This is a genomic window from Paenibacillus sp. FSL R7-0163 (assembly GCF_037969975.1).
Classification (GTDB): Bacteria; Bacillota; Bacilli; order Paenibacillales; family Paenibacillaceae; genus Paenibacillus_AQ; species Paenibacillus_AQ odorifer.
On record NZ_CP150224.1, the window covers coordinates 3056588 to 3171930 of the forward strand.

Sequence of the window (115343 nt, forward strand, 5' to 3'; positions counted from 1 at the left end):
TATGACCAGGCGGCCACCAAGCCTCTGCATACTCATGAGCAGGATCGGTCGCCAGCACACGGCGAAAACCTTGTACATCCTCGGCATCCGAGGTCAAATAAACTTCTAATTCATTCATACGTTCGAAGTCGAATTTCACACTACCAAGACTCCCATTGATCTCAAAAGAATTGGTAGAGCGATGACCCGCTGCGAATCTTGTAGCTTCAAAGCTGCCCAGAGCACCATTATCAAAACGGGCTAAAAACAAGGTGGCATCGTCAACGGTAACCTTACCCTTGGGTGCATCTTTATCTCCTTTAGCGCTTAAACCAGTCATTTCAGCGGCAAGCGGACGCTCTTTTATGAAGGTCTCGCTCATGCCGATTACTTCCTTCATATCGCCTACTAAGAAATGAGCCAAATCTATAAGATGCGCCCCCAAATCTCCATGCGAACCTGAACCGGCGATATCCTTCTGCAGTCTCCATACTAAAGGGAAATCCGGATCTATTATCCAATCTTGTAGAAACCAAGCCCGAAAATGATAAATCTTTCCCAGACGCCCACTCTCTATGAGCTTCTTAGCCAGTCGAACTGCCGGAGAAAAGCGATAATTAAAACCAACCATATGTGTAACTCCCGCGTCTTCAGCAGCTTGCAGCATTTCACGGGAATCTGCCAAGGTCAGCGCAAGTGGTTTTTCACAAAAAATATGTTTACCTGCTTTGGCTGCTGCCAAAGCTATCTCCTTGTGCGCGTTGCTGGGAGCATTAATATCTATAAGATCAATATCCTCTCGAGCGATCAGATCCTTCCAATCCGTAACACAATCCGCCCAGCCTAACTGCGATGCAGCTTCTTCAAGCGCTTCACTATTACGTCCACAGATTACAGACATTTCCGGTTTAAGCGCTTTCGGGAAAAACATAGGCAAACTGCGATAAGCATTACTGTGGGCTTTACCCATAAATTTATAACCGATCATTCCAATGCGAAGCTGTTTCATCTTATTCCTCCTAAGTGTTGATAGATTTAGATGAAGCTCGTATAACTAGTTCTGTCGGTAATTTGATCTGTACGGCTGGTGCGGGTATATCTGCCAGATTGTTTCCCAGCAATTCAATGATTTGGGCTGCGGCAAGTTCACCTAGTTCGTAAAAGGGAACCCGCACACTGCTTAATGCAGGTGTGGTAAGCTCCGCAGCTTCCGAATCATCATAACCCACAATAGCTGGCAGGCGATCCCTTGGTATTCCTAGCTCCTGCAGCCCTTGCTGCAAACCAATGGCCATCCGATCATTGGCGACCATAATCGCATCAATCTCATCCAGCAGAGGCAACATTTCTTTGGCAGCTATAATCCCGCTTTTCCGGCTGAAGTTACCTTCGAACAAAAGTGAAGAATCTACAGAAAGATTCACCTCTGCCAAAGCGCGGGCATACCCCGTTAGACGATCTCGGCTGTTGGAATAAGATTCAGGCCCATTTAGAAAAGCAATCCTCGTAAAACCTTGTTCCAGTAAGTGTTTAGCCGCTTGCCAGCTTCCTTCGACATGATCGGCATCCACCTCGTGAAAAGCTTCCCCTGCAAAATGCTGATTAATCAGACAAAAAGGATGGTTTTCTTCCTTCAAACGGCGGAGTGAGGCTAGCTCACCTGGCTCTTCTTTAGCGCCAAGCACAATGCAAGCATCGATCTTCCGCATCTTAAACAACCCGCTATAATCCATTGGCTCTTCGGCATTCCGAAACAGCATTAACAGATCATAACCCTCTTCTCGCGCCTTGCTCCCTATTCCACTTAATATTTCCGAAAAATAATAAGTGGAGAACAAGCGGGCTTTCGGCAAATAAGGCATCACTACACCCAAGTTCCCGCTCCGTCTACGTGCAAAGCTCTGAGCGAGTGAACTAGGGGTATAGCCTAGCTTCAGAGCAGCTGCCAACACACGTTCCTTCGTTTCTTCCTTAATCGGGCCAACGTTATTTAACACGCGAGATACTGTGGCTTCTGACACACCTGCAAGCTCGGCAACCTCTTTACGGCTGGCGATATAAATTCCTCCTTCTCATAGGTTATGAACAGTGACATTTAGCCTCGTTCAATATACTATTCGAAAACGCATTCATTTAATGTACGCGCGTACATTTTCTCATGAACAAGGCTCTTCGTCAACCCTAAGATTGGATAAATTTAAAAGACGTTCGTATACACTAAGGAGAAGAACGTCTTTCTATTTCTTTTCAACTATCCGCGAGGTACTAGCAATAGGACACCAAGTAAAATGATAATCAGAAATAAGTAACTCTCAAATTTCTTAGCAGGAATACGTTTATTCACATATACACCGAGCACTGTAGCTAAGATAATTGCTGGAATAGAATATCCATAAAGAACAAGAGCATCCGTAGTCCACAATCCCCCGATAGCATGACCAGTTACAACAAGTACACCAGAAATAAGAAAATGAGCTTGCAACGTACCCCGAAAGCGATCAGGATTCCACTGTCGTAAAGTACCATAGATCACGACCGGGACACCATTAAAGTTATAAGCACCGCCAAGTACACCCGAAGCGAATCCGAAGGGATACACCCAGCCTTTTGCCTTAAGCAAGGGATGATCGATCGTCTTAACTATTCTCTTCTTAATCACTGAATAAACTCCATAAACAATCAAAAATATACCAAGTCCAGTCATAATTACACTTGCAGGTGCTAAATAAAGCATAACTAGTCCTACAGGAATTCCTATCACTGTTGAGAGTGCTAATCGAATCAGAATAGGTCGTTCTATATGCCGCCACCCACTCACAACTGTAAGTGAGGCAACCGTGAGGCCTGCCAATCCAATCAAAGAAACTGAGGTATGTATAGGAATCGGGAGCAGTGCAAGCAGTGGCATGCTCACAATCGCTTCACCAAAACCAAACATGGTTCTCATCAAGGCACCTATAAATACTGCTACTACGACTAGTGTAATTATTGTAACGGACAATCGTTTATCCCCCTCCTAATCTCATCCATCCGTAATTGTGTATAAAATCATCACATAGACAGATCATCTGGAATACATTTCTTTTTCCCACTCTTCTAATTATAACATATCATTCGCTAAAAAACAGATATCGATAGAGAACAAACGCGCATTTTAACATCCCTAAAATCCATCACATTGCCGTTATAACTACACAATAATGGAGATATACATATAATTAACGAAAACCCCTTAAAATCGATTACAGAGGCCCGTATGTATTACCCTTTTTCTAAAAAACAACTAAGTATCTAAAAAAAACTGATTCCCCTAACGTTGAAGAGGTATCAGTTTCTTATTTTTTGACGTATTTATTTAGGCGTTATCTTTCAGCCACACTTGCACATGCTTTAGAAATTTTTTGGTGACGGGAGAAGCGTATTTCATAGAGTGGACAGCAATTCCTAACGATCTGAAACTTCGTTCCTCTAATTCTAACATGGCTACATTATAATTTTGCCGGGTTAAGACAAGCTCTGGCAAAATACTAATCCCAAGCCCCTTCTCCACCATAGACATAATGGCATAGTCATCACCCGCAGAGAATTTAACATTTGGTTTAATCCCCGCCTTATCCAGCACACGTCTAACATCATAATCCGAACCTGCTTTCGGGATAATGAAATCCTCCTTAGCAATTTGCGATAAGGAAAGAAAGGGCTCCGTGCTTAGCGGATTCTCTTTAGATACAATCCCTAACATCCGGTCTTTTTTTAAAGGAATTACATCAAACTTCTCACGTGTAGGCAGTGAAATAAAACCGCAGTCGATCACTCCAGCCTCTATCCATTGCTCAACCTCCAAATAACCGCCTTCCATCAGCTTGATTTCTATATAAGGGTATTCACTGCGAAATTGCTTAATCATCCCTGGCAGCCAATGCACAGACACACTGGTGAACGTACCGATGGTAATCGTGCCAATCTCTAGCCCGTGGATGTCCGCTACCTCCTGCTTCAATTTCTCGTTCCACTTCAAGATTTCACGGATAGGCTGCAGAACTTGTTCTCCGTTTACCGTCAATTTCACACCGGATCTATTTCTAATTAATAACGCGAACCCAAACTCCATCTCCAAGCTGCTAATGGTGTGACTAATTCCGGATTGCGTAAAACCCAGTACATCTGCTGCTTTTGTTAAGCTGCCTAGCTCCACAACTTTCAGAAAAATCTCATATTTATTAATGCTCAACCTCTGTTCCCACCCTTATAAATTGCATAAGTTTTACTCATGTATTCTATGATAAACATTCAGTTACCTTATGTATAGAGCCGTATTATACTATATTGAGTTGAAAATGAAGAAGGATGGATGAAGAGATGAAACCGCTCAAAGCTGAGCTGCTGCTGTTAGTTGTAACATTATTTTGGGGCTCCTCCTACATATTTATGAAAATGGGGTTAGGTACGTTAGGCGAATTCAATCTGATTGCACTGCGCTTCGGACTTGCTTTTATATTAGCCGCTATGATATTCCACAAACGATTAAGACGAGTAGACATCAAAACATTAAAATATGGCGCCCTACTCGGATTCCTCCTGCTCGGCGTATTCACATGTATAACCTTCGGACTTCAAACAACCACCACCTCAAACGCAGGATTTCTAGTTGCGTTGACGGTTATTTTTGTACCGATCTTGGATCGAGTTATTTTCAAAAAAAGAGTTGCACCTCCACAAGTGTTCGGCTCCATCCTCGCCATAGCCGGGATTGGACTCCTTACCTTAAATGCAACCTTAACTATTCAGCCGGGTGATTTCCTGTGTATCCTTTCGGCAGTGTTCTATGCGGTACAGATCTTATTTACAGGCAAGGCGGTAAAAGAATGTGATTCCCTGAATATCGGAATCTTGCAGTTAGGATTTGCCGGAGGGTTGGCCTTAGTGTTGTCCGCACTCTTCGAGACACCTGCGCTACCGTCTACTTTGCCAGGTTGGACTGCAATTCTTGCGCTTGGTATCTTATGCAGTGCCTGTGGCTTCATCCTGCAACCTATTGCTCAAAAATATACTTCACCGACCCGCACCGGACTAATCTTCTCCCTTGAGCCGGTCTTCGCTGCGATGTTTGGTTATTGGTTCGCTGCTGAGAAGTTATCGATGCAGGGTTATGCTGGCGCAGCGCTTGTTCTGCTCGGAATCGTGGCTTCTGAATTGCTTGGTAAAGCAACACTCCCCGCATCGTGGGCTCAGAAGAAACCAGAGCATTTATAACAATAAAGGCGTCGTTCAACTATACAAGCTGAACGACGCCTTTTCTATGTTTATTGGTTCAATTAATGCCCCATCATCATCGCCGCATCTGCCTTCTGTCCCTCTCCAGAGGAAGGATCGCCAGCGGAAAGCTTAGGCTTGCGCAAAATAATACTCATTAATACACCTACCACACCTATGCAGCCAGACAGGAAGAACACATCATCAAAACCACTAACTGCGGCTGTCAAAGGATTACTTCCCGCTTTCAGTGCTCCCATATGAACAGCGATCTGACTAGTCAGGTAACCTGTCATTCCAGCTATAGCAAATGAAACAACGACTTGTTGAGCAGCAGCAGTAAGTGAAGTTACACTTCCCACCCATTCACGTGGAGCAGCATTCAAGACATGAGTATTCAAAGGCATCATCGTTAGACCCATACCAAAACCTAAGAAACCCAGGTATGTCATAATTAACGATAAATTTGTTGTAACACTAATTCCGGATAACAGGAACAAGGTGACCGTAATGATACTAAGTCCAACAAACGCCAGCGGACGAGCCCCGATCTTATCAAACAACCTACCGCCAATCGGCATTCCGATTGCTGAAGCTAAAGCCTGCGGAAGTAGAATCAGACCGGTTTCCAGCGGGGTATAGCTTCGAATCTGCTGCAGGTAAAGGGGCACAAATAACATGGACCCAAACAAAGCAGCTTGCATAACCCAAGTTAAAATAATACCCCTAGTGAAATCCGACGAACGGAAAACTCGCAGTTGTAAAAGCGGATTTTTGTGAAGCAGCTCCACAATGACAAGAAGGATCAATGCAACCCCTCCAACAGATAAGCCAACGATAGCGGGAGTAGACGACCAGCTTGTTCCACCGCCTTCATTCACCCCATAAGCCAACATAGAGAAGGCAATTGGGGCAAGGATAATGCCTAGGATATCGAGTTTGCCTTTGCTCTTTTTTTCAGACTTCGGCAAATATTTAACACCAAGAATAATGCCAACGATTCCAATAGGTACATTAATCAGAAAGATCCAGTGCCAGCTTACGTACTCCACCAGCCAACCGGATAAGACTGGACCGAGTGCCGGAGCTAAGAGCATTGGAATACCAAGCATCCCCATAATAGAACCTCGACGTTCTACTGGAGCTAATTTAAAAACCATCGCCATCCCAATGGGAGCAACCATCCCCCCGCCAAGACCTTGAATGACTCGAAAAATAATGAGCTGAGATGAGCTTTGTGCAACCGAACATAACATAGAGCCAAGAATAAACATCGTAAGAGTTGCCAGAAAAACTTGTTTCGATCCAAAACGATCGGTCATCCAGCCCGCGAGTGGGATTACAGCCGCTAAAGCTAAAGTATAACCCGTAATCGCCCACTGAATCGTTTTGAGATCGGAAGCAAAATAATTAACCAGCTTGGGAACGGCCACATTCACAACAGTACCATCCAGAATAACCATAATCATACCGACAATAATAGCAAGAAGCGGGGGGATGATTGCTTTTAACGAAAAGGGTTGATCTTCTGCAGTACTCATTCCAGTCATAGTTTTTGTCATCCAGTACTCCACTCATTTCTCTAATTTAATTAAATGCTTTATTGATTATTTCAAATTTTAATTTACATTCGATGAATCTCGAAGTCAACAAATAAAACCATTTTTCCCATTAAAAACACATCGAGTTTACGATACCCTTCAGAAATTATCTTGAAATGTATATTAGAACAGCAAAAAGACTATGCATAATCCCCTTAAATCTTCTCGCTTGGGAAATGTGCATAGTCATCATGGAATCATTTTCCGATTAGAGCGTCTCTCTTAATTCTATAATTTTGCCCGATGTGTTCAATATAATTTCAAGTGGAATCTCTGTCTCTGCAAAATCCAATACACAGCGAATAGAAAATTGATCCTCGTTATAGCTACTTTTTGTAGATTTAATCCCATGATAATTCCCGGCTTTTACCGTAATTTGCTTCCAGTCTTCCAGTAATCCATTTAAGCTCTGCTTATTTACGACCACATCATAATGATATCGCTCCGATAATTCATTATATTTACCGCCGACCAGTAACCCCGCTATAACGCTCGCTGTCACTTCAGGGGTATACACTTCAACTTGATTGGAATCACCATCATATATGGTTACTAAACCAATAGTCTTAAAAAAAGAGATTGGAACGTAGATATGATCCTCTCTGAATTCGATATCATCTTTAAAAAACAACTCTTGTGTATCATTGATGCTAACCAAATGTTCGTTAAGCTTCCATTTAATTATTTCATTTATCCTTGTTAGTGTTATAGTTTCTGAACTTTTTTGATATGTTGTTTTATATTTCAATGCATTAGAAGCCTCTCTGAGCGGAATCATGACTGTGGAACCCTTGTTGAAGGCTGAATGGGGATCAGTATCCAGTACTTTACCATTCAAAATTACGCTAACCTGGCCGGAGTCTGCCCATACTGTTGGAGCGGCAAATCCACCAAATCCATTAGTTAAAAATAGAACACCTAACACAACAACCGCTGCCATTTTGATCATCCGTTCGAAACCTCCCTTTTATCTATTACAAGTATTATGTGCGTTTCCAGCATGTGCTAATCCTAATGATAATCAAGACAAGCAAAAAAAAGAAGCCGTTCAACATTATGTTGGGCCGCTTCTTTTAAATAACTATTCCACTTTGAAGTCAAAATACTGCTTAGGAAAAGGTTCTTTTATCAGCGTAAAATGCCACCATTCCTTACTATAAGGTTTAAAGCCTTGCTTCACCATAACCTCTTTGAGAATTGCGCGATTTGCTTTCTGAGTCTTGGTGATTAACGATGTATCATAAAAAGAGATATCTCCGAAAAAATCAAACGGGCTGCCCATATCTACATCTACACCGGTCTCTTTATTGACGATCGTTAAATCGATGGTACTGCCACGGGAATGTCCTGATTTTTTCGCTATAAATCCGAGTTTGAATAAATTACGTTTATCCAGTAGCGGGTAATATTGCTGCTTCATCTTAGTATCCGCGGAATTCTGTGACCATCTTACAAAATGATTCACCGCGGTCTGCGGACGATAAGCATCATAGATTTTTAGGATATATCCTTTTTTGGCTAAATCCTCACTTACTGCCTTCAAGGCTGTAGCTGCAGTCTGTGAAAAGATCGCTAAAGGCGCTTTATATCCATCAATCCGCTTCCCTACAAAATTATTGTCTCCGTAATAACGAATCTCAAATTGAGCAGTAGGAATTACTTCATCCAAATAGACAAATCCTTGCGGCAGACTGTTTTTCTTCTCCAGCTGCATTTGCTGCAGTACATTGTCTGTAGATGATCCAACGTAAGCTGCATCTGCGCTGCCCATAACAATAGTGTTTGTCCATAACAACAGCACAAATGCGAAAACTATGATTTTTGTTCCTCTAAATCCGGTTCTCAATACATCCCGCCTCTTCATTTCGAATTAACCGTTTGATTCAGAAATTTCTCCACTTCAGGTGTGAGTTTATTATTCGTGGAATCAAGTAACTGTAGTAGTTTTTCTAAAATCATTAGGATTCTGGTGTCGCCTTTGTTTCCTTTTAATGCATTCTCATACGCCTTTTTCACTTCAGGTTTGATTACTTGCTCATCATAGTCATAAGCTGGTGTGTTGCTTGATCCATATAATAAGCGTGAAGTTGCATTGAGCAGCTCTTTTTGAAGAACGGTTGACCGATTGGAAGCTGGATATTTCGTCACAAAATCCTCCAGTGCAAGCGCCCTGTTCGTTAACTCTGTCCAACTAATCACAATAGCTGCATCAAAAACACTTGGTTGATTCGATTCAGTGGCCATGATGTCAATGTAAGCTGCGATGTCCTTCGTGACATATGGCTTAAAGCTTTTGAAGCCCTCATAATGCATCACTGGATAGTACATGCCCTCACTAGTCTCCAGCTTATATCCCTTATCCCGTCCTTCAATTAACATATTGCGCACATTAGCATCTTTGATCGCATTAAGGAGTGTGCTGTAGGTTAGATTTTTGCTTTTGGAAAAAGCATTATTTATCTCTTTCTGAACATTCTCCGGAAAAACCTTCTCAGAGTACACAGGTAAATATGCCTTCTGTGCATTTTCGAGCTGGAGTGTCATTTGAGTTGCTGTCCAGGTATCCACTTCTTTGATATGGTTAATCAAATAATTCCGGGCGTTAGCCAGAGATGCCGGCTTCTGTACATATTGTTGGAATTGATTATAGACTTTTGCAGATTCTTTCACAGTTGCGGCAGCTACAGTATCTGTTGTATGTATACTCCCAAACCCTCCCATAGAGCCTAGGGCAAAGGCAACACTTAACAAGCCTGTTTTTTTCCATCCCATTAAAAGACCTCCCTTAAGTATTCATACTTAATAATTAGACATACGAGAGGATCCTGAATCTAACTTAGTACAGTATTATCCTGGACGCCTCCAATGTCCTTCCTACGATAAATACCCATCAGAAGTCCAATAGCCGCATATTCAAACCACACATGACTCCCATAGCTCAGGAAAGGGAACGGGATAGAAGTCAGCATCATTCCACCGCTCAAAATAGCAAGACCATAGGTTAGTCTTATCGCTAGCAAAAATGCCAAACCCAACACTAGAGCTTGTCCATAGGGCTCACGAATCGCTCGTATCGTAGATAGAAGCTTGATGAAGAACCAGGAGATAACTGCCAGCAAAAGCAGTGCCCCCGCCCAACCAAAACAATGAATAAGATAGACAGGCAACATATCTGAGTAGACATACGGCAGCTTTTGTTCTACTGCTCCGAATCCGTGCCCCCACCAACCCGCTGAACTAATAACTTCACGCATTACTTGGTATATATAGCCATAACCGTCTGGATCTAAAGAGGGATTTATAGCACTAATGATTCTGACCATCAGGTAGTCGCTATTGAAGATGAACATTAGTCCAACTATTACAAAGAATCCTAATAATACTACACTCTTAATCCAATCGCGAGTAATCCATACATATAATACTAATGAAGAAATTAGATACACCACAAGCTCTGGAAGAGAGTTTAAAGAGATAAGAAGCAAGGCAGGTGCTAACAGAATGCTTATGTTGAACAAACCACTCCGCCAAGTTTTCTTTTTAGCCGATTCCTTACGATTCACTAAAATCCCTGCTAACGCGACTATCAATACATAAGGACGATAGGATGTCATATCAGGTAAGATCAAAAAAATCCTAGGACCATAATTCACTCCATTTATTGTTATCCCCCAGAATATACTCGACAGAATTCCGGCTATTGATGTTCCGTATAATACCCACGAGAAACTTTTCAGCTTTCTGAAATCGATAAAATACAATCCAAACATCAATACAATTCCAATGAGTATATTTATCGCTTGGCGTCTAAACGCATTATCCAAAAAAGAACCCTTAACGATATCACTGTAGCCTACATCCACAGAACTCATTCCGATCAGACTGATCGCGGATAACAAAGCTACAACTCCAAACAATCCCCAAGGTACATGTGGTTTATGTATTAGATGAAGTTCCTTCCCTAACGTTTGCGGGCTCCCCATTTGTTCGATCGCCCAAGCTATGGCTTCTTCCCGTGATACACCGTCGGCTTCTTTTTCACAAATTAAATCTTCTAGATGACTAGCTAATTCTTGACGTATCTCTGGGTGAGTTTTTTTCGCTTTAATCTCTGCACACACTACATCCAAAAATTGCTGCTGCCTCTCTTTCATCATACACCACCCTCTCCCAGAACGGAGTCAACTGCACCTTTGAACATAACCCATTCTGCTTTTTTCTCCTTGAGTTTCTCTTTACCTTCATCCAGGATTCTATAGTACTTACGCTTCCTTCCTTCTACCTCCATCCAGTAAGCCTCCACCCAGCGCTCACTTTCCATCGCATGCAGAATCGGATACAAGGTTCCTTCTTTTAATGAAAAAACACCCTGAGATCTCAGCTCCAGTGCTTTGATTAACTCATAACCATATAATGGCTTCTCCAGTAAAAGAGTCAGAATCAACGTACCCGTACTGCCCTTCAGCATCTCTTTACTTACTTTCAACGGCTAACACCTCCTAAATTCTAAACTTTACAATTGGCGTGGATGTATCTGATCCACTAAACAAATTTCACTCATCATAGTAGTTGATCTGCATCCTTGGACCGGATTCGGCTCATTCTACGGGATTTATACCGTTGATTTGCACCCCCGGGCCGGCGTGGGCTTAATCTACGGGATTTATACCGTTGATTTGCACCCCTGGGCCGGCGTGGGCTTAATCTACGGGATTTATACCGTTGATTTGCACCCCCGGGCCGGCGTGGGCTTAATCTACGGGATTTATACCGTTGATTTGCTTCCTCGGTCCGGATTCGGCTCATTCTACGGGATTTATACCGTTGATTTGCTTCTTCGTCCAATGACTAATATCTGTATACATGAATATTATTTATCCTTTTATACCTAGGACAACTATACATCGTAAATCTATGTATGTAAAGTTCCTCTTATTCCCCCCCCCTTATTCCATCCCTATTCCCCACTCTCCCATGTATAATAATGGTAATACAAGCGACATTTTGAGGAGATCTACCATGCAAAAAACAACAATAGCCATCTGGAGTTTTTCGTTCTTTTCAAAGTTATTTTCGTTGGATATATGCTCCATAACAATTCTTTGACCTATTATGAGGCGTGGAAGATAAATTGGGGAATAGCGATCTCTAAACCTACAGAGTCAAAAGTGATATTTGAAAGTCCACCCAGTTTCCATGGGGATGGCGAAAGCTATTACGTATTAAATTACAACGAAAAGCAATTCATAGAAATCAAAGACGCAGCATTTTGGCATCCCCTCAATGTTGAATCCATTGACCCCTTAAAAGAGAGAATATCAAGCTTCAAAGATTCCGTGATGGCCATTTATCCAAATGAAAAAGCCAAATACGAAAAATTATTTTGGGCGAACCTTATAGAACTCGAAGAAAGTGGATTATATTACTATAAGAAAAAGATGATGATAGCTACTGTATCGTGATCCTTAACGTGGAATTAAAACGAGTATATATGATGGAATGGACACAATGATTGACGACAAAAAAGGAGTGCTAGAACTGTTGCCAGTTAGCACTCCTTTTAATCGAATTCCTCTAATTATTAATGCATTGGAGTATTCATTTTATGATTAACAACTACTCTTTTTATGAAGAAAGCAAGAATTAGTCCTACAATCGCCATACTCATTCCGAAAATAAAAGCATTTTGTACACCGTTCGTAAACGCAGGTAACATATTAGCTGGATCTGCTGGGTTCTCTACAGTTTTCATATAGCTTTTTGAACCCGCGGACATAATGCTGACTGCTAATGCAGTACCAATTGCACCAGCAACCTGCTGCAGTGTATTCATGATAGCTGTACCATCTGGATATAGCTCTAGTGGTAACTGGTTAATACCATTTGTTTGTGCCGGCATAAATACCATCGAAATACCAATCATAAGCGTACTGTGAAGTACGATTACGAACACAACCGTAGAAGCTACACTAATACTGGAGAAGAACCACAAGGCTACCGCTGCAATAATCAGACCTGGAATAACGAGCCATTTCGGACCGTATTTATCAAACATACGACCCATAATTGGGGACATCAATCCGTTTATAATTCCGCCTGGAAGCAGCAATAGACCCGCTTTGAAAGCTGTATAACCTTGTCCTTGTTGAAGGTACATCGGAAGAATCAGCATGGAGGACAGAATAACCATCATACAGATAAATACCATAGCTACACCAATAGCGAACATTGGATATTTAAAAGCACGCAGATTAATCATTGGCTCCTTCATCTTCATTTGACGAAGTCCAAACAATAACAATGCTACTACACCTACGATGATCGCAATGATCACTTTCGGACTTCCCCAGCCCGCTTCTTCACCCGCGCTGCTGAAACCAAACACGATACCGCCAAACCCGAGTGAAGATAACACAATGGAGAGGATATCAATTTTCGGTTTCGTCACCTTTGTTACATTCTGCATGAACAGAATCCCAAATATCAATGCAATCACTAAGAATGGCAATGACAACCAGAAAATCCAGTGCCAGCTGAGGCTTTCAATTAGAAGTCCAGCAATGGTAGGTCCAATCGCCGGAGCAACCATGATAACCAGTCCGATCATCCCCATTGCAGCCCCCCGTTTTTCAGGAGCAATGATGATAAGGATTGTATTAAACATCAGTGGCAACAGAAGAGCTGTTCCCATAGCTTGAACCACTCTTGCTGTAAGTAAGAACTCAAAGTTAGGTGAGACTGCTGCTAGGAATGTTCCTAGGATTGAAAAACATAAAGCCGCTATAAACAGCTGTCTCGTCGAGAACCATTGAAGCAGCATCCCCGAAATTGGTACTAATATACCCAGTGTAAGCAGATAAGCTGTTGTCAACCATTGTGCTGTTGCTGGGGTAATTTGTAGGACATTCATTAGATCGCTTAAAGCAACATTTAATGCCGTTTCACTGAACATTCCGATAAAACCTGCTAGTAATAAAGAGACAAGAATCGGAATAGTCTTAAACTTCTTGACCTCTTTTTGTTGATTCCCTTGCATAGTTGCTTCCACCCTTAATCCTCCTGATAATCTTGTCTATTTGTCTGTATCTAACCAAGTATTGCTGGGATAATCTTTGCCGCCGCGAGAAGCGGTTGTTCATCCCGAAAAGTCAGCGTCTGGAGAAGCGCCCCTTCAAATAAAGAGATTACCACTGAAGCCATATCGGCCGCGGGCTTGTTCTCTACGCCTTCATCCAAAAGACGTTTCTTGATCACATCCTGCAAGTCCATAAACACAGATTTACATGCTGTCCGCAGCTCTTCACTAATACAGGATGTTTCCGCCGCCAACCAAAAACTAAACGGAACTATCCCCTCGTATGAGGATTCCACTGCATCTTTAGCCATTCCTAGAATGAAATCCTCCATTGCCTCAGACGCACTCTTGCTGTTCTCCATATGATGTCTAAGCTTCTGAGCGACAACTTCACTAGTCCGGTTAATACATGTTAAAGCCAGTTCTTCTTTGCCGTGGGGAAAGTAGTAATAAAGAGATCCCTTCGGCGAGTCGCTGTCTTTAATAATCTGATTCAGTCCTGTTGCATGATATCCCTGAGAAAAAAACAATTTCGAAGCGGTGTCCAAAATCGCCTCACGCGTATTCGGCTTGTTCGACAAGCTGACACTTCCTTTGCATTATAACAATTGGTCTACATAATAAAACCATATTTTAAAGAGATATGTCAACACATAAATCACTTAAATTCAAAGTAATTTTGGTGGAAGATCGTGGAGGTTGGGTTGGGTTGGGTTGGGTTGGGTTGGTTTAGCTCCATCCTCCCTATTGGACTCAGATGCAGCTATTTGTGCTAAAACGGGCTTTTGGACACATTTCCGGACCTGAGCGACGCTATTCCGCACATACGGAGCTGATTTCCTCCCTTTTTGTGCTCATAGTTGCATTGGGGTCCGTTAATCTTTCAAAAGGTTACATTTCGAGCAAATTAGGGCTCTGGGGTCCGATAGCTCCTAACTTCAAACATCCTTCTTCATCACATTTACTTCTCATCGAGCTATTAGCTTCGTTAGTTATTACACTTGTCCCATACTATTTCCGCGCATGCATTTGTCCGTGTACTTCCTTGCTTCGCACTTACTCCCACACTTTTGTTTTTCATGTACTACACTTGCTCTCAAGCTAACATTTCTATCGGACTCAGATGCAGCTATTTGCGCTAAATCAGGCTTTTGGACACATTTTCGGACCTCACCGTCGCTATTCCACTCAAACCGGGCTGTTTTCATTCCTTTTTGTGCTCATAGCTGCATTGGGGTCCGTTAATCATTCAGAAGGTTACTTTTCGAGCAAATAAGGACTCTGGAGTCCGATGGAGTGAAGGAGATGGAGTGGATCAGATGGAGTGAAGGAGATAGAGTGGATCAGTTGGACTGAAGGAAATGGAGTGAACCAGATGCGGTAAAGGAGAGAAGGCCCAATGTGCTGTCGAGAGGAGATGAGGACGTAACATGCTAGGTGGGTGGGATGCTATTAATGTCCATCTGTATTTTCTCAATAAATTACCACCTGCCTCCATCCAGCCCATCTGCTCCATCTGCTCCATCCAGCCCATTTACTCCATCAGCTCCATCTGCTCCATCTGCTCCATCTGCTCCATCCAGCCCATTTACTCCATCTGCTCCATCTGCTCCATCTGCTCCATCAGCTCCATCTGCTCCATCTGCTCCATCTGCTCCATCCAGCCCATCTGCTCCATCAGCTCCATCAGCTCCATCTGCCCCCATTCGCTCCATCTGCTCCACCTACCTCCATCCGCCCCATCTTCCCCATCCGCTTCCAGCCATCTCCATACCTTCTCCATCCCTCACTAATCCACTCTCGCACGAAATTATCTACTTCCCATTCCCCCAATCCCAGCGTATACTATAATTATTCCAATGAGAAAGGTGTGAATAAAATGCAAAATGTGCCCAAAGGAATCGCCCGACCATTAGTAAAAACTAATCAGGCGTTTATCGTCATTTCTGTAATATTAACATGGCTAACAGGACAACACTGGATACTAGCGCTGCCCTTGTTTGCCGGATTGCTCGGTCTTTTGTTCGGTTATAATCCCATCATTAAGCTGGCTGCCAGGTTTCTGACAAAAGAGCGTTCCCACTATGTACTCGAAGACTGGTCACAACAACAGTTTAATCAAAGCATAGCTGTCTTCTGCCTCGCAGGGGGTCTGATCAGCTTCATCGTTGGCTGGACGATCGCAGCTTACATTTTCACAGCGCTCGTTGCAGTGGCTGCCACTGTGGCAATCCTAGGTTTTTGTATCGGATGTTTTATCCATTATCAATGGAGAATGTACAATTACAGACGTAAACAAAGCAGCCCAAATTAAATTTGTTAATCTTAATCTCTCTCTTCTCCAATAACATCCCAGCGATGGCGAAATTTTAGTAACCGTGGATGCAGTGATGAAGGTGCAGCTGGCAACAATAACCGAATCTTTACAATCCACTCTTCAAAAGAAGAATAAGACGCAAACTGATTGGCCACCTCAGGCGTTAAATACAGAAAAATCGGCGAAGGATAGATCTCCAAAAGATGCCGCAGCGCAGAATCAAGCGGAGTATACTTTTTTCGCTTCCCTTCCAAACTCTCTACCGTGATAAAGCTACGTCCTTGCTCTCTTTTCCATTCATGCAGCCGGTCCTCTCGCTTATAATAAGCGCTCACCGGCTCTTTGGTCATCCGTCGCACCGTTTCCTCATGAAGTGGATATAACACCAGTTTAGTGAAACGCCGGTCTGCTGCAGTTTTTGCCGCCACTTCAAGCTCTTGATCTGTTATATGTTCAAAAGAATCGTAAAACACTAAAGTCCCTTTACGTTGCTCAACTGGTGGCTCATAGCCATAGGGTACATGCTGAATGTCTCTTTTCAATGAAATCCCTCCTGCTTGTTCTATTTATTAATCATATCATGTGACAACAGCAGGGCTATCATTCTTATCCTACAGCTGAAGATGAATGGTTAATGAAATCCTGAACTTTTGATATCAAAGCTGGGTAAATCAAGGGATACGTCAGCTCTTTTGGTATCTCAGTAAATCCTCTGATTTCTGCCATCTCATAAGGAGGAAGTTCTGCGAACTGTTCCACATTTGCAAAATATAACTTACCATAATTTTCTGGAGCGTCGATACTAGTGACCCTATAAATAGCTATTGGAAAAAGTGAGAATTGTTCCGCACCCGTTTCTTCATATAATTCTCTGGCAGCAGCCTGCTCCGGGATTTCGCCAACCTCTATATGCCCTCCGGCAAACTCCCACGTCGAACGGTCCTGATGTCTCGCTAAGATCCATTCTTCACCATGTTTAACCATAATAACAACGTACTTCAGCACAACTTCTTTTTCCTTATCCAACTCAAAAAAGTTTACCTGCAATTATATCCCTCGCCTTCCCACCAGCCTCAAACATTTTTTGCCGCATCCCAAGCCAATTTAAATTCTGCTACATTCCGATACCGCTGCTCCCTCACCGCACTGACGGCCCGTAAAGCTACCTCGTAGAGGGCTTGACTGGATTCCCATTTTACAAACGATCGATCGGATGCTCCTCCTAATAAAACAAATGCTGTGGCGCCCATATTAAATACATTCGTAACTTCATCAATCGGCGCATCCAAGCTAAACTCTTCCGGTGACTTGAATCTGGATGAACCCCAGAAGTTCTCTCCCAGATCATTTACAGTAGGCTTTAGTCTATAATAATCAATATCACAAATTTTAGTTCCATCGTTTACAAAATCATATAAAATACTTCCGTCATAAAAATCCACAGCTACATACCCTCGATACTCAACATGTTCATGAAACAAAAAGATTACATCTAATGAAGACAGACGTTTTTCAACGGATAATTGCTTATAACGAAAAAAAGGCGACTCCGGATGACTCAGCTTCGCTTCTCCCGCAAATAGCCAATGCGAATGTAAACATTCACCTGCAAACCAATCAAAGACTGCTACATACCCTGACTCAACCTCATAATGCGTCAGTAGCGTGATCAGCGCATCAGATCTAAGTTCTTTATATAACGGAATAGCTTCAATTAATCGGTTAACAGCATCCTGAGGATTGCCGGCATAAGTCAAAGGTCTCGCTCCAGCAAATTTCACAAAAAACTTCTTTCCATCCTGCTCCACACCAAAAGAAAGATTTCCGGAGTCTTGCTGATCGAACACTTTAAACACTTTTCCCAGCTTAGTTAACCAAGCAAAATCACAGGCTTCCTGCAATTGAAAAGTTACCGCATCGATTTCATATGTATAATTTTTTTCGCGCAAATTAACCTCCTGCATTCACTATCTAGATTAAATTTATAAGCTTCATTCATTGTCTTGTTCGATATTTAATCACTAGAATAATAACCAGCAATACAACACATAAAGACATCGTATTCGTAATCAAAAAAGCTAATCCAACCCCCGTAACCGCCAAACTGATCGCATAAGCTTCCATTAGACTAATCCCGAGCAGCATAAGTAAATACGATTTTAGATTTAAATCGGCTACGGATTTTGATTTGAGGATTTGAACAATCTGCGGGATCCATCCCAAAGAAAGAATCACTCCACCTATTAATTGCATGATTGCAAACATAAGAGCACCTCCACGGATTTTATACAGTTGTATTCCGGGCGGCTCAATCTGGTTCCATTTCATGTAAAAAAAACAAATAACACTAAGCAAAGTTTAATTTTCCTGCATCTTGCAGCTTATTATTCGCATAAGAGGCCGCACCTATTGTTCCTGCCCGACTCCCAAGCTCTGCTTGAACAATTTCACACTTCCTGCTTGATAGCTTCAACGCATGCTGATGCACAGTCTCTCTTACGGGTTGGAGCAATTTATCTCCCGCCGCTGCCATTCCCCCACCTACAATAATAAGATCCGGGTTGAGGATATTCACAACATTCGCTAATCCAAATCCAAGTATAGCTCCAGTCTCCTGCATTACTTCCATAGAGAGAGCGTCTCCAAGTTCGTAAGCCTCAGATATCATTAACGCGGTAATTTGCTCATCTTGATCATTAGTCCAAGTCTGAATAATACTTGTTCGTCCTTCTTTCAGCTTCTCTTTAAAAGTATTCACCATGCCAATCGCGGACACATATCGCCCTAAACAACCGGAGCTTCCACATTTGCAGGGACGTCCGTTCCTGTACATATTCATATGCCCAATTTCACCAGCGCTATAAGACGTACCGTAGATCACTTTTCCGTCATTCACGATACCTGACCCTAATCCCGTTCCCAATGTAATCAGAACCAGATTGTTATACCCTCTTCCTGCACCTTGTTGCCATTCACCATAAAGATTAACCCTAACATCATTATCAATAAAAGTAGGAAAGTCATAGAATTTTTTCATCTCATCTACAACATGCACATGCTCCCAATCCGGAAAATTCGGTGAAAAAAAAGAAATTCCCGCTACCGGATCAAGTAATCCTGGCACTCCGATTCCCATTCCTTCTACCAAATCTAATGGAATATTCGCTTCATCCGTGATTAAACGTACGGCTTCTCTAATCCGTCCCAACACATGGGCTGGGCCCTTAGCAGCCTCTGTTGGTATAGATCTTTCTTTAACAGCTATAAAATCAGTATCGTAAATCCCTGCTTTAATATTGGTTCCGCCAAGATCAATCCCTATCATATACCGTTTCATAAAAACCTCCAGAATTAGATATTCTATCGCTTTCGATTAAGTTCTAGTACTAACTGCCGCTTCCGTTTCAGCTAACATCAAGCGGTTCACACCCATCTTAATCTGATTCTCGGTGAGATTAGAATAACCAAGTAGAAAGACAGGACCTTGAGGTTTACTGCCCACAAAATAAGAAGACGCAGGATAGACCCGAACTCCATATCGTAACGCCAATTCAGCTATACGATGCTCATCGGCACCAGATTCCAGCTCAATTAATAAATGAAGACCCGCCTCTTCCCCATAATAGCGGACACGACTGCCAAATTCAGCATTCAAACTTTTTACTAGACAAGCCCTGCGGGCAGCATAAAGTTTCCCCATCTGCGTAACATGCCTCGCATAATGTCCATTCTGAATAAATTCCGCCAACGCTTCCTGATCCAAAGCAGAAGACATACGATCTGTTATCCATTTGACCGCCAAAAAAGGTTGAATCAAAGTCGGAGGCAATACAACATAACCTATGCGCAGAGAAGGAAATAACACTTTACTAAAACTGCCTACATAAATTACTCTACCGTCAACATCTAGTCCAGCAAGCGATGATAGCTTCGGACCCTCGTACCTGTATTCACTGTCATAATCATCTTCAATAATAAAAGCTTGATTGGCTTTGGCCCATTCCAGTAACTGCACTCTTCGTTTCATCGACAGGGTCACCCCGAAAGGAAACTGATGCGAAGGAGTGACATAAGCTAGTTTTGGTTTTTTATGAGGACCTTCTTTGATGTGATCACAGCTTGCTTGGAGCTCATCTACACAGATTCCCTCTAGGTCAACCCTGATGGGTGTAACCACCGCTCCAGCGAACGAAAAAATCTCCCGCACAACGTTATGTGATGGATCTTCAACAATAACATCATCACCTTTTGAAACAAAAATTCTCGATAATATATCCAATGCCTGCGTTGCCCCGGATGTAATCACAATTTGCTCCGGAACCACGGGCATCGAACGTGTGGACCGTAATAAACGTGCAATCTCTTGGCGTAGTCCCAAAGAGCCCTCGACCGGGCCGTAACCCAAAGTATCAGGAGATGCACGACGACAGGCATTCATTAATGCTTTTTGCCACTGATCCATTGGAAAAGCGTCCCATGCAGGTACACCGTGCCGAAAATTACATAATACTGTGTTCAAGTCGTTTTCTATAATAGAAGAAGGATTGAGTGTAAGGAAATCAGGACCCTTCGTTATAAAATTGTAAGGATTCTCAGAATCCTGGGGGTCTTTCTCCTCCACTGGCAGCCCCGCTATATAGGTTCCTGCCCCTTTTCTCATCTCCAGATAACCCTCTGCTTGAAGTAGCTCGTAGGATTGAAGAATTACACTTCTGGATACTTCCAGTTGATTGGCCAAAGTTCTTGATGGAGGTAGCGAATCTCCCCCACTTAAAGCTCCTGAATGGATAGCATTACGAACCTGCTCATAAATTTGACGGCTTAATGGAATGGGTCTTTGTTTATCGAGAGTAATCAGCAATTCATGCTTCATAAGATTTCCTACCCTTCTAATCCGGGTTTTCTTAATGGTTCATAGTAAGGATTTTTACAATTATTGCTGCAGAAACAGCACCTAAGATCACGAGTAACAGCGGGATTTTCCTAATTAATACCAGTATAACAGCGACTATACCCGAAGCGATACCTACAAGATTGTCATCTGCGTCCACCTGAAATATCCCAGGAACCGTTAAAGCACTAAGAACCGCGATAGGCAAATATTCCAACAAAACTTGGACTTTGGAAGAGCCATTCGTATGCTTTGTCAGCAGCAAAGGTACAAAACGAAATGAAAATGTAAGGATTGCCATCCCGATAATGATCAAAATAGTCATACGGATACCTCCTTTTCTACTTCAGCTTGCTCTGGAAATAAGGAGCCTACTGCCATACCAATTAACATAGCTGCAAGTATCGAGGAGTTTCCAAGTACGGGATGTAGAAGCCATGAAGAACCCGCCGCTGCTAAACATATGGCCAAATTCCGAATGCTTCCCTTTAGTTGTGGCACTATTAGTGCTATCAGTAAGGCATATAATGAGGTGTTCAAAGCAGGTAAGTATATAGCCGGAATGTAGGATGCCAGCGATATTCCCGCAGCTGTTGCCAGCAAATTTGCTATATACGGAGGAATTTGTAGACCCAGCAAATATGGAAGAGTTATATTTTCTTTTGAATGATTGCGGGGGATCATACTAACAGCGTACACTTCTTCTGTTAAACTGAACCCAATCCAGACTTTGGCCAGAGGATTGATTGTACGGTCAAGCTGACCCCCAAAAGATAGGCTGATAAACAAATATCTTAAATTAATGATCAACGTAAGCAGCAGGATCATTGGAGCGGCGGCCCCAGCAGCAAGCATTTTCACGCCAATAAATTGGCTGGCTCCCGCAAATACGAGCACTGACAATAAGAACACTTCCAGACTCCCTAGGCCTAATCCCTTACCGACCAATCCAAACGTAAAACAAGCAGGAATAAATCCTGCAACAATAGCTACAGAATCCTTAAGACCCTTTCTAAACATCACTTTCTGATCACTCATAAGTTTCTCTCTCCCTTATCGTTGTCCCTAGAGAGAGCATACTTGGATACAATTCTTGTGGAAATAACCGCATGGGTGCGTATGTACCATACCAATTTCTTGACATAGAAAAAAGACCGCCCGCTAAGAGAGCGATCTTTAATGAAGGTTAAACCTCCTGAGGACTTTCCACAATCCCGCTGATTTCTTGTTGAATTTGGGATTTAATCTGATCTACATGGTCAAAATCTGTAGCGGCGGCATAGATTGTCTTTAACTCATCCAAAAATACTTTGGCATCTGTCAGATGTTGAATGGATCGTTTCATGGTGCTGGAATATCGCTCTTTAATACCTGCGATGGCTTCGGCAAAAGCTTCATCCGTACCTGACTGTATGCACCGTGAATACATATCAACAATCTCGTCGGTGGCACGGTCAGGGAAATACTCATGCGGAGCTGTGCTGTCAAAAATAGCAAACCCAAGCTCGCGTACGATAATCATATCAAGACTGTTCGGATCGAAACCACAGTGGTAAATCTCAACATTGACACCACGTTTTATTCCTTCAGCTGCCAATTTTTTTAAAAGTGTAGATTTACCGGATCCCGCGCGACCTTTTACAAGATATCTTTTTAGTCCTGCGGTTAAATTAGGTACAAAATCCACTGCACCCTTAGGCGTAGCTGCACCTAAAAAACGGTGATCCACCCGGCTTACTTTTTCGAAGTTCTGATCACCATACAGAAGTTGAATATACTCCTGAGTCAGCTCATCAGCGGCTTGGAAATTCATTGTCGCAATATAAATCGCTTCCCACTCGTCATGAATGCGGAGTGCTTCAGCAAAGCCTGAATAAGCGAGTTCTTGCTCCTCCGTGTACTGATCAACTAAGCTGTCGATCTCAACACAACGCTGGCTTAACTGGAGCGTATCGACGGCCTGCTCCAAATTCACATGTACGATGGCCTCTTCAGGCAATTCTGGCTTAATGACCCGTGGAGCCGTTCCATCTATAATTCCTACTTTTAATTCAGGAATAACCACTCCGTCGAGTGAATCATTATCTGACGCTGCGTGAATTAACCAGATCTCATAACCTTGTTGAGCCAGAAGATCTCCGATTTCTCGAATGATTCTAGTTTTCCCCGTACCGGGGCCTCCTTTTAAAACAAACAAACGCGTTAAATCTTGCAATGACGACTCATAGAGGTTAGAGAAGCCGTGAGCTGTGTTGCCGCCAGCAAAGAAATTCAGGATTGTTCCGTCCATAATCGCACACCTTTCCGGGCTGATGTCATGTTTCATTGTTCATCTTATTAATGTACCCAGGGAAAGGTGACGCTTTGAGTGAGATGTGGTTTCGTTAGCCGGTTCAGTTACAAACAAAACGATCCATAAACCTCTTAATGACGGGAACATCTGGAGGAGACAGCTCGCTTGGCAATTCTTCATAACTAAAAAAACGCAATTCTTGCACCTCAATTCCATCTACTTTTAGCGCCCCATCAAAGTCCGTGCATAGATATGCAGCCACAACATTATATACTTCATCACCGTGCGGGTATTTATAATAAAGATCTTTTCCAGAGAACATGTCGAACAAATCAAGAACTTTGGCTGTTAAGCCTGTTTCCTCAAAAAGCTCCCTCTTAGCGACCTCTTCTAAAGTCTCCCCAAGCTCCATTGAACCACCTGGCAAACCCCAGCACCCGTTGTCCGTTCTACGTTGCAATAATAATTGATGATTGCTGCACAATAAAACACAGGCTCCTGCCATTATAAGCGGTCTGGTACCTACCAGCTTTCTTAACTCCATAATATAATCGCTCAATAAACTATCCCCTGTCTTCTAATAGGCTCAAATACCCTACGTTAATAGAAGTTCATTTCTTTTTCTGCACATGAAAACCTTTGTCTTGCGCGTAATTTTCAATGCTCCAAATACCTATTCCCCGCTCTCGCGCCTTATCCTGAATCGCTCTAAATTGATCAACATATTTTGTGTTAGGTGCAAATACATAGGCTACACGTGCATAACCCTGCTCTAGCAGAATCTCATTGAACATTTTCCCATCTATATAGAGGTAACAAAGTAGGCGGCCATATTTGTCCCGCTCCGATACATCTAGTTCAATTTGTACATCTTTATCCGTAAGCATCTTTTTGGCGAAATCAGAAGCTTCTAGCGAAAATGGCTGTGGTTCGGGGATATTCGGATTCACTGACTCTGGAGTATCGACCAGCAATAAACGAATGGTTTCCTTTTTGCCGCCTATAGTCAGCTTCATGGTGTCACCATCGACTACTCGTGTTACCTTTGCATCTATTAAACGTTTGTTGTCCTCTGTTGTATTGTCTGGCGTAGAATCTAATCCAGAACTGGAATCGGACGTAATCGTTGGAACTGGTTCTAAAGTAATCTGCTCGGCTAAGTTGCAGGCAGTTGTTGTTCCAAGTAAGAGTGTGATAGCTAGAAAGCTTTTTAATAGATAAATCTTATTCATTGATAACCTTTTTCTTATACACGTATGTAATTTCATGGGGTCTAATAAAAATAAATTAAAAAACTTAAAAACACAAGACTGTAATACTAATCATAGAAAACAGCGACAGCCATGTACCAGAAAAAAGATACTTGGCTATCGCTGTTTCGCCTTTACTCTACTTCCACCACGTTTAATTTGGAAATCTTTATTTTGATTATGATCGATAAGAAAGCAAGCAGGGAAAACATAATTCCGATCCAGATGAGTTGATGTATTCCTGCATGAGAAATAAACCAACCACCGATAGCAGTCCCTATAGTAATTCCAAGGTTAGAAAATGAGATAAACAAGCTGTTACCGAATTCGGGAGCTTCTTTCGCTTCGGTCGTTAACCATGCTTGACTGACAATCAGTCCGCCGGAATGCACTGCCCCCCAAATGATTATGATAACAACCATCGGAAGGAAATAAGAACCTAGATAATATACGAATAAATAAGTTACCGCATATAACAATGGAAACATGATAACGGTCTTTGTAATGCCTTTATGCAAAAGGCTTCCAAATAAAAAATTCCCAAAAATCATGATTATCCCAAAGGCCATCAACATGATACTAATCCATGACCCGTTCATATGTGTTACCTGCCCAAGATATTCAGCAAAGTAACTGTACACAGAAAACATAGCTGCAAAGATAAAAATAACTGCCACAATATTTAACCACAATAGGGGTTTGCGTAAAATACCAAGTTGTTTACCATAAGACATTTTTTCTTTAACTGGCATGGAAGGAAGCCAAGCTAGTATTCCTAAAAAGGCAATTATACTTACGACAGCTCCAAAGAGAAAAGCGACTTCTAAAGAAATTTTGTCCGCGAGATAAGAAGTCAAAGGCACACCAAAAGCAAACCCGACCGTTATTCCGGCGAAAACCTTTGTAACTGCTTTGGTGCTCTTTTCCGGAGGGACAAGTTGGGCAGCGGTAACAAGTGCAACTGAAAAAAATACGGGATGAAAAATAGCAGGGATAATACGAAAAATCAGCATTACTTCAAACATGGTCGTATACGCATAAACAATATTTGAAATTGCAAAAATAAGTACGGCAGTTAATAGAATTACTTTACGATTAATTCCAGAAGCCAATAAGGTCAGAAATGGACCTGAAATAGCAACAACTAAAGCAAATATACTTACAAGCCATCCAGACTGAGAAGTTGATATATTAAATTTTTGAGTTACCTGTGGCAGAACACCTATAATCCCCATTTCCGTTGTAATAATGCCAAATACGCCTAAAGCCAAAATAATAATAAGTAAAGGGTTAACCTTTTTCATTTTAAAATAATCCTCCATTTATATTTACATATTTAGATTTGTAGATATGTACTATCAAAAAAAAGCCCTTCCTCCTCTCTCCTATAGTTTCTCTTTAATATAATCGGAAAATTCTTGAATTATCTTTTCGTTTCGACGATAATACGTCCACTTCCCAATTCGCTCAGATTCCAGCAAACCAGCTTTTTGCATGGTCAATAGATAGCTCGAAATAACCGACTGTGCAAGCCCCGCTTTAGCTTGAATATCGCCCACGCAAATCCCGATTTGAAAATTTAGGCCTTGTTGTAAATAAGGCTTTTCATCAAAAAACTCCTCGGGAGTTTTTAGCCACATCATAATTTGACTACGAGTCTCGTTAGACAACGCTTTGAATATCATTAAAGGTTCCATGTGTTCCATTATATCTATTTTTATAGATTTGTAAATACAAAAGATGCCGATGTCTCGTTGTTGCAATAACACTATGTAGATTCATGTTTCGTATCGAATTGTTCGTTTAGTGAATTAAATATTTCCAAATCAACCAGCAAAGCAGTACGGATACCCACGAAATGAAACCGAAAATCATCACGATTTTGTTCTCACTCCATCCGTATTTTAAGCTGAAATGGTAATGGATCGGAGCCATCCGGAATAGCCGCAGCTTCGTCCGTTTGTAGTACCAAACTTGTAAAATGACCGACAACTGCTCCGCAAAATAAACGAAAAACAAAATTGGAAGCAAAAGCTCAACCTTTTCAATGACAGCCAGAACGGAAAGGGAGCCCCCGATCGCCAGTGATCCAGTATCGCCCATAAACGCTCTTGCAGGATAAATATTGTAAAGCAAAAGCCCTAGCAGACAACCGATCATAACAAGTGAAAATGTCTGCACTTCAGGTTTGTCCGAAATCATAAAAAAGAAAAAATACGACGGTATGGCAACATTGATCAGTAGCCCATCGAGACCATCTGTAAAATTGATGGCATTCGCGGAGCCGACCACAAACAGCAAAATGATGGCCACATAAAGGTACACAGGCAACTGCAGATTTTGCCCTTTAAATAACTCGATATCACTCGTCAGGCCGAACGAATGGAACAACACATATAATATAATTCCAGTAAAAAGAAATTGAAGCACTAGTTTTGAGCGGCCGCTGATGCCGGATGGATTTTGCCAAAAAGCCTTTTTGAAATCATCCAAAAATCCGACTGAACTAAACAACAAAAACGTAACGCATAAGAGTAACATTAGAGGCCCAGGTTGAAACTGCAGCGAAATCGCTATCCCGATAAGCAGGATCAACCCTGCCATTAGTGGTGTACCCCGTTTGGCCTGATGATCTGCTGGAAGCTCGGCACGAATCGGCTGCGTTAACCTCAGTCTATGCAGCGTCCAGATTAATAGAGGTGTAAATACCGCCACCAGAAGAAAAGACAGGCCGGAAACAGCCAGAATTCCATACATACAACGAACTCCCCTCTTTGGAAAAGATCATTTATAATACTCACAAAATATTTCTAGAGTTAATGAGGTCGTCTGTAATTATGTACTCTTTTCATCTGTTGATAAAGAGAAATTATTCTATTTTTATTTCCTGTTTTCTGCTGTGTAACAGCTGAGAGTTTTCTATAAGCAGATCCCAAAGCATAAACTTGCCCAATGAGAAAGTTTGCACTTTGGGCAAGTTTACATTAGTATATAGTCAGTAATCCTAATCTTCACCACAAAAACAGCCGTATGGGAGGTGTATACATAAAGTTATGATTAAACAAACTTTGAGAGATTTCAAAAAAGAAGCCACTGAAAAAGCGCTAGCTGAAGCGGCATTCGAACTTGCACTTGAACATGGGTTGGACGGTTTTGTTGTTGAAGATATCGTGCAAAAAGCCGGCTACTCCAGAAGAACTTTCGCAAACTATTTCACATGCAAGGAAGAGGCAGTTGCGATGGGAGCAGTTACCGTACGGAACACGAATGAGTATGAAGAATTGCTCACCAAAATCCCTGAAAATGCCTCCCTGCTGGATACCTTATATCAACTAATTAAGATGCAACTTACAGCTGAGCTTATAGGGAGGTTGCGTGAGCTTTCATTACTTTCCCGAAAATTCCCAGCCCTCGAGCCCCATTATTTAAGAGCAATACACCTTACGCAAACTGGAGCACAAAAAACATTGTTGCACTTGTCAAATGGTAAGTATGACGAGGTTTATACTTATCTGCTTATAAATTCGGTTTACGGAACTGTACTTCCCTTAATTGACGGAAAACTTAATGTGCTGCTTCCGGGACAAACGACGAGCGACGATCCAAGTCCTGAAACTCTTACGTTCGATCAATTTTTGGAAACTATTTACGGATATTTACGTAACGGATTCTAATAGGCTAACAATCAGTTTTCATCATCGAGGGAGTGTAAAATAGATACATGTCAACATTATTATACAGAGTGGGAAAAACCGCTTATCGTAAACCTGGGTACTTCATTTTAGGTTGGATTTTAATTTTAGGAATTGTCATCTCTATGATCAGCATGAATGGTATTCATATCAGTTCGGAAATGAAGATTGAAGGCACGGAATCGCAAAAGATTTTGGATCAATTAGCAACAGAACTTCCGGCTGCATCTGGTGGACAAGGAAGTGTCGTGTTCAAAGCACCTCAAAGCGAGCGATTGGATACGCCAGAACGTTTGGCAGCGATCACTAAGGGTATTAATGAGGTTTACGGTATAAACGAAGTGATTAATCCTGCGGATTATGCAGCGGAAGCAAGTAGTTCAACTACTGAAGCAACTCAGGCTGCCAGTATGGATCAGTCTGCAACAGCCACAGCACCCCCTTCCTATGGTCCTCTGATGGCAGATGGTGTTCCGGTGCCTGGTGTTATTCTTTCCGCAGACGGTAGAATTGCATTGTTCCAATTCCAGTTTACCAGTGAGCAATCAGCTATCTCTCAAGATATTTTTGATTCTGTAATTGATACCGTCATGAATGTCGAGAAAGATACCAACATTACTGTACTGCCGGGTGAGACACTCAAATCAGTATCTATCGGTGTAGGATCAGCTGAGATTGTCGGACTTGTCATTGCTGCAATTGTTTTGCTGGTGACGCTTGGCTCTGTCGTTGCAGCAGGGCTGCCCCTTATAACTGCACTGCTTGGAGTCGGCATCGGTGTGGGTGGAGCATTTTCTATTTCCAAATTCATTGAAATGCCTAGTGTCACTTCCGTCTTGGCGCTTATGATTGGATTAGCCGTCGGAATCGATTATGCTCTTTTCATTGTAAATCGCCAACGCCGGATGATTATTGATCAAGGATTAAGCGCACAAGAAGCTGCGGCTAGAGCAATTGGCACATCCGGCAGCGCCGTATTTTTCGCCGGTTTGACGGTTATTATCGCTCTCTGCGGTATGCTTGTAATCGGGCTTACTTTCTTATCTACGATGGCGTTAGTAGCAGCAGCTACCGTCCTCATCAACGTATTTGTTGCCTTAACCCTATTGCCGGCATTGCTCGGATTGGTGGGTGAACGCATCTGTTCGCCTAAAGCTCGCAAGAAAAACAAGGATCATCATAAAACGGGTAACCGCGGTATAGCTGATAGATGGGTTAAATTTATCATCAAGTATCGTTGGGTCACTATTGTTGCCATCGTCGTGGTACTTGGCGTAGCAGCAACCCCCATAGCGAAAATGGAAATGGGCATTCCCGGAGCTGCCTCAGCGAATTTGGACACGGTAGCAAGACAAAGTTATGATGCTATATCCGAGGGTTTTGGAGAGGGATTTAACGGACCGCTTATTCTGGTTGCAGAACCAAAGAATTCTTCCACTCCAGTCACCCCGGAACTCCTAGGAAATCTTGTAAAAGAGCTCCAAGCTCAAAAGAATGTCGCGCAGGTCACTCCTCTGGGCATGACTAAGGATTTAGCTATCTTCAGTCTGATTCCAGAAACGGGTCCTAGCGATATAACAACCAAAAATCTGGTGAATGATTTACGGGCTACGGAATCTAGTATCGCTCAAAGTAATGATGTTAAACTCGGGGTTACCGGCTTTACCGCTGTTAACATCGATATGTCGGCCAAACTGGCAGATGTATTTCCCATTTATGTAGGAATCATCATTCTCCTATCGCTCATTATTCTTCTGTTGGTATTTCGTTCGATTATCGTTCCTATCAAAGCTACGATCGGCTTTCTGCTTAGCATACTCGCTACCTTCGGGATCACCACAGCCGTGTTCCAATGGGGCTGGCTCCATTCTCTCTTCGGTTTCGACACCGGTGGCCCATTGCTAAGCTTTATGCCAATCATCGTTACGGGTATCCTATATGGGCTCGCGATGGACTATCAGGTTTTCCTTGTCAGTTCCATGCGTGAATCGTACGTTCATGGTCATGAGGGATCAGAGTCCGTTGTTCATGGATACAACCAGGTGAGTCGTGTCGTAGTAGGCGCTGCTATAATTATGATCTCCGTTTTTGCAGGGTTTATTTTTACGGATGATGTCATGATTAAACAAATCGGCTTTACACTGGCCGTAGGGATCTTAATCGATGCTTTCATTATTCGAATGGGATTAGTTCCTGCTGTAATGTCTATTTTCGGCAACAAAGCTTGGGCACTTCCAAAATGGCTCGACCGTATTCTGCCAAACCTGGATGTCGAAGGCGAGAAACTGATTGCTACACTCAATGCTAAAGACAAATCTAATTCCATGAAATAGAAACAATAATAAACAGCCTGAGCCATGTATTCCTAGGGGTTCAGGCTGTTTTGTTTCTGTGGTAAGATTCGCTTCCCATGAAACGATGTTGGAGAAAGAGCTTAATAATTAAGGATTATAGCGGGGCGCACACCGTAACAAGCTAAGTTTACATGTCCGTAACTGCGAATACTGCTACGGGTACCTACAAAATACGCACGTGAAGAAATCGCAGGTTGAGTTCTCAGCCACCACCATGAGCAGCCAAACTCTTCATCCTTCTCAAGGATATAATCAGCTTTGACTTTTTTATCATACACATACAATTTACATCCATCGTTCTTTTTCACTTTGGAGAATCCCGTTCCTATCGCCCTACGCTTCGCACGTAAAGTATCTTCACCAAGTTTAAAGGTCAATTCATTCGCCTCCGAAACACTGAGCAGAAAAATCTTATCTTCCGTGTTTATACTTCCCTCTCCGTTATCTGTGCATTGTGTAGTCTTGATGAGCCTGTGCTCGGAGTCATTAAAAGCGGCATTATAAAAATCATCGTTCAACCACTTTCGCAAATCGGAGTCATGCCATGTAACATCAACATATTCACCGTGATACCGCCTGCAGTCCAAAATGTACTCGCTTAAAATGAACAGCTCTCTACCTGAATTTTGCAGCACCCGCCACTTTATCGGCATTTTTTCTGCTCCGTCCGCCATTTGCGGATAAGAGCCAAAAGTAATTATTTCGCCGGGTTTTGCCCGCTCATACATGGGAGTAAGATTATCATTTTCATTACAAATCATAATAATAAATTCTGTAGTTCCTTTAACGATTTCAGCTTCCCGGCTAAATCCTAGTTTTTCATACAAGCGTATCGCTCTATCGTTGAACTTCGCCACTGTCAGCCGCTTTGGTTTTTCCTCGAATCTCTCATTAATATAGTTAAGGACTGTTGTGAAAAATAGAGTCCCATTCCCCTGTCCGGTTAACTCTGGCTTCATTCCTAAACCCACATCTATAAAATCCTGAGAATATGTATATTTATCATTTGGAACCTGTGCCGGACTTCCTACACAGAAGAATCCGATCAATTGTTTATTTGCATCAAGTACAGAAAAAAATGCTTCCTCTAGCATTTCACTTATAGCTTCAGGAGTTGTTTCATTATTGTAAAAATCATAGGGTGGATCATATTGCCAGCTTAAAATATCCCTAGCAGCATCAGCATTCAGCTTTTCCACGTAAAGTTCCATTTCGCATCCCCCTTTGTTTTCAAAATCGATAACTCCCTAAGAGTCTAGCTTTGCTAACTCCTGAAGAATTGTCTCTACATCACCATCAGGATTTAACGCTTTGATCATCTCTTTGGTAATGACTGCACCCTCATAAACTTGTGCAACGACCTCTAAAGGGAGTGTGAGTTCAAAATAACCTTCGGCAAATTCCACAAAATCCTCAGCTGTGCGGAAAATAGTCCCTAGCAAAAAATCCGAACCATCTTCTACCTCCGCTGGAATTTCTACCTTCCCCTTCTGCCACGTCAAGTCGTTATTTTCACGCCAAAAACAAAAAGTAACATCATCCTTAGCTATCGCCTCATCTTCAATAAAAGACAATAGTGAGATTGGGACTTCTTCATAGATTCCCGGCCAAACTTCATGTTCGTCGCGCGCATATGGACTTACTTCAGACTCATGATCAAAACCTTTAATTATCGTTCCTTGAGGTGTAAAAATAATAAACAAATTATCACCTGAGCCATTATCGATCGATGCTAGAGAAACATTCTTATCAAATTTAGAATCAAAATTATGATAGCGAAGCCATTCCTCAGGACATAGGACAATATTTAGAGAAGCAAGTATTTTCATAAGTTTTTTTAAGTTGTCGGGTGCTGGTAAAATATCTAACACATTCATCTATGATTCCTCCCCAATGTAGATATTAATGATTTTAGCATATTCATGAATTCCGGGTAAAAAAAAGACTACCCGAAGGTAGCCTTTCCAACATAACAAGACACTAGCTTAACTTAAGACCCCGCACCTTTGTATCTGCGAACGCCATAACTCCAGGCTAACAAACCAATCCCCAGAAATATAGCACCTACTACAGGTGTCATCAGAGCAAGGCTGGTCATCTCCTCCCGCTGCAGAAAAAGCGCGGCTGGATACACTCCGACGAATGCAAATGGAATGATCCAAGTAAGCAATACCTGTATAGCGCGATTGTAAATCGTTACCGGGTAACGGCCATAAGTCTGAATGTTGTACATTAACGGAAGAATCCCAGTAGGAGCATCCGAATAGAAAGACAATGAAGTCAACGTTGTATAAATCCCCGTATAGATGGCGACCGCACTTAACGTTAGAATGATCAGAGCCGGTATCGTCCACCATTCAAAGGGAAGACCCAAATTGCTGCCACTGATGGCCATAATAATAATACCTATGAATGAGCCCATAAGTGCTGGCGGATCAACATTTTCCAAAAAGATCTGGAACAAATTATGAGCTGGGCGTGTCAAAATACGGTCCATCTCACCTTTAACGATGTAACGTTCACTAAATCCCCATAGATTCACAAAACAACTAAACACCCCAAAAGGCACCATAAAGAATCCATAAACGAACACTACTTCATTCTGATTCCAACCGCCCAGGCTATCTGTATGCATAAAAATTACGAGAATAAAGATAAAGTTGGTAGCTTGAAAAAGCAAGTCTGAAATGACCTCTACCCAAAAGTCAGCGCGATAGGTGAGCCGGCTCTTCATATAGTTTTTGATATATTCAATTAATAATCCCAGGTAATACATGTTTCCTCAACCTCCCTGCACGAAGAGACGCTGCCGCGCCGCATGATATAACCAGACAATTGGAATCAGCAATACCAGGAACCAAATAATTTGTATCCCTAATACATTCCATATTCCAACCCCTTGCACCCGTCCCGTAAACACTGAACCTGGCAAGTAGGTAATCGCCTGAAACGGCAGCACCTCAAGTACGGAAGATAACCAGTTAGGAAACAGACTGATCGGTACGATTAAGCCGGAGAATAAGTCTACAATTACCCGCTTCATTCGCATCATGCCTTCATTATTTTCCACGAAAAAAGCCGAGAGCCCTGTAATGATATTGATCTGTGAATTAATTAAAAAGCTGAAAAAGAGCATCACCAGGAACCCCGCCCAAGCAGATGGCGCTGTTGGCAATTGTACTGGGAACAGCAGCATCGCTATGGCCATGCCGGGAATCATAAATAAGAGGAAGCGGAACATTCCCTCTCCAAGACCTTGCATCATTTTGACTAAGACATAGTTATAGGGCCTTATAAACTGGATAGCGATACTTCCATCACGGATATCCGTAGAGATCTCGCGGTCTAGGTTATTAAAATAAAAGGCTCTAGCCATCCACGACACAGCAACATATGATGTCATTTGCGTTGCAGTAAATCCACCCAATGAATCCCCATTACCATAGATGGCCATCCAAGTGAAATAGTTAACCCCAATATTCAGTGAATAGATAAGAATACCTGAGTAGTAGTTAATTCGATAAGCAAGCATGGTAAGGAAACGGATGCGTATAAAATCTAAGTAAGCCCCGAATAGTAATTTACGGCTATTCTCCTGAGGACCACCAGAAGACGCGCCTCCTGAGGAGGAGGACATAGCCGTTGCAGGATTAAGCTTATCAGACATGTAAAGCCTCTCTTTCATCCTTCAGAGCGGCAGCCATTTCATCAGGCTTGTCTGCAGACCCGGATTGATAAATACTGCGAACAATATCGTCCGTATTGGTCTCTATGATTTTGATATCAGTAATGTCTGCTTTTCCCACTACTCTGCTTAATACATCCGATACATTTATATCTAGCGGTATCCAGACAGATGCCCCTAGATCGTTCTCCGCAGACCAAGTAACAGGCAACCCCTCAGTCCATAACTCAAGTTGCTGACGTTTCGTTGCATTTCCAAATTGAAATTGAACCTCACGTCCGGTTCCCCAACGCTGCTTCAGGTCTTCCAGTCCTCCGTCATAAATGATACGGCCATCATCAAGCATTATCACTCGGGAGCAAAGCGCCTCAATATCTTGCAGGTCATGTGTAGTCAGCAGTATGGTTGTCCCATGCTCGCGGTTCATATCTTTTAGGAATTCACGGATCTCTGACTTCACCACAATATCTAAGCCAATGGTCGGTTCATCCAGAAATACAATCGACGGATTATGAAGCAATGCTGCTACTAATTCACAACGCATCCGCTGACCTAGACTAAGCTTACGAACCGGACGATTCAGCAGTTCTTGCAGCTGCAGCCGTTCGACCAATTCATCCAGCCGTTTCTTGAAATCTTGTTCAGACACCCGGTAAACCTTGCGCAGGAGCTGGAACGACTCAATCACCCCAATGTCCCACCATAGCTGACTGCGTTGCCCGAATACCACGCCGATATTTTTCACGAATTTCTCGCGCTCCAAATACGGAACATAACCACCTACTGTCAGATTTCCGGAAGTCGGCACGAGAATACCTGTGAGCATTTTGATCGTGGTCGATTTCCCAGCACCGTTCTCGCCGATATAACCACAGATCTCCCCTTCAGGAATGGAAAAGGAAATGTCCTTCACTGCAGTCACTTCCGTATATTCCCTTTTAAACAAATCAGCGAAGGCCCCTTTGAGACCCTCGCGGTTTTTTTGTACTTTAAATGTTTTGCGTAAGTCTTGTACTTGAATAGCAGTCATATTGTACCTCACTAAGCTTAGAGTTGGTTCCCAGTACCCCATTATAATAGAAGAAGCGCAAAAGCACTACTTCAATCTTTACTTAGCCAGTCTTTCATTTAGCGAATGGGTGTCCTTCACAGCTTCTAAATGCCCTGAGCGAGCGACTTTAGTCCGCAAATATTTCTCGTTAAAAGAAGATACATCTCCCCATAACGCTACTCTTTTCACGGCATTCATCCCTGCAGCCTTGAGCGCATCCAATTTCTTCGGATTATTCGTGATCAGCGTCACTGGTTTGTGACGTAAAGTTTGCAGAACACTGATTGCTTCTTCGTAGTTTCTTGAATCATCAGCAAATCCCAACTCTAAATTAGCCTCAACTGTATCGTATCCTTCTTCCTGTAAAAGATACGCTAAAGATTTGCTGAACAGGCCAATGCCTCTTCCTTCATGATTCGCGAGATAAAATAATGCCCCAGAGCCATGCTCAACAATCATTTTCATGGATTGATGCAGCTGGAATCCGCAATCGCAACGTTTACTGCCAAAAATATCGCCAGTATGGCAGATGCTATGCATCCGGATCAATGCATCCTCAGACCCTTCGAAATCGCCATATACCAACACACTGGATTGTTGTCCTTCTGCTAAGTTCATGGATGGCAAACGTGAAATTAAAGCTGCCGTTGCTTTACTGCTATCCTCTTGAAGAAGCTCTGCATCAGTTGTATTCAGCCAGTTGTACCATTTAAAAACAACGGTCTCGCCGTCTAAATTCACGGGTAACGTGATGGGTCCAACCAATATATTTGTGGAATTTGCTAAAGGAATTCGCGTGATTTTATTCTGTAAAATAGAAGTGATTTCTGGTTTAATCATAATTACACCTTCCTCATTGTTCATCAATGCTTAGATAGAGCTAAGCATAAGGATAAAATATTAGTTAAATTATAAGTAACTATTTGTAAGTAAGTTTATCATTGTAATATAACTTCGTCAAGTTATAATATATATTTAAATATTTATAATTACTTTATGTAAGTTTATGATATAATGAATGTCGAGGTGATATTATGAATGATTTCAACATGTGTCCTCGCTTTGAAAAAGCGGTAGACTTGCTAAGTAAACGTTGGGTCGCGCTGATCGTTTTCGTGCTTATGCCAGGGCCACGCCGTTTTGGTGAAATTGAGAGCTGTCTGTCCAATCTCAGTGGCAAGGTGTTATCTGACCGATTGAAGGAAATGGAAACCGAAGGCATTATAGAGCGAACTGTATATCCTGAAATGCCAGTACGTATTGAGTACTCTCTGACTCCAAAAGGCACAGCGCTTGCTCCTATACTTGGTGAAATTGGAAACTGGTCTACCGAATGGATTGAGCTTGGTATTAAGAAATGATTCCCGCTACACAACACAAAGAGCCCTAATTGTCCCGATCATAAGACAAGAGGGCTCTTTTTGGATTAACATCCCCTTTATAAGTCTTTTCGCTCGAAGCGAAGGAGACCTATAACAAAAGCTAACAGGGTATATCCTAGCGCATAAAAAATAAACATATTTGACGGAACCGTATTAAAATCCAGCAATCCATTCATGCTGCCGAACAATCCCATCATTCCACTCATTTCATTAGCGCTGAACAGGACGGCGGTCATTTTCCGCTGTAAACCATCCACTGGCATAAGCAGTGCCATCATTCCTGACAGATTATTTAATGTGTCAAGAACATCGGGTTCTAATCTAAGCGATCCTCCGATCTTATCAATCATCCCACCTAACCAGCCCGCTCCATATAACATTGTCATAAAGACGCCATTCCCCACTGCTGAGAAGAATCCAGAACCCAGCATAGAAATCGTAATTAGCAAAGGCACTATAGAGGAGAATAACAAAAATGATTTCAATAGGACTACGGCATCTCTAGGAACGGTTGCATGGATCTCAGTAATCCATAAAATAGAAATAAATAAAATCAGGGCATAACCAATCCCAAGCGTCACATATCCAAGCCAGCGACCTATGTACCATTTCCACCGCGGCAGCGGTCTTGGCAGTAAAGCCTGCATAACCCCTTGTTCCGCTTCACCTGCAATAGCTGAGAAGGAACTGAAGATCGCCAAAAAGGCGATTACAAAAGCGCCAAAAAAGAATCCAAGTGATAATATAAAAGCACCATTTGTAAAATTAGCTAAGAGATGCTCGCCACTGCTAATATCTGTTCTATTCGGTATTCCACTTTGTCCAATCGTATTTGCCACAAACCAAAATCCTATAAGAAAGACAATGGTCATAAGCAGTGTTAATATCATCACTCGTTTTCGCAGCAATTCCTTCCAGGTCATTCCCATGATTATTCTCATTCGTGTTCACCTCTGTGACTTAGGCCGGATACAGCACTCATAAACCAGTCTTCCAGACGTTCTTGCTTTCGTGAGACTTCATATAAGGTCATTCCTTGTTCAATAATTAACGTGTTCAGCCAGCCTACTTGCTCCTCATTCTCCAGTTCCGCTTCCAGCCAAACTGTGCTACTTTCCAATGTAGCTGGGATTGAAGCTCCTTTTTCAGATTGAGATCCAATATCCGCTGAAACTTTGATCTTAAGATCAGTACTATCCTGTAGCCAAGACAACAAAATAGGCGTAAAACCGCCCACTTTAAAATGCCAGCTTGTTCGCTTATTTAAGATCTCAGATACTTTCCCATGCCGCAGTATAACTCCGTTATTCAGCAGTGCCATACGGTCGCAGATGAGTTCAACATCCTCCAGTAGGTGAGAGTTAAGAAATATCGTAACTCCCTTCTCTTTTAGCCTCTGCAAAATATTCCGAACTTCCTGACGTCCAATCGGGTCTAGCGCCGATGAGGGCTCATCCAGAAAAACGATGGCCGGATTGTTTACAAGAGCACAAGCAAGCCCTAATCTCTGCTGCATCCCTTTGGAATAATGTTTCACACGATCCCGTCCACGGTTTCCAATTCCAACTTCCGCTAGAAGCTCTGGAATTCTTTTATCGGCTACAGATCGCTCTACACGGCACAGCTTGGCATGCAGTCTTACTACTTCTTCCCCGGTAAGCCATTCTTGATAGCGATATAATTCCGGTAAATATCCGATTTGGGACTTGGCTTCAAGTGAACCGATCTTATGGCCTAATAGAGTAGCACTACCATTCGATGGACGAATGAGACCTACCAACATTTTGACAAAGGTACTTTTCCCCGCACCATTAGGGCCGAGGAAGCCAAAGGCTTCCCCTTTCCCAACAGTAATCGTTACATCACGGCAACCACGTCCGTTATCATATTCTTTGGTCAAAGACTTCGCTTCTATTGCAGCAGCCGTCATTATTCAATCAACTCCTCTAGCTTCTCTAAGAATACAGCTTTATCTGTATACACGCTTCCCCCGTTGAAATCGAACAATTGCCCGTTCTGTACCCAAATGGCCGAGTATACAATCCCTTGACTATATTCATTCTGATTCAGTAGAACCGTAGTATCTTTAATCTTTATTTGATCGGTATTCAGGCCTTTTACCAGTGGCAGAGGAATTTCACCTGATAAAATGCGGCTCTGCTTTAAGCTGGATTTCAGATAATCTGGCAGCAATGGAAAATCGATTATAGCTTCCAAGGCTTCATCAACCTTTATAGTTGGATCTACAGTAATTAAAGGAGTCTTCGTCTGTGTAAGATTAGCCCATTTATCATTATCCATCGAAAGATCATAATTCACGATCTCCGAAAGATCTAATTTAATTTCTTTCCCATCTATGGCCTCTGGAAGAAGCTGTTTTGCACCCAATCTTTTCATTGCTTTATTAACCGCTTCAATATTAAGCTTCAAGGTTATTTCTTGTGAATTGGTTATATATGCGCTCTTCACATTCTCGAGCAAAGTTCCGCTTGGAAGTGTAAAACCTAGAGTCTCTTCCACCTGATCTAACGGAATAATCCCTTTATTTGAACCAAAGGTACTTGTAAACACACCAAATTTGTTCATAGCTTCATTCATGGATTGACTTTCATTTACCTGATAAAAAATATCCCGAATATCATTTTCATTCACAACTGTAACTTCTTCCATCCGAAACTGATTCAGCAGCGATGCCATAGCCGTATTTCCTACTGGAGTTCCAAGTATAACCGCAAAGATCGCGGCACCTGCCACTGCTACTCCCCACTTACGCCGACGATTCATGCGAGGTCGCTTGGATCGGCGATTAGTTATCGGATTGTCATCTGTAGATTGAGGCTGGCCCATTTCTGGGTGTGGTTTATCATCATCTTTCATAACATCCACTGCCAACTGCTGACTCCACACAGCCCATTTAGGACTTGCATGCTCAGACGCTAACTTGTTTTGCAATTTGGCCCAGGCTTCATCTGTATATTGTTTATTATGATCTTGATTTAGCGGTTGTTTAGTCATTAGTAAACCCTCCTAAATAATTTGGAGCTTCGTTTATCTCGGTTTGTTAATCTGACTGAGATAGTGATTTTGCTGCATTTTGTCTTAACCTCAGGGTCGCACGGTGCAGTAATGTCCCTACTACGGGAGGTCTTAGACCAAGCTCGCCTGCTATTTCCGCATAACTGTAACCAGAGTATCTAAGCAGAAGCGCTTGTCTATCCCTGTCAGGCAGCTCGTTCAACCATTCATGAACATCCTCCTGATCCAGCTTACTGATTAAGACTTCCTCTCCTGAAGGAGGTGATTCCCCCACTTCGTATAACTGTTCTTGTTTATTTTGCAGCCGCCGTTCCCTTGCTTTTTTGTCTAGATAATCATATCCAATACGAGTAAGGACTCTATGAAGCCAGGCACCCAGCGCTGCTGGATCATCTGGGGGGTTACGATACAATCTCAGAAAAACTTCTTGTGCCAAATCATCTGCTGCCGACTCATCACGAACCAAAGCGGTCAGCTTACGTCTGACAATAGGATAATGTTCATAGAATATTGCTTTAAAAATTTCAGATTCCGGAATTTCCATCTTGTAAATCCTCCTTATCAGCTGCAGCTATAAGTAAGACGACTATCAATGCATTTTTGTATCAAGATTACGTAAAAAAAGACAGCCCCTAAATTAATAAGGAAACTGTCTTTTAGTGTTTACCTAATTCGAATGTAACGATTAAGAATCTTTTTTGATAAAATACTTCGTTCCAGCCTAAGCTCCCAGAGCTGCTCTTTCCACTGAAACTGTTGCTCTGAATGTTCATTCTCACGTAGCTTCTCAAACAGCTTCATGATCATTATGTTAATGGCATCAAATCTTGACCATAATTCTATTACACTTTCTTCTTGAATCTGAGGACTTTCCTCTGCTGCACTAAGATTCTTTAAGCGCTCAATGATGTCAGCCTGCCACTGTCCATCTTTAATCGCCTTGGCGTAATTTAAAAGATCCAAATAATCATCGACTGACATGTGTACCGACTCCTTTTCCTACTTATACCAAGTATTATACTAGGCATTATCTATAAAGCAACCCTTTATCTCTGGACACAGCAAAAAAACAGGACTGGTATAAGAACCAGCCCTGTTTAATGAATTTAACATGATCAATTTAGTTATAACAGCTTTTGAATATCATCTTTAATTTGCTCTGATTTTGGACCAAATACGATCTGCACAGCCCCTTGACCCAGTCTCATAACACCGGAAGCTCCGAGCTGTTTCAATGCGGAATCTTTAACGGCTTTTTCGTCATTAACAATCAGACGAAGGCGTGTGATACATGCATCGATATTGCGGATGTTCGATGGACCGCCGATGTTCTCAAGAATTTGAGCAGCTTTTGAAGACGATGAAGGCGTTCCATTACCTCCAGGTGGTGCTAACAGACTTTCTTCCTCATCATCTTCACGTCCAGGTGTTTTTAGCTTGAACAATGAGATAATAAAGCGGAATAGTACATAATACAAGACGAAGAATCCAAGACCCACAGGAATAAGTATCCATGCATTAGTAGACAGTTTCAGGTTTACAAGATAATCGATCAAACCTGCGGAGAAACCAAAACCAAGCTTAACATCTAAAATGTACATCAAGGCCATGGAGAATCCTGTTAATAAAGCATGAACTCCGTACAAGAGTGGTGCTACGAACATAAAGGAGAACTCAAGTGGTTCAGTGATCCCTGTTAAGAAAGAAGCAATGGCAGAACCGATGAAGATGGAAGCAACCATTTTACGTTTTTCCGGTTTAGCTGTATGAATAAATGCAAGTGCTGCCCCTGGAAGCGCAAACATCATAATTGGGAAGAATCCAGTCATAAACATCCCAGCAGTTTTATCTCCAGCGAAGAAGCGGTACAAGTCACCATGCACCAGTTCACCAGCTGCATTCGTAAAATCACCAATTTGGAACCAAGCAATCGTATTAAGCACGTGGTGAAGACCGAACGGAATCAGCAAGCGGTTAGCTGTACCGAAGATGAATGCTCCAACAGCCCCCAGTGACACAACCCAGTTCCCGAAGTCACTAATAACATCTTGTATCGGACTCCAGATCATACCCACAAATACAGCAAGAACCATCATAGAAGCTGCCGTAATGATTGGGACAAAACGTTTACCTGCAAAAAATCCGAGCCAATCAGGCATTTTTATATTGTGATATCTCTTGTATAAGAACGCTGCCCAAGCACCGGCAAAAATACCACCAAGCACACCCATGTTCAATACAACATCATCATTGATGAAAGAGAATTGAAGCGGTACGATAAGCAGAATCTTAGTCAGTACCATGTAAGAAATTACTGCTGACAAAGCTGCTACGGCGTCACCGGCAAATCCAATGGCAACCCCTACCGCGAAGATTAAGGCTAGGTTACCGAAGATCGCATTCGCTCCGGCGTTTAGAAATGGAGCAAAGTATTGATTCAGAAATCCACCAATGGTCGCTCCTAGCGGAATATCTTTTTCGTAGTTAAGCAAACCAAACCCTTGAAGAATAGCTGCCGCCGGCATGGTTGCAACAGGAAGCATTAACGACTTACCTAGTTTTTGTAGAAAAGCCAACATTAAAAATCATCCTTTCGGTTCAATAGTAGTAGTGCTCTATAAACCATTTACTTTGAAGCCACGGTAAGAATCAGATCCTGTCCTGCTGTAACCTGACCATAATGTCCGCTTACTTGAGGTGGATTCTCCTCTGTACTGGTCACGATTACAGGCGAAATTGTGTCACAACCTGCCGCGCGAATTACGTCCAGATCAAATTCGATTAGGGTTTGACCTGCTTTTACTTGATCTCCAGAGGTTATATGACTGACAAAACCGTTGCCCTTGAGGCTGACAGTATCGATTCCGATATGTAATAGCAATTGCATACCGGAGGAATGTTCCAGAATGACTGCATGACTCGATTTCACGATATGAGCAACCTTACCGTCAAAAGGCGCTTTCAAAATTCCCTCAGATGGTTTTATTGCAATTCCGTTACCCATATGACCGCCAGCAAAGGTTTCATCCGGAACCTGTGCTAGTGGAACTGACTCCCCGCTGATTGGTGCCATGATTTCGATGGTATGTTCAGTATGTTTCTCTTCTTTTTTTGATTTCCATTTGGAAAACATATGCTCCACTCCTCTTAAGATGTTAATTTGATTTCACTAAGGTCTGAAATAACCGGTGCAAATGCATGGCTAGAAAACATAGTTCTTCTTCCGGGATTTCGACTTCAAGCGACCTTTGCATTACTTTACCGAGCTTTTGAGCCAGCTTGTATTCCTCTTTGTATTCTTTCTTAATATGTTTCACAAAGGGATTATCTATTAGTGATCCTTTTAAAATACGTTCCAGCGAAAAACGCAAGTGGATCATTAATCGGATATGATTCATACTGCCATGCTCAAAAGTTATCTTTCGTTCTTGCTGAATCATGTCTAGAAGCTCATTGACAATATTAGAGGCCTTGACTAACTGACCAACCGATACATTATTGACTGCTGAATACACATGATAAGTAAGAAATCCAATCTCATCTTCGGGGATTTGCACTTGAAATTCAGCATTGATTTTCTCCGATGCCTTGTAAGCGATCTCAAATTCCTTCGGAAATGACATTTTGGTTTCTTGCAAAAACGGATTAATAATATCCATCCCGTTGCGCAGACGGTAGATGGTGAACTGTATGTGGCTCGGGAGTGCCAGATAAATCTTGTCGTTTAACTTGTCAGGAAATTGACTTTGGATATCTGCAATTATCTCATCAGTTATTTTCATTACCTTAGGATCTATATCTTCCAGCAAAACTTGATATTGGCTCCAGGCTTCGCGATCTTCTAGACGAAACAATTTCTCAATCCGAGCATCATTTCCTTCGATCACACCAGAACCCTTCACTGCAAATCCAATACCTTTGCCAATGATGACATATTCCTTCCCGTTTTTGCTTCCCTGAACCATTACAACGTTATTCCCTATTACACGCTGTACTTGAAATTGCTCGATCTCTCGCGACAAGCTCATCACTCCTCTCCCTAATTATCGTCAAATCGGAACAAAAAAAGCCAAGAATTGTCTAATGGTAATAAAGACAATTCTTGGCTCATGCCCTTAACGGTAACACGCCACTAAAATATAAATGATCATTTATGAACATATCATAATTCATGAACTGCTAACTCGTCAATGGTAAATTTAGAAATGTCAAGCGGAGCTCCCTTTACACCAAACAACTCCTTATAAAAACTCTTCCACGCGAGGAAGCTTATCTTTAAGCTGGCGGACGTTAGTCTCAAGCCTCAGAATAACCTCTTCCAATTCTTTTGGATCAATGCCTCGGGAAACAGGTACCTGGATTACCTCTGTTTTGGTTTCTGCCTTTAATTCCCGCATTTCCAGCTGCTGCTCTTGCCATTTATCCATCAGATCAGCGATCGTCGCATAGAAACGTTCGTAATCCTTGATTACGCTGTCCAGAAATGTATCTACTTCCTCCGCATCGTAGCCACGCAGCTTCATGCTGAATTCTTTTTCATGTATGGTTAGAGCGTCTAATGTGATGCCGAGTTGACTGAACAGCTTCCGCTGTTTGTCTAACCGACGTTTCATATGTTCATCCATCTTTTGCTACCTCCAAGTATATACTGCAATCATCCGGCAGTAACCATTATAACAGGGTGAGAGCATCCTGAAAATATTACTATAGTTGCAGTTCTAATAGTTGTCCACAACAGCTTTATTCAAAATGCCTAAGCAGCGGTCAAGATCTGTCTTTACCTGCTTTTTATATAACTTTGCTTTCTCTTCTCCATCTGAAGTGAAATGGTAAAGTACGATTTCTTGAAAATCCACTTTAGGGTCATTGCCTTTCAGCTGCTTGGTACGATATAAAATCCCTTGCTGCACCAGCTCATGCAGGGCGCGATAGATTTCACTCTGTGGAGGGGAATAACCATGGGCTTTGAAATCCCGACGTAAATCCTCCAGCATTTGATATCCGTAACCGCGGTGTTGTTCTACCATTGTTATAAGATACACCTTGATAAACGCTCGTTGAGCAATCATAAACGCCATATAAACCCTCCTCATGTTGTAAATGTTGTTGGCTAATCTTTCCTTCTATTACTCTAGTATAAGCACTATTTTCCAACTTTCACAACCTGAAATTTGATAGAGGGTTCACTTATTCCGTTGTTTATAGAGATTTGGTGGTATGTAGGATGATTTATGTGGATGTGAGCAGGGAGAGTGTAGTTTTTTCTGGTCTTCTATTGTGAATTTTTCATATGATGAAAGTATGGAATAAATGGCTGTACATCGTTGATTGCGTTGAATGATTCCTCGAAGAAGTAGGTCCGCATACTTCAGCACGCCCCCCCTCCCATTCTTTGTTTAGTTTGATCAGTTTAGTTTGTTCAAGTTTGCTCGTTCGAGCTACTATCGGACCCAGTTGACCCTATTCGCTGCTTTTCCCCACTTTTGGTGTGTTATCGGACCCCATGGGCGCTATTGGCATAAAAAGTAACATTAATACAGCTATTCTTGGGGAATAGCTGCACTGGTGTCCGATACTACTCTGAAAAAGCTTAATATTTGCAAATAGCGTCTTCTGAGTCCGCAAGCTTCAGCGAGAACCAAACTCTATCTGAATCCACATGCTTCAGCACGCCCCCCCTCCCATTCTTTGTTGGTTTGATCAGTTGCTCGTTCGAGCTACTATCGGACCCCATTGACTCTATTCGCTGCTTTTCCCCACTTTTGGTGTGTTATCGGACCCCATGGGCACTATTGGCATAAAAAGTAACATATATACAGCTAAACTAGAGGAATAGCTGCACTGGAGTCCGATACTACTCTGTAAAAGCTTAATATTTGCAAATAGCGTCTTCTGAGTCCGCAAGCTTCAATAGAACATCGATCCACAAAACGAAACGCAAAAAAGCGATCCTCCAGTTATTGAAGAATCGCATTCCAAGTAGCCTCTCCTAATCACTATTTCATAGCGTTTTTCTCCATAAATTCATCCTTCGTCAATCCAAACAACAGTAAGTCTAAATACTGTCCATTTGTATAAATTACTTTCCGGCGCACGCCTTCTTGGACACAGCCCACTTTTCTGAGCATAGCTGCTGAGGGTTCGTTACCTTCGAGCGCACATTCGTTAAACTTGTTGAGTCTTAGCTCCAAAAAAGCATACTTCAACAGGATGTTGATAGCTCTTGTCCCATACCCCTTACCTCGATGATCTCTATCCACTTGCACGCCTATACTGAACGTACCATTTTTCTCGTCTATGCTATTAAGATTTACTCCACCCACATATTCGCCATTTAGATTCTCGATCGTAAACATCAGCCGCTGTGATGAGAATTCTGCAAATGTATCTACAAATTTTCGGGATTCAGCTATGGTAGGTGGTAGTTCAACAGTACACTCTAAAAGTCGCCGCGCTGGTGTATCGAAACGGTTGATGTAATGACCTTCCCAATCCTCTTCCTGAACGGATCTTAGTCTTATTTTCTCATCCTGCCAAAAATAATGACTGTAATCTACCTCTCTCATCTTGTACCTCCGAGTTTAATAATTTAGAGATTATGATAACACATCTACAGGATTATATTGGTATAGTATTTTTAAAATCAACTTTACGGTTTAAAAGCATAGTATTATATATTCATAAAACGCGATTCCCGAAATCATCTGAAATAGAGGTATATACTATGAATGAATATCAATTGATTAGCGATTATAAACACATCGATAAATATAAGCTTAGCTTCAATTCTTTAGCCCAATCAATCTTTGGTATTGATTTTAAACCTTGCTATGAACAAGGGGGCTGGAATGACAAATATATTTGTTATTCCTTTATCGATGAAGATCACGTCATTGCGAATGCATCTATTAATAAAATGACTATTCTCATCAACAAAAAAGAATACAACGCCATCCAAATTGGGACGGTGATGACACATCCTGATTATCGTATGCAAGGTTTATCCAGAAAATTAATAGACCACATTATCGCTAAGTACGAACATGAATACGACTTCCTCTACTTATTTGCTAATGAGCGCGCTTTGGATTTTTATCCTAAATTCGGGTTTGAACGCATGCAAGAAAGCAGCTTTTCACTTAACGTTGCTCATCTTAGCAATCAGCCAACTACAACCTACTCTGTGCGGCCTTTATCTATAGGTAACCCCGTTGATTTTAGCATGATCAAAAATTTTGCAGTCAAAAGAACACCGGTATCCTCCGCGCTAAGTGTGATAAATAATGAACATCAGCTGCTGTTTTATTTTATTCTTCCTTTTCATGATTCCTTTTATTATATTGAAGAGGCTGACGTTATTGTGATCTTTAAACATGAGGATCATCAGCTTCATATTTTTGATATTATCAGTACAACAAGTTTTGATATCAACACAGTATTGAAAAGCATTATTTCTCCGGAAACTGAGGTTATACATTTTTATTTCACACCAGATTATCCAATCGATCAAGTTAAGGCAGAATTAATTTTCCAAAGTGAAGATACCTTATTTATACGTCCGCTATTAAAAGAACTCCCTCAACATTTCATGTTTCCTATTACCTCTCATGCCTAGTTAACGAAAAGAAAGGCTGCCACATGGCAGCCTTTCTTAATCGTGCATAGGAATATACATACTCTGTATCTCTTGTACTCCAGGGACAAATCCTAGATTTAAATAAACAGACTCCGCGTCATTACCTTCCATGACATATAACCTTAGGATCGGATACTTATCTTTCAGGAGATTAAGTCCTCTTTTCAACATCCGTGTAGCAATCCCTTTTCCTCTGTAAGCAGGTATTACACCAATACTGTAAACTGCTGCGTAATCATCTTGTAAACCCAAGAGACAATTCGCAATTAGCTGTCCCGATTTCTTATCATACACAAGCGTGGACGCTGTAAGTAATACTTCATTTGTATAATTAGGTTCTTCACTTGGGATAAAATCTTCATAAGAGAATTTCTTTCTTCTTGTTGCCTCAAGACTTCCATCAAAGCTCGCATAGTTACATTCGGCGATCTGCTCTTCAAGAATAAATCGTTTAGCGCCCATACCATTATCTTCGATCTGAGGACTTTCAATCCTTAACTCTTCGTTCCATTCGACCTCAAAATGATCTGTAGGACGGTGCATCCAACGGCATCTGAACTCATCAGGCCAAAACCCTGCCCGCGCAAATAATTGAACCTGGTCTGGCAGAACCTCGAAGGTTTTTATAGGTTTTGTGCTATCTGACCAATAAATCAAAAGCTTTTTTAATAGCTTCAGCACCACAAATGTATCGTTAAAAGGTGGAATAACAAATAAATGATATATCCGATTAGGCGACATCCTTACTCCACCTATTTTTGACTCCCCTCTATAGATCCAAAAAGCGTTTCTTTGGGCAGAATTGAACCCTTCTTCTTTAAAAAAACCATTATATTGCATATTATAATAAATGGAACAGTACAGTCCCCATTCTTCCGAGTCTGCCTTACGAATAGAATAATCATTATTTAAGTCATATGAAATCTCGTATTCAGACCATGCCATTAATTGCATTTACATTTCCTCCTCGCTAGTTCTATCACCTTCTATATTCCATAGTATCACTTCTTAAAGTAAATGTTTGGTAATAAACTGTTATATTAATCTTTTGCCGATTTAAAGCAAATGCTTTTCTTTTATCATAGAAACGGCTTGTACCCGGTTTTTAACCTCAACGATTAGCATAGGGCTGAAAGATTCTCTCAATTGCGGTATGCAAACTTAACCAGAACCGTACAAGATGGTTATCTGCAAGTTCCAGTGACAACCATGCAACCTCATCGGAATGAGTGCGAGCCCATTCAGCCGCAAGTGTCGTTTTTCCAAATCCAGCTGAGGCGGCAATAAGCGTTACTTTAGCACGGTTTTCATCCATGAGTTTGGACATTAATCTTATGCGCTGAACATAATAAGGAGCTTGCTTTGGAATGGTGACTCGTGAGGCAATTATAGATTGTTGAGAATAAGTGAGCGCACGTTGGTTCGGTGTAGGAGAATTCATTGGAACCTTCCTCTTTTTAAAAAAATTCAATTTTTAACCATCTATTAAGTACTAACATTACATTGTAGCTTTCTGACGTCCAATATCCAAAAAAAAGACCGCCAATTGGCAGTCTTTTTTCTAATATATTCTCGAGCATAACCAAAAAGCAGAACCCACTGCGAGAATGCCTGCCATAGTTACAAACAGGACATACCCTTTCTTTGTTCTAGTAACGGCGTGCTTATCATAAAACTCTGGTTTTCGAACAATTCCAAACCATAGATCAGCAATTAAATTCACGACTACTAAAGAAAAATTCTTTAATTTACTCATGTCATCTCTCCTTCTACATGTAAGGATTCATCTCTCTAACCCTTCAAGCTCTGAGCAAAACCTGACCTCCATGACGGGTAAGATGGGCTCCATCCGTAATCCATTCGAGCTTTTGTATTGGACGCCCCCCGTTCCCAGCCTTCTCTGCCCATTTGCGAAGCAGGTCCAGGAGCTCCCAAGAGTTCTGAAAAACAGGCATCCAATCTATTCCTCGCGCAGGTTCATTGTCCACAATATTGACTGGACCAGAAGGCCAGTTCAGAGCAAGCGCCGCCGCGTTAGCTGCATCCTCCACATGAAGGAATGACGTAACTGCTTCTGTTGCTGTCAGTCTTCCATGCCGAATTTCTTCTGTCATTAATCCTGCAGAATTATACCAAGTCCCTTGGCCGTACAACATTCCGTACCGCAAAATCACATGATTAGGAATCTCAGCGACTGCTTTTTCAAGGGAGCGGATACCATCAATGGTTCTCATCCGTAATTCAGAAGCATTAGTATCTAATGGAGTATTCTCCGTGGCAGGTCCCTCACCAGCTTCATATGCCCAAGAGATACTTTGGGCAATGATCTGTTCAACCCCGGATGCCAATGAAGCATCGACAATATTTCGTGTTCCTTCTATTCTTATCCTTGAATTATCTGCAAAATTCCGCTGACTTAGTGAAGTCAGCTGATGAATCACCACTTCAGGTTGAGCTGCGCGAATAGCCGCAAATATAGACTCACGCTCATACACATCCGCGATTACCGCTTGTGCCCCAATGCTCTCAAGGATTGTTTTGTTTTCTTCTTTATGGGTCAGACCGATAACCTCATGCCCCGCTTGAAGTAACTTAGGAAGCAATAGCCGTCCAATCACACCTGCAGCACCTGCAACAAAGATTTTCATCTATTCCCTCCTTTTTGCTGTACCGTATCTTATGGCATAGCTAGAGTTAAAGCATAATTTGAATGATTATCCATATGATACCACATATGCAAAAAAGACTGCACCTCACAGCATGCTAAGAGGTGCAATCTTTGAGTTGAATCATTATCATAAAGTGTTTTTATCCAAAAATAGCAGCTTGTCTTTTATAAAGATCTTCCAATACCAAGCAAGCCATTGCTTCAACAACCGGCACGATTCTCGGACAGATACATGGATCATGTCTGCCCTCCGTTTTAATCTCTACTTCTTCACCATTCGTGTTTATGGTCTGTTGAGTAACAGAAATCGATGATGTAGGCTTTACACTTATTCGAAAAATAATTTCTTCTCCTGTGCTAATTCCGCCTATAATCCCACCGGAATGGTTACTAAGAAATCCATCCTTATTCATCGCGTCATTATGTTCACTTCCAAGCATAGAGGCCGCTTCGAATCCAGCTCCAAACTCTATTCCTTTTACAGCACCGATAGATAACATCGCTTTAGCTAACTCTGCATCCAATTTATCAAATACGGGTTCTCCAAGACCCGGAATAACCCCTCTAATCCGACACTCCACGATACCTCCACAGCTGTCTCCAATCGAAGCTAAGTGTTCAATTTTTTTAATCATTTCAGCTCCTGCCTTAGCATCACAGGCGCGGACTGCATTTTGTTCAATGACATCTTCATCAAAGGTTTGGCACTTAATCCCTCCGACCTCTTGCGTGTAGGCCAGTACCTCAACTCCTCTTCTTTCAAGCAGTTTCCGAGCGATCGCTCCGCCAGCTACTCTTGCCGCTGTTTCCCTGCCTGATGCCCGCCCACTGCCTCTATGATCGCGAATTCCGTATTTCTGCAAAAAAGTATAATCCGCATGGCCGGGTCTAAATGAATGCTGAATATCGTTATAGGCCTCCGGTTTCATATCTTTGTTGTACAGGACCACAAAGAGTGGAGTTCCGGTTGTTTTCCCTTCGAATACTCCTGATTGTATTTGCACAACATCATATTCCTTACGCGGTGAAGTTACTGAGGACTGGCCTGGTTTCCTTCTATCCATCTGTTTCTGGATATATGCTTCATCAATTTCAACATTAGGTGTAACTCCATCCACTATGACCCCAACCGCTGCACCATGTGACTCTCCAAAGGTAGTAATTTTAAATACTTCCCCAAATGTGTTACCTGCCATAATATTCAAACCTCCATTGCCGACTCTTTTATTATTTATCTATCCAAATTATAATAAGATTGTTGCAATTAATGAAATCACATTTTCAATAGACTGTCATAGAGGTGATCTATATCAAATTCTTTAATCTTGAATGGTATCGCATTTTTTTATATACGGCTCGTTACAAAAATCTAACAAAGGCTGCAAATGAATTGCATATTACACAGCCATCCGTAAGTTATGCCATTAAACAAATGGAGGATTCTTTAGGACTCAAATTATTTCATCGTTTATCTAAAGGTGTAGAGCTAACTGAGGAAGGACTGGCGTTATTGGAATATGTTGAGCCCTCACTAGTCATGCTGGATTCTGCACAAAAGCATCTTCACAATCTAAAGCAGTTAAACGAAGGAGAAGTTCGGATTGGAGCGAGTGATTCCCTTATTAAAAATCTTTTGCTTCCGCAATTGAACGCATTCCACAAACAATATCCCGGTATACGAATTCGGCTATCACACGGAAAAACGCATGAGATCACCAAACGTTTGAAAGAAGGCGAAATAGACTGTGCGCTCGTCCATATGCCTATTGACGATCCACAATTAAATATTCAGACGCTTGCCACCCTTGAAGATTGTTTTGTAGTGGGACGAGCCTTTCAGCAACTGGCAAACCGTTCGCTTACGGCAAAAGAACTTGCAGAGTTACCTTTTATTTTATTATCCCCAGAAAGCAGCACCAGACTGTTTGTTGATCATTGGTTTGCTGGTAAGAGTTTGTCCGTTAAACCAGATATAGAGCTGGGCAGCATCGATTTACTCTCTGAATTCGCAAGACTTGGTTACGGGGTAGCGTTTATTAGCCGTTCTTTTGTAATTGAGGAGATTCAAAAAGGAGAACTTTTCGAGCTGCAATTAGATGATCCGCCTCCACCCCGGAATATAGGATTCGCAATCCATCGCGATATGAGGTTATCCGTAGCAGCTGATTCTTTCGTCCGCATGCTTCGTATCCTTGATTAAGATCGTGCACGTAGCAGCACATACGGACATTGCGGAACGGGGCATATGCTTAGCAACCATAAGGACGCTGCGGAACGGGGCGATTTCGTAGCTGCAAACCGGGGGCGTATGCCCAGTAGGATAAGGACACAGAGTCCGGATGCGCTTACATAGCAATATAAGGACACAGTGGAACGATGCACGTATGTATAGCAAAAGGACACAGTGATCGGGTGAGCATACATAGCAGTACAAAGACAACACGTGCGTAGCAGTATAAGGACTCTAGGGAACCCTGCATGTACGTAACAGCATTAGGACACAGCGGAACGATGCACCTCCAGCATAAGGACACAGTGATCGGGTACGCATACATAGCAGTACAATGACAGCACGTGCGTAGCAGTATAGGGACACTGCGAAATGGGGCACGTTCGGAGTTGCAATCCGATGCGAATACTCTGTAGCATAAGGACACGTGACCGGGTGCGCTTACGTAGCAATACAAGGACAGCACGTGCGTAGCAGCATAAGGACACTCCGAAACGATGCAGGTACGTAGTGGGAAAGGACACAGTGATCGGGCGTGTACGTAGCAGTACAAAGACAGCACGTGGCGTAGCAGCATAGGGACACTCCGAAACGATGCAGGTACGTATTAGCAAAGGACACAGGGGACCTTAAACGCAATATTATTCAATATTTGGAGCCCTATCGGACCCCATTGCAGCTATTGGCAAAAAAAACAGCAAATAAGAGCCTCATTCTATAGAATAGCGTCCATGGAGTCCGAAATCCTGCTGCAAAGGCTAAAAATTAGCCAATAGCGTCCTCTGGGTCCCTATGCCTCAAAAGTGGATGAGTTATGGGAGATTCCGGGTGGCGCGATGGACTAATAACACAAAGGAGCGATTCTCCATTAATCGGAGAATCGCTCCTTGTAACCTTTTACCGCTTTTAAAGCAGGTTATTATAATGATTATATTTTATCGCGGTTGTAGACTTCAGCCGTCCGATCCGCTCTGTTAGCCATCGAATTTCCTAGTCTAGTGTCTTCGTTATAGACGCCTTCGTAACGCTGAGTATTCAGCGAACGGTTGCCGCGGAACACATCATGCGCTTGATAGCCGCGTCCATTATCATCGACTAGTACAAGGATTTTGCCGCTTTCCACATAACCTTCGTACTCTTTAGCCTCATCCTCAGGAATACCGAGTCCGATCAAGCCGCCGACTAATCCACCTGCGCCTGCACCAACTGCTGCACCTGTAAGGGTAGCAACTATAGGCCCTGCCGCCAGGATCGGTCCAATCCCCGGAATCGCCAATGCTCCGATCCCTGCTAATAGTCCGGCAACGCCGCCAACTACACCACCTGTAGCAGCGCCTGTTGCTACTCCTTCTGGAGCTTTTGTGCCTGTATCCTCTGAGATGTTTCTAAGCTCATCACGATCACGTGTGATTACTGATATTTCATCATTACTAAATCCTTGATTGTGAAGTCCTTCAATTGCTCTGGTTGCTTCTTGTTCTGTGTCGAAAATACCTACGATTTTTTTAGTCACTTGAAGCCCTCCTTAGTAATTGTCTTCGCTAGTAATTACCCTTTAAACGGGAGACCAAACATCTAAGGAAAAATTTCAAGAGCATATGTACCATAAATTATTTTACGGGACGTGTACGATTAGTCGGAATAGCCTGTAATGGGTCATCTGGCCAATAGTGCTTCGGGTACCGTCCTTTCAGATCTTTTTTGACCTCAAAATAGGTCCCCCGCCAAAAACTTGCTAGATCAGAGGTTACCTGCACAGGCCGTCTAGCTGGTGACAAAAGATGCAGCAATACCGGCACCTTTCCCCCTCCAATTCGAGGTGTGTCCAGCTGTCCAAACATCTCTTGCAATCTTACTGCCAATACCGGGGCAGCAGAATTAGTATAATCTACGGGCACACGCGAGCCACTGGGAACAGATATATGTGTAGGTGCTTCCTTTTCCAGCATCTGTCGCTGATTCCAGTCCAACATCCCCTCAAGCGCCCGTGCTAACGGTACACGCTGAAGGTCACGGAGGTTCCTCATACCTTGCAGATATGGCAAAAGCCATTCCTCCAACGTAGCAATTAAAGCAACATCTGATACATCCGGCCAATCTGAACGTAAGGCATGCATAAACATCAAACGTTCGCGAAGCTGTAAGGTTCCCTTCTCCCACGGTAGAGTTTCAATGCCATCTGTAGCGATGACACTTAACAGTACGTTTGCCGTTTCTTCCGCGGAGGGTCTTTCATGTGAAGTTTCTTTTAAGACCAACGCGCCGAGCATTGTGCGACGACGTTTCTTCACACTCCCACTTTCTTTATCCCAATACACATCCGCTTCTTCTGTGATGCGGTCTGCATGATAGGTAAGCAGTTGTCTTTCTTCTATCTCAGCTGCCAGCATAATTGCGCCCTGTGTAGCGCGATCATCGATCGAAGCAGCTACGATAAAAGATGACCGGGCCAGCGGTTGTCCTTCCCGCATGGCCGCCCCCCGACCGGAGGAGAGCAGAAACGCGCCATCGCCGCGTTTCTGCCCGATCCGGTCGGGATAGGCGAACGACAGAAGCAGCCCGCAGCGGCTGATGTCGTTCACGTTCTCGCCCGGCGCGGCTTGCAGCTGCGCCAGGAAAAGGCGGCTCTCGCGCTGCACAGCGCGCAGAGCCGCCGGGTCCGCTCCGCCGCTATCAGCGGAGCGCTCGAACCGGAGCAGCGCCTCAACGCGGAGCGTGAGGTCGCAATCTAGGGCCGCGGGACCCTTGAAAAGGTCCCGCTCTTGCAGCAGCGCCGCCAGCCGGCAGGCGAGCGGTGCTGCGCCAAGCTCTGCCGCGCGCAGCAGCATATGCGCGGCTCGCGGGTGCGCGCCAAGCGTGGCCATGCTGTGGCCGTGCGGCGTAATGGCGCCGCCGGCGTCCAGCGCGCCGAGCTGGCGCAGCAACGCGGTGCCCTGCGCATAAGGCGCAGCGGGCGGCGCGTCAAGCCAAGATAGCGCGGCAGGATCGCGCACGCCCCACAGCGCCAGCTCCAAAGCAAGCTGCGCAAGGTCCGTCTGCATAATCTCCGGCACATTGTCATCCGGAAGTCGATTATGCTCCTCCTGACTCCACAGCCTGTAGCACACGCCTGGGGCTGTCCGTCCGGCACGTCCCCGCCGTTGATCCGCGGAGGCTTTTGATACCGGGACCGTCGTAAGACTCGGCATTCCTGTGCGTGGTGAGAATACCTGTGTACGGCGTTGCCCTGTATCAATCACCGTTCGCACGCCTTCAATCGTTAGACTTGTCTCAGCGATAGAAGTCGCGAGCACTACTTTTCGTTCACCTTGCACAGATGCAGCCACGGCTGCATCTTGGATATTTTGTGGCAGCTGACCATATAAAGGGCGAATAATTGCCGGAACTGGCAAGCTCCCATTTTCCAACTCACTTTGAGTTCTGCGTATTTCTCTTTCCCCCGGTAAAAAGACGAGAATATCTCCGGGTTGTTCAGCAAGCGCACGTCTCACAGCAGCTGCAGCAGTTTTTTCCAGTGGAAGATTCCCAGTAGTTGGCACATAGATTGTTTCTACAGGATAGGTTCTGCCCGGACAATTTACTACAGGCGCATCCCCTAGTAAAGCAGACACCCGCTCACTGTCCAAGGTAGCTGACATGATAAGAATCCTTAGATCCTCCCGCAGCACAGCCTGTGCTTCCAGTGCAAGGGCAAGTCCCAAATCCGCATGAAGACTGCGCTCATGGAACTCATCAAAAATAACTAAACCCACATCACCCAAAGAAGGATCGCTTTGCAGCATTCTCGTTAATACTCCTTCAGTGACTACAACAATCCGCGTATTTTTGCCTACTTTAGTGTCATTCCGCATCCGATAACCTACCGTCTGTCCAACACTTTCTCCAAGGCAGGATGCCATGTAAGTGGCGGCAGATCTAGCAGCAAGCCTTCTAGGCTCTAACATTAAAATGCTTTTACCCGCCATCCAGGGTTCGTCCAAAAACGCCGGAGGCGTTCCAGTTGTTTTGCCTGCACCCGGTTCAGCGATAAGTACTGCTGCCTGCGCAGTGTTAAGTATGTTTTTCAGGTCAGGAAGCACCTGTATAATCGGAAGCTGTTTCATTCTATCTCTCCATCGTCTATAATCATATGTTATAATTTTCCTAGAAGTTATCTTAGATCATCTTCATCATGTGTGAAAAAACCTTAAAGATCAAGACTTACCATTCATACCCTCTATAATATTAATAAGGAGACTTACTATGATATTCGTAACAAAAGCTACAATTTCAGATCTACCCATGCTAACCAAAGTAGACAGCAAGATCATTGGCAATGAAAGCCGCAAATCGAAGATTGAAAAATATATCAATCATGAGCAGTGTTACGTAGCATCGCATAATGGAACGCTTGTAGGATTTGCTTGCTACGATACCACCTTTTTCGAATGTTGTTTTATTCAGCTGGTCATTGTGGATCCTGAGTTCAGACGCCTAGGCATAGCCAAAACACTCCTTAGCTACATCGAGGAACAATGCCCAACCCCCAAGCTTTTCACCTCTACCAATGAATCCAATACGATCATGCAGCAACTATGTCTTTCTCAAGGGTTTGTTAAAAGCGGAGTCATTGAGAATTTAGATGATGGCGACCCGGAATGGGTTTATTTCAAACAAATTAGATGAGCATACATGATTAGTTACACACAACAAGCAAAAAGGCAGCTCTTCTGTCTAAAACGACCAAGAGATGCCTTTTATTTTACACTATTTATTCTGATGTCCAAATGACCGTAGGTATTTAGGCAGTAACCTAACCAGCATTAATCCTCTTCCTTTATCATCTGTCCGTGTATTTGAGCACTGTATTGCATAAAAGCAGGGTTACTATCCAAGCCGCGTTCACGCAATAACTCCTGTAGATGCAGTCTTTTCATAGACAGTTTTGACCGCAGAGCCTTGCCCTCACTGGTTTCTGCACCTCCGCTATTATGACACGCCGCTAGCAATCCTTCCAACGTAACACATTCAGCTCGCAGAGAGATTTCCTCAGGAACAAGTCCGGAGTTCTTCATGATTTTAAAAGACATCCGTAATTCTTCTGGCACACCTGATAAATCCTCAAGCTCCAGCGGCTTGCCATGCCCAGGTAAATCTCGAAATTCCCCGTTACGCATAGACTCCTGAATCCGCTGCTCAGCTAACCAAGACATCATCCCCATATACGCAGCCTCCTTTACCAATGCCACACTATTATCAACCCTGCCTAATCAAAAGTATATTTTACGGAATTGCGTTAATTTTAGCATAAAAGACTTAGGATTTGCATCAAGCTACCGGGATGCTTTCTCAGATTTTGCCTATACGTTAACTATAGGTGTGGCGAGCTATTCACTCAAATGCTCCTTGCCCCTCGTCGCACAGTTGAGCAGCTCGGACTCTGTAACTATCGTATGCTAAGTATATTCTAAGTCCATAACCGTAACGTTAGAGCACACTCGCCTCAGGGAAACGTTCGGACTCAGATGACCTTATTTCACAAATTCAGTCCATTTCGCTGTACTATCGGACCTAGTTGCAGCTATTCGCTCATATGTGCCCTACTTTTAATCAAAATCACAGCGATAAGAGCTATGCAGTCCGATACTGCTAATAAACACACGAAAAACACCAAATAGCTGCAATACAGTCCGCAACGTCAGCGCAAACTCTCCTCTACAAATCGATCGGACTCAGCAGCTCTTGCTCGTATACTACATCCTTTACGCCTTCGTTACATCCTCGTCGCAGCGTTCGGACCCAGTAGCCCTTATTTTGCAAATTCATGCCTTTTTGCTCTGCTATCGGACTCAGATTCAGCTATTCGCTCAAATACACCCTACTTTTGTTCAAAGTCGCGGCGATAAGAGCTATGCAGTCCGATACTGCTAATAAACACACGAAATACACCAAATAGCTGCAATACAGTCCCATTCATTAGCACACACTCGCCACCGTGAATCGTTCGGACTCAGATGACCTTATTTCACAAATTCAGTCCATTTCGCTGTACTATCGGACCTAGTTGCAGCTATTCGCTCATATGTGCCCTACTTTTAATCAAAATCACAGCGATAAGAGCTATGTAGTCCGATACTGCTAATAAACACACGAAAAACACCAAATAGCTGCAATACAGTCCGATACATTAGCGCACACTCGCCACCGTAAAACGTTCGGACCCTGGAGCTCTTGCTCGTATACTACATCCTTTATTATACATTCATTACATCTTCGTCTCCATTGATCGTTCGGACCCAGAAGCCCTTATTTCGCAAATTCATGCCTTTTTGCTCTACTTTCGGACTCAGATGCAGCTATTCGCTCTAACACACCCTACTTTTGTTCAAAGTCGCGGCGATAAGAGCTATACAGTCCGATACTGCTAATAAACACACGAAAAACGCCAAATAGCTGCAATACAGTCCGCAACGCCGATGCATCCTCGCCACCATAGATGCTACTATTTACTTCCGCCATTCATCACTCACTTATCACCTTCATCACTCACTTATCCCTGTCTTCACTCCCTTTCCCCCGTCTTGCACACTTATCACCTTCATCACTCCCTTATCTCCGCCAACACTAACTCCGCGCCGTACGCAAATCGAGCTCGTGGACTTGCTTGTGACCTTATCTCTCCCGCTATTTTATTGCCCTCTATTCCCTGCTATGAACGAATTAGTCAATTCCCCTGTTTTCCCCTTTAACTAGAGGGTTTTCAATCCCTTGGGCACAGAGACAAAATGCGAGTCGTCGGCTGGCAATCTGCTATCCGTGGGTTGGTTACCACATATTATGCCTACGTCGAAGGAGCTCCGTAAACTAATTTCGCACGTTAGATCAGGGATCCTGTGCACAGGGAATTCACGGATTCTCCTCGAACCTTTCTCTTTGTCTCCATGCCCCAAGGATTCAAATCTTTTGGGTATGTTTTTATTTTTTTTCGTTTCACCTACGCCATTTTTCGTTCTGCCTCTACCGCAATCGACCAGATAAATCCAATTAACTCACGACCCACTGCTGCCATGGTTAAATTTCGGTGTTTCCCGCGTCTGACTAATTTTAAATACTTGCTGTGTAACCGTTCTTGGGCTTTCCACGACGTTTCATGGACATGAATACTCTGACCAAGACGCACTGCTAAATCTCCCTTGACGGCAGGGCGGTGACGGTAACTCCATGCGGACTCCACCAGTGCGCGCCGCACTCCGGAATTTCCGACTTTTGTAAGACTCCCTCTTTTGGTACTTGCTCCCGAGGAATATTCCCGTGGCACGAGTCCCAGGTAACTCATGAGCTGAGCCGGTGAACGAAAACGTTCGAAATTTCCAATCTCGACAACTAAAGTCATAGCTGTCAGCAGGGCGATTCCCCTCAGCGCCTTGCAACGCTTGAATGACAGGTGCGTAAGGGCAGATCTGTGCTTCTTCTCGCATTGCGGCTTCAAGTCGCTTGATTCGCTCCTCCACTTCCCGGAGCTGTTGCAGGGATTCGGTAAATACCCGTTCTTGAGCTACATTATTAAACTTCAGCATAGAGAGCCATTCCCGGTACCTTTTGGTCCAGCGTTTTTTCATACCCTCTGGCTTGTGAATTTGGTGGCGCAATAGAAAATGAATGAGCCGTTGCCGAGCCCGATGTAGGTCTTGCCTAGCATCTTCTCGTGCACGAATGAGATCTCGTAAAGCTTCGAGTTCTGGCGTTGGCACATAGATCGCAGTCAATTCTCCAGCCCGGTGTAACTGAGCCAGTTTTTCTGCATCCCGTCGGTCGGTTTTTATGGCATCTCCGGGACGCTGTGGCATACGCGAAGGTGCAATTACCACACAGGAAATTCCCATCTTCGTCAACCAGCGGTATAAGTCGTACCCCGTAGGCCCGGCTTCATAGCAGACCTCCAGTGTAATCCCTGAACCTTTGAGTTTCCGAATCATTCGAGCCACTGCATCTGGGGTATGGGGGATGGCTCCATAATATCGTGCGGGTTCCCGACCCTCATCTGCAATCGCCACCGCAATTTTTTCTTTAGACACATCCAAACCGACGTATTTTATGGTATTCTTCATAGTAACAGCTCCTTTCGCATGTAGCTCTGTAATGGTTGTCCTTTTAACTTCCATTTTAACCTACGGTGTGCGAAACAGGGGCTGCCTTTCGTTCATCATAACTATAAGATAGTCTTCTAACTCACAGCCGCATCGTGCAATTAACACAGGCGATTGCTATACTCTTTCTAACAAGACTCAACTCAATAAAAAAAGGACTACCACAGTAGTCCAAAGGAGAATATTCATGTTAGCTAACATCCAAAAAGAAGATCAACATTATGCTGCTCGTTTCGAACGCCAGTTAAAGCATTCTGCATCTGAGATTTGGTCCTACCTGACGGAGAATGAGAAGCTTGCCTTATGGTTCTCTGAATTAAGAATCGAAGACTTACGTGAAGGCGGACTTATAAAGTTTGATATGCAAAACGGAACGTTTGTGGATATGAAAATTACTGAGCTACAGCATCAATCTACTTTTGAGTTTACATGGGCTGAGGATCTTGTTCGTTTTGAGTTATACCCTAATTCAGAAGGCTGTTTACTCATCTTGAATGAAACACTACAGACGCTCACCCCGCATACACCACGAGATCTCGCTGGCTGGCATGTTTGTCTAGAAGTGATCCAGCATCTTTTGGAAGGCACGACGCTGGAGTCACGGAAAGACGAATGGAACAAATGGTACGAGCATTACCGTGAAGCCATCTCGAAATTAGGATAACAAGGACTCCGCGCCGTCAATCACGATTTGCGCACCTGTAATATGGATAGATTCATCCGAAGCCAGAAAAGCAACGAGATCAGCGACATTATCCGGCTTGCCCGGTCCATCAGCCAAGGGTTGCGCTCCATCAGGGAATTCAATTGGAATGACGATTGCTTCCACATCTTCGCTCATTTCAGTGGTTTCATCTATATTCGTAGCAATAGCCCCAGGGCAGATCACATTTACACGAATCTTAAACTTAGCAAGCTCGAGAGCTGCCATTTTGGCAAAAGCCACCTGTCCAGCTTTGGTAGTGCTATAAGTAGACCACCCAAAGCTGGCAAATCTAGTGTTCCCATTAATGGAACTAGTAATAATAATACTGCCCTTCCCTTTATCTTTCAGATGAGGAATGGTATATTTCAGGGTCAAAAAAGTCCCCGTCAAATTCACCGACATCGTACGCTCCCAGTCGCTCAAGCTCAGTTCTTCTATCGGACCCACAGCGCCATTAATTCCCGCGTTAGCGAATACTACATCCACGCCTCCGAATTGTTCCACCGTACAACGTACGGCTTCCTCCATCTTTTTCTCATCGGAAGTATCTACCTCTATGGCCAGCGCGCAATCTTTTCGAAGCTTATTAAGCTTTTCTGCCAAGGAAGAGGTTCTTTCAAGATTTAAATCAAACAATGCTACATTTGCACCTTCCCGCGCCAGCTTAATAGCGGTAGCACGGCCAATTCCCGAGCCCGCTCCGGTTATAATCGCTGTTTTTCCAATAAATCTTTGTTTCTTAGATATGTTTGGGCTCATATGTAATCTCTCCTCTAATGTCTGTAAGATAAGTACTATGGATCAAGATTACCCAAATAAACCTGTAATGGAATCATCTCGTTCATAAATCTTCATAATTTAAGCACGCCGCACAAAAAAATCTCCCCATTCAATAAGATGAGCGGAGAGTTTGTTTCGAATATTTTGATTTTTTTGATTGTTTCGATGTTCGATGTTCGATGTTTCGATTATTTCAATTCAATTGTCCAGCTTGCGTACGTCCACTTTTACAGTCAGTGTGCCTGCTCCGCCGCGATATACCCCTTTTACAGGTACTATATCTTTATAATCCCGTCCATGACCCAGCTTGATATAACGCCAGTTCACTTCAACATTATTCGTCGGATCAAAACCAAGCCAGCCCGTACCCGGAATATGGGTCTCCACCCAAGCATGTGAAGCCTGCTCGAAATTGGCATTGCTGCTCTGTAGATCACCGACAAAATGATATCCACTAACATATCTGGAAGGCAGACCCACACTGCGGCAGACAGCGATCATAAGATGAGCATAATCCTGACAGACACCCCGCTTGAGCTTCAGGGCTTTTTTTACCGTTGTATTTACGCTTGTTGCCTCAGGATCATAGGTGAACTGTTCATAAATCGTCGAAGATAACCTCAGAATCCATTGATACATATCTTCAGCTTCACTAAAAGGGTACTGTGAGGCGAACTCTACCAATTCAGGAGTCACCTCGGTATAACGGGTCGGCAAAATAAACTCAATGTACCGGTTCTGAAACTTCTCATCATTTAGCAGTTTAACTTGCTCTTCAAGGCTGGTTCGCGGAAGATCGGTACCTTGAGATTTATCCAATGTTACTACAGTAGCTTTCGTATGGATTACCATTTCCGTATGTGGCTTATTAACTGAATAGGCATGCACCCGATTACCAAAGAAATCCTCATACGTTAATAGATTAGCTGCCGGATATACTTCAACCTCGTGGTGATAACAGGATTGCCGATAGTTGGTGCGAGGGGTGAGTCTGATTTCATTGACACTGTCCGTAACTGGCTCTGGATAACTGTATGTGGTGGTGTGATTGATTTGAATCTTCATACAGATACTCCTTCTCGCCGAAAAAAGGCGCCCTCCATCGTTTTGCCCAGTCTCTGGCAAGATATTACGAGTGATTGCAGTACATCTTCCACCAGCTCACCGGACATTTCTTCTTTTTCCATATAATCCAGCTCTGCCTTCAGCTTTCCTGCTTGACGGATGACCTTCTCATGACCTGAGCCTTTTTCTGAGGAATCCAGTTCAAGTCTAGCTAAATGTTCTTCCAGCTGGTGAAAAGAAAAGCGGATCGAACGTGGAAATTTGGGATTCGCGATCAAAAAATCTAAAATGCTCTCCGGTGACATGGCATCTGCATAATAACGGCGAAACGCCTGATACCCACTTACGGATTTCAGCACAGCCTGTAACTGAATATAGATTGCATTAAGCTCTTTGAAACGGCAAGAGGCTATAACTGCCTGCAAAATACGCGTCGTATTCTCGGCCCGTTCCAAAAAACGGCCGCTCTCTATAAAGTGCCATTCATTCCCTCTAAGCATTACGGATTGTTCTGCTCCTAGAAACATAGCTGCACGTTCCTTCACCTGCTGGTAGAAATGATGTGGACCACTCATAATATCAGCAACTGACCGCTCACCAAGCCATAGATTAAAGCTGTTGACGACATCCCATAGCTCACTTGGAAGATGCTGACGCAGTGTGCGAAGATTATTTCTGGCATGATGTACGCAAGAGAATAATGAATTCGAATTGCCTAAATCAAGTGTAATAAAGGATAACACGTCCTGTTCAGAAAAGGTTTCGAACTGCTGTAAATATTCACTTCGAACCCCTAATGCATCGATAAGCCTCGACCATTTATGTCCTTCTTCCTGAAAATCCTCTTCCTGCTGGATATGATAATGTACATTGATTAGCCGCGCATGATTCTCTGCCCTTTCAATATATCGGCCGATCCAGAATAAAGCCTCCGCATTTCGATTCAGCATCTTTAGCCACTCCTTTATCCTCCAAATTGATGCTGCATATTTTTGATTCACAATCAAGGCTTACAAGATAATAGATCACGCCATAACCCAAGTATCCTTTACGCCACCACCTTGCGAGGAATTCACAACCAATGAACCTTCTTTCATAGCCACTCGGGTTAATCCGCCAGGTATGACATGCGGCTTCCGGTCTGCACCCATTAATACAAAAGCCCGAAGGTCGATATGCCGGGGTGCCATAGTGCCTCCCGACAATACAGGTGCTCTAGACAAGGACATAATTGGCTGTGCCACATAACGATCTGGATCAGCAATAATTTTCATTCGGAACTCGGCTAATTCTTCTTTGGTTGCCTCGCTTCCGATCAACATCCCATATCCACCGGATAATGAGGTTTCCTTAACAACCATTTCGGATAGGTTCTCAAGAACATACAGGCGTTCATCGGGTCTGGACAACAAATACGTCGGCACATTGCCAAGGATCGGCTCTTCATTCAGATAATAACGAATCATATCCGGTACATAGACATACATCGCTTTATCATCTGCAACACCGGTTCCCGGAGCATTAGCAATCGCTATGTTGCCTGCCCTATAAGCATTCATAAGTCCTGCTACACCCAGTAAAGAATCAGGTTGAAAGGCTAGCGGGTCAATGTAATCATCGTCCAACCGACGATACAGCACATCCACTCTACGTAGTCCGTTCATTTCTTTCAGATATATTTTGTGATCCTTTGTTACCAAATCTCGTCCTTCGACCAAATGTATACCCATCTGCTGTGCCAAAAAAGCATGTTCATAATATGCAGAATTGTATTCTCCAGGCGTTAGGAGTGCTATAACCGGATCTGACCTCCTTGATGGAGATAGACTACGAAGCACGGATAAGAAGCGATTTAAGCTATGATCTACATCTCGGATGGAGCTGGCAAAGGACAATTCAGGAAACAATTGATTCATAAGTGTTCTGCCTTTAAAAAGATAGGAAAAGCCGGAGGGTGTTCGCAGGTTGTCTTCAAGTACATAATAATGCCCATCGTGATGGCGGATCAGATCGATTCCTGAGGTGGTGATGTAAGCTCCACCGGGCACGCGCAGACCTGACATTTCTGGCCGGAAGTAACAGTTGGAAATAATCATACGCCTAGGGACGATGCCATCTTTAACAATGTATTGCTCATGGTAGATGTCATGAATGAACAAATTCAAAGCTGTGATACGCTGAATTATTCCAGCTTCTAGCCTCTCCCACTCATTCTTAGGGATTATACGTGGAATCATATCGAAGGGGATCGTTCGCTCCATAGGATGATCTTGAGCCGGATTGTAAAGCGTAAAGGTAATTCCTTCTTCCATCATCCTACGCTGCATTAAATTTTGCTTCCCTTGCAGCTCTTCGGAGCTCATTCCGGAAAACATGCGGTTCACATGTCTGTAGTGCGGCCGGACATTCCTCTTATCAGCATACATTTCATCGAAAAAATGCTGTAATGGATACGGAGACAGACCTGGCAGAGGATCTAATTTGGACATGAGCCCGACTCCTTTCGATAGATGTAATCTTTGTTAACAACTTATACTTTCATTTCAGAAAACATCCATGAAAATATTGGTTTATATTCTCATAATACGTAAATCTACTTGTTCATGTCAACATATATAACAGAGAAATGTGATTCCAGAGGTATTTGTATTTTTTGGAATCGCTTCCTTTCTCTCTTATATAGGTTGCCGGAGATGAAATGTACATTCATCATTGAATTGTATGCAGGAAGTGTGACAAGCATTACTATTATGAATTTTTCATATAATGTATTTTTTATATAGTTGCCTGCGGATGTGGATTCATTGAGTATGGTATAATTTGTTGCGATGGGAGAGTGACCTATGGAGCACAAATATACTATGTCAATTGAGCAGGAAGAGCTTAGGCGGAATCACATTTATCTGTTATTTGGTCTATCGGAAGCGGGGTCAATGAAGGTAGCCCTTAGTCATTTGGGTTATCGCCATTTAATACGAGTACTTTCATTTAATGAGACATTCTCTGCTGGACCGTTGCGTGAATTACATAATAATGAAGGCTATCATACCCGTGAGTTATGGTTTCAGGAACGATTTCCGGATCATGGTTATCATCTCAATCCCCAGCACAAACTGGAAGCCGTGATACAGACCTTAAAAGAAATTCCCGAGGACAAAAAAATCACTATTTGGTGCGGAGACAACTCCCATGATCAGACAGGTTTACGATTTGCGCTTTCTATTCTTAATGAGAGGACGCAACCTATTCATGTTATTGATCCCGTCAAGGCTTATAGGGAGATTGCCGCTCCATTTGAAATCGGATTATATCCCAGAGCACTTAGTCAGCTCCCAAACGAAGCTGTGCATAAAATTATAAAAATCACCGAAAACACATCCCCTGTCACCTCCGCTCAAAGAAAACAGTATGAACTAGAGTGGCAAAAAATCAGCAACACCGAGGATATGCTTAGAGTTTGGGTTGATGGCCAGCTTATGAATGTTCCCGAGAGTTACTATGACGAAGAAATTCTTTCTTTAATTCTGCAACTTCAACAGTATGAGGATCGAGATGGCTACGTAAATGCAGGTCTGATTGTAGGCACAATTATAGGGCAATGGAATTTGTATATCAGTACCTCATTCATAGAATATCGCTTCTGGAGGCTAGTTAGTGAGGGAAAGCTGTTATTTAAAGGGATCCCTTACGCGATGCATTTATACTTTCTAAGAGTCGCTTAGCAGTTGCTACAAAATGACGGACAAACCCTTTATAAAAAAGAAAAGGAATGCCCTCCTAAACTAAATATAGCTTCGAGGGCATTCCTTGTAAATATGACTTCTTTATGATTATATTGTGCTGTTGATTACACTTGCTCTTCCGATTCTTCTGACTCTTCTTCCTCGGCAATTAATCCAGCAAAAAGAGCATGTACGAACTGCTGCGAATCAAATGGCTGCAGGTCTTCCATTTTTTCTCCAAGACCTACAAACTTCACCGGCAAATTCATTTCCTGACGAATCGCTACAACGATTCCGCCTTTAGCCGTACCGTCCAGCTTCGTCAAGACCAAGCCAGTGACGCCACTCTTTTCACCAAATAACTTGGCTTGTGTAAGTGCATTTTGACCTGTCGTAGCATCTAGCACCATCAGTACCTCATGTGGAGCACTTGGGATTTCTCTTTGAATAACGCGGAAGATTTTGTTGAGCTCTTCCATCAGATTGCTTTTATTCTGCAGTCTGCCAGCAGTATCGCAGATTAAGATATCCACATTGCGCTGTTTAGCCGCTTGCACCGCATCGTACATTACAGCCGCCGGGTCAGAGCCTGCTTGTTGTTTAATGACATCTACGCCTGCGCGTTGGCCCCAAACCTCAAGCTGCTCAATCGCTCCGGCACGGAACGTATCCCCTGCAGCCAAAAGAACTTTTTTACCTTCTTGTTTGTAACGATGAGCCAGCTTGCCGATGGTAGTCGTCTTGCCCACGCCATTAACCCCAACGAACAAAATAACTGTAATTCCATTCGGATTTTCCTTCAGGCTGTTATCATCATCTCCGCGCAGCAGCTCCATAAGCTTACGGGACAAAATCGGCTTCAGCTCGGCAGCATCTTCAATCCGATTTTGCTTCACTTCGGCACGCAAATCCTCGACAAGGGTCATAACAGTGTTTACACCCACGTCTGCACCAATTAAAATCTCTTCCAGCTCTTCGTAGAACTCTTCATCTATCTTTTTGCGGCGGATGATAAGGTCGGAGACCTTCTCTACAAAACCTTTACGGGTTTTCTCTAATCCGTCGCGGAATTGTTTCGTTACACTCTCCGTTTTGCCGGAAATGCTTTCTTTTAATTTTCTAAAAAAGCTCATTTGGTTCCTCCTAAAAGTTTCTCTTCTTTGATGAATTTAAGCAATCTCAGCTTCTTCATCCTCTAAACGTACTGAGACGAGCTTGGAGACGCCGCCCTCTTCCATCGTTACTCCGTATAACACGTCCGCCTCTTCCATCGTTCCTTTGCGGTGGGTAACGACGATGAACTGAGTTTGTTCAGAGAACTCGCGTAAGTACTGTGCAAAACGAACAACGTTTGCTTCGTCGAGTGCAGCCTCAACCTCATCCAATACGCAGAACGGAACTGGCTTCACTTGCAGGATAGCAAACAATAACGCCATCGCAGTTAGAGCGCGTTCGCCGCCGGATAAGAGCTGCAGATTTTGCAATTTTTTACCCGGTGGTTGGGCTACGATATCTATACCTGTTTCCAGCATATGTTCCGGATCCAGCAGCATAAGATCAGCTCGCCCGCCTCCGAACAGCTTTGAGAACACGGTCCCGAACTGTTTACGGATCGCATCAAAGGTCTGTTTGAAACGCTTGGACATTTCATCTTCCATCTCACGGATTACCTGATACAGAGTAGTCTTAGCTTCGACTAGATCATCTTTTTGTCCACTGAGGAACGTATACCGTTCATGGACCCGCTGATATTCTTCGATCGCCCCTAAGTTAACCTCACCTAGCGCAGAAATACTGCGTTTCAAACGTTGTACATCGGCTTGTGCGGCAGGTACATCTTCAGGCACCGGATATCTCTGTTTCGCTAATTCATAACTTAGCTCGTAGTCATCACTCAGCTTGCGTAGAATATTATCCAGCTCCACATCGAGTCGACCAACAGAAACTTCAGTGGCACGCAGCTTGTCCTCGACTACTTTAAGGGCCTGACGTTGATCTTTAGTCTTGCCTTCCTCAAGTTCCAGCTTACGGGTTAACGCTGTACGCTCAGCCCGGGCAAAATCCAAAGTTCCAGTCGTCTCTTCCTTCTTCAACCGGTAACTGTTCAAATCTTCCTTCTGCTTCACAGCTTCCAAAGCATTGTTAGCCAGATCTTGTTCTATCGTATGTAACAGATTTCGATTCTGGCGCAGCTCCTTGTCCTGTGAACCCACATCTTGTCTAAGGCGACGTAACTGCTCCTCCAGGGAGAATATCTCCTGATCAAGCTTGCCTTCCGAGACTTTCATACTGGTCAACTTGCCTTGCAGCTCTTCCTTAGCTGATTCATTCGCTTTACGCGCAGATTCAGCGTTACGGATACCCTCATGGGCTTCCTTTTCTTCCTTTTCAAGGCGTTCAAGCTCAGCAGTGGCTTGTTTCCGCGTCTCTTCAAGCGCACGTACTTCACTCTCAAAGCCGCTGCGTTCCGCACCTGTGCTCTCCACTTGCTCCTGCACATGCCGAAGCTCATGCTCGAGCTGCTTCAAATCACCGGAGACTCTTTGCTCTTCCAGTCTCTTCTCGTCACCATCACGGCGCAGGTCCTCCAGCTTCACGCTAGCGTTCTCCTGCTCCTCACGAAGTCTGGCAATGCCTTGCTTCAGCTTCACTATTTGACGTTCGCTTTCTTCAATTTCACTGCTTAATTGATCCAGCTGACGTTTGCGGCTAAGCAAGCTATTGTTCTTCTTATGCTGGCTACCCCCGGTCATCGAACCGCCGGCATTAACTACATCGCCTTCCAGTGTAACTACCCGATAACGATATTGGCATCTAGCGGCAATGCGGTTCGCTTGCTCCAAGCTCTCCGCAATAACCACATTGCCGAGCAAACTGCCGATAATGCTAGTATATTTATCATCGTAACCAACGAGTTCGGAACCAATTCCAACAAATCCGTCAGCATCACCCACCATACCACGGTCACTGCCAGAAATCTGGCGCGGCCGGATAACATCTAGCGGAAGAAAGGTAGCTCGTCCCAGCTGACGTTGCTTTAGAAATGATATCGCTTGGCGGGACACAGTCTCATTATCCATGACCACATGCTGAAGTGATGCACCTAGAGCAGTCTCAATCGCCATTTCCAGCTTCTCCGGAACGGAGATCAGCTCTGCAACCGCACCATGCACTCCGTTGAGCTGTCCTTTCCGGGCGCCCTTGAGCACTTCTTTAACCCCAAGCATGAAGCCATCGAAATCATCCTGCATCTCTTTCATGGTCTCATGACGAGAGACTTGCGCTTCCCGCTTCTGTTCCCACTTCCGAAGACCGGACTGTGTTTCTTCAATCAGCTTCTGACGTTTACTGAGCTGTTCACTTTCAGTGATGTAAGCCCCGCGAAGATTGCTAAGTTCCTTCCCTAGCTGGGCAATCTTGTCCTTCAGCCCTTTCTGGTTGGCAGACAACTCTTCATGCCGGGCTGTCCATTTGCCGCTTTCTTCTTCACTGCGGCTCATACGACGTTCCAGATTCTCCTTCTGTTGATCCGCGTAACGAATTTCGTTACGTGCATTCGCCATAAGGTTCATTAACTCCAAAAGAGCACTTTTGAGCTTTTCTTCCTGGCTCTGGCTAATCCCGTCTGCCACACCTTCAAGCCTTGTCTCTTCATCTTCGATCTGTTTCCGAAGATCCACAAGCTTAAGCCGCGATTGTTCAAGCTTAAGCTCCAGATCCACGACTTCACGCTGACGATCTGCAGAACGCTCGCCAACCGAACCTAACGTGAGCATTAACTGCTCACGATTGCTTTCCAGATTTCGCTTGCGTTCCCTCAGCACTTCACCGTAACCTTCGCTCTTCTCAAATGCTTCGCTATAACGCAGCAATTGCTCTTGCTGCTTCTCGATCTGTGCTTCGAGTGTGCGCAGTTCAGAGCGTCCGCTCTCCAGCTTGGCATCATGAGCCGAAACAACGGTAGACAGCTCCAGCTGCTCGTCCTTCAACGTTTCAAGCTTTGCGTTACCTTCCTGCCAAGCGGTATGAATGCCTTCAATCTGGTGTACGTATACTGAAATTTCCTGATGTTTTAATTGTTCGCGAAGTTCCTTAAAGCGGATAGCTTTCTCGGACTGATCCTTAAGTGGCCCAATCTGATCCTCAAGCTCACTGATCAAATCATGAATACGAAGCAGGTTCTGCTCGGTATCATCCAGCTTTCGACTTGCGTCTTTCTTGCGCGATTTATATTTTACAATACCTGATGCTTCTTCAAAGATGCCTCGCCGATCTTCGGAACGAGTACTTAGAATTTCTTCAATCCTACCCTGCCCGATAATCGAATAGGCTTCACGTCCGATACCGGTATCCATAAACAGCTCTGTGATATCCTTCAGACGACAGGATTGCTTATTAATTAAATATTCACTATCTCCACTGCGATGAACTCTCCGAGTCACTGTAACTTCGCTAAAATCCAGCGGAAGTGTGTGATCTTCATTATCAAGCGTAAGTGATACTTCGCCATAATTCACGGCTTTACGCGCATCACTTCCAGCAAAAATGATATCCTCCATCTTGCCGCCACGCAGTGATTTAGCACTCTGTTCGCCGAGTACCCAGCGTATGCCGTCAGAAATATTGCTTTTGCCGCTTCCGTTCGGGCCAACTACAGCCGTTATACCGCGCACAAACTCCATTTCTGTTTTGTCGGCAAATGATTTAAAACCAGCTAATTCTATCCGTTTCAAAAACATACTTGCCAATCACCTCTGACCCATTATACCATAGCGTTTGTACCCTAAAAAACCATTAAGATGCAGCTTATTCTATCCTTCAAGCATAAACGCTTTCGCTTAACTTCCCTATAAGGACGGCAAGTGTCTAAGCGAGAAATAGAAGGCTACTTTATAACGTGGACATATAAGTTCTTATATTGTCGAAAAAGAGCAGCAACGGTCTGAGCTCCGCCTAAACGCCGGTATTCAGACCTTTGCTGCTCTCCTCCGCTTGTCCCCTTGATGCAAAACTCAGGCACCGTCCTCTTTCAGATGCAAGAGTGCAGCTGCCGCTGCCTGCTGCTCTGCTTCCTTCTTGGACCGGCCGCTTCCTTTACCAAGTGAACGGTTAGCCATATACACCTCTGAGACGAATTCACGCTCATGTGCGGGTCCCCGTTCTTCTATAATTCGATATTCCAATGTACCCATATTGTGCTGCTGAATTAGCTCTTGCAGTTCCGTCTTATAATCGGTCATCTGCATTTGCAATTTCCCATCCGTTTCCACCAGAGGAAATACGTGATTATCAAGAAAACTTCGCACCGTTTCCAGTCCTTGGTCGAGATAAAGCGCTCCCACGAAGGATTCGAATACATCAGCCAGCAGGGCCGGGCGAGTACGTCCGCCCGTAAGTTCTTCCCCTTTGCCCAACAGTACATAACGGCCAAAACCTAAACTCTCCGCAAATTTGACCAGTGAAGGCTCGCATACAATAGCGGCCCGCAGCTTGGTCAACTCTCCCTCAGGTCGGTCTGGCAATAGATTGTACAAATATTCAGAAACCGTTAACTCCAGAACTGCATCCCCAAGAAATTCGAGACGCTCATTGTCCTGATGCTGATTGAAACGGTGTTCATTCACATAGGATGCATGGGTAAAGGCCTGCTTCAGAAGCACAGAATCGTGAAATTGGATTTGAAGTTGCTGTTGTAACTGCTTCAGTTCTCCTTTCACCGCACTGTCCCCTTACTAATTATATTTTTTTAGAATAACTGTTGCGTTATGTCCCCCGAAGCCGAACGAATTCGACATTACAATATCAAGATCAGCTTTACGTGGCACATTTGGTACATAATCCAGATCACATTCCGGGTCTTGGTTGTCCAAATTAATCGTTGGCGCAATCATCCCTTTTTGCAAGGAAAGGCCACAAATAATAGCTTCTACTCCACCAGCGGCACCCAGAAGGTGACCTGTCATGGATTTCGTTGAACTGATTGCCACTTTATATGCATGATCACCCAATGCTTTCTTAACAGCAGCAGTTTCTGATCTATCTCCTACAGGCGTTGAAGTACCATGAGCATTGATATAATCAATATCTTCAGGAGAGATACCAGCATCCCGGATTGCCATCTTCATGCAGCGAGCTGCACCATCTGGATCAGGCTCAGTCATATGATGAGCATCTGCGCTTAGACCATAACCGATAACCTCAGCATAGATCTTCGCTCCGCGCTTTTCAGCATGTTCGAGTGATTCCAGAATAAGAATCCCGGCGCCTTCACCCATAACAAAACCATCGCGATCCACATCAAACGGACGACTTGCCTTCTCAGGCTCATCATTGCGAGTGGACATTGCTCTCATTGCACAAAAACCAGCCATACCTGTTGGACGAATGGTCGCTTCGGAACCACCGCAGATCATTGCATCTGCGTCTCCACGTTGAATCAAGCGGAAGGATTCCCCAATGGAGTGACTTCCTGTAGCACAAGCAGTTACTGTCGTCGTATTAGGACCCTTTGCTCCAAGGTTAATGGACAACTGTCCAGAACCCATGTTAGCGATCATCATCGGAATGAAGAACGGACTAACCCGCTTCGGTCCTTTTTCAAGCAACAAGTTATGATTGTCTTCCCAAGTTCCAAGACCACCAATACCTGATCCTACAGATACACCTATTCTTTCGGCATCAATATCTTCACCGATCTTAAGTCCGCTATCTCGCAACGCGTCCTCACCGGCAGCCACTGCAAATTGTACAAAACGGTCCATTTTGCGGGCTTCCTTACGACCAAAAAGTGCCTCTGGATCAAAATCTTTAACAGAGGATGCTATTTGCGTAGTATACTCACTGACATCAAAGGTCTCAACCTGTGATACACCGGATTTGCCGCTCATAAGATTATCCCAGAACGTCTCCAAATCTTTGCCCAATGATGTAACTACGCCCATCCCGGTAACAACCACTCTATGACTCAAACACAATCACCCCATCTATAGGTTGTATACATTATATTCAGAACTTATATACTTTCTGTTGCTACTATATGAACAGCGATAACCGCATCAATAACCATCCTGCGGTTCTGTTATATCCCTTATATAGTTGCTCAAGGCAACCTTTGATTCCTCTTTAATGCTCTATAAATGAGGAGAAGTCCCGCCCTAGCAGGAACGGGACTCTCAATCATATGACTCTAGGTATGAGATTGTATGTACTTCACAACTTCACCCACGGTCGTAATCGTCTCTGCATCTTCATCAGAGATTTCCATATCGAACTCATCTTCCAATTCCATAACCAATTCTACTACATCAAGAGAATCAGCACCTAAATCATCTTTGAAAGACGCTTCTAATGTTACCTCAGCTTCATCGGCACCTAAGCGGTCGATGACAATGCGTTTTACACGCTCTAATACATCGGACATCCGGTTCACCTCCTCTTTTGGTATTATACGAGATATGAGTTCAAAATACCATAGAGCGTCAAAAACGCTTTCTTTATCCCTCACATTTCAGCATTAAAACAGTGTAATTTCTCCTTGACGGAGAGTTACATATACATCCCGCCATCCACGTGTAGTGTCTGGCCGGTCATATACGCAGCGCCTTCAGAGGCCAGGAAGACTACAGCCATAGCAATCTCTTCAGGGCGCCCCAGACGAGCAAGTGGAATGCCCTTCTCAAGCTCACTGCGCACTTCCTCAGAGAGCTCACGCGTCATATCTGTATCAATGAAGCCAGGAGCGATACAGTTCACCGTGATCCCCCGTGAGGAAAGCTCACGAGCCGATGCCTTCGTTAAACCGATGACACCTGCCTTAGCTGCGGAGTAATTAGCTTGTCCAGGATTTCCTGTTACACCTACTACGGAAGAAATATTGATAATTCGCCCGTAGCGTTGCTTCATCATAGGGCGTGTAGCTGCCTTTAGGCAGTTAAACACCCCTTTTAGATTCGTTTCGATCACTTGATCGAACTCTTCTTCTTTCATGCGCATAATCAGGTTGTCTCTGGTAATGCCGGCATTATTGACAACAATGTCAATACGTCCCCAGGTATTCAGAACCTCTTTGACAAGGTTCTCGGCCTGTTCACTATTGCCGACATCGCCACGAAGGGCAATACCCTCCGAGCCAAGCTCGACAATCCGAGCTACGGTCTCTTGTGCGGCTGCTTCACTGCCCGCATAGTTCACGGCCACCTTCACGCCATGTTCCGCGAGAGCAAGTGCAATACTGCGGCCGATGCCGCGAGAGCCACCAGTTACAAGGGCCGTTTGACCCCGCAATACTGAGAACATCATTTATTCCCCCTTCGATCATATTGCTATTGATAAACAATGTTTGAACGTATCTTACAAGACAGCTTGCACACTTTCTAGCGTGTTAATGTTGATTACTTTGACCGTTTTGTCTATTTTGCGGATCAGACCTGCCAGAACACTGCCAGAACCAATTTCCACAAAAGTATCCACACCATCAGCAATCAGCCATTCAATACTGTCTTGCCAGAGCACAGGGGAGTACACCTGGCGGACAAGCAGTTCACGGATTTCTTCAGGATCCGTTACAGGTGCTGCGGTAACATTGACAATAACAGGTACAGCCGGAGCATTAAAAGTAACACTCTTCAGCTCGTCTGCCAAGCGGTCTGCCGCAGCCTTCATCATCGAAGAGTGAAAAGGTCCACTTACTTCCAGCGGAATAGCCCGCTTTCCGCCTGCTTCCTTAACACGCTGCACAACACCGTTAACCCCGGCTTGTGAACCAGAAACAACAATCTGTCCCGGGCAGTTCACATTCGCCAGTTCTACCACGCCGCTCTCCTCGGATACGCTCCGGCATAATTCTGCCAGAGCATCCCGCTCCGCACCAAGCACTGCAGCCATAGCTCCCTGTCCACCTGGAACAGCTTCCTCCATAAAACGACCGCGTAAACGCACAAGTCTTACAGCATCTTCATAGGACAATACGCCTGCCGCAACCAGTGCGCTGTATTCTCCTAGGCTATGACCAGCTACATAATCCGGCTTCATCCCTTGATCACGTAATGCTTCCAGATAAGCCACACTTGCTGTTAGCAGAGCTGGTTGCGTATTTACGGTCTGTTTCAAATCACTGTCAGGTCCTTCAAAAATCAGCTGGCTCAGTGAAAATCCGAGGACCTCATCACCTTTTTCGAATACCGCGCGGCTGTGCGGAAGAGCTTCATATACATCTCTACCCATTCCAACTGCCTGTGCACCCTGACCGGGAAAGACAAATGCGATTTTACTCATAAGTAAGAACTCCTTCCTCTATTACCAGATCAATACGGACGCGCCCCAAGTCAAGCCACCGCCGAATCCAACCATCAGAACCGTGTCGCCTTCCTTCATGCGTCCTTCTTCCGCCGCTTCCACTAGAGCTAGAGGAATAGAAGCTGCTGATGTATTAGCATATTTATCAACATTGATTACACATTTCTCCGGTGGCAGGTCAAGCCGCTGCATAGCGGATTGAATGATACGAATATTCGCTTGATGCGGCACGAACAAATCAATATCTTCTTTACCTAATCCGGCTTTAGTTAGCACACGTTCTGTAGCTGAGCCCATAACACGAACGGCAAACTTAAACACTTCACGGCCATTCATATAAATGAAATGTTTCTTGTCTTCAACCGTCTGCTGAGATGCAGGCAAGCGCGAGCCCCCAGCTTCCAGCTTAAGCAAGTTTCCTCCAGAACCTTCAGCACCCAGATCGAAGGATTGGAAACCGCGTCCCTCTGGAACCTCACCGATGATTACTGCTCCTGCACCATCGCCAAACAGTACACAGGTGTTACGATCCGTATAATCAGTGATGCGGGATAAAGTGTCCGCACCAATTATGAGTGCATTATTGTACATTCCGTTCTGAATAAAGCCAACCGCAGTAGCTAGGCTGTATACAAAACCAGAGCAGGCTGCTGACAAGTCAAATGCCGCAGCACCTTTAGCTCCAAGTTTATCCTGCAAAATGCAGGCTGTGGAAGGAAAGGAGCTATCAGGGGTTACCGTTGCAATAATAATAAGATCCAGATCTTCAGCTTTCATGCCTGCAGAATCCAAAGCTTTAAGTGCAGCTTCATAGGCTAAATCAGAAGTTGCCTCATGTGGTGCAGCGATATGTCTTTCACGGATCCCTGTCCGACTGACGATCCATTCATCGTTAGTCTCCACTATTTTTTCTAGATCACTGTTTGTTAAAATTTTCTCAGGTACATATTTACCCGTACCGATAATCCCAACCGGCCGCAACTGTTTCATTTCGTCACTCACTTCCCGCTAATTTCCTTGGATATACTTGGCACAAGATCGGCTTGCAGAGCAATCCGCGCTTGTCTTACCGCATTTTTAACCGCATTTCCGTCTGAAGATCCGTGCCCCTTAACTACCAATCCGCTAAGACCAAGCAGCGGTGCACCACCATGCTCTTTGTAATCCATCTTGCCCTTCAGGGCTCTAAGCTCCGGCATCAGCATAGCCGCTCCAAGCTTAGTTTTCAGAGAACGACTGAATTGCTCCTTCAGCAAAGAGAACAATGCACCTGCTGTACCCTCAAGCGACTTCAATAGGATATTACCAGCAAATCCATCGCAGACAAGCACATCGCAGTTTCCTGTCAGTACGTCGCGTGCCTCAACATTACCGATAAAATGAATGCCTGGCAAGTTCTCCAGCAGTGGATAGGCTTCTTTGGTCAGCTCGTTGCCTTTTCCAGGCTCCGTTCCTACATTTAGAAGTCCAACCCGCGGCTTAGCAATACCGTGCACTTTATTCCGATAAATGCTGCCCATCAGCGCATATTGCACCAGATGTTCAGGTTTCGCATCCATGTTAGCACCAAGATCAAGCGCAAGCACGCCAACATCATCAAGTGTCGGAATCATAGGTGCCAGCGCAGGACGTTCAATCCCCTGCATACGGCCCACTACGAGTAACCCTGTAGTCATAAGCGCCCCTGTGTTACCTGATGAAATCATAGCATCTGCTTCGCCCTCACGCACCATACGTCCAGCTACAACCATGGATGAATCTTTTTTGCGGCGAACCGCCTTAACCGGCTCTTCATCAGAACCAATAACATCTCCTGCATGCCGCACACTAAGGTTGGACGGCTTGTCCTTCAGCAGCGGCTCTAGTCTGGCTTCGTCACCTACGAGCACAATCTGCGTATCTTTCCATTCCGCGGCCGCGGACAACGCCCCCTCGACATTACATTCAGGAGCGTTGTCCCCGCCCATGGCATCAATGGCGATCAGCACTACGGTTACCCCCTTCACTATACTCTTCATTAGCGGAACGATACACTATAAAGTGGCCTTGAAATACCAATTCTTCTCCGACATAGGTGAATACGTCCACCTCTGCTTTGCCGCCTCTGCCTGCAAGTGACCGCACTTGAGCTTTAGCAATGCACTTCTCACCAAGCAGAACCATACGAACAAAGCGTATGTCGGCTGAAGCAGTCAAGGCAATTTCATCGTTAATCACAGCAACCGCAAGCGAGTTGGCTTGAGCAAACACGTAGTGGCCACGGGCGATCCCATTTCTGGAAAAGACATGATCCTCACGAATTTCAAAGATCGAAATCCCGCTCTTATCGAGCTGTAAATCCACAATATCTCCGATCACTTCATCCGCAGGCAAAGAGCGCACCTGATCATAGGAATGCTCTGCCATTTGTTTCATTCTTTCACGCAGTTCTGGTATTCCCAGCTCCATCCGGTCTAACCGAATCGTCTGAATGCTCACCTTCAGCTGACGAGTCAACTCCCGATCAGTCACAAAAGGATTGCCTGCAATTATATGTAGCAGCTGTTGCTGACGTTCTTTCTTGGACATCCGCTCGATAGCGGCTCACCTCCTGGCACATGCCAAGCGTAAACGCCTTCGGCGTCCTAATAAGGACGGTAAGCGTTTAAGCGAGAAATATAAGACATAAAGTATAGGTGCATAACTTATACTTCCTTATATTTTAAAGAAAGCATCCGGCCTCTTGAATGGCCGCTGTTATATTAGGTCAAACAATCATAAATATTATTTAGAACCAGGTACTAATATGTAGTATAAAGCATGCCGCACCAAAAATAAAGCATTGACTTCTGAGCGGAACATAAAGTACAGGTGCAAACCCTATCTTTATTATATTTAAGCAAAAAAATAGTACCTCACCGAAGTGAAGTACTACTTATTCTGAAACTATTGTTTGATGATTTCTCTTGCTTTGTAAGTTCCGCAAACTTTGCATACGTGGTGAGCTAGTTTCAACTCTCCGCATTGTTCACATTTCACCATGCCCGGCACAACCAACTTAAAGTGGGTGCGACGTTTGTCACGGCGTGTTTTAGACGTTCTACGTTGTGGTACTGCCATGTGTTCCACCTCCTCGTGATATTTCTGTCAGCCTGCTCCTCAGAGCAGGATGTGTTTTGTTGTAATGTTTCATTTGAAAAAGTCTTTCAACCCAGCGAGTCGAGGATCGATCACTGTGTTGTCGCAACTGCAGGTGCCTTCGTTCAAGTTCTGTCCGCATTTCTGACAAAGACCAAGACAGTCTGCCTTGCACAATACCGAATCCGGTAAGTGCAGTACGAAATTTTCTTCCACATACGGGATAAGATCCACAACCTCATCCTTGACGTAAATGAGATCCTCATCTTCGTCATCATCTGGAAGAACTGGCTGCTTAAGCCACTTGAAAGTCTCAGCAAAAGGAATGTTCAAATCACTTTTGACCTCCGTGAGACAACGTGAACATAACATGTCCACATCTCCACTCAGTTTCCCCACCACGTTCACACAATCGGTTCCCGCGGGCAGCGCTTTAAGGTCTACTGAGAGCGGAGCAACAGTTAGAATATCCTTGCGCCCTTTGACTACCTCGCTGACATCCACAACATCGTGAATATGTAACGGTTCGTCGGCATTCGCTAATTTGCGAAAGTGAATCTGCATACTTATCACTCCCAAACAAACAAAATTTATTATACCTAGTATTCTATACCTTTGTCAACCATTTTCCCTTTATATTGTTTCAGAAAATGCGGTGAATTATGATATAACTATTAGTGTAAATCAAAAGATCAGCTTGTGCTAACAGTATCTCTAGAAATCTACCCTACTAAACTCAATAAATATACCTTACTTATCGGAGGGAAGCCACAGTGACAACGGTTGGAATCATCGCAGAATACAATCCCTTACATAACGGACACGTGCATCACTTCACGGAAGCCAAAAGACTCTCCGGCGCAGAGCGCACCATCGTCGTCATGAGTGGTCCCTTTACCCAGCGCGGCGAGCCGGCGGCGGTTAGCAAGCAGGCCCGGACAGAGATGGCGCTGCATATGGGCGCCGACCTCGTCATTGAGCTGCCGGTGGCCTATGCCGTCCAGCCAGCCGAGTGGTTCGCGTTCGGAGCAGTTGCACTGCTGGAAGCGACCGGGGTCGTGGACAGCTTGTGCTTCGGCTCCGAAGCCGGCACTTTGGGCTCGCTGCTCCCGCTGGCCAGATATCTGGCTGAGGAAAGTAGCGAGCTTCAGAGCGAGATCCGCCGCCGCATGGCGCTCGGAGCAAGCTTTCCCGCCGCCTACAGCGCAGCGGCGGCGGTGGCCTTTGAAGGGACTCTCCCGGAAACGGAGAGTCCCGGAGATGCAGGCGAGCTGCTACGCCAGCCGAATAACAGCCTTGGCCTGCATTATCTTATCGCCTTGCAGCGGCTGCACAGCAAGATAATGCCACTAACCGTTCCGCGCACGGCAGCAGGCTTCCATGATCCATTACAAGCCGACTCTTCTATTGCAAGTGCGACGGCCATCCGCAAGCTGCTGCAAGAAGGTGGCTCTCCTGCTGCTTATATGCCGGATTATAGCGTGTCCATTTTGGAAAGAGAGCATGCAGCCGGAAGGGGTCCTCTGAGCTTAGAGAGCTTCAATATCCCTCTCCGCCATCTGCTGTCTACCCATACCGCTGCCGAGTTACAAGCAATCCACGATATGAATGAAGGCTTGGAAAACCGGATACTGCGGCTTTTACCTGAGTTGGAGCAATTCTCTGTTTCAGGCCTGCTTCACACCCTTAAGAGTAAGCGCTACACGCATACACGGCTCCAACGGCTGCTGCTACATGTTCTGTTAAATCATTCTAAAAAAGAAATGACCCCTTCCATACTAGCAGAGGGGCCCGGATATATTCGCATTCTTGGTTTTAGAGAAAGCGGACGAGCACTGCTTAAAGAGATGAAACAAAAAGCTACGTTGCCCATCGTCATGCGCCCGTCCCTTTGTTCCCATCCGCAGCTTGAGCGAGATCTTCAAGCCGCTTCCGCTTTCGCGGGAGCTTTTAAGGAACCCCGCAGAATTGATATGTACCGCGATTATTTGGAACCTCCGGTCATGGTTTGACCGGCAGTTCCTCCATATACTTCAGCGCCTCATCCAGCGTAGATACAGGCACCAGCTTCATAGATGTGCCGATTTTATCAGCTTTTGCTTTGGCTTCGTCATAATTCTTAACAGGCACGAAAAAAATCTCCGCCCCTTCTCGGTCCGCAGCCACGATCTTGTGTTTCACTCCACCGATAGCACCTACCACACCCTCAGCGTTAATCGTACCCGTCCCTGCAACCCTATGGCCTTTAGTTAAATCACCAGAAGTAAGGCGATTGTAAATTTCCATAGTGAACATTAGCCCTGCCGAAGGTCCGCCAACATTTGTATCTACAAAACTGACAGCTTTCCCTGCTTCTTTTGGTTTTACTTTTTGAACGGCGGCAATAGTGACTCCAAAACCAGGTCGAACGGCCGCGCCCTCTTTATCCTTTATTTCAACCAGCGTCACTCGTTCTTTAACTTCCTTGCCATTTCTTTGCAAAACAACAGCGACTTGATCTCCGATTTTTTTAGTGGAGAGCAGTTTAGACAGTGCTTCAGGATCGGGCACTTTTTGTCCTTCTACGCTAATGATTTTATCACCCGGCAGAAATTGTCCTTTATTACTTTCTACAGGAACCGAAAAGACGTAGAGATAATCCACTACATCCTCATATGGAATTCCCGCTGCATGATAAGCGGCCTGAACAGAATAAGACTGTGAGCTATTCATATAAAAAACCTGCTCCGCAGCATATTCGTCTTCTGACTTATCCCCTAGCCGGGTTTCTTTTCGCACAACCTCTGAATTGGAATTAAAAGCAGAGGCGACCAATAAGGCCACATTAGCATAACTAGCAGACACCGTAGTCATCATAAACGTTCCTTCTTCAGCCGGATCGGCATTCTCCACCTTAATCATAGGGGCAACTTCAGATGCACTGCCTGGCTGATATACGATGTACGGGGTGTTCATAAAAACAAATACATACACGATAACTACAAACGTAAACAGATAAGCTGTGGCGCGGAAACCCGGCCGATGCTTCAGTTGCTTCACTGCTCTTCCCTTCTTTCCCGCGGCACATTTAGGATATGAATGATTGAACTTCATTACCGCTTCGACTAGTGGTTTGGCATGATGGTTGTCTACTCTGCATAAATTGATAACACATCGTCCATGCCTTAAGTTATGAAGAGGTGATCTGAGAAATGAAAAATATTCAAATACGCCGACTAGCTACACGCTCCACACCATTTATACCCGGGATTATGGCAATCCTGATAGCCATTGCAATTATTATCTCACCAGAGAGCTCCTTTGAGGCTTCACTCCAAGGATTGAAGCTTTGGTGGACACTCGTATTCCCTGCCCTGCTCCCCTTCCTGATGCTGTCAGAGATGCTTACCGCTTCGGGTTTCGTGCATGGTTTTGGAGTGCTTCTGGAGCCATTGATGAAAAAGGTCTTTCGTCTGCCCGGTGCCAGCGGCTGGACCTTGGCACTCGGAATCACAGCCGGATTCCCCGGTGGAGCTGGAGGGGTCATGCAGCTACACAAGCAGAACAGCATCTCTGACAAGGAAGCCGCTCGACTTGCAGCACTTACACACTTCGCCAGCCCAGTAACCATGCTTATAGTAATTGGCATAGCTTTTCTACACAGTAATTCAGCAGGTTATTTCCTGCTGGCCATCCATTGGATCTCTGGACTTCTAGCCAGCTATACCGATGCTCTGTTAAAGGGACGGTCAGCGAACACGAAACCAGTTGATAAGATTTCTGCGGACACCAAACGTCCTTCTTTATATAGTCGTGTTCAGCTTGCAGCAACAGATGCCAGAGCAAAAGACGGTCGCAGCTTCGGCAAGCTTCTCGGTGAGTCCGTAGCTAATGCCGTGCAAAGTCTGATGGTCGTGGGCGGTTACATGATTATGTTCGCTGTAGTCATCAATATCATCACTACTGTACTTCCCGCATTGCCAGCTGCTCTGCCAGCAAGCCTACTGGAAATTCATTTAGGCGCCGACGCAATCAGCAAAGGGCTGGAAAGCATTGGAACAGGTCCCTCTAGTATGCTCGGGATAGCTTTGCTGTCTGCTGCACTGGGCTGGAGCGGACTATGTGCACAACTACAGGTGCTGACCATGCTCAAACAAGCCAGAGTCAGATTTCTACCCTACGCTACGGTTCGTCTGATGCATGGACTTTATGCTTTTCTGTTAACTTTATTGCTCTGGAAACCATTGCTGGCTATCCGTAAAGCTGCTTTACCAGCACTTGCAGACTCACGCCCGACTCCAACCGGCACCATGAATGTTACGGACATATGGAGCTCTTTTCCACAGCTGCTAAGTCTGCAAGCACTTCTGCTCATCATACTGTTGGGATTATCTGCTGGAACTTATCTGGTAAGTACTATTCGCCATCGACTCGGTTAAATTTACGCTTCATCGCTTGTTCAACCTCAGGCGTCACAAAATCAGTCACATTCCCGCCGAAATGGGCGATCTCTTTAACAACACTGGAACTTAAGTAGGAATATTTCGGATTAGTCATCATAAAAATCGTTTCCGCATCGGGATCCAGGCTATGGTTGATCGATGCGTTTTGCAGCTCATATTCAAAGTCAGTAACGGTACGGATACCCCGAACTATGACCTGAGCATCTTTTTGACGAACATAATTCACTAACAGATCACGGAAGCTGTCAATTTCCACATTGGGAATATCAGCGGTTGCCTGTCTTAATAGCTCTGTCCGTTCATCTACAGTAAACAGCGGGTTTTTACTCAAATTATTAAGCACCGTTACAATCAAACGGTCGAATTGCTTGGATGCGCGCCGAATAATATCCATATGTCCCATAGTCACGGGATCAAAGGTACCTGGATAAATGGCAACACGTTCTTTTCTAATTTGCTGACTCATTCTCTACCTCCTCACCAGCTTCACTTTCCTCTGTAGGATTAGCTTCATACTGGTAAATAGAAATTGTCGTTTCTCCGTATACGGCCTGACGCAGCCTATAAAATCCTGGAATATCTTCAGGATAGGCATAACTTGATTCATGCTCCAGAACAATAATCGCGTCCTCTTGCAGCATTCCTTTTTCGACCATCATAAGCATAAGTTCATCCCCGTGCTTCAAGCGATAGGGAGGGTCCAAAAAGACCAAATCAAAAACTTTTCCCCGCTTCTCCAGCGCACCTAGCGCCCTTCCAGCTTCATTACGGTAGACCTGCGCTTGTTCTTCCAGCTTGGTAGCCTTCAGATTGGCGCGGATCGTGTCGATACTTTTAGGATCCATATCAACAAATACACCGCTTTCCATCCCTCTGCTTAAGGCTTCGATCCCCAAACCACCAGTACCGGCGAACAAATCCAGCACCGCTCCACCTTCGAAATATGGGCCTACCATGCTAAATACAGCTTCCTTCACCTTATCGGTCGTAGGCCTTGTCCCACTTCCCGGAACACTCTTCAGCGGCCTTCCTTTTGCACTTCCCGATACCACTCTCACTGTTATTCACCCGCTCTATATCTCTGTTTGTTATGCCCAAAAGGGCATAAGTCCACGCCTATCGTAACACATTTGCGCGATGAAATAAAAAATTTGTCTAGATATGAAATAAGAAGGCGAAACAGCTTATTCAGAGAAATAAGTCATCTTAATGTATAAGATTGGACTTCCAGGGACATCATGTAATTATCGACACCACAAATGTCGTAGACAACCGCGGAGCAGGCTTACGTTTCCCCATAAGCTCTTCGTCCGGTTTCTCCTCTCCCATGAAAGGGGCCCTAGAGATAGGGCCCCGAATTTATGTTTAACGGTTTTATAAACACAAAAAGACTACCCTTTCGGCAGCCTTTTCAGCAGCAACTATTTCACAAATCTTCCGATAAACTCAGTAACTACGCCCTCATACTTAACCGGGTCCATGCGGAAAGCTTCTCCGTGGCCCGCATTAGGAACGATGTAAAGCTCCTTCTCGACCGGACTATTCTCATATACCGTATGAACCATTTCCGTAGGAACAAAAGTATCATTATCGCCATGAATAAACAGGGTTGGCGTTTTAGATTTCTTCACCTGTTCTAAAGCCGAGGCTTCACCAAAGGAATAACCCGCCCGAATCTTTGTTAGCATACTGGTCGTATCTACAATTGGAAAGGCGGGGAGATGGTACATTCTTTTTAATTGAAAGGTAAGCTCGTCCTTCACTGAGGTATAACCGCAATCTTCCACAATTGCTTTAACATTAGCTGGTAAATCCTCTCCGCTTGTCATCATAACGGTAGCTCCCCCCATGGAAACACCGTGCAGGATGATCTGTGTATCCTCACCATTTGCTTTTAGGGCACTCTGAATCCACTTCAGGTAATCCTTACGTTCAGGCCATCCAAATCCGATATAGTCACCGCCACTTTCACCATGTCCTCTGGCATCCGGCAGCAAAATATTATATCCAAGTCTCTCATAATACATTCTGGCATATCCACTCATTTGAGTTGCATTTCCAGCATACCCATGAGCAACAATCACTGTCTTATCGGAATGTTCAGGGGCAGCTAAATAGTACGCTTTAAGCTGTATTCCGTCATCAGAATCTATCTCCCATCTATCAAAGCTCTGGGTATCCCACCACTCTTGGTCTGCCTTCGAGGTATCTTTAGATTGTTCTACCTCTGGACTGGACTGCAGGTCAGGGCTTTCATTTAAGAAATCCTTTGAAGCACGTGCAATAGCAACATGATAGAAATAAAAACTTCCCACAGTCACAACAATGATTAAAAGTACAATAACAGAAGAAATTCCGATCATCATTTTTTTCTTCAAACTAGCTCTCTCCTAAATAAAATTTAACAGTATTAATCTATGTTATCAGACTAAGATACCATGTATATTTGAATATTCAAAATCACAGTATTGTAAACTCATGTTATTCACTACGTGATTAGTATTCTTTTAATTCATTAATTTATATAGCTTTAATGGACACAACATTTACAAAAAAAAGCCCCAAGTCGGCAAAATGCCAACATGGAGCCCTGCTATTTTAGAAATTTAGAACATACATGCACTTGTAATAATTACTAATAAGATGAACAATACTAAGATTGCGCCTGTAGAAGTAAAAGCGCCACCAACCTGACCATATTCAGCACCCATGAGAAGACCTCCTCCGTATTTAGAATACAATATATAATATGTATTTATCCCCCTAGAAGATTGGGCGTACGGTTAAAAAAAAAGACCTCCACTGGGCTACCAGCGAGGTTATGAGCTCAACATCTAATCAGAAACTAAAATACCATCAAAGCTTTCCGGACCCACACGTACTGTACCGAGAAGATTAGAAGATACAAATGCTGTATAAGTGAGCTGAGGTGTAATGGCTGGTAAGAAATCCGCTGCTGAAAAGGTTATTACTTGCGGAGCCAGAAGACTAAGAGAAAAAGTAGAAGTAGCAGAATACACTTTTGGATCAGTAGCCAAGGTTCCTCTTACAATCGTAATTGTGATACCTACTAAAGCTAACGGAAGCGTTACAGATATCGTTCCTTTAAGAAGAACGCGTGGATTGGTAGTCACTCCAGCCGTTAACAACCCAATCTGTCCAAAGAGCTGCGGCGTGTTAAGTACCGTAATAGGAATAGATATAGAGTTGGCGAGGCTGGCATTTTGAGATGTTCTTGCATCAAGGTAAGTTCCCATCGTTGCACCCCCTTTATATATTGGCATACCATAATATATTAGTGTTCTCGATAGAATGCATAGCCACATTACCAGTGTAAAACGATTGTTTTATAAAACTCATAGGCAAAATCTATTTATCATCTTTTTTCGTCCCATCCCTTTTATTAAACGCCAGTTCAAACAACCCGGTCGCTGATAGTCCCGCAAGCCCCCCCGCCCAGAGTCGCAGAATCAGATTCATATCAGTGAACGGATAGGCAACTGCTCCAACCAGCAAGCCAATACCCAACCCCACAACTGGCACAATGTTCCGCGGAAGTTCAATGCTATTCTTCACAAGTTGTACTAGTGCCATTACAAAAACAGCTAGGACTGAAGCAAAGGCAAGCACACTGTTGAGAGCATCGTTATACATGTTTTTTAATCCTCCTTATTTCATTTTTTACTTTCTGTTACAAGTAAACCTGCACGGTTCAGCACCGTTAATATGCGATAGAAATCGTAACTGCCACCCGATGGAGTATCGAGAAGTCCTGCCGCAGTCGCTGTTTTCACAGCCGCCTCAGCCCATGCAGGGACATTCATGACTGCTCGATTTTCAATTAATGCCACCCGATCTGTAAGCTTAGTGATCGACTGCCCCTGTTCTTGCACACCTGTTTTCAGCGTATCCCTGCTAGCTGTAAGAACTGCAATAAGGGCACGCAGTTCCTTTACTTCCGATTCTAGACTAACAAGCTTTTGCTTATCCTCTGCGGACATCTCATCATCTCCTCCCATGGATTTGTCGTCATATTGATACAGATTATAGGTATTCATAATTTGAATCAGCTTAGCTGCATAGTTCGGATCAGTAGCGTAGCCAGCTGCGGCAATCTCTTGTGCGGCCGCCTTGCCACTCGCACCGAGAACCTTGCTGTAAAGGTTGCGATTCCATGAGACTCCATTCACAATCAATTCGGAGTGATCCGCGATAGATTCTCCCCAGTTGTTGTAGGCTCGAAAAGGGGCATTAACTTTAACAGCTTTACCGTTAATATATTCAGTAGTTTGTACAGTAATGCTGCCAGCAGGTCCACTTCCTTTGATCCCAAACAAATTATTCGCTTTCACAGTCAATCCACTGCTGCCCCAGCCTGACTCCAGAGCCGCTTGAGCAATGGTTAACGAAGCGGGAACCTTAGTGAGCTGCATGTCCTTTACAGCAAAATTTGCAATCTTCGCTATAAACTCGCCTTCTGTCATCTCATCACATCCTCTCCATTTATTAAATGCGAGGCATCATAAAATGACTGTGCTTATCCCCTACTAACATTGTGTTTTTACTAGATTCGTTTCCGCTATAGGACTCAGCTGACCTTATACGCAGCATTAGCTCACATTTGGAATGTTAACGGACTCCATAGCCGCAATTGGCACCAAAATCACTCAATATCAAGCTCTTCATATGGAATAGTGTCACTGGGGTCCGAAACCATGCTCAAATGGTTAAATACATGCTAATAACGTCATCCGGGTCCTTAAGCTTAAGCAGACTGAATATGACTCGGCGGTGTAAAAACAGCCAAACAACGCTCTAAAAAAGGAGCAGCGGTTCTCCTATTATTGGAGAACCGCTGCTCCTTTATCTTTTCATGACATCGACATCTGCTATCCACTGTGATCGAACACTTTTCCCGTGTTTAGCTAATTTCCGATCTCACTAATCCCTGTAAATGTATCAGCTGCTCTCTCACCTTCACAACTTCCCCTACTATAATAAGAGCAGGATTTTTAATCTTTGTGGCCACTGCCAGCTTATCGATATTCTCCAGCGTGCCTGTCACTGTTCGTTGGCAAGCAAATGTACCATTCTCAATCAACGCAATCGGTGTTTGGGCATCTTTTCCGTGTATTAAGAGTTGTTCACGAATATGGCTTAATTGACTAACTCCCATATAAATAACAAGAGTATCTACACTATGTGCTAACCGGTTCCATTGTATAGGGGCAACATGCTCAGGGCAGCGACTACCCGTGACGACGGCAAAAGACGCTGCAATACCACGATGTGTCAGGGGAATTCCAGCGGAAGCGGCTACACCGATTGCGGAAGTTATACCCGGAATGACTTCATAAGGAATACCAGCTTGCACGACAGCCAGTGCTTCTTCCCCGCCTCTGCCGAATACGAAGGGGTCTCCACCCTTGAGTCGGACGACTCTACGGCCTTCGCTAGCATATTGAATGAGCAGCCCGTTAATTTTCTCCTGTGACATTGAATGCTGGCCTGGAGATTTACCACAATAGATTACTACTACTCCGGCTTTGGCATAGTTAAGCAATTCTTCATTTACCAAGCGATCATATAAAATAACGTCTGCTTCTTGGATTCGCCGCATCGCTTTTATCGTTATAAGTTCTGGATCTCCCGGTCCCGCTCCAACTATAGCTACGCATCCCGGCTTCATATCGTTTTCTCCAACACAACCTGTTCCAGCACAACAGAATCTCCGCGACCCGTCGATACATCAGACGCAGGAGTTAAGCGACTGCCCTTGAAACTTTTTTGAGAGAGATAGAATAGAATTCCAGTAAACATAACACCTCCAATAAAATTTCCAAGGAGAACAGGAATGCCGTTCCATAACCACCAGTCACCAAAGCTAACACTCGCTCCCAGCATCATCCCTGCAGGGATCACGAACATATTTACGACGGTGTGCTCAAACCCCTGTCCAAAAAAAGTTAGGATTGGCAGCCACATGGCAATGATTTTACCGGAGGTAGAGCTCGAAGTCATAGCCATAACAGCCCCTAAGGTAACCATCCAGTTACAGAGCATGGCTTTAATAATAACTAACAGCATTCCGTCTCCACCCATATTTTTATAGGCAATGGTCTTGGCCTCACTTGTATTAATGAGGGTTTGAATCATTGGATGACTCATATCTGTGCCCATTTTTGTAATCGTAAGGCCATAAAGAACAGCGTATACCGCACAACCGAGCAGATGTCCGAATATAACCCATAAATAGTTGTTCAACATCCGCTTCGTTGTTGTCTTCTTTTCCAGAACCGCCAGAGGGATCAGCGCAAAACTGCCTGTCACTAGCTCTAGACCAAGTAGAATAATCATTACGAACCCTACCGGAAAAATAATAGCTCCTACCATAGGAATCCCGGTCTGCGCCGCAGCTGTAAATGCAAGTGTAGTAGCACAAGCCAGAATCGCTCCACCCAGACTACCTCTCACCAATAACTGCAGGATAGATAACTCTGCTTTGTTCTTGCCGCTTTCAATCATAGCGTTCAGCACTTCACGTGGTTTGATATAATCCATGATTAATCCCCCTTCAACGGTCTTTTCTTTAAATGGTTACATAGATCGAACCACTATTAGGATCAATTTCTACATCAAATGTAACAACACAGCCTTTATCCGGCTCCATAGCAACTCCACTATGCAGGTCAATCTTCCAGTCGTGCAGAGGACAGTGAACCTTCGTACCACATACCATCCCTTCGGATAATGCGCCACCTTTATGAGGACATTTATTCTCTACCGCAAGAACCTCACCATCTGAAAGTCGAAATAACGCGATCTCCATGTCATTGACCCTAAAAGTTCGTGAACCCCTTGTATCAATATCAGTTACTTTACCAACGAGCATTTTGGTTATAGTCATCATTAGCCCCCTTTAAACACTCTCTATTTGTGCAATAGCTTCGAAATTCTTACGTAGTTCTGGCTCATTCACAATTTGTTTCCAAGGATCAGTAGTGAGCCCCAGCACTGTCTCAATTCGTTCTTTGAGCGCCAAGCGCTCCTCCTGACTTTCAAGAGCTTTCTTTATATTGTCTACCCCTACTCGTTCGACCCAGTGTGCAGTTCTCTCATTCCAGCCGGCCTGCTCACGGTAATATTGTAAGAACGCACTTGCCCATTCGACTACCTCTTCTTCAGTCTTCACCACACATAGAAGATCCGTGGCCCGCACATGTACCCCTCCATTCCCACCAATATGCAGTTCCCATCCACCATCTATCGCCACAACACCAAAATCTTTAATCGTCGCTTCCGCACAATTACGAGGGCATCCGGAAACTGCAAGTTTCACTTTACCCGGCGTATTCAGGCGTTCGAATTGTTTTTCCAGTGTAATCCCCATACTGATCGCATCCTGAGTGCCAAATCGGCAGAAGGTAGACCCCACACAGGTCTTCACTGTACGTAACGTTTTGCCATAAGCATGCCCGGAAGGCATATCAAGCTCCTCCCACATCTTAGGCAAGTCTTCCTTCTTAACGCCAAGCAAATCTAGTCTTTGTCCTCCAGTAAACTTCACCATAGGAACAGCAAATTTCTCGGCAACCTCTGCAATCTTCTTCAATTCTGCAGGTGAAGTTACCCCCCCATAGATTCGCGGAACCACAGAGTAAGTCCCGTCCTTCTGAATGTTGGCGTGATATCGCTCGTTTGTATAACGAGACTCTTTCTCGTCTATATATTCCTCAGGCCACAACATGCCCAGATAATAGTTCAGCGACGGGCGGCATTTCGCACAACCTTCCTCCTGACTCCACTCCAGAACATTCATCACTTCTTTAACTGTCATTAGCTTCATTCTTTTTATCTCAGAAACAATTTCATCACGGTTCAGCGTTGTACAGCCACATATTCCTTCTTTAACTACGGTGACCGCATCACCTGCATAGAGTTGCAATAACCCTTCTACAAGTGGTTTACAGCCCCCACAGGAAGCGGATGCTTTGGTGCACGCCTTAATTTGCCCTACGCTGGTACAGCCTCCAGACTCAATCGCTTCAGCAATAGTCCCCTTCGAAACACCATTACATCCACAAATGATTTCATCTTCCGGCATAACTTCCAACCGATTCCCTTGCGTCGATGAGAACACATCCGCTGAGATTCCTAATAACAGTTCCTTTTCTCTTCCACTAATATTTTCTTTATTCTTAATTATCGAGAACAAGTGAGCACCGTCGCTGGTATCACCAAATAGTACTGCCCCGATTAACATGTCATCTTGTATAACTAGCTTTTTGTAGACTCCTTCTATTTCATCCTGATATCGCAGCGCCCTGGATCCGTCCGGCTCGGTGAATTGTCCTGCTGAGAATACATCAACACCAGATACTTTCAGCTTGGTAGAAGTTACAGAACCCATGTATCCTTCAACCTTAACTCCAGCCAGCCTTTTTGCTAATACGGCACCTTGTTCATATAAAGGAGCTACCAGACCATAAGCGATTCCTCGGTGCTCGGCACATTCCCCCAGAGCAAAGATACCGGGGATATTCGTCTCCATATAATCATTTACGATAATTCCGCGGTTGATCTGCACACCACTTTTCTTTGCCAATTCAACATTTGGTTTAATCCCAACTGCCATGACAATAAGATCCGCATCGGCTGTGCTACCATCTGTGAATAGTAAACCTCTTACTCTCTTCTTACCTAAAATCGCCTCGGACTGCTTATGGAGCAGAAATCTCATTCCTTGCGCTTCCAGCTCTCTTCTGAGCATTACTGATGCAGCTTCGTCCAGCTGGCGCTCCATAATATAATCGTGGATATGCACTACAGTGACTTCCATTCCCAGATGTAACAGACCTCTAGCCGCTTCCAGCCCTAGCAGGCCTGCACCGATGACAATCGCCTTTTTATAAGATCCTGCAGTCTCCTGCATGATCTGGCAATCCTTAATATCACGAAAAGCAATGACCCCTTCTTTATCCGCACCCGGTATAGGCAACATAAAGGGATTCGATCCTGTAGCTAGGATTAACTCATCGTATTCGGCAGTGATCCCCTTATCGGAATATACCTTTCGACTCTCACTGTCTATTGAAGTCACCGTATGTCCCATATACAACTTAATACCTTGGCTGTGATACCACTCCAGATCATTGATGATGATCTCACTCATATTCGCTCCACCAGCAAGAACGGAAGATAACATGATCCGGTTATAGTTAGGATAAGGTTCCGAACCAAAGATGGTAATCTCATACCCCTCAGGATTTAATTTGAGCAAATGTTCAATCGTACGAACCCCCGCCATTCCATTGCCGACTAACACCAGTTTCTTGCGCGCAGCTATCATCTATATCTCTCCTCTCCGTTTGGAAAACCCAAAAAGCCCGCTCCACTCCACACGGAAACTTACATTTCCATTGCGATAAGTGAAAGCAGGCACCATTGCCGCTTCAGTCGAATACACCGTTGTATTCGTGAATGATTAATTTGTTAAACCGACTATACAACAGGAATCAGAGAACGTCAACAATTATGACATATAAAATTTAAAAATCTTAAATTCGTCGACAACCCATCGTTTCTGTGTTATATAAAATAACATAACGATTAAGAAAGGGCGTCGAACTATGCATTCCCTGTTGATTATTCAGAATAGCACGACAGAGAAGGACACAGCCGAGCGCTCAAATAGTAAAACGGATGCCATTCTCCGTTCCTCCGGATATATTGTCACAGTAGCCGTTACACAAGAAGAAGCTGTGGCACGGATCAAAGACGCTGATGCTTCCATACTCCATTTACCCATCACAGAGATCAATAGCTGGGGTACTTTACTAATGAGTCATAAGATTGCACCAATCCTTTGGTGGTGTACTGACGAAACAGCCACACTTTCACTTGCTGCATGTGAAGATAATATCATGGTGGATGGTGTATTATCGCCTTCCATGCTCTCACAGGAGATCCATTGGATCCTTCATTTCAGTGCCAAGCAATGTTTCGAAAGACAACAATGGCGTAAAGAGCGAGAACAGCTGCATGCTCGAATCGAAGAACGGAAATGGATTGATATGGCTAAAGGTATCCTGTCCAAGGTCAAGAATATTTCCGAATCTGAAGCTTATGATCTTCTCCGTAAACAAGCAATGAATGAACGTAAACGTATGGTTGATGTAGCTACTTCAATCGTTAGAGTCTATCAATTACTGCAAGATCAAACCTAAGGGGGGAATATACCTATGATCAACATTTTAAAAGAAGTCGCCCGAGGCAAAAGAGGCGCCCGAGATTTAAATTATGAAGAGTCTACATATGCCGCAGAATCTATACTCGGACGAACAGCATCTCCTGCTCAGATTGGAGCCTTTCTGGCTGCTGAGCGGATTAAGCTAGAAAGCGTAGAAGAACTTGAAGCTTTCGTCTACGTTTTACGTAAATATGCGCATCGCGAACCCCTTTTTGCGGAAGGTCTTGATTGCGCCGGACCCTATGATGGTAGAAAATCCTCATTCATCGCAACTTTTCCCACTGCATTTCTATTGTCCGCGGCCGGACTGCCAGTCACACTACACGGTACTGCTTCTCTGCCTCCTAAATGGGGAATCACTTTACAAGATATCATCTATCAATCTGGGATTGAGAAAACTGCGCTAGAACGTACAAAAGCCATTGCAGCTGCTAACAAGAGTAATGTACTATTTGCCGATGCTGAAGAATGGTGCCCTCCTCTAGGCGACCTTCGCAGCATCCGTGAGGAAATTGGTATGAGAACCTTATTCAACACCGCCGAGAAGCTGATTGACTACGCCTGCTCTCCTTTTATTATCTTCGGGATATACCATAATACAGTCTTTGACCGATTATCTAGATTACTCATAAAGCTTGGTTATCAAAAGGCGTTAATTGTCCAAGGGGTGGAAGGCTCCGAGGATCTTTTCATCGACCGACCTACCCGCGTTTACACTGTCGAGAACGGTGTGGCGGCACTTGATATTATTGATCCGGAAGGATTTGGTTTGGATACAATTGTTCCTGAAGTCCATTGGACACCACATCAACAGCTAATGACAGCTGAGGCAGTTCTACAGGGCGGCGGTCACATGGCTTTCTATAATCAAACTCTGCTGAACGGTGCAGCAAGATTACATCTAGCTGGAAAGGTCAACTCTATCGAGGAAGGGCTGTATACCTGCAAAAGCTTATTGGATAATGGTGAAGCTTGGAGCGTATATGTGAAATGGAGGGGTGCACTTCTCGGTAGCACAAGCGGTGCCTTAGGTCCTGCATAATGCATTTTCACCTCATTTTACCCGGACAATATGTAATTATTAGTAAATCTAGCTTGTGAATCCCGTAGAATTAGCGTAATATATAGTAATAATTTACTATATAGGAGGGTCTAACAGACTATGCCTTCATATTATTTTAAAGAAGTATGGACACCCTTACGCTGGGTAGGTATAAAGTTTTTTCGTGATGATGATGGATTCTTATGGATCAAATGGTGGGCAAAACCCAGAAAACGGTTACGTTAACGCATAATATTTCATATGCAATAATACATAGGTTCAGCAGTGAGTTAATTATAATAATCTGCGTTTGCCACCACCTCCGCTCTAAGCATTGGTTTGCTAGCGGAGGTCTTTAGGCATCTTTCCTGATGAAATCCTTCAAATTCAATTAAAAAGAGCACCCATCGCTAAAGTACTAGCAACTGATGCCCCTATTTACTAATTCCCTACTTTTGCCCCAAATGAACGTGCCAAGAGTACCGCCTGTTCCATATCCATCCGCACTCCCTGTAGATCCAGACTCTTTAAATCAATGCCTTCAACAATCGCTTCCCGCATATCCGCTCCCTTAAGCTTGCATTGAGACAATTGTACACGGCTCAAATCCGCTCCACGCAAGTCACTTTTTTGCAAATTACAGCCCATTAAATCCGCTTCTGTAAATCGAATCCCCCGCAGATCCTGTCTGCTTAGATTGGTATGTCTAAGGTTCGTGTACGACCAGTCCCCTCCAAGCAGCGAGATTCCGTCCAAATAAGCGTTTGAGAAATCCGATCCTACCATCTTGCAATCTTCAAATTTAGATACAAACAGGTTCGCTCCCGTAAATTTACAATTGGTAAAAGCTGAACCTTTATGGTGAGACGCATTAAGCATGGCTCCTGTAAAATCACAATCAATAAATCGACAGCCAATAGAGTTCATCTCTTCCATAGAAGTGCCTTTGAAGGAGCATTGCTCGAATGTGCAGTTATTTAACTCACCATCCTGCAAGCTTCCTTGGTCAAAATTGTGATTACGGAACGTTTCATTAAGGTATTGGTACATATAAGTCTCATCACCTTCATCAGTATTAAAAAAATTAATTCTTAATTAAAAATAGCACTTTAGTAGATTGTTCTCAACATTCCCTTTCGATATAATAGCAAATAAACAATGGGGAGGTAAATTATGGATGTGTCCAGCAGGAAAGAACCATTCCGTTATGTTATGAACCATCCGCTTGAATGCTGGATTGAAGTTCCGCTTAACAATTCCGGTCCAGGTGCTGGAAAGTTAACAGAGGCTGTATTACTCGATCTTAGCCGTTCGGGTTGTAAAGTACGCACCCCTTTGAATCTTCGATTCACGGCAAGAGATACCAGGCTTATTATTCATCTTCGATTAAATGAAGAGAAGCTTCAGCTCTTATGCAGCGCCCGTTGGGGTTGGATGTTTGGACTTGGCCAATATCAATATGGAGTTAAATTCCGCTTGGACGAAAATGAGGAAGACCACCTAATAAGAGAGCTTGAGACATGGACCGCCACCCTTCGGGTTGAAGGTCTGTAGAACTTACCATAACAGATGCCCTTCACTTAGAAGGACGTCTTTTTTTTGCACAAAAACGAAGACAAAGCTAAATCGCTCTGCCTCCGTTCTAAAAACTATTCCGCCATGTGGTTAGGCGTCCACTCTTTTTTTAACGAGCTTGATGATGACTGCTATAAGGAGAACTGCTATCACCGCTTCAAATAGAAGAGGAGCTAGATTCAAGTGACCCTGTGTAAGCTGTATCCCACTTCGGGTATCCGTCTCAGCTATGACCTCGAACTGGAATACACTTTCCCAAGCAGTGAAGTTACTTTTGAAAATCAAATATTCCAAATAGAATATTCCATTCTGTAACAAATACGCTGTGGCCAGCCCAATCCATACTCGCCCCTTAAATTTCATACTTCGCGCAACCGTAATGGAGACCATCAAGGTAAGCATAATATAACCGGCAAACCAATACGCCTGCAAGAGAACTAATAATCCCACTTTCCAGAAATTCTCCGGAAGAAATGATGAGGAATACATTGAAAGATACACGCCAAAATGGATCAAAGCTATTAAAATAATACCCAGCAGTAGAGCTAAATAGAGCACTAACGGAGAAAGGACAGTGTTCAGGGTTCTTACGGGCACTAGGCGACGATTATAGGAATTTACATTGTTAAAAAAGGTTCGTGCTGCCATGACGAGAAAGATCAGCCCCGCGATGACATAAATTAATCCGTTTAAAATAAACCTTTCATAGTCATGCAATTTGGTGAACCCCAACCCGATCTGCGCCAGAATTATGATTACAAAAACAGCAAGGAACTTATCCCTATCTCGTCTAAAATCGTACTTCACTAGCTTTAGCATTCTGCGTACACCTCTCTGAACAGTTCGTCTATGCTTTTGCCTTGGCGAAGCCGGATATCCTCTACCGCCGTATGCATCAGAATTTCTCCCTCTTTTATAAAAATCACATCATCAAAGATCCGCTCAATATCCGATACTAAATGGGTTGATAAGAGAATGGTACTGTCCTCTTCATAAAACTCTACTAACGCGTTAAGAATTTTTGTTCTAGCTACCGGATCTACACCACCAATGGGTTCATCCAGCAAATAAAGGCTAGCTCGGCGTGATAGGGCAAGTGTAAGCTGTAAACGTTCGTTCATCCCTTTGGACAGGTCCTTTACCTTATCTTGCGCTCTTAGTTTCATAAACTCCAGCATTCGCGAGGCTTTAGTTAGATCAAAATCAGGATAGAAGTCAGTTTGGAACTTTAGAGCATCAGAAACACTCATCCAGGATTCTGTAAGCGGCTTATCAGGCATAAACGACACCACCGCTTTACTCTCTGTTCCTACAGAACCCCCAATGACGGATACACGACCAGAGGTAGGCTGTGACAGCCCGGCGATGATTTTCATAAGTGTACTTTTTCCGCTGCCGTTACTGCCTAGCAGTCCCGTGATCTTACCCGCACTCAGATTAAAAGATACCTCGCGGAGGGCGTGCTTGGAACTATATTTTTTTGTAACTTCATGAACCTCAACTATATTTTCCAACTTGTTTATCCCCCTATTCTTTATCCTTGTTACGGATATTCTCCGCTACCGCCGCTAAAATATCTTCGCCTTGAAAGCCAAGATCCTGCATACCACGAATGAAACGATCTAGCACATCTTTGGCCATTTCTTTTTTGATGGTCAGGATAGTACCTTCATTACTTGTGACGTATCTTCCCATTCCACGCCGGGTTTCCACGATTTCTTCACGCTCCAGTTCCTGAAAAGTTCTTTGCACCGTATTCGGATTAATCTGCAGCTCACTGGCAAGTTCTCGTACCGAGAGGATTTTATCTCCTGGTTTCAGCTTACCTGTGACGATTTCACCTTTGATGTAATTCATGATCTGTATATAAATCGGCAGGTTGTTATCGAATTCGATTGTCATGATTAAGCAACATCCCTTCGTCTAAAGACGGAGAAACCTATGAGAAGAAAGACAACTGTGTATACGGCAAGCATCACGATGGAAAAGGTCAGTGTCATTCCAGGCATAGGTGCTCCTCCACCTTCATAAGCAGCTAAATTTAAGTTAGGAAACAGAACATATTTGTAAAAATCACGAGAAATAATCAATTTGTCTATCATTAGCGCAAACATAGTAGCCCCAATGGTTACCCCAGTTGAAGTGGTTAATACCCCCAGCATAAAAGCAAGTGTTCCATACACAACCGTACTAACGAGATTATACAATAGGTTTGTAAGCATCTCACTCATACCCGCTTCTCCACCACTTAGTCCAAACCACAAAGCTCCTGTTCCAAAAACGGCTATACCTCCGATGACGGTCAAAGTCAAAGCATACAACAGTACAACCACATATTTGGATGCGAGGATTGCTGTACGGCTTCTGGCGCGGATAAGCAAGAACTTGATGGTTCCTTGACTATACTCTTTTGAGACAATACCTGCTGTTCCGATGATCGCAAGAATTGTAATCACTTGGCCAATCCCTTGGGAAAGCAGCATCATTGCTGAAAAATCATAAGCTGATTCAAACATGTCAGGTGAAACAGAATGAACAATATAACCTAATAGCAGGGATAATAGAATTAATATCACATATGGCACAATAAATGTGCGTTTCTTTGAGATCTTGAGCCATTCATTAACAATAAGATTATTGAAGTTACGCAATGCGGTTTCCTCCTGTCCATTTCAAGAAATCTTCCTCAAGACTCTGTTTATTCTCCGTAATCCGGAAAATTCCCACACCTTCATCACTAAAAGCAGATACAAGCTCCGGTACTCTGCTATCAAGCAGACTTACTATCACTTCAGAACGAGCGCTGTCCATGGAGGCCAATTCCGCATAATCTAAACGCTCCAAGAGGTTTATCGCCGCTTCAACCGATCCTACACGGATGGTTAGCTTTACTTGTGCGGTTGCTTCCTGCTCTTCACCAATCGCAGTTACGGTTACCAGCTTACCATTCTGGATTACGATAGCCCGATGGCATATTTGTTCAATTTCAGTGAGCAAGTGGCTGGAAATTAGAATAGAGATGCCTTCCACTTCGGCGATGGTACGCATATAATCACGCATTTCCCGTATTCCAGCCGGATCAAGTCCGTTCGTAGGCTCATCTAAAATCAATAACTTGGGCCGATTGAGTAGCGCCTGAGCAATCCCTAGACGTTGGCGCATGCCCAGCGAATAAGCCTTTACTTTTTTACTCATCGCTTCTTGAAGTCCTACCAGTTCTACAACCTCATCTATTCTGCCAGCCTCAATATTATCCGTCATTCTTTGGTACTGCTTCAGATTATCAAGTCCAGTCATATACGGATAAAACTCTGGATTCTCAATTATCGCACCGATATGGCCAATCGCCTGCTTAAAATCATTCCTTACACTGTGACCTTGGATAATCACATCGCCTTCACTCATCCGTATTAAACCCGTCATCATTCGAATCGTTGTGGTCTTACCTGCACCGTTTGGACCTAACAACCCAACAATTTCACCCTTACGGATATCAAATGTCAGCTTATCCACAATCGGTCTTCCTTTGATAATCTTACTTACCTCATTCATTTGCAGAACGACTGAATCTTTCATCTCTACACCACTCCCCTGTTTCATGCGGATCCTCCCTGCCAACTAATGTATTGTTCATTCGTTTTATTGTGTCAGTGTTATAGTTGAATAGTACACTAATATGTTATTGAAGTAAAGCCCAAAATGATAAGTTAATGCAAATAAGGGCTTTCTATTAGACTATTAGCCAAGCAAAAAATTTATATGAACATAGATTAGATAACAAAGGAGGAATTACAAATGAAAAAAGAAGTTCATGTATCGCAGACTTACCCTCGCTTGACCGTGTACGATGAAGAAAACTTCAATGGACGCCGTAGAATATATACTGGCAACCTGGGTATTCGTAATACGGACAACATCCTCGATGGTATTGAGAGCCTTCGGTTCTTCTCTACTAGCAGCAATGCTACACTGGTACTTTTCACTAGAACACGGTTTAGAGGGAACTTCCGTGTACTTCGCGGGAACCGCAACATTAGGGATCTGGATGATTTCATTTCAGGTAATGACGTGGAGTCCATTATTTCTACTAACCAACGCTTAACCCTCGAACAAATCCGTAATATCCGCAGCAGCGGTAACTTGCCTTCGGGATATCGTTTGATCTAATTTTTAGAGGACGCAGTTTAAGCCATAAGCTTAAGGTGCGCCCTCTTTTATTTTCCGCTATAATGTCTCCATACATATTAAACAGGAAAGAAGGCTACTTTATGGAACCGATCGTTTCTACTCGATGGCTGCTTGCTCGGTTATACGAGCCTGAACTTGTTATAGTTGATTGCCGTTTTTTACTTACTGACCCGGAAGCTGGACGTAAAGCCTATACAGAAGATCATATTCCCGGCGCAGTTTATCTACATCTGGAAGAACAACTCTCCGCTCCTGTAAGCTCACACGGGGGACGCCACCCACTGCCAGAAATTTCAAAGCTAACTGCCGCACTTAGTAAGGTTGGTATTAACAGAGATAGTATTGTTGTTGCTTATGATGATCAAGGTGGTGCCTACGCTTCCCGTCTGTGGTGGATGCTTAAATATTTGGGGCATGAACGTGTGTTTGTAATGGATGAAGGCTACTCTGCTTGGAAAAAAGCATCCTTCCCCGTCAGTGATCATCAAGCGGTTCGGATTCCTAGCCAGTATGAAGCAGATGTTCAGAAGAAGATGCTTGCTAGCATGGAAGATGTGCAAAATGTAGTTAACGCCGGTGGCGCACTATTGATTGATTCCCGCGAGTCCCGTCGCTATGAAGGTTTGGAAGAACCGATTGATCCGAAGACAGGTCATATTCCCGGGGCGATCAATAAGTTCTGGAAGGATGTTCTCGATGAGCAAGGGCGCTGGAAGTCAACTGAGGTGCTGAAAGAGCATTATGAAGGAATTGATCCTGAGCAAGAGATTATTGTGTACTGCGGTTCAGGTGTAAGTGCCTGCCCTAATGTGCTCGCGCTAGGCAAAGCCGGGTACAAGAATGTTAAGCTGTATGCGGGAAGCTGGAGTGATTGGATTTCATATGAGGAGAATCCAGTGGCTACGGGAGAGGGTTAAGCGTTCGTTTTTATTTGTATATTTAAGAAAAGGAAAAGCCCGCAATCTTTGCGGGCTTTTTTAGCTTGCGCTATATACCGAAACGTTTACGGCAAGAAATCGATTTTCCGAAGGTCGGATACGTTTGCCTCTGCTTCGTCTTCTTCACCGTACAGCATCGTACATATCGTATTGGCGGCAGGCTTCGTATATTCGGGATGGATGAAAACCGTTCGTATTGAGTCGTCAAAAAAGACATGGGCCTGGGTAAATGATGTGCCGAAAAGACTAGTTGTTCTGATCGGAATCGCGGAGCTACTCGGAGCGCTGGGCCTTGTTTTGCCGTGGGCACTGAACATAGCTCCGTTGCTAACGCTGATCGCCGCGATCGCTTTGGCTGCGGTTGCACTGCTCGGGATGCTGTTTCATATTGGGCGAAAAGAGTACCGGGAGCTCGGCGTAAATATCTTTTTTGTAGTTCTGGCGTTGATCGTGGCAATTGGAAGACTATAAAGGAAGTTGTATGCGGGTAGTCGGAGTAATTGGATTTCATATGAGGAGAACCCGGTGGCTACTGGAGGAGAGTAACATACAAAAGCCCGCGTCCGACGCGGGCTCTTGTATTTATGAGTAACTCCGATAGATAGCTAAAATCAACAAATCAAAACTCAAGTCAACAGTTAACTAACTTCAACTACCTCTTTTATGCTGTTTAGATCGGTCAAATACTTTTCTAGTCCATTTTCTAGCTGCGTACTCTTTTCAAGGTTTGGAGGAATTATTCTATAAATCGCTGATCCGCAGCTGATTCTCCGCGTCCAACAGCTCAAATTGATTTCGATTAAACCGGATCAGCCCGTCCTGCGCCATCCGCTGCAGCTCTCTGGACAAGGCGCTGCGGTCAACAGTCAAATAATCAGCCAGGTCGCTGCGGGTAAATGGAATTTCAAAACAGGCGGAATTGTTTTTTTTGGTCTGGAGGGCTAAATAATGCAGAATACGGTCCCGCAGCGATTTGTGGGAGACCAGATCCAGCTTTTGATAGATGGACCGGTTGTTCTCAAGCAGCAGGGTCAGCATATTCTCAATGATCCGGCCCCTTAAATGGCAAGTGTCCTGGCCGGGCCGGACAATTTTATTTATTTTGACAAACAGAATCCGGCATTCCGAACCCGCCACCGCTTCATAGCCGCTGTGTTCTTGGACAAGGCGAAGCGCCGTTTCGCCAAAGATTTCCCCATCCCCGAGCTCCGAGAAAATAAATCTCATGCCTGAGATATTATCTTTGCACAGCAGAACATTGCCATGGATAATAATGCCCGCCGAATCCAGAATATCGTCTTTTCTAAAAATAACCTCCTTCCGCGCAAAATCCTTGATTGTGCCCTGCAAACAGCTCAGCGCTTGCTGCACCTCCCGCTCCGCGAACCCCTTAAACAAAATAGTGCTCTGTATCCTGCTCAGATATTTCTGCAATTTTCTCAGCCTCCTGTTGCCATGGCAACAGAGTCATGATAAATACTCTGCTACAATAAAATAAATGAGAATAATTCTCATTGGTCATTCTCATTATATCAAATTGCAGGAATCATTCAATCAAGCAATTTGGAAATAAACAAAATGCTGTACTTTGAACAGGGGGATCGTATGAGTGGAATTACAGCAGGCAAGGTATTTTTTTTAACAGATATGATCAGCGTTAAGCCACACCGTATTGCGAGCCGAGTGCTGGCATTGCCCGTATCTGCAGCCGAAACAGCGGCACAACCGGAATGGGTATTGTATGCCATGGATCAGGAGGAGACCATCAGTTCAGAGACCTCCCCCAAATCTAAAATCATCCATGTGCTGGAAGGCGAGCTTCATCTGCTGGTGGCGGAAGAGCCCTATCAATTGACAGCCGGCGCATCCGTTATCGTCCCAGCGGGCACTTGGCATGATTATTCCGCCCGCAGCAGCTGCAAATTTCTGCAAATCAGTATATAAAACGGAGGTAATCAAAATGGAAACAGGTTTATTCATTAAAAAACTGCCGCAATCCGCAGTCATTGATTTGAAGGACATCATCACAATAGAGGAACAGCAGGTTTCCAGTCTGACCCTTGTACAGCGGCCAAATCTGGCAATGACCCTTCTTTCGCTGGACAAAGGCTCGTCGATTGGGGGACATTCTTCCCCGGGAGATGCCATGGTCAACATTTTGTCCGGGCAAGCGGAAATTACAATTGGAGAAGACAAGTACACTGTTCATGCCGGGGAGACCCTCGTTATGCCGGCCAATATTCCGCATGCCCTACACGCAACAGTGGCGTTTCAGATGCTTCTGGTTGTAGTCAAGCCGGATAAGTAATGGGGTGAATGCGATGAAAAAGGAAGTAGGCCATAATTTTTTGGCGCGGCTGGGAAAAAAACGTTTGCGGCCCGGCGGCGTTGCAGCAACCAACTGGCTGATCCAGCAAGCCAATCTGAGTACGGACAACCAGGTATTGGAGGTAGCCTGCAATATGTGCACCACCTCCATTCAACTGGCCGGTAAATATCACTGTCAAATTACCGGTATTGATATGGACCCGCGGGCGCTGGAAAAAGCAAACCGAAATATCAAAAATGCCAACTTGGAAAACTATATCCGTGTCCGGCAAGGAAATGCACTGAAGCTACCTTTTGAGAATGAGAGCTTTGACGTTGTCATTAATGAAGCCATGCTCACGATGCTTAACCAGCCTGCGATGGAAAAGGCAGTCGCCGAATACTATCGGGTACTGAAACCTGGCGGCATTCTGCTTACCCATGATATTACCTTTGCCATGGAAAATATGGAAGAACGTCTGGCCGAGCTGCGCCGCACCATTCACATCAATGTCGAACCACTGTCTGTTGGGCATTGGGCGGGATTGTTCCACTCCGCAGGCTTTAAGCAAGTAGACAATGCTACCGGTCCCATGTCCTTGATGAGTATCAATGGACTCATTCGTGATGAAGGGGTTATCGGGGCGCTACGTATTGTGAAAAACGGGCTCAAGAAAGAGAACCGGGAACAGTTCAAAAAGATGTATACCTTTTTTAATACGACGGGTAAAGATCTGAATTATATTGCCGTTTGCAGCAGCAAACAATAGTTGTGCGCAGGCCTATCATGTCTTATGATAGGTTTTTATTTCCGCTGACGTTGAGAATGATTATCAATATAATTCATCGATATTACCGTCTAGAAGTCAAAATAACCGCTTGAAAGGAACTCACGATGAAAGCTAAATCTGTTTATGCCTTGTGTCTCAGTTTGCTGTGTTAAGTGCCTGTTCGCAACAAAAAAATGAAAGTTCGCCCAAATCCGCTGCTCCCTCCGAAATTCTGGAGCAGCTGCTGACGGCGCAGTAATTGCCTGAATGAAGCAGAACATTTTAAAATCAAGTATATAGAAAACGCGAGCCCGGGTAGCACTGCCCTGAACTCGCGCTTTTTTGCTAAGTTATTCGGTTATGTATTTCTATCGCCTATTTTGCCGGGTATCGCTTCAACTGCTGCTCAAACACGGTATTGTAGTAAAATTTTCGCGGATAGGTATCCTCCTTCAACAACTTGTAAAGTACGGATTGACCTTCTTCATAACGGACCGCAAATTCACATTCATCATAAAAACGCCGGGACAGCTCGCGGATCAAGTCTATCTCGGACGAACAGCGCCATCCGAAATAAATCATATCTAGCTGGTCCAGCGGATCACGGTAAGTGTCGAGGACAATACAAGCGTTTGGCTGCACTGGATTGCTGTAAACAAGCACATGTCCGTTGTGAACAGGGTTGGCAAAAAAATGTTCATAAATCTCCGCAACGGGTACTGTAATGCCCAATTGATCCATGATGATCTGAAAATTCGGGTGCGCAACGTAGGCATCATTCTGCTCATCCGGGTACTCCACCAATTCTGTAATGGATGCCATGACCCCAAATTCATACTTCATATGAACATCCTCCCTGTTGATTGCTTGAAAAATATCCCTATGCTTGCTATGATAACAAAATTATTGGGATGAGAGGCGATTATTATGAAAAAAAAGCTGCGTTCTATCACGCTCAGGGGACTGGAATACAGCTACATACTGGGCATGCGAATCCATGACAAACGGAGTCTGCTTGAATTAAAGGTTTATCATAAAAATGTAAAGCTCCATCCGCTACGCATCCAAATCCTAACATGGGATGATCCGATTGCCGGATGTCCGCTGAATACAGGCTATCTGCTGCAAAACCATAAAAAAGGGTTTGATGTTGTCTATAATCTAAACCATCCACAGCGTATCCGCGAATGGATCGAATATGGAACGGCTAAAGGCTGGGACGGCACCCGGACAATAGAGATCATATATGGATTGGATGCTATGCAGGAAATGGGCTACGATATTACTTCATTGCGCACTTCTATATAAATTCAGGCGTATGAAGTTAACGGTTGCGGATCAGTCAAAAACCTGTTCCAGTGCTTGCGGATTATAAGGACTGATAATTTTATATGCATTCAAGTGAGGATTACTTAAATCATTGTCATAGATGATCATATGCTGTCTGCTTTTTAAAATAATATCAAATCGTTGCTTGCGATCAGCCTGAACTATCGTAATATAATAGCTGAAATTTTTGTCAGAACTGACATTTCGGGCCGATTTCATTAATTGAACATGAGAGAAATCAGTAAAGATCCGCTCAATAACAGCAGGATCAGTAATAATGATGTCTTTCTTTTCACCGGGAACTGAAGACAATCGCGAGATTTCTAGAGAGGCGATTTCTTCCAATCGGATGGTATTGGCTACGATTCGTTTAAACGAAGTATAGCGGCTTGCTGTATAGGCCATCAAAGAGACACCTACCCCTGTCAGAAGCGCACCGACAAGCATGTATTTTCTATTTTTATCCATTTCCCATTCCTCCCAGTAATACGATTCTGTAAGCTACAATTATAAAACTATAAAGACATCGGTGCAAATCTGCTTATTTTAACTTCTACATAGCACACGAGCCAGGGGTCAGAAGGAAATACTTAAGTCAAGTCAGCCCCCAAGCTGTTTTGTTCCTAAACTAGCGCAGAAAAGCCACTCTATGGGTGGTACGATGGACGTCTTGCCCCTAATACTCTAGCTCGTCCAGCTTCGCTTCCAGTTCAGCCAGCTTACGATTCGCTTGATCCAATATTTCCTGAAGCTCTGCAGCTTCTGCTCGTTTTATTTCTTTTTTAACGGTTTCAATCTGCTGTTCCAAATAGAGAATATCGGCTTCATTTCCTGAGTTGTTCCAAATCTGTGAGTAAGTCATAGTCAGCCTCCGTTTATCTGTGTCCACGATTCAATCATAACCCGCATTCCACTTCTTCAGATTAATCGATGCTACTCTTAGCGTCTAGCTAATCAACAAAAATCAATGAGCCGATTACTTTCCTATATTCAACACCCTCTACTTTATAAGCAAAACAAAGAAGCAGCGAGTTACTTCACTGCTTCTTTGTTGAATCTTACTTCTCTCATTCAAAACGGTCATTAGACTTCACGTCAAGGGTTAACCTGAGATCTCATTTATTTAGCCAGCAGTTTAGGGAACTCATCCAGCAGCATGCTGCTGGTCAGCATATCGTCATAATTCCATTTGGTCTCCACAAAAGTAACTTTTCCGCTCTTTACAGCAGGGAGCGAGCTCCACAACGCAGTTTTCATTAAATCATTAAAGGAATTTTCCGCATCAGCATTGGCCGGATAAATGACAAACAAATGGTCACCAATAAGCATCTTATGCATTAGCTCAGGTGAGACCTCAATATAAGGCGCGCCTTCTGCCGGCTCAATTTCCTTCACTGCTTCTGACATTTTGTAGCCCTGCGGCTGATACAGCAGTGCAGGAATGCCACCAGTTTTCATCAAATACATTGTCTTGTTCCAATAATAAATCAGCACTACCGCTGTTTCTCCTTCGGCAAGTTTGCCTTCCTGACGCAATCCGCTCCACATATTCTCGGCCTTGCGATTATATTCGGACAACAGTTGCTCTGCTTCAGCCTTTTTACCCACTATCTCACCAATGACAGGCAGACGCTCAGACAAGGGTTTACTCTGGTCAAATACAACAGTAGGTGATATTTTGGACACTTCTTCATATTGTTTGTCCATCACATAACCTAGCATTGTTAAATCCGGTTCCAGATCCAAAACAAGTTCCAGATTTGTAGGAAATCCGATATCCTGTGCCGGGGTTGTCTCCTTGTCCAAATAGACTGATTCTTCAATAAACCGGCGGTCGACACCGACCGGCTGAATCCCGAGTGCCAGCAGGTCACCGATCGAATTACCCTGCAGCACAATCCGCTGTGGACGCTCTGGAATATCAACCTCATGCCCCTGACTGTCTTTATATACTCTTGTAGATTTTGAATTGGTGGCTGAGTCCGGTGGACTTGTCTCTGTTTGCACAGAGGATACCGGACTAGGGCCAGCATTCGCAGAATTAACAGGACTGTTCCCTGAAGAGCAAGCACTAAGCATTAAAACCAGACATAACAGCATCGCTGCTCCCATTGACATTTTTGTATTTCTAACCATCAGTAAATCCCCTTTTCCTCTATATTGATAATGATTATCATGATCATTAACAATATAACTTGGCTCAGCCCATCCTGCATTAGACAATCTTAGCCTGATTTTAGGACGATCTGATCCTTTGGCAGAGTCTTGGGCCAATGACTTAAAATTACCCGGAGTCACACCGGTTGTTTTCTTGAAAATACGGATGAAATAGGACAGGTCCGTGTACCCCACTCCGGCGGCAACCTCCTGCAATGATGCATCGGTATTTAGCAGCAGTTCCTGCGCCTTATCTATTCGCGTCCGAATAAGAAAATCAATCAGACTGGTACCCGTCTTGCTTTTGAACTGCTTCGCCACATAGGTCACACTATAATTAAGCTGCTCTGCAATAGAGGATAAGGTAATAGGCTGACTGTAATATTCCCGTATGTATCGAACGGCTTGCTCCACCAGATCCGGCTTGACGGGATAGACTCCATATGCCTGTCTCTGCCGCTCAACTTCGTAGACAAATTGATAAAGCATTGCTTTGATCTGAATCCGTTCAAGTGAACTTGAGTCCAGCCATTTTCGGTGCATCTCCTTTACTTGAGACAGTAAAACCACTGGAGCATCCGGAGCAAATTCATATTGTTTTTGAAAAGGACTGTTTCTTTCAAAAAGTCTACGTACACCTGATCCGGACGTTAGCGAAAGCGAAGCTTTATAGAAAATAAAATAAAACTCCATTTCCTCCCTGACCCAATCAATATCCAGTTGCCCTCCCTTTCCGCTGTGTAGGATATGAAAACGTTCTGCAGCATGTTTATTTCCATTGAGCCGAAAACCTGCGTTGCCGCGAACCATATATAAAAAACCTGCAGCCGGGAACCTATAGGAGGTCAGCTTGTCGCCGGCCTTAAACAACATATGGCGAATATCAACCAGCCGGATATGTGCATAATCCCAGAGCATCAAATTATCATCAGTATTTAAAATCTTTACTCGCCTCCTTCCTATCGGAAGTATAATTGATAATCATTATCAACCGCAAGAGCTGGAAGCAATATACAAACAAGAAGTCCGAAAAAAGCAGTTAAGCATCATCTAAAAAAATAACAATTCGCCTCTAATCGGTAACTTCAATGTGCCAAGTCAACAGACTAATTGTTAAGATCTCCCTCGCCCCCCACCATCTTGAAATCCCGCACCAGTCAAGGGTTTATCCTGTGCGTTATCCATTTTAATTTAATTTTTTTATTCTCAAAATTACTATTTCGAAAATCTCACTATCTTCCGATATGTTCTTATGAGCTATTTGCTCAGAGACAACTTGGGGGAGATGGTAGCATGTTAAAACAACTAAAAAAAAGGCGGTTCGGTTCATCAAGCATAGCAAATACTTTGTCCATTGTACTTTTAGTTATTATTGTTGTCGTCTTCTCAATCTTGGGAACCTTTATGTTTTCCAGCACTCGCAGCATACTTGTGAAACAACAAGAATCTATGCTTCAGACCAAAACACAGGCACTTGTCAGTCAATTTGATGCACTATTTAAGGAAAAGGGTTCACTGGTCAAGCAAATGTCAACGAATAACTTATTCAAACAATATATCGAAACCACCAAATCTCCAGAAATGGCCAAAACTTCTCCGCATGCCGCTGAAGTAGCAAAGACTCTAGCTGCCATTGTAAAGGTGGAACCCACTTTTGCAGATGCATGGATTGCTAGTACTGCCGGCAAAGGTTTTTATATCCTGAACAATGGTACGACATCAGATGCTGCTTTTAACATTAAAGAACGGCCGTATTATAAGCCAGCAATCGAAGCAGACGGCCTATACTACTCCGATCCTTATATTGACATCACTACAGGCGATATGCTGATGGGTATTTTTTATCCGATAAAAAATGACAACAATACATTAATCGGTTTTGTCGCGGTTGATATAGCGTCTAAAAATATCCCTGAGATAATGGAAAGCTATAAGCTAGGCAGCACTGGTTATTCCATTCTCGCCTCCAAAACAGGTGATATTCTGTATCACCCAGACCAGTCTAAGGTCACAAAGGAAAAGATTAATGAGCTGCCAGGTGATCTTGGGGGGATCGGCAAGAAAATGATCGCTGGTGAATCCGGCGTACATCTGATTAATGACAACGGAGAACGCCGTTACATCGGCTATGCTACAAGTAAAGATACCGGCTGGTCCGTAGGTTTAACTATTTCAGAGCGTGAAGTGCTCTCCGAATTAAAAAAGTTCACCTGGATAACGATTGGCGGGTTTGTGGCAGCGGCGATTCTGCTCGTTCTATTTTCGTATATCACACTCCGTTATCTGCTCAGATCCATACCGAAGCTGCTCACCAAAATCAAACGGGTGGAAAATGGGGATTTGACTGTTCAATTTGATGCCTATTCCAACAACGAAATTGGACAGATCTCCAACGGAATATTCAACATGGTCCAGAAAATTCAAGGGATGCTTCAAATAGTGGGTACCTCCGCTCAGGTATTAAACCAGTCCTCAAAAGATCTACAATCCATTTCTTCCCGTACAGCTATAACGATGAACGATACAGCAACGGCCATTAATGAGATTGCGAATGCGACCAACTACCAGTCGATTGAAACGGATACGATTTTGCAAAAAACCGGATCATTATCTGGTCAAATTGACGAAATCGCAAATGATGCCATAGCCATAGAGACGATGGTGCAGGCTTCTGCCGACCAGAGCGAACTGGGGTTAGGTGTATTGAATCAGTTATCGAAATGGGCAGAAGAAAATCACAACTCCACTCATTCGATATCGTCTGCCATTCATGATATTGATCAAAGCCGTCATGAAATTTCAAGTATCGTGGACACGGTACATCAAATCGCTACGCAAACCAATCTGCTGGCGCTAAATGCTTCCATTGAAGCAGCACGTGCGGGAGAACAGGGGCGCGGATTTGCCGTTGTTGCCGGAGAGGTTCGCAAGTTGGCGGAGCAGACCGCACAGGCCACACAGGAGATTGGCAGAAAGGTTCATGAAATCGAGGAAAAAACTAGAGCATCCGTGGAATACACAGCCCAAGGACTTGAAATTTCCGAAGAAAATGCAAAATCCGTGGAGGCTACGAAACAGGTATTCTTTAGCATCAACAGCGATTTGGAGGCTTTGAGATTACGTATGATTCAAATCAGCAGCAACACCTCCAAAGTCCATAAGCACAAAGATGAAATCCTACAGGCACTCGAAATCATTTCTTCAACTACAGAAGAGAATTCCGCTTCGACGGAAGAAGTTAGCGCAAGCACGCAGGAACAATTGGACAGCATTGAACAGGTTGCCGAGCTATCCCAGCAGCTCAACCAGTTGTCCAAAAAGCTTCAGGACGAATTAAACCAGTTCCAGGTCGAATAGCCCTCTAGTCATCCGTAAGTTACGCAGTCATGAGACTATCCTCCCTTCTAGAAAAATTAAGCAGCCAGTGCATGCCGATAATCCATCGGCGCGCACTGGCTGCTTTTAGTTTCAATTCGCTAGTAATGGTCTCTTCAATCGTACGGTACAGACCTATGATAATTAACTATTTATACGGGTCAGGAATTTCCTCCCACTGACCAGTAAAGATATCTACTTTAATCGTGAATTCCCTGCTTCCTTGCCTAACATCACTGAACAAATAACCATCCCCGATAAACCCTGAAATCCAGTCCGTACCTGTTGGCTTGAAACCCTCTGTATCAAAGATAGGTTGGAGTAACTTATACAGTTCCTTCTGGTATTCTGTACCGTTAGAGATATCCCACAGATCTATCGCTTCTCGGTTTACAAGACTTCTCAGTGGACTGCCAGAAGTTACGTCATGAACCGTTCCGGTAAGCGGATTAATTTTGTAGCTGTTGCCTTCCCCTTCGCCATTCAGTGGATCTATATCCACCCTATATTGATCTCCGTCTTTGCTAAAGGTCCAACCGCTTGCCGGAAGCTGTTTTTTCATCATGGACTTGATGTCCTGTTCACTGAGCGGTGGAGATATAAACGAACCATAGTACATCTGTGCGCTCTCAATGGTCAGATTCTTCCCGTAAACGGCAATAACTTCGAGCGGAAACTCAGACATAGAGGCTGCACCAGCCAAGTGGGCTATAATTTGGTCATCTATCAGCTCGTATGAAACTATTGAGCCAAATCCGACCTTCTCTCCCCAAGCTCCCTCAGTGTAATCATATACTTTGGTCAAATGCTTTCCGTCCAGTTCAGCAGATACATAGGTATGGTTATTTCGGTGTGTAATGGAGGATTTCAGCCTCTGATTCAACGTTTCGATCGGATCTTCGACCACAAGCTCTTCCAAGGTAACAGGCTGGAGCACATGAATCTCACTCATAGAAAGTCCGGTACCTGTGCCGGTCGTAATGCGTATGAAGATTTCTTTAGTCCCATCCCCGTTCACATCTGCTTCTTCAATCAATGGAGGCCGAGTTTCATCTTCCCCGGCATTCCACAAGAACGTACGGCTTACTTCACCACGCACATCTACCATGACTTTATGCAAAAGTGCATTCTCCCCAGTGGGATTAGCAGATACCGTGATTCCGTTTTTTTCCGCCAATAGAGTGCCTTTAACGCTGGAAGCCGTGCTCTCTTTATCCTGCGCTTCTGCCCGAAAAGTAGCAGGAGCGCTCTTTGCCGGGGCTGATGCAGAATTCAGCTTTGCCCCTGTCAGGGTACAGCCACTTAAGACCATAATTACAGCTAGGCCCAGCAGTGAGTTTTTTGCCGTAAATTTTTTGTGTCTGGTAATCATGATAATCCTTCTTTCCATTTCCTTTTTACTGCTCGAAATGCCAGCTGTACCTGCCAACCGGATCGGGTCGGGTAAGGTTTCTAACAATTTGAGAAGTGTCAGGGCATAACTTCTGTGGCACGCTGGTTCAAGATGCTTCAAGGCCAGAGCATCACAGGCAACCTCTTGATCCTCTTTCATTTGGCGTACGGCATACCACAACAGAGGATTAAACCAATGCATGGCCAGCAGCAGACCTGTCAGCAGATTTAGCAAAATATCACGGCGCTTCACATGCGCCAGCTCATGAAGGAATATATGACGGAGCCCGTTCGTCTCCAGAGTGTGTAAAGTAGAGGTGGGCAGCAGCAACTTGGGCCGTATAACGCCAAGTAGTGTCGGTACGGCAATCTGCTTCGTCTCGATCAGCTTGACTGGGCGCCGTACCTGCATCTCCTGCTGACAGGTTCGGAACAACCGTTGGATTTCTAAGGAATGAATCTCTGGTTCCCTTCGAACCCGTGCGGTAAATCGCAGTTGTGCTCGAACCGACAAGCCCAGTACCACCGCGGCTCCGCCAAGCCACGCCAAAACCAGTAAATGTAGAGGCTCCCACCCTGAATCGGTCGCCCTGGTAGAACTGTCTATTTGCGGATTGACTTGTGCCACATCATCCGATGCCGATGCTCCCGGCAAAGGTCCAGTTTCTGCAATTCCAGTAACTGACGCTGCTTCCTCTTCCTCTCCGGTCAACCCGGGCATATAAGTAAAGCCGATTTCCGACTGTACTGACGGAAAAATGGTACTCTGCGCCGCTTCTTTCTCCAGCGGCAACAGATTAAAAATACTAAATGTGCTTTCTGGTGCCCAAGGTATTGCCAGCCTCACGATCAGTGGTATCCACAGAAGATACGTCCAGGTAGGTTTTAGACGATCCTTGAACAGGAACCGGGTCAATAAGATCAGCAGAGCCAGCACGCTCGCCATGGCAGACAGCGACAATACCTTGACGAACAGATTGTATGCAGCTTCCAGCAAGCGGCTCAGTCCTTTCGTTCATCCAAAATTCTCTTCAATTCTTCAATATCTTCCCGGGACAACTTTTCATCCTGCAAAAAATTGACCAACATCGGGCGCAGAGTTCCACCGTAGATCCGCTTCAGAAAGGATCGTGTCTCCGATTGGACACATTCCTCTTCCCTCACCAGCGGATAATATGAATACACCCTACCTGTCTGGTTATAACCAATAGCCTGCTTCTCTGTCAGACGCTTAATCAACGTCCGTACCGTCTTTGGGTTCCAGTCCCTGCTGCCTTCTAGTGCTTCAACAATCTCACCTGCAGTGCGCGGGGCACTTGCCCACAGCACCTTCATCACTTCCCACTCGGCATCCGAAATCCTTGGAGTTTCCTTAGACATAATACTATCCACCATTCTTTCCTGGCATGACTACATTTGTAATCCAATATCCAAAATATACAAGTCAGCTTCGTTTATGTCAACCCCAAACTCCCTGTTCACACACGGTATATGGACAATGTACACGTAGATTCATGGTCACGTACATTAATAGCAATAATACGGCTTATTAGTCAAAGATGACTTCAATGAGGTGGAACCTATGCCTATAAAAACAGGTAATCAATACATCGAACGAATCGACCGGCAAAAGATCAATATCTGGTACAGAGGAACACGTATTGAAGGTCCTTTATCCAAACACCCTGCCTTTCAGGGTCTCATACAAACACAAGCTGAAATGTATAACATGCAGTGTGATGAACGTTATTTGGCGCAGATGACCTTTCCTTCACCTGATACTGGAGATCCTGTTGGTTTATCTTTTCTTCCACCCAAAAATGCTGAAGATTTAGAACGCCGGAGAAAAATGATTGAACTCTGGTCCAATAGACATCATGGATTTTTAGGACGCTCCCCCGATTATATGAATACAGCCATTATGTCTCTCTTCACAGCTGCTGATATCCTTGAGGACCTTAATCCGAAATATGCTGAGAACCTCAGAAAATACTATGCCTACTGTCGTGATTATGACATTACCTTATCCCATGCCTTCATCCAGCCTCAAGCCAGCAAAATATCCGGCCAGATTGATGCTACAGAGGATTCTATCGCTGCTAAAGTCGTAGAAATCAATGATGAGGGGATGATTGTTACCGGTGCTTTTATGATGGCAACACAGGGAGCTACCTGCGATGAAATGCTTGTATTCCCGACTCCCTCACCCTCACTTGTGGATGATGATAATCCCTTTGCGTTTGCCTTTGCGGTGCCTAATGATCTGCCTGGAATGACTTTTTTTTGCCGTGAAAGCTACGCTGCCTCATCTACTTACGACCATCCGTTAAGTTCAAGATATGAAGAAATGGATACCCTTGTTATCTTTGACCGTGT

General features: G+C 44.0%; 120 protein-coding genes and 3 pseudogenes (2 of these 123 running past the window's edge). 26 read left to right on the forward strand and 97 right to left on the reverse strand.

What is annotated here, in order from left to right; genetic code table 11:
- The 4 genes from NST45_RS13485 to NST45_RS13500 all read right to left on the reverse strand — a co-directional run.
- Window positions 1-988, reverse strand: the 5' portion of a protein-coding gene (locus NST45_RS13485; protein ID WP_038570692.1) for a Gfo/Idh/MocA family oxidoreductase. It extends 173 nt beyond the left edge of the window; 988 of the gene's 1161 nt are visible here — the first part of the coding sequence; its start codon is at window positions 986-988; its stop codon lies off the left edge, out of view.
- 10 nt (window positions 989-998) lie between these two features.
- Complete coding sequence (locus tag NST45_RS13490) at window positions 999-2042, reverse strand: LacI family DNA-binding transcriptional regulator (protein ID WP_036678305.1); 1044 nt, start codon at window positions 2040-2042, stop codon at window positions 999-1001.
- A gap of 188 nt (window positions 2043-2230) precedes the next feature.
- Entirely contained in the window at window positions 2231-2980 is a 750-nt protein-coding gene (locus tag NST45_RS13495; RefSeq protein ID WP_076105574.1) for a sulfite exporter TauE/SafE family protein, read from the reverse strand.
- 354 nt (window positions 2981-3334) lie between these two features.
- Window positions 3335-4210 (reverse strand): LysR substrate-binding domain-containing protein, encoded by an 876-nt coding sequence (locus NST45_RS13500; protein ID WP_076141694.1) that lies wholly within the window; start codon window positions 4208-4210, stop codon window positions 3335-3337.
- Window positions 4211-4338: 128 nt separating this feature from the next.
- Here NST45_RS13500 and NST45_RS13505 point away from each other — a divergent pair, with 128 nt between their 5' ends.
- A complete protein-coding gene (locus NST45_RS13505; protein ID WP_076213250.1) occupies window positions 4339-5232 on the forward strand; it encodes a DMT family transporter in 894 nt (297 codons plus the stop codon).
- 62 nt (window positions 5233-5294) lie between these two features.
- Here NST45_RS13505 and NST45_RS13510 read toward each other — a convergent pair whose 3' ends face one another.
- The 6 genes from NST45_RS13510 to NST45_RS13535 all read right to left on the reverse strand — a co-directional run bounded on the left by NST45_RS13510 (window position 5295) and on the right by NST45_RS13535 (window position 11319).
- On the reverse strand, window positions 5295-6794 hold the full coding sequence (locus tag NST45_RS13510) for an MDR family MFS transporter (RefSeq protein WP_080742485.1): 1500 nt from the start codon (window positions 6792-6794) through the stop codon (window positions 5295-5297).
- Window positions 6795-7041: 247 nt separating this feature from the next.
- Window positions 7042-7782, reverse strand: a complete 741-nt coding sequence (locus NST45_RS13515; protein ID WP_076099343.1) for a copper amine oxidase N-terminal domain-containing protein — start codon at window positions 7780-7782, stop codon at window positions 7042-7044.
- 132 nt (window positions 7783-7914) lie between these two features.
- Window positions 7915-8679, reverse strand: a complete 765-nt coding sequence (locus NST45_RS13520) for a M15 family metallopeptidase (protein WP_197740346.1) — start codon at window positions 8677-8679, stop codon at window positions 7915-7917.
- A 14-nt stretch (window positions 8680-8693) separates the two neighbouring features.
- Window positions 8694-9605: a hypothetical protein gene (locus NST45_RS13525; RefSeq protein WP_052097010.1), complete on the reverse strand. Its 912-nt coding sequence runs from the start codon at window positions 9603-9605 to the stop codon at window positions 8694-8696.
- A 59-nt stretch (window positions 9606-9664) separates the two neighbouring features.
- Window positions 9665-10990, reverse strand: coding sequence for an FtsW/RodA/SpoVE family cell cycle protein (locus tag NST45_RS13530; protein ID WP_076141696.1), 1326 nt, complete (start codon window positions 10988-10990; stop codon window positions 9665-9667).
- Window positions 10987-11319 (reverse strand): PadR family transcriptional regulator, encoded by a 333-nt coding sequence (locus NST45_RS13535; RefSeq protein WP_076141697.1) that lies wholly within the window; start codon window positions 11317-11319, stop codon window positions 10987-10989. The genes NST45_RS13530 and NST45_RS13535 overlap by 4 nt, the downstream gene beginning before the upstream one ends.
- A gap of 139 nt (window positions 11320-11458) precedes the next feature.
- On the opposite strand from NST45_RS13535, the gene NST45_RS13540 reads away from it, so the two are divergent.
- Window positions 11459-11725 carry a hypothetical protein gene (locus NST45_RS13540; RefSeq protein ID WP_339825899.1) on the forward strand — a complete coding sequence of 89 codons (267 nt, stop codon included), beginning with the start codon at window positions 11459-11461 and terminating at the stop codon, window positions 11723-11725.
- A gap of 276 nt (window positions 11726-12001) precedes the next feature.
- Window positions 12002-12295, forward strand: a complete 294-nt coding sequence (locus tag NST45_RS13545; RefSeq protein ID WP_076274006.1) for a hypothetical protein — start codon at window positions 12002-12004, stop codon at window positions 12293-12295.
- Window positions 12296-12414: 119 nt separating this feature from the next.
- On the opposite strand, the gene NST45_RS13550 is transcribed toward NST45_RS13545, so the two are convergent.
- From NST45_RS13550 to NST45_RS13560, 3 genes are all read right to left on the reverse strand, one after another.
- On the reverse strand, window positions 12415-13869 hold the full coding sequence (locus tag NST45_RS13550) for a DHA2 family efflux MFS transporter permease subunit (RefSeq protein WP_036685000.1): 1455 nt from the start codon (window positions 13867-13869) through the stop codon (window positions 12415-12417).
- 50 nt (window positions 13870-13919) lie between these two features.
- Window positions 13920-14489 carry a TetR/AcrR family transcriptional regulator gene (locus NST45_RS13555; protein WP_076107125.1) on the reverse strand — a complete coding sequence of 190 codons (570 nt, stop codon included), beginning with the start codon at window positions 14487-14489 and terminating at the stop codon, window positions 13920-13922.
- A 900-nt stretch (window positions 14490-15389) separates the two neighbouring features.
- On the reverse strand, window positions 15390-15614 hold the full coding sequence (locus NST45_RS13560; protein WP_339825902.1) for a hypothetical protein: 225 nt from the start codon (window positions 15612-15614) through the stop codon (window positions 15390-15392).
- Between the two features lie 173 nt (window positions 15615-15787).
- Here NST45_RS13560 and NST45_RS13565 point away from each other — a divergent pair, with 173 nt between their 5' ends.
- Window positions 15788-16222 (forward strand): DUF4395 domain-containing protein, encoded by a 435-nt coding sequence (locus NST45_RS13565; RefSeq protein ID WP_036686729.1) that lies wholly within the window; start codon window positions 15788-15790, stop codon window positions 16220-16222.
- A gap of 11 nt (window positions 16223-16233) precedes the next feature.
- On the opposite strand, the gene NST45_RS13570 is transcribed toward NST45_RS13565, so the two are convergent.
- The 14 genes from NST45_RS13570 to mraY all read right to left on the reverse strand — a co-directional run bounded on the left by NST45_RS13570 (window position 16234) and on the right by mraY (window position 27416).
- The gene (locus NST45_RS13570) at window positions 16234-16767 is read right to left on the reverse strand and encodes a hypothetical protein (protein ID WP_339825905.1); all 534 of its coding nucleotides are present in this window, start codon (window positions 16765-16767) and stop codon (window positions 16234-16236) included.
- 64 nt (window positions 16768-16831) lie between these two features.
- Window positions 16832-17272 (reverse strand): NUDIX domain-containing protein, encoded by a 441-nt coding sequence (locus tag NST45_RS13575; protein ID WP_339825908.1) that lies wholly within the window; start codon window positions 17270-17272, stop codon window positions 16832-16834.
- Window positions 17273-17298: 26 nt separating this feature from the next.
- Window positions 17299-18174 carry a serine/threonine protein kinase gene (locus NST45_RS13580; RefSeq protein ID WP_339825911.1) on the reverse strand — a complete coding sequence of 292 codons (876 nt, stop codon included), beginning with the start codon at window positions 18172-18174 and terminating at the stop codon, window positions 17299-17301.
- A gap of 46 nt (window positions 18175-18220) precedes the next feature.
- A complete protein-coding gene (locus tag NST45_RS13585) occupies window positions 18221-18490 on the reverse strand; it encodes a PQ-loop domain-containing transporter (protein ID WP_036686720.1) in 270 nt (89 codons plus the stop codon).
- Window positions 18491-18572: 82 nt separating this feature from the next.
- Entirely contained in the window at window positions 18573-19562 is a 990-nt protein-coding gene (locus NST45_RS13590; RefSeq protein WP_339825915.1) for an ROK family protein, read from the reverse strand.
- Between the two features lie 36 nt (window positions 19563-19598).
- The gene (locus NST45_RS13595; protein WP_339825918.1) at window positions 19599-21098 is read right to left on the reverse strand and encodes a PLP-dependent aminotransferase family protein; all 1500 of its coding nucleotides are present in this window, start codon (window positions 21096-21098) and stop codon (window positions 19599-19601) included.
- Window positions 21099-21129: 31 nt separating this feature from the next.
- On the reverse strand, window positions 21130-21441 hold the full coding sequence (locus NST45_RS13600; RefSeq protein ID WP_339211942.1) for an AzlD domain-containing protein: 312 nt from the start codon (window positions 21439-21441) through the stop codon (window positions 21130-21132).
- On the reverse strand, window positions 21438-22154 hold the full coding sequence (locus tag NST45_RS13605; protein ID WP_339825922.1) for an AzlC family ABC transporter permease: 717 nt from the start codon (window positions 22152-22154) through the stop codon (window positions 21438-21440). Before NST45_RS13605 ends, NST45_RS13600 begins: the two co-directional genes overlap by 4 nt.
- 148 nt (window positions 22155-22302) lie before the next feature.
- Window positions 22303-23406 carry a PRK06851 family protein gene (locus NST45_RS13610; RefSeq protein WP_339825925.1) on the reverse strand — a complete coding sequence of 368 codons (1104 nt, stop codon included), beginning with the start codon at window positions 23404-23406 and terminating at the stop codon, window positions 22303-22305.
- Window positions 23407-23509: 103 nt separating this feature from the next.
- Complete coding sequence (locus tag NST45_RS13615) at window positions 23510-23953, reverse strand: NUDIX hydrolase (RefSeq protein WP_038574424.1); 444 nt, start codon at window positions 23951-23953, stop codon at window positions 23510-23512.
- 67 nt (window positions 23954-24020) lie between these two features.
- Window positions 24021-24641, reverse strand: coding sequence for a thermonuclease family protein (locus NST45_RS13620; RefSeq protein WP_051491472.1), 621 nt, complete (start codon window positions 24639-24641; stop codon window positions 24021-24023).
- Window positions 24642-24793: 152 nt separating this feature from the next.
- Window positions 24794-25963 carry an MFS transporter gene (locus NST45_RS13625; protein ID WP_036686708.1) on the reverse strand — a complete coding sequence of 390 codons (1170 nt, stop codon included), beginning with the start codon at window positions 25961-25963 and terminating at the stop codon, window positions 24794-24796.
- 81 nt (window positions 25964-26044) lie between these two features.
- A complete protein-coding gene (locus tag NST45_RS13630) occupies window positions 26045-26356 on the reverse strand; it encodes a winged helix-turn-helix transcriptional regulator (RefSeq protein ID WP_051491476.1) in 312 nt (103 codons plus the stop codon).
- Between the two features lie 106 nt (window positions 26357-26462).
- Entirely contained in the window at window positions 26463-27416 is a 954-nt protein-coding gene (gene mraY / locus NST45_RS13635) for a phospho-N-acetylmuramoyl-pentapeptide-transferase (RefSeq protein WP_036686705.1), read from the reverse strand.
- Window positions 27417-27712: 296 nt separating this feature from the next.
- On the opposite strand from mraY, the gene NST45_RS13640 reads away from it, so the two are divergent.
- Both NST45_RS13640 and NST45_RS13645 read left to right on the forward strand, forming a co-directional pair.
- Window positions 27713-28333, forward strand: a complete 621-nt coding sequence (locus NST45_RS13640; protein ID WP_036686703.1) for a TetR family transcriptional regulator — start codon at window positions 27713-27715, stop codon at window positions 28331-28333.
- A 47-nt stretch (window positions 28334-28380) separates the two neighbouring features.
- Entirely contained in the window at window positions 28381-30684 is a 2304-nt protein-coding gene (locus tag NST45_RS13645; RefSeq protein WP_076143967.1) for an MMPL family transporter, read from the forward strand.
- A gap of 101 nt (window positions 30685-30785) precedes the next feature.
- Here the strand turns inward: NST45_RS13645 and NST45_RS13650 are convergent, their stop codons facing one another.
- The 6 genes from NST45_RS13650 to NST45_RS13675 all read right to left on the reverse strand — a co-directional run bounded on the left by NST45_RS13650 (window position 30786) and on the right by NST45_RS13675 (window position 36281).
- A complete protein-coding gene (locus NST45_RS13650; RefSeq protein ID WP_081386692.1) occupies window positions 30786-31916 on the reverse strand; it encodes a GNAT family N-acetyltransferase in 1131 nt (376 codons plus the stop codon).
- 36 nt (window positions 31917-31952) lie between these two features.
- Window positions 31953-32582: a hypothetical protein gene (locus tag NST45_RS13655; RefSeq protein WP_076273404.1), complete on the reverse strand. Its 630-nt coding sequence runs from the start codon at window positions 32580-32582 to the stop codon at window positions 31953-31955.
- Between the two features lie 113 nt (window positions 32583-32695).
- Window positions 32696-33481 carry an ABC-2 family transporter protein gene (locus tag NST45_RS13660; protein WP_036686696.1) on the reverse strand — a complete coding sequence of 262 codons (786 nt, stop codon included), beginning with the start codon at window positions 33479-33481 and terminating at the stop codon, window positions 32696-32698.
- A 6-nt stretch (window positions 33482-33487) separates the two neighbouring features.
- On the reverse strand, window positions 33488-34237 hold the full coding sequence (locus tag NST45_RS13665) for an ABC-2 family transporter protein (RefSeq protein ID WP_051491475.1): 750 nt from the start codon (window positions 34235-34237) through the stop codon (window positions 33488-33490).
- 127 nt (window positions 34238-34364) lie between these two features.
- Window positions 34365-35420: an ABC transporter ATP-binding protein gene (locus NST45_RS13670; RefSeq protein ID WP_038570639.1), complete on the reverse strand. Its 1056-nt coding sequence runs from the start codon at window positions 35418-35420 to the stop codon at window positions 34365-34367.
- Window positions 35421-35498: 78 nt separating this feature from the next.
- Complete coding sequence (locus NST45_RS13675; RefSeq protein ID WP_036686690.1) at window positions 35499-36281, reverse strand: GTP cyclohydrolase II; 783 nt, start codon at window positions 36279-36281, stop codon at window positions 35499-35501.
- A gap of 194 nt (window positions 36282-36475) precedes the next feature.
- On the opposite strand from NST45_RS13675, the gene NST45_RS13680 reads away from it, so the two are divergent.
- Window positions 36476-36802, forward strand: a complete 327-nt coding sequence (locus tag NST45_RS13680; protein ID WP_036686688.1) for a winged helix-turn-helix transcriptional regulator — start codon at window positions 36476-36478, stop codon at window positions 36800-36802.
- Window positions 36803-36879: 77 nt separating this feature from the next.
- On the opposite strand, the gene NST45_RS13685 is transcribed toward NST45_RS13680, so the two are convergent.
- The 11 genes from NST45_RS13685 to NST45_RS13735 form a co-directional block, all read right to left on the reverse strand.
- Window positions 36880-37764, reverse strand: a complete 885-nt coding sequence (locus NST45_RS13685) for an ABC transporter permease subunit (RefSeq protein WP_038570635.1) — start codon at window positions 37762-37764, stop codon at window positions 36880-36882.
- The gene (locus NST45_RS13690) at window positions 37761-38753 is read right to left on the reverse strand and encodes an ABC transporter ATP-binding protein (protein WP_326048204.1); all 993 of its coding nucleotides are present in this window, start codon (window positions 38751-38753) and stop codon (window positions 37761-37763) included. The genes NST45_RS13685 and NST45_RS13690 overlap by 4 nt, the downstream gene beginning before the upstream one ends.
- On the reverse strand, window positions 38753-39838 hold the full coding sequence (locus NST45_RS13695; RefSeq protein ID WP_076273401.1) for a DUF4179 domain-containing protein: 1086 nt from the start codon (window positions 39836-39838) through the stop codon (window positions 38753-38755). Before NST45_RS13695 ends, NST45_RS13690 begins: the two co-directional genes overlap by 1 nt.
- A gap of 46 nt (window positions 39839-39884) precedes the next feature.
- Window positions 39885-40403, reverse strand: a complete 519-nt coding sequence (locus NST45_RS13700; protein ID WP_036686680.1) for a sigma-70 family RNA polymerase sigma factor — start codon at window positions 40401-40403, stop codon at window positions 39885-39887.
- A gap of 119 nt (window positions 40404-40522) precedes the next feature.
- Window positions 40523-40840, reverse strand: coding sequence for a hypothetical protein (locus NST45_RS13705; RefSeq protein WP_076143974.1), 318 nt, complete (start codon window positions 40838-40840; stop codon window positions 40523-40525).
- A 143-nt stretch (window positions 40841-40983) separates the two neighbouring features.
- Entirely contained in the window at window positions 40984-42438 is a 1455-nt protein-coding gene (gene nagE / locus NST45_RS13710; RefSeq protein WP_076135196.1) for an N-acetylglucosamine-specific PTS transporter subunit IIBC, read from the reverse strand.
- A 47-nt stretch (window positions 42439-42485) separates the two neighbouring features.
- On the reverse strand, window positions 42486-42992 hold the full coding sequence (locus NST45_RS13715) for a PTS glucose transporter subunit IIA (protein WP_036686673.1): 507 nt from the start codon (window positions 42990-42992) through the stop codon (window positions 42486-42488).
- Window positions 42993-43014: 22 nt separating this feature from the next.
- A complete protein-coding gene (locus NST45_RS13720; protein ID WP_036686671.1) occupies window positions 43015-43887 on the reverse strand; it encodes a PRD domain-containing protein in 873 nt (290 codons plus the stop codon).
- Window positions 43888-44100: 213 nt separating this feature from the next.
- On the reverse strand, window positions 44101-44484 hold the full coding sequence (locus tag NST45_RS13725) for a DivIVA domain-containing protein (RefSeq protein ID WP_036686669.1): 384 nt from the start codon (window positions 44482-44484) through the stop codon (window positions 44101-44103).
- Window positions 44485-44577: 93 nt separating this feature from the next.
- Window positions 44578-44937, reverse strand: a complete 360-nt coding sequence (locus NST45_RS13730) for a helix-turn-helix transcriptional regulator (RefSeq protein ID WP_036686667.1) — start codon at window positions 44935-44937, stop codon at window positions 44578-44580.
- Window positions 44938-45855: 918 nt separating this feature from the next.
- A complete protein-coding gene (locus NST45_RS13735; protein ID WP_076141468.1) occupies window positions 45856-46425 on the reverse strand; it encodes a GNAT family protein in 570 nt (189 codons plus the stop codon).
- 158 nt (window positions 46426-46583) lie between these two features.
- On the opposite strand from NST45_RS13735, the gene NST45_RS13740 reads away from it, so the two are divergent.
- Window positions 46584-47474 carry a GNAT family N-acetyltransferase gene (locus NST45_RS13740; RefSeq protein WP_076141469.1) on the forward strand — a complete coding sequence of 297 codons (891 nt, stop codon included), beginning with the start codon at window positions 46584-46586 and terminating at the stop codon, window positions 47472-47474.
- Window positions 47475-47510: 36 nt separating this feature from the next.
- Here NST45_RS13740 and NST45_RS13745 read toward each other — a convergent pair whose 3' ends face one another.
- The 5 genes and pseudogenes from NST45_RS13745 to aroC form a co-directional block, all read right to left on the reverse strand.
- On the reverse strand, window positions 47511-48449 hold the full coding sequence (locus NST45_RS13745; RefSeq protein WP_076316200.1) for a GNAT family N-acetyltransferase: 939 nt from the start codon (window positions 48447-48449) through the stop codon (window positions 47511-47513).
- Between the two features lie 157 nt (window positions 48450-48606).
- Entirely contained in the window at window positions 48607-48936 is a 330-nt protein-coding gene (locus tag NST45_RS13750) for a hypothetical protein (protein ID WP_036686659.1), read from the reverse strand.
- A gap of 120 nt (window positions 48937-49056) precedes the next feature.
- Entirely contained in the window at window positions 49057-49251 is a 195-nt protein-coding gene (locus NST45_RS13755) for a hypothetical protein (protein ID WP_036686658.1), read from the reverse strand.
- 35 nt (window positions 49252-49286) lie between these two features.
- Window positions 49287-50143 (reverse strand): annotated as a pseudogene (locus tag NST45_RS13760) (NAD(P)-dependent oxidoreductase).
- A 160-nt stretch (window positions 50144-50303) separates the two neighbouring features.
- Window positions 50304-51359 (reverse strand): chorismate synthase, encoded by a 1056-nt coding sequence (gene aroC, locus NST45_RS13765; RefSeq protein WP_036686655.1) that lies wholly within the window; start codon window positions 51357-51359, stop codon window positions 50304-50306.
- A gap of 113 nt (window positions 51360-51472) precedes the next feature.
- Here aroC and NST45_RS13770 point away from each other — a divergent pair, with 113 nt between their 5' ends.
- Entirely contained in the window at window positions 51473-52363 is an 891-nt protein-coding gene (locus tag NST45_RS13770) for a LysR family transcriptional regulator (protein ID WP_076104303.1), read from the forward strand.
- Between the two features lie 958 nt (window positions 52364-53321).
- Here the strand turns inward: NST45_RS13770 and NST45_RS13775 are convergent.
- A complete protein-coding gene (locus tag NST45_RS13775) occupies window positions 53322-53906 on the reverse strand; it encodes a general stress protein (RefSeq protein WP_051491471.1) in 585 nt (194 codons plus the stop codon).
- Between the two features lie 97 nt (window positions 53907-54003).
- Window positions 54004-56496, reverse strand: coding sequence for an ATP-dependent helicase HrpB (hrpB, locus tag NST45_RS13780; RefSeq protein ID WP_339825941.1), 2493 nt, complete (start codon window positions 56494-56496; stop codon window positions 54004-54006).
- Between the two features lie 139 nt (window positions 56497-56635).
- On the opposite strand from hrpB, the gene NST45_RS13785 reads away from it, so the two are divergent.
- Window positions 56636-57058: a GNAT family N-acetyltransferase gene (locus NST45_RS13785; protein WP_036686651.1), complete on the forward strand. Its 423-nt coding sequence runs from the start codon at window positions 56636-56638 to the stop codon at window positions 57056-57058.
- A 137-nt stretch (window positions 57059-57195) separates the two neighbouring features.
- Here the strand turns inward: NST45_RS13785 and NST45_RS13790 are convergent, their stop codons facing one another.
- From NST45_RS13790 to NST45_RS13810, 5 genes and pseudogenes are all read right to left on the reverse strand, one after another.
- A complete protein-coding gene (locus NST45_RS13790) occupies window positions 57196-57594 on the reverse strand; it encodes a DUF1992 domain-containing protein (RefSeq protein WP_076141471.1) in 399 nt (132 codons plus the stop codon).
- A 1153-nt stretch (window positions 57595-58747) separates the two neighbouring features.
- Entirely contained in the window at window positions 58748-58891 is a 144-nt protein-coding gene (locus tag NST45_RS13795) for a hypothetical protein (RefSeq protein ID WP_155986615.1), read from the reverse strand.
- A 475-nt stretch (window positions 58892-59366) separates the two neighbouring features.
- Window positions 59367-59552 carry a hypothetical protein gene (locus tag NST45_RS13800; RefSeq protein ID WP_339826272.1) on the reverse strand — a complete coding sequence of 62 codons (186 nt, stop codon included), beginning with the start codon at window positions 59550-59552 and terminating at the stop codon, window positions 59367-59369.
- 84 nt (window positions 59553-59636) lie between these two features.
- Window positions 59637-59765, reverse strand: a pseudogene (locus tag NST45_RS13805) (transposase); the annotation flags it as partial.
- Between the two features lie 91 nt (window positions 59766-59856).
- A pseudogene (locus tag NST45_RS13810) lies at window positions 59857-60534 on the reverse strand (IS110 family transposase); the annotation flags it as partial.
- 172 nt (window positions 60535-60706) lie between these two features.
- Between NST45_RS13810 and NST45_RS13815 the strand changes: the two are divergent.
- The gene (locus NST45_RS13815) at window positions 60707-61183 is read left to right on the forward strand and encodes an SRPBCC family protein (RefSeq protein WP_076141472.1); all 477 of its coding nucleotides are present in this window, start codon (window positions 60707-60709) and stop codon (window positions 61181-61183) included.
- On the opposite strand, the gene NST45_RS13820 is transcribed toward NST45_RS13815, so the two are convergent.
- The 4 genes from NST45_RS13820 to NST45_RS13835 form a co-directional block, all read right to left on the reverse strand.
- On the reverse strand, window positions 61175-61984 hold the full coding sequence (locus tag NST45_RS13820) for an SDR family NAD(P)-dependent oxidoreductase (RefSeq protein WP_036686506.1): 810 nt from the start codon (window positions 61982-61984) through the stop codon (window positions 61175-61177). The two genes, NST45_RS13815 and NST45_RS13820, sit on opposite strands and share 9 nt — an antisense overlap.
- A 219-nt stretch (window positions 61985-62203) precedes the next feature.
- Window positions 62204-63070, reverse strand: coding sequence for a transglutaminase family protein (locus tag NST45_RS13825; RefSeq protein ID WP_036686503.1), 867 nt, complete (start codon window positions 63068-63070; stop codon window positions 62204-62206).
- Window positions 63067-64020 (reverse strand): alpha-E domain-containing protein, encoded by a 954-nt coding sequence (locus tag NST45_RS13830; protein ID WP_036686637.1) that lies wholly within the window; start codon window positions 64018-64020, stop codon window positions 63067-63069. The genes NST45_RS13825 and NST45_RS13830 overlap by 4 nt, the downstream gene beginning before the upstream one ends.
- A gap of 75 nt (window positions 64021-64095) precedes the next feature.
- Window positions 64096-65559, reverse strand: a complete 1464-nt coding sequence (locus NST45_RS13835; RefSeq protein WP_036686502.1) for a circularly permuted type 2 ATP-grasp protein — start codon at window positions 65557-65559, stop codon at window positions 64096-64098.
- Between the two features lie 354 nt (window positions 65560-65913).
- Here NST45_RS13835 and NST45_RS13840 point away from each other — a divergent pair, with 354 nt between their 5' ends.
- Window positions 65914-66792 (forward strand): DUF1835 domain-containing protein, encoded by an 879-nt coding sequence (locus NST45_RS13840; protein WP_038570609.1) that lies wholly within the window; start codon window positions 65914-65916, stop codon window positions 66790-66792.
- 125 nt (window positions 66793-66917) lie between these two features.
- On the opposite strand, the gene ftsY is transcribed toward NST45_RS13840, so the two are convergent.
- The 12 genes from ftsY to NST45_RS13900 all read right to left on the reverse strand — a co-directional run bounded on the left by ftsY (window position 66918) and on the right by NST45_RS13900 (window position 79767).
- The gene (ftsY, locus tag NST45_RS13845) at window positions 66918-67925 is read right to left on the reverse strand and encodes a signal recognition particle-docking protein FtsY (RefSeq protein WP_036686498.1); all 1008 of its coding nucleotides are present in this window, start codon (window positions 67923-67925) and stop codon (window positions 66918-66920) included.
- Between the two features lie 36 nt (window positions 67926-67961).
- The gene (gene smc, locus NST45_RS13850; protein ID WP_036686496.1) at window positions 67962-71531 is read right to left on the reverse strand and encodes a chromosome segregation protein SMC; all 3570 of its coding nucleotides are present in this window, start codon (window positions 71529-71531) and stop codon (window positions 67962-67964) included.
- Window positions 71532-71804: 273 nt separating this feature from the next.
- Entirely contained in the window at window positions 71805-72509 is a 705-nt protein-coding gene (gene rnc, locus NST45_RS13855) for a ribonuclease III (protein ID WP_038570606.1), read from the reverse strand.
- Window positions 72510-72524: 15 nt separating this feature from the next.
- The gene (fabF, locus tag NST45_RS13860; RefSeq protein WP_076101782.1) at window positions 72525-73760 is read right to left on the reverse strand and encodes a beta-ketoacyl-ACP synthase II; all 1236 of its coding nucleotides are present in this window, start codon (window positions 73758-73760) and stop codon (window positions 72525-72527) included.
- A 218-nt stretch (window positions 73761-73978) separates the two neighbouring features.
- Complete coding sequence (locus NST45_RS13865) at window positions 73979-74212, reverse strand: acyl carrier protein (RefSeq protein ID WP_036686493.1); 234 nt, start codon at window positions 74210-74212, stop codon at window positions 73979-73981.
- A gap of 125 nt (window positions 74213-74337) precedes the next feature.
- Window positions 74338-75087, reverse strand: a complete 750-nt coding sequence (gene fabG, locus NST45_RS13870; RefSeq protein WP_038570603.1) for a 3-oxoacyl-[acyl-carrier-protein] reductase — start codon at window positions 75085-75087, stop codon at window positions 74338-74340.
- A gap of 54 nt (window positions 75088-75141) precedes the next feature.
- Entirely contained in the window at window positions 75142-76065 is a 924-nt protein-coding gene (fabD, locus tag NST45_RS13875; protein WP_036686490.1) for an ACP S-malonyltransferase, read from the reverse strand.
- Window positions 76066-76086: 21 nt separating this feature from the next.
- The gene (locus NST45_RS13880; RefSeq protein WP_139329841.1) at window positions 76087-77076 is read right to left on the reverse strand and encodes a beta-ketoacyl-ACP synthase III; all 990 of its coding nucleotides are present in this window, start codon (window positions 77074-77076) and stop codon (window positions 76087-76089) included.
- An 8-nt stretch (window positions 77077-77084) separates the two neighbouring features.
- The gene (plsX, locus tag NST45_RS13885; protein ID WP_038570599.1) at window positions 77085-78074 is read right to left on the reverse strand and encodes a phosphate acyltransferase PlsX; all 990 of its coding nucleotides are present in this window, start codon (window positions 78072-78074) and stop codon (window positions 77085-77087) included.
- On the reverse strand, window positions 78058-78654 hold the full coding sequence (gene fapR / locus NST45_RS13890) for a transcription factor FapR (RefSeq protein WP_036686484.1): 597 nt from the start codon (window positions 78652-78654) through the stop codon (window positions 78058-78060). The genes plsX and fapR overlap by 17 nt, the downstream gene beginning before the upstream one ends.
- Before the next feature lie 357 nt (window positions 78655-79011).
- Window positions 79012-79185 (reverse strand): 50S ribosomal protein L32, encoded by a 174-nt coding sequence (gene rpmF, locus NST45_RS13895; protein ID WP_019911234.1) that lies wholly within the window; start codon window positions 79183-79185, stop codon window positions 79012-79014.
- A gap of 69 nt (window positions 79186-79254) precedes the next feature.
- A complete protein-coding gene (locus NST45_RS13900; RefSeq protein WP_036686482.1) occupies window positions 79255-79767 on the reverse strand; it encodes a DUF177 domain-containing protein in 513 nt (170 codons plus the stop codon).
- 209 nt (window positions 79768-79976) lie between these two features.
- On the opposite strand from NST45_RS13900, the gene NST45_RS13905 reads away from it, so the two are divergent.
- The gene (locus NST45_RS13905) at window positions 79977-81215 is read left to right on the forward strand and encodes a nucleotidyltransferase (RefSeq protein WP_036686480.1); all 1239 of its coding nucleotides are present in this window, start codon (window positions 79977-79979) and stop codon (window positions 81213-81215) included.
- Here the strand turns inward: NST45_RS13905 and NST45_RS13910 are convergent.
- Window positions 81205-82242 carry a SepM family pheromone-processing serine protease gene (locus NST45_RS13910; RefSeq protein ID WP_038570595.1) on the reverse strand — a complete coding sequence of 346 codons (1038 nt, stop codon included), beginning with the start codon at window positions 82240-82242 and terminating at the stop codon, window positions 81205-81207. The genes NST45_RS13905 and NST45_RS13910 overlap by 11 nt on opposite strands.
- A 152-nt stretch (window positions 82243-82394) precedes the next feature.
- Between NST45_RS13910 and NST45_RS13915 the strand changes: the two genes are divergently transcribed.
- A complete protein-coding gene (locus tag NST45_RS13915; RefSeq protein WP_051491461.1) occupies window positions 82395-83621 on the forward strand; it encodes a nucleoside recognition domain-containing protein in 1227 nt (408 codons plus the stop codon).
- Here the strand turns inward: NST45_RS13915 and coaD are convergent.
- The 11 genes from coaD to nirB form a co-directional block, all read right to left on the reverse strand.
- The gene (coaD, locus tag NST45_RS13920; RefSeq protein WP_036686476.1) at window positions 83599-84111 is read right to left on the reverse strand and encodes a pantetheine-phosphate adenylyltransferase; all 513 of its coding nucleotides are present in this window, start codon (window positions 84109-84111) and stop codon (window positions 83599-83601) included. The two genes, NST45_RS13915 and coaD, sit on opposite strands and share 23 nt — an antisense overlap.
- Window positions 84095-84703 carry a 16S rRNA (guanine(966)-N(2))-methyltransferase RsmD gene (gene rsmD, locus NST45_RS13925; RefSeq protein WP_036686473.1) on the reverse strand — a complete coding sequence of 203 codons (609 nt, stop codon included), beginning with the start codon at window positions 84701-84703 and terminating at the stop codon, window positions 84095-84097. The genes coaD and rsmD overlap by 17 nt, the downstream gene beginning before the upstream one ends.
- A gap of 363 nt (window positions 84704-85066) precedes the next feature.
- Window positions 85067-86023 carry an alpha/beta hydrolase gene (locus NST45_RS13930; RefSeq protein ID WP_339825951.1) on the reverse strand — a complete coding sequence of 319 codons (957 nt, stop codon included), beginning with the start codon at window positions 86021-86023 and terminating at the stop codon, window positions 85067-85069.
- A 228-nt stretch (window positions 86024-86251) separates the two neighbouring features.
- Window positions 86252-86356, reverse strand: coding sequence for a sporulation protein YjcZ (locus NST45_RS13935; protein WP_080742482.1), 105 nt, complete (start codon window positions 86354-86356; stop codon window positions 86252-86254).
- A 123-nt stretch (window positions 86357-86479) separates the two neighbouring features.
- Entirely contained in the window at window positions 86480-86902 is a 423-nt protein-coding gene (locus NST45_RS13940) for a hypothetical protein (RefSeq protein WP_036686469.1), read from the reverse strand.
- 112 nt (window positions 86903-87014) lie between these two features.
- Window positions 87015-87299: a holin gene (locus NST45_RS13945; protein ID WP_036686468.1), complete on the reverse strand. Its 285-nt coding sequence runs from the start codon at window positions 87297-87299 to the stop codon at window positions 87015-87017.
- Window positions 87300-87319: 20 nt separating this feature from the next.
- Window positions 87320-88129 carry a glycoside hydrolase family 73 protein gene (locus NST45_RS13950; protein ID WP_038570590.1) on the reverse strand — a complete coding sequence of 270 codons (810 nt, stop codon included), beginning with the start codon at window positions 88127-88129 and terminating at the stop codon, window positions 87320-87322.
- A gap of 437 nt (window positions 88130-88566) precedes the next feature.
- Entirely contained in the window at window positions 88567-89334 is a 768-nt protein-coding gene (gene cobA / locus NST45_RS13955; RefSeq protein ID WP_038570588.1) for a uroporphyrinogen-III C-methyltransferase, read from the reverse strand.
- Complete coding sequence (locus tag NST45_RS13960; RefSeq protein ID WP_038570586.1) at window positions 89331-90206, reverse strand: formate/nitrite transporter family protein; 876 nt, start codon at window positions 90204-90206, stop codon at window positions 89331-89333. The genes cobA and NST45_RS13960 overlap by 4 nt, the downstream gene beginning before the upstream one ends.
- 28 nt (window positions 90207-90234) lie before the next feature.
- Window positions 90235-90555: a nitrite reductase small subunit NirD gene (gene nirD, locus NST45_RS13965; RefSeq protein WP_036686460.1), complete on the reverse strand. Its 321-nt coding sequence runs from the start codon at window positions 90553-90555 to the stop codon at window positions 90235-90237.
- Between the two features lie 9 nt (window positions 90556-90564).
- Window positions 90565-92991, reverse strand: a complete 2427-nt coding sequence (gene nirB / locus NST45_RS13970) for a nitrite reductase large subunit NirB (RefSeq protein ID WP_143763126.1) — start codon at window positions 92989-92991, stop codon at window positions 90565-90567.
- Between the two features lie 283 nt (window positions 92992-93274).
- On the opposite strand from nirB, the gene NST45_RS13975 reads away from it, so the two are divergent.
- Window positions 93275-93871, forward strand: coding sequence for an ANTAR domain-containing protein (locus tag NST45_RS13975; protein WP_036686455.1), 597 nt, complete (start codon window positions 93275-93277; stop codon window positions 93869-93871).
- Window positions 93872-93880: 9 nt separating this feature from the next.
- Window positions 93881-94936: an anthranilate phosphoribosyltransferase gene (locus tag NST45_RS13980; RefSeq protein ID WP_038570583.1), complete on the forward strand. Its 1056-nt coding sequence runs from the start codon at window positions 93881-93883 to the stop codon at window positions 94934-94936.
- Between the two features lie 441 nt (window positions 94937-95377).
- Here the strand turns inward: NST45_RS13980 and NST45_RS13985 are convergent, their stop codons facing one another.
- Window positions 95378-95986, reverse strand: a complete 609-nt coding sequence (locus tag NST45_RS13985) for a pentapeptide repeat-containing protein (protein WP_036686451.1) — start codon at window positions 95984-95986, stop codon at window positions 95378-95380.
- Window positions 95987-96109: 123 nt separating this feature from the next.
- Here NST45_RS13985 and NST45_RS13990 point away from each other — a divergent pair, with 123 nt between their 5' ends.
- Entirely contained in the window at window positions 96110-96490 is a 381-nt protein-coding gene (locus NST45_RS13990; protein ID WP_038570581.1) for a PilZ domain-containing protein, read from the forward strand.
- Window positions 96491-96601: 111 nt separating this feature from the next.
- On the opposite strand, the gene NST45_RS13995 is transcribed toward NST45_RS13990, so the two are convergent.
- Genes NST45_RS13995 through NST45_RS14015 form a run of 5 tightly spaced genes read right to left on the reverse strand, consistent with a single transcriptional unit; the run spans window position 96602 to window position 100111 of the window.
- The gene (locus tag NST45_RS13995) at window positions 96602-97330 is read right to left on the reverse strand and encodes a hypothetical protein (RefSeq protein WP_339825956.1); all 729 of its coding nucleotides are present in this window, start codon (window positions 97328-97330) and stop codon (window positions 96602-96604) included.
- Window positions 97324-98025 (reverse strand): ABC transporter ATP-binding protein, encoded by a 702-nt coding sequence (locus NST45_RS14000; protein ID WP_339825959.1) that lies wholly within the window; start codon window positions 98023-98025, stop codon window positions 97324-97326. The genes NST45_RS13995 and NST45_RS14000 overlap by 7 nt, the downstream gene beginning before the upstream one ends.
- A 13-nt stretch (window positions 98026-98038) precedes the next feature.
- Window positions 98039-98413, reverse strand: a complete 375-nt coding sequence (locus tag NST45_RS14005) for a GntR family transcriptional regulator (RefSeq protein WP_076101764.1) — start codon at window positions 98411-98413, stop codon at window positions 98039-98041.
- A gap of 2 nt (window positions 98414-98415) precedes the next feature.
- Window positions 98416-99162 (reverse strand): ABC transporter permease, encoded by a 747-nt coding sequence (locus NST45_RS14010; RefSeq protein ID WP_094901802.1) that lies wholly within the window; start codon window positions 99160-99162, stop codon window positions 98416-98418.
- Complete coding sequence (locus NST45_RS14015; RefSeq protein ID WP_256717295.1) at window positions 99155-100111, reverse strand: ABC transporter ATP-binding protein; 957 nt, start codon at window positions 100109-100111, stop codon at window positions 99155-99157. The genes NST45_RS14010 and NST45_RS14015 overlap by 8 nt, the downstream gene beginning before the upstream one ends.
- Before the next feature lie 195 nt (window positions 100112-100306).
- On the opposite strand from NST45_RS14015, the gene NST45_RS14020 reads away from it, so the two are divergent.
- The 3 genes from NST45_RS14020 (at window position 100307) to NST45_RS14030 (ending at window position 102108) form a co-directional block, all read left to right on the forward strand.
- The gene (locus NST45_RS14020; protein ID WP_036686439.1) at window positions 100307-100678 is read left to right on the forward strand and encodes a hypothetical protein; all 372 of its coding nucleotides are present in this window, start codon (window positions 100307-100309) and stop codon (window positions 100676-100678) included.
- Between the two features lie 101 nt (window positions 100679-100779).
- A complete protein-coding gene (locus NST45_RS14025; protein ID WP_076101760.1) occupies window positions 100780-101616 on the forward strand; it encodes a sulfurtransferase in 837 nt (278 codons plus the stop codon).
- Window positions 101617-101664: 48 nt separating this feature from the next.
- Window positions 101665-102108, forward strand: coding sequence for a DoxX family protein (locus tag NST45_RS14030; protein ID WP_235219534.1), 444 nt, complete (start codon window positions 101665-101667; stop codon window positions 102106-102108).
- 270 nt (window positions 102109-102378) lie between these two features.
- On the opposite strand, the gene NST45_RS14035 is transcribed toward NST45_RS14030, so the two are convergent.
- Window positions 102379-103071, reverse strand: coding sequence for a Crp/Fnr family transcriptional regulator (locus NST45_RS14035; RefSeq protein ID WP_076101758.1), 693 nt, complete (start codon window positions 103069-103071; stop codon window positions 102379-102381).
- Between the two features lie 171 nt (window positions 103072-103242).
- Between NST45_RS14035 and NST45_RS14040 the strand changes: the two genes are divergently transcribed.
- From NST45_RS14040 to NST45_RS14050, 3 genes are read left to right on the forward strand one after another with little or no spacing between them, the layout of a single operon-like run.
- Window positions 103243-103581 carry a cupin domain-containing protein gene (locus tag NST45_RS14040; protein WP_036686432.1) on the forward strand — a complete coding sequence of 113 codons (339 nt, stop codon included), beginning with the start codon at window positions 103243-103245 and terminating at the stop codon, window positions 103579-103581.
- Between the two features lie 16 nt (window positions 103582-103597).
- On the forward strand, window positions 103598-103945 hold the full coding sequence (locus NST45_RS14045) for a cupin domain-containing protein (RefSeq protein ID WP_038570575.1): 348 nt from the start codon (window positions 103598-103600) through the stop codon (window positions 103943-103945).
- 13 nt (window positions 103946-103958) lie between these two features.
- Window positions 103959-104714: a class I SAM-dependent methyltransferase gene (locus NST45_RS14050; protein WP_076101757.1), complete on the forward strand. Its 756-nt coding sequence runs from the start codon at window positions 103959-103961 to the stop codon at window positions 104712-104714.
- A 375-nt stretch (window positions 104715-105089) separates the two neighbouring features.
- Here the strand turns inward: NST45_RS14050 and NST45_RS14055 are convergent, their stop codons facing one another.
- Entirely contained in the window at window positions 105090-105557 is a 468-nt protein-coding gene (locus tag NST45_RS14055) for a hypothetical protein (protein WP_076101755.1), read from the reverse strand.
- An 84-nt stretch (window positions 105558-105641) separates the two neighbouring features.
- Between NST45_RS14055 and NST45_RS14060 the strand changes: the two genes are divergently transcribed.
- The gene (locus NST45_RS14060; RefSeq protein WP_036686425.1) at window positions 105642-106022 is read left to right on the forward strand and encodes a hypothetical protein; all 381 of its coding nucleotides are present in this window, start codon (window positions 105642-105644) and stop codon (window positions 106020-106022) included.
- Window positions 106023-106052: 30 nt separating this feature from the next.
- Here the strand turns inward: NST45_RS14060 and NST45_RS14065 are convergent, their stop codons facing one another.
- The 3 genes from NST45_RS14065 to NST45_RS14075 all read right to left on the reverse strand — a co-directional run bounded on the left by NST45_RS14065 (window position 106053) and on the right by NST45_RS14075 (window position 109118).
- Complete coding sequence (locus tag NST45_RS14065) at window positions 106053-106511, reverse strand: hypothetical protein (protein WP_076101754.1); 459 nt, start codon at window positions 106509-106511, stop codon at window positions 106053-106055.
- Window positions 106512-106719: 208 nt separating this feature from the next.
- A complete protein-coding gene (locus NST45_RS14070; RefSeq protein WP_038570562.1) occupies window positions 106720-106905 on the reverse strand; it encodes a hypothetical protein in 186 nt (61 codons plus the stop codon).
- Between the two features lie 257 nt (window positions 106906-107162).
- Complete coding sequence (locus NST45_RS14075) at window positions 107163-109118, reverse strand: AraC family transcriptional regulator (protein ID WP_076101752.1); 1956 nt, start codon at window positions 109116-109118, stop codon at window positions 107163-107165.
- Between the two features lie 375 nt (window positions 109119-109493).
- Here NST45_RS14075 and NST45_RS14080 point away from each other — a divergent pair, with 375 nt between their 5' ends.
- Complete coding sequence (locus NST45_RS14080) at window positions 109494-111557, forward strand: methyl-accepting chemotaxis protein (RefSeq protein WP_339825964.1); 2064 nt, start codon at window positions 109494-109496, stop codon at window positions 111555-111557.
- Window positions 111558-111723: 166 nt separating this feature from the next.
- On the opposite strand, the gene NST45_RS14085 is transcribed toward NST45_RS14080, so the two are convergent.
- Together NST45_RS14085 and NST45_RS14090 are read right to left on the reverse strand one after the other, a co-directional pair.
- Window positions 111724-113964, reverse strand: a complete 2241-nt coding sequence (locus NST45_RS14085) for a M56 family metallopeptidase (protein ID WP_036686416.1) — start codon at window positions 113962-113964, stop codon at window positions 111724-111726.
- A 5-nt stretch (window positions 113965-113969) separates the two neighbouring features.
- A complete protein-coding gene (locus NST45_RS14090; RefSeq protein WP_036686415.1) occupies window positions 113970-114347 on the reverse strand; it encodes a BlaI/MecI/CopY family transcriptional regulator in 378 nt (125 codons plus the stop codon).
- A gap of 202 nt (window positions 114348-114549) precedes the next feature.
- Between NST45_RS14090 and NST45_RS14095 the strand changes: the two genes are divergently transcribed.
- Window positions 114550-115343, forward strand: the 5' portion of a protein-coding gene (locus NST45_RS14095) for a 4-hydroxyphenylacetate 3-hydroxylase N-terminal domain-containing protein (RefSeq protein WP_051491459.1). Its footprint extends 697 nt past the window's final position; 794 of the gene's 1491 nt are visible here — the first part of the coding sequence; it begins with the start codon at window positions 114550-114552; its stop codon lies beyond the right edge, outside the window.

What these genes read in the sequence shown, in the direction of transcription:
- NST45_RS13880 (WP_139329841.1), bottom strand. Translation starts at nt 77,076, where the DNA reads ATGAAACAGTTGCGGCCGGTTGGGATTATCGGTACGGGTAAATATGTA.
- NST45_RS13935 (WP_080742482.1), bottom strand. Translation starts at nt 86,356, where the DNA reads ATGGGTGCTGAATATGGTCAGGTTGGTGGCGCTTTTACTTCTACAGGC.
- NST45_RS13695 (WP_076273401.1), bottom strand. Translation starts at nt 39,838, where the DNA reads ATGACTAAACAACCGCTAAATCAAGATCATAATAAACAATATACAGAT.
- NST45_RS13755 (WP_036686658.1), bottom strand. Translation starts at nt 49,251, where the DNA reads ATGAGTAAATTAAAGAATTTTTCTTTAGTAGTCGTGAATTTAATTGCT.
- NST45_RS13515 (WP_076099343.1), bottom strand. Translation starts at nt 7,782, where the DNA reads ATGATCAAAATGGCAGCGGTTGTTGTGTTAGGTGTTCTATTTTTAACT.
- NST45_RS13950 (WP_038570590.1), bottom strand. Translation starts at nt 88,129, where the DNA reads ATGACAGAAGGCGAGTTTATAGCGAAGATTGCAAATTTTGCTGTAAAG.
- NST45_RS13630 (WP_051491476.1), bottom strand. Translation starts at nt 26,356, where the DNA reads ATGGAACCTTTAATGATATTCAAAGCGTTGTCTAACGAGACTCGTAGT.
- NST45_RS13790 (WP_076141471.1), bottom strand. Translation starts at nt 57,594, where the DNA reads ATGGGGATGATGTCTTGGTTAGCTGAGCAGCGGATTCAGGAGTCTATG.
- NST45_RS13590 (WP_339825915.1), bottom strand. Translation starts at nt 19,562, where the DNA reads ATGAAACGGTATATGATAGGGATTGATCTTGGCGGAACCAATATTAAA.
- NST45_RS13625 (WP_036686708.1), bottom strand. Translation starts at nt 25,963, where the DNA reads ATGAAAAAGGTTAACCCTTTACTTATTATTATTTTGGCTTTAGGCGTA.
- NST45_RS14005 (WP_076101764.1), bottom strand. Translation starts at nt 98,413, where the DNA reads ATGACAATCGAATTCGATAACAACCTGCCGATTTATATACAGATCATG.
- NST45_RS13605 (WP_339825922.1), bottom strand. Translation starts at nt 22,154, where the DNA reads ATGAGTGATCAGAAAGTGATGTTTAGAAAGGGTCTTAAGGATTCTGTA.
- NST45_RS13610 (WP_339825925.1), bottom strand. Translation starts at nt 23,406, where the DNA reads ATGGACGGAACAATCCTGAATTTCTTTGCTGGCGGCAACACAGCTCAC.
- NST45_RS13995 (WP_339825956.1), bottom strand. Translation starts at nt 97,330, where the DNA reads ATGCTAAAGCTAGTGAAGTACGATTTTAGACGAGATAGGGATAAGTTC.
- aroC (WP_036686655.1), bottom strand. Translation starts at nt 51,359, where the DNA reads ATGGCAGGTAACACATTTGGGGAAGTATTTAAAATTACTACCTTTGGA.
- NST45_RS14060 (WP_036686425.1), top strand. Translation starts at nt 105,642, where the DNA reads ATGAAAAAAAAGCTGCGTTCTATCACGCTCAGGGGACTGGAATACAGC.
- NST45_RS13680 (WP_036686688.1), top strand. Translation starts at nt 36,476, where the DNA reads ATGAATGATTTCAACATGTGTCCTCGCTTTGAAAAAGCGGTAGACTTG.
- NST45_RS13550 (WP_036685000.1), bottom strand. Translation starts at nt 13,869, where the DNA reads ATGCAAGGGAATCAACAAAAAGAGGTCAAGAAGTTTAAGACTATTCCG.
- NST45_RS13835 (WP_036686502.1), bottom strand. Translation starts at nt 65,559, where the DNA reads ATGTCCAAATTAGATCCTCTGCCAGGTCTGTCTCCGTATCCATTACAG.
- NST45_RS13645 (WP_076143967.1), top strand. Translation starts at nt 28,381, where the DNA reads ATGTCAACATTATTATACAGAGTGGGAAAAACCGCTTATCGTAAACCT.
- fabG (WP_038570603.1), bottom strand. Translation starts at nt 75,087, where the DNA reads ATGTTCTCAGTATTGCGGGGTCAAACGGCCCTTGTAACTGGTGGCTCT.
- NST45_RS13640 (WP_036686703.1), top strand. Translation starts at nt 27,713, where the DNA reads ATGATTAAACAAACTTTGAGAGATTTCAAAAAAGAAGCCACTGAAAAA.
- NST45_RS14020 (WP_036686439.1), top strand. Translation starts at nt 100,307, where the DNA reads ATGAAAAAAGAAGTTCATGTATCGCAGACTTACCCTCGCTTGACCGTG.
- nagE (WP_076135196.1), bottom strand. Translation starts at nt 42,438, where the DNA reads ATGTTGGCTTTTCTACAAAAACTAGGTAAGTCGTTAATGCTTCCTGTT.
- NST45_RS13730 (WP_036686667.1), bottom strand. Translation starts at nt 44,937, where the DNA reads ATGGCGTTTATGATTGCTCAACGAGCGTTTATCAAGGTGTATCTTATA.
- NST45_RS13715 (WP_036686673.1), bottom strand. Translation starts at nt 42,992, where the DNA reads ATGTTTTCCAAATGGAAATCAAAAAAAGAAGAGAAACATACTGAACAT.
- cobA (WP_038570588.1), bottom strand. Translation starts at nt 89,334, where the DNA reads ATGAAGCCGGGATGCGTAGCTATAGTTGGAGCGGGACCGGGAGATCCA.
- NST45_RS13700 (WP_036686680.1), bottom strand. Translation starts at nt 40,403, where the DNA reads ATGGAAATTCCGGAATCTGAAATTTTTAAAGCAATATTCTATGAACAT.
- NST45_RS14065 (WP_076101754.1), bottom strand. Translation starts at nt 106,511, where the DNA reads ATGGATAAAAATAGAAAATACATGCTTGTCGGTGCGCTTCTGACAGGG.
- NST45_RS13825 (WP_036686503.1), bottom strand. Translation starts at nt 63,070, where the DNA reads ATGAAGATTCAAATCAATCACACCACCACATACAGTTATCCAGAGCCA.
- NST45_RS14080 (WP_339825964.1), top strand. Translation starts at nt 109,494, where the DNA reads ATGTTAAAACAACTAAAAAAAAGGCGGTTCGGTTCATCAAGCATAGCA.
- NST45_RS13735 (WP_076141468.1), bottom strand. Translation starts at nt 46,425, where the DNA reads ATGAGAGAGGTAGATTACAGTCATTATTTTTGGCAGGATGAGAAAATA.
- NST45_RS13865 (WP_036686493.1), bottom strand. Translation starts at nt 74,212, where the DNA reads ATGTCCGATGTATTAGAGCGTGTAAAACGCATTGTCATCGACCGCTTA.
- NST45_RS13975 (WP_036686455.1), top strand. Translation starts at nt 93,275, where the DNA reads ATGCATTCCCTGTTGATTATTCAGAATAGCACGACAGAGAAGGACACA.
- NST45_RS14025 (WP_076101760.1), top strand. Translation starts at nt 100,780, where the DNA reads ATGGAACCGATCGTTTCTACTCGATGGCTGCTTGCTCGGTTATACGAG.
- NST45_RS13900 (WP_036686482.1), bottom strand. Translation starts at nt 79,767, where the DNA reads ATGCAGATTCACTTTCGCAAATTAGCGAATGCCGACGAACCGTTACAT.
- ftsY (WP_036686498.1), bottom strand. Translation starts at nt 67,925, where the DNA reads ATGAGCTTTTTTAGAAAATTAAAAGAAAGCATTTCCGGCAAAACGGAG.
- NST45_RS13840 (WP_038570609.1), top strand. Translation starts at nt 65,914, where the DNA reads ATGGAGCACAAATATACTATGTCAATTGAGCAGGAAGAGCTTAGGCGG.
- NST45_RS14045 (WP_038570575.1), top strand. Translation starts at nt 103,598, where the DNA reads ATGGAAACAGGTTTATTCATTAAAAAACTGCCGCAATCCGCAGTCATT.
- NST45_RS13705 (WP_076143974.1), bottom strand. Translation starts at nt 40,840, where the DNA reads ATGTCAGTCGATGATTATTTGGATCTTTTAAATTACGCCAAGGCGATT.
- NST45_RS13505 (WP_076213250.1), top strand. Translation starts at nt 4,339, where the DNA reads ATGAAACCGCTCAAAGCTGAGCTGCTGCTGTTAGTTGTAACATTATTT.
- smc (WP_036686496.1), bottom strand. Translation starts at nt 71,531, where the DNA reads ATGTTTTTGAAACGGATAGAATTAGCTGGTTTTAAATCATTTGCCGAC.
- NST45_RS13740 (WP_076141469.1), top strand. Translation starts at nt 46,584, where the DNA reads ATGAATGAATATCAATTGATTAGCGATTATAAACACATCGATAAATAT.
- NST45_RS13595 (WP_339825918.1), bottom strand. Translation starts at nt 21,098, where the DNA reads ATGAAGCATGAATTGCTGATTACTCTCGATAAACAAAGACCCATTCCA.
- NST45_RS13795 (WP_155986615.1), bottom strand. Translation starts at nt 58,891, where the DNA reads ATGGCGGAAGTAAATAGTAGCATCTATGGTGGCGAGGATGCATCGGCG.
- NST45_RS13585 (WP_036686720.1), bottom strand. Translation starts at nt 18,490, where the DNA reads ATGTTTGCAATCATGCAATTAATAGGTGGAGTGATTCTTTCTTTGGGA.
- NST45_RS13690 (WP_326048204.1), bottom strand. Translation starts at nt 38,753, where the DNA reads ATGACGGCTGCTGCAATAGAAGCGAAGTCTTTGACCAAAGAATATGAT.
- NST45_RS13960 (WP_038570586.1), bottom strand. Translation starts at nt 90,206, where the DNA reads ATGGATTATATCAAACCACGTGAAGTGCTGAACGCTATGATTGAAAGC.
- fapR (WP_036686484.1), bottom strand. Translation starts at nt 78,654, where the DNA reads ATGTCCAAGAAAGAACGTCAGCAACAGCTGCTACATATAATTGCAGGC.
- NST45_RS13650 (WP_081386692.1), bottom strand. Translation starts at nt 31,916, where the DNA reads ATGGAACTTTACGTGGAAAAGCTGAATGCTGATGCTGCTAGGGATATT.
- NST45_RS13945 (WP_036686468.1), bottom strand. Translation starts at nt 87,299, where the DNA reads ATGTATAACGATGCTCTCAACAGTGTGCTTGCCTTTGCTTCAGTCCTA.
- NST45_RS13615 (WP_038574424.1), bottom strand. Translation starts at nt 23,953, where the DNA reads ATGGAGTTAAGAAAGCTGGTAGGTACCAGACCGCTTATAATGGCAGGA.
- NST45_RS13720 (WP_036686671.1), bottom strand. Translation starts at nt 43,887, where the DNA reads ATGAGCTTGTCGCGAGAGATCGAGCAATTTCAAGTACAGCGTGTAATA.
- rpmF (WP_019911234.1), bottom strand. Translation starts at nt 79,185, where the DNA reads ATGGCAGTACCACAACGTAGAACGTCTAAAACACGCCGTGACAAACGT.
- NST45_RS14055 (WP_076101755.1), bottom strand. Translation starts at nt 105,557, where the DNA reads ATGAAGTATGAATTTGGGGTCATGGCATCCATTACAGAATTGGTGGAG.
- hrpB (WP_339825941.1), bottom strand. Translation starts at nt 56,496, where the DNA reads ATGAAACAGCTTCCGATTATACAGGTGCTTCCTGACCTGAAAAACATA.
- NST45_RS13620 (WP_051491472.1), bottom strand. Translation starts at nt 24,641, where the DNA reads ATGAATAAGATTTATCTATTAAAAAGCTTTCTAGCTATCACACTCTTA.
- NST45_RS13670 (WP_038570639.1), bottom strand. Translation starts at nt 35,420, where the DNA reads ATGACTGCTATTCAAGTACAAGACTTACGCAAAACATTTAAAGTACAA.
- NST45_RS13525 (WP_052097010.1), bottom strand. Translation starts at nt 9,605, where the DNA reads ATGGGATGGAAAAAAACAGGCTTGTTAAGTGTTGCCTTTGCCCTAGGC.
- NST45_RS13815 (WP_076141472.1), top strand. Translation starts at nt 60,707, where the DNA reads ATGTTAGCTAACATCCAAAAAGAAGATCAACATTATGCTGCTCGTTTC.
- NST45_RS13685 (WP_038570635.1), bottom strand. Translation starts at nt 37,764, where the DNA reads ATGAGAATAATCATGGGAATGACCTGGAAGGAATTGCTGCGAAAACGA.
- NST45_RS13985 (WP_036686451.1), bottom strand. Translation starts at nt 95,986, where the DNA reads ATGTACCAATACCTTAATGAAACGTTCCGTAATCACAATTTTGACCAA.
- NST45_RS13675 (WP_036686690.1), bottom strand. Translation starts at nt 36,281, where the DNA reads ATGATTAAACCAGAAATCACTTCTATTTTACAGAATAAAATCACGCGA.
- NST45_RS13940 (WP_036686469.1), bottom strand. Translation starts at nt 86,902, where the DNA reads ATGGGAACTTACCTTGATGCAAGAACATCTCAAAATGCCAGCCTCGCC.
- NST45_RS13820 (WP_036686506.1), bottom strand. Translation starts at nt 61,984, where the DNA reads ATGAGCCCAAACATATCTAAGAAACAAAGATTTATTGGAAAAACAGCG.
- NST45_RS13915 (WP_051491461.1), top strand. Translation starts at nt 82,395, where the DNA reads ATGAAAAATATTCAAATACGCCGACTAGCTACACGCTCCACACCATTT.
- NST45_RS13785 (WP_036686651.1), top strand. Translation starts at nt 56,636, where the DNA reads ATGATATTCGTAACAAAAGCTACAATTTCAGATCTACCCATGCTAACC.
- NST45_RS14090 (WP_036686415.1), bottom strand. Translation starts at nt 114,347, where the DNA reads ATGTCTAAGGAAACTCCAAGGATTTCGGATGCCGAGTGGGAAGTGATG.
- NST45_RS13990 (WP_038570581.1), top strand. Translation starts at nt 96,110, where the DNA reads ATGGATGTGTCCAGCAGGAAAGAACCATTCCGTTATGTTATGAACCAT.
- NST45_RS13745 (WP_076316200.1), bottom strand. Translation starts at nt 48,449, where the DNA reads ATGCAATTAATGGCATGGTCTGAATACGAGATTTCATATGACTTAAAT.
- NST45_RS14075 (WP_076101752.1), bottom strand. Translation starts at nt 109,118, where the DNA reads ATGCTCTGGGATTATGCACATATCCGGCTGGTTGATATTCGCCATATG.
- NST45_RS13510 (WP_080742485.1), bottom strand. Translation starts at nt 6,794, where the DNA reads ATGACAAAAACTATGACTGGAATGAGTACTGCAGAAGATCAACCCTTT.
- NST45_RS13655 (WP_076273404.1), bottom strand. Translation starts at nt 32,582, where the DNA reads ATGAATGTGTTAGATATTTTACCAGCACCCGACAACTTAAAAAAACTT.
- NST45_RS13830 (WP_036686637.1), bottom strand. Translation starts at nt 64,020, where the DNA reads ATGCTGAATCGAAATGCGGAGGCTTTATTCTGGATCGGCCGATATATT.
- NST45_RS14070 (WP_038570562.1), bottom strand. Translation starts at nt 106,905, where the DNA reads ATGACTTACTCACAGATTTGGAACAACTCAGGAAATGAAGCCGATATT.
- NST45_RS13530 (WP_076141696.1), bottom strand. Translation starts at nt 10,990, where the DNA reads ATGATGAAAGAGAGGCAGCAGCAATTTTTGGATGTAGTGTGTGCAGAG.
- NST45_RS13725 (WP_036686669.1), bottom strand. Translation starts at nt 44,484, where the DNA reads ATGGATGAACATATGAAACGTCGGTTAGACAAACAGCGGAAGCTGTTC.
- mraY (WP_036686705.1), bottom strand. Translation starts at nt 27,416, where the DNA reads ATGTATGGAATTCTGGCTGTTTCCGGCCTGTCTTTTCTTCTGGTGGCG.
- NST45_RS13665 (WP_051491475.1), bottom strand. Translation starts at nt 34,237, where the DNA reads ATGCTTGCTTATCGAATTAACTACTACTCAGGTATTCTTATCTATTCA.
- fabD (WP_036686490.1), bottom strand. Translation starts at nt 76,065, where the DNA reads ATGAGTAAAATCGCATTTGTCTTTCCCGGTCAGGGTGCACAGGCAGTT.
- NST45_RS13600 (WP_339211942.1), bottom strand. Translation starts at nt 21,441, where the DNA reads ATGACTATTTTGATCATTATCGGGATGGCAATCCTTACATTTTCATTT.
- NST45_RS13560 (WP_339825902.1), bottom strand. Translation starts at nt 15,614, where the DNA reads ATGGGGGCAGATGGAGCTGATGGAGCTGATGGAGCAGATGGGCTGGAT.
- NST45_RS14015 (WP_256717295.1), bottom strand. Translation starts at nt 100,111, where the DNA reads ATGAAACAGGGGAGTGGTGTAGAGATGAAAGATTCAGTCGTTCTGCAA.
- NST45_RS13565 (WP_036686729.1), top strand. Translation starts at nt 15,788, where the DNA reads ATGCAAAATGTGCCCAAAGGAATCGCCCGACCATTAGTAAAAACTAAT.
- NST45_RS13750 (WP_036686659.1), bottom strand. Translation starts at nt 48,936, where the DNA reads ATGAATTCTCCTACACCGAACCAACGTGCGCTCACTTATTCTCAACAA.
- coaD (WP_036686476.1), bottom strand. Translation starts at nt 84,111, where the DNA reads ATGAGTCAGCAAATTAGAAAAGAACGTGTTGCCATTTATCCAGGTACC.
- NST45_RS13660 (WP_036686696.1), bottom strand. Translation starts at nt 33,481, where the DNA reads ATGTATTACCTGGGATTATTAATTGAATATATCAAAAACTATATGAAG.
- nirD (WP_036686460.1), bottom strand. Translation starts at nt 90,555, where the DNA reads ATGATGACTATAACCAAAATGCTCGTTGGTAAAGTAACTGATATTGAT.
- NST45_RS14040 (WP_036686432.1), top strand. Translation starts at nt 103,243, where the DNA reads ATGAGTGGAATTACAGCAGGCAAGGTATTTTTTTTAACAGATATGATC.
- NST45_RS14050 (WP_076101757.1), top strand. Translation starts at nt 103,959, where the DNA reads ATGAAAAAGGAAGTAGGCCATAATTTTTTGGCGCGGCTGGGAAAAAAA.